Origin of the sequence: Mycobacterium sp. 852002-50816_SCH5313054-b (genome assembly GCF_001667185.1) — a bacterium.
GTDB lineage: Bacteria > Actinomycetota > Actinomycetes > Mycobacteriales > Mycobacteriaceae > Mycobacterium.
This window is the reverse complement of record NZ_LZIC01000076.1, coordinates 1-113427: the sequence shown is the minus strand read 5'-3', so window position 1 is coordinate 113427 and position 113427 is coordinate 1. Positions and strand designations below refer to the sequence as shown.

Genomic DNA, 113427 nt, shown 5'->3' with positions numbered 1-113427 from the left:
GAAAATCGAGATCACCAGCGAACTGAAGTGTTCGCCAGCGGTGCCGACGCTGGTGGAGTTGTCCGAAGAGGCCGAGATGGTCGTCGTCGGCAGCAACGGGCGCGGGGCGGTGGGGCGGGCGTTGCTGGGTTCGGTCAGCTCGGGCCTGGTGCAACACGCGAAGTGTCCGGTCGCCGTCATCCGGGACGAAGACCCGTTGATGCCGCACCCCCAGCAAGCTCCCGTGCTCCTGGGGTTGGACGGGTCGCCGGCCTCCGAGTGCGCGACGGCCATCGCCTTCGACGAGGCATCTCGCCGCGGCGTCGAGCTGCACGCGTTGCACGCGTGGAGTGACGTCCAGGTGCTCGAACTCCCGGGATTCGATTGGGCCGTCGTGAAGGCCGAGGCCGAGCGCAGCCTCGCCGAAAGCCTGGCCGGCTGGCAGGAACGCTACCCCGACGTCACGGTGCAGCGACTCCTCGTGTGCGATCGGCCGGCGCGCCAGCTGATCGAAAAATCGGAGTCCGCGCAGTTGGTCGTCGTGGGCAGCCACGGCAGGGGCGGCATCGCCCGGACGTTGCTCGGTTCCGTCAGCAACGCGGTCGTGCACTCGGTCCGGATGCCGGTGATCGTGGCGCGGCCGTACTAGGACTTGGCCCAGGACTTGGCCCAGGACTTGGCACGGACGTCCACGGCGACGGACGCTGGGTCGGTGACCAACACTGCGGTGCCGTACATCGATGTGCATGAAACTCACACCGGCATGGTCGTGCTGGCCGGCGACCGGGCTTTCAAGGCGAAGAAGCCGGTGCTGACGGACTTTCTCGACTTTCGCACGGCCGAGCAGCGCGAGCGCGCGTGCCGGCGGGAACTCGAACTGAACAGCCGGCTGTCTCCCGACAGCTACCTCGGCCTCGCGCACCTCAGCGACCCGGCCGGGGGGCCGGCCGAACCGATCGTCGTCATGCGTCGCTACCGCGACGAGGATCGGCTGGCGTCCATCGCGGCGAGCGGTGCGGGGGAGCCCGTCCGGGACTTGCTGGACGCCATCGCCGCCGTGTTGGCGCGGTTTCACCAGGGCGCCGAGCGGGGCCCGGCGATCAGCGCCGAGGGCGAGGCCGGCGCCGTCGACCGGCGCTGGCGGGACAACCTGGCCGAACTCGACCGCTACGCGGGCACGCTGCCGCCCGAGTCCCTGTCGCGCGTGCGGCACCTCGCCGCCGAATTCACCGCGGGCCGTGGGCCCCTGTTCGGGCGGCGCCTCGCAGAAGGGCTCATCGTCGACGGTCATGGTGATCTGCTCGCCGACGACATCTTCAGCGTGGGGGGCAAACCCGCGCTGCTGGACTGCCTGGAGTTCGACGACAAACTCCGCTACGTCGACTGCGTCGACGACGCCGCCTTCCTCGCGATGGATCTGGAGTTCCTGGGCCGCAAAGACCTTGGCCAGCATTTCCTCGAGCGCTACGCCGCGCACTCGGCGCGCGCCGTCCCGCCGGCGCTGGCGCACTTCTACATCGCCTACCGCGCCGGCGTGCGGGCGAAGGTCGACTGCGTGCGGCTGTCACAGGGCAAGCCGCAGGCCGCCGGGGATGCCGCCCGGCATCTCGCCATCGCCGTCGAGCACCTGGAAACCGGCCGCGTGCGCCTGGCGCTCGTCGGCGGCAATCCGGGCACCGGCAAGTCCACCGTCGCCCGGGCGCTCGCCGAACAGACTGGGGCGCAAGTGATCTCCACCGACGACGTGCGGCGGGAGTTGCGCGATTCGGGCGCGATCAGCGGGGACGCCGGCGTGCTGAACGAGGGGCTGTACCACCCCGGCAACGTCGCGACCGTCTACGAGGCCGCCCTGGAGCGGGCGCGCCCGCAGCTGGGGGAGGGGCAATCGGTGATCCTCGACGGCACCTGGCGGGATCCGCAGCTGCGCGCCCGGGCCCGTCGGCTCGCCGCGGAAACGCACTCGGCGACGGTGGAACTCAGGTGCGCCGCTGCGACCGACACGGCGGCCGGCCGGATCACCACCCGGGCACCGGGCACCTCCGAGGTGACCCCGGAGATCGCGGCCGCCATCGCCGCCCAGCAAGCCGATTGGGACACCGCGCACCGGATCGACACCTCGGGGTCCCCCGAGGACTCGGCGCGCCAGGCCCTCGGCGCCTGGCGCTGCTCCTAGGAGCCGAACGCCCCGGTCGTTCGGGACCAACGGCCCTGTCAGGACGGCGAACCCACTTCCTAGTGTCGAATGAGAGCCGATTGGGGTGGTTGACATGCTGATGAAGGCGCCGGAGTCCGAGGTCATCCGTGACGCGGTCATGTTGGCGAGCCGGGCGCCGTCGCTGCACAACAGCCAGCCCTGGCGGTGGGTCGTCCAGGGCGGGGGCCTGCAGCTGTGGGCCGACCCCCGCCGGATGATGCACGCGACCGACCGAACGGGCCGCGAATTGATCGTGAGTTGCGGCGCCGTGCTCGACCACCTCAGGGTCGCCATGGCCGCCGCCGGCTGGACCTCCGCGACCGCCCGCCTTCCCGATCCGTCCGAACCGGATCTGCTCGCCACCGTCGGATTCCGGCCGAGCGACGCCGTGACGGAGGCGCAGCGGCAGCGTGCCGCCGCGATCCGCCGGCGCCGTACCGATCGGTTGCCGTTCGCCGCTCCGGCAGCGTGGGCGTCCGTGGAGCCGGCGCTGCGCCAAGCGGTTCTTCCCTACGACGTGACGCTGGACGTGGTGGCAGACGACGCCCGACCGGCCCTGGCGGAGGCGTCTGAGCTCACCGAGCGGCTACGTCGTTACGACACGTCCTACGTGTCCGAGCTGCGCTGGTGGACGTCGCCATTCGAGTCGGATGCCACCCATGTGCCCGACAGCGCGCTGGTGTCCGGTTCGGAGGCCGCCGCGGTGGACGTCGCCCGCGCCTTTCCCCCGGCGGGCGAGGACCCGCACCGAACGGGCGTCGACCACGACCGCTCCCAGATCGTTGTGCTTTCGACCCCCGACGGCGACGCCAGGCTCGACGTGCTGCGCTGCGGCGAGGCGCTGTCGGCGGTGTTGCTCGAGTGCACCGTGGCCGGCCTGGCCACCTGCACCCTGACCCACATGACCGAACTGGCCATGAGCCGCGACACCATCAGGCAGCTCACCGGGACCGCGGGAACGCCCCAGCTGCTGATCCGGGTCGGCACCTCGACGCTGGGCGGCCATGTCGAATCCACCGCCCGCCGCCTGGTGACCGAGGTCCTCGAGTTTCGCTCATGACGCGCGGCCCGCAACGAACAAGGAGGTGGCGCCGATGACTCGGCACTGGCTGGTGATGGAGACCGCCGGAGAGGGCGTTCCCGCTCCGTTCGTCGCCCGGGTGGCCGGTGCCGGTCGGCAGCTGCCCGAAACTCGGCTCACCACAGACGAATTGATGGCGACCACTCGGCACCGCACCCACATCGATCTGGAACGGTTGACCGGGATCCGCGAGCGCCGCGTCTCGGTGGGCGACGAGGATTCCTACAGCCTGGCCACCTCGGCCGCGCTGAACTGCCTGGCCAAGGCGCAGCAGGATCCGGCCGCGCTTGACGTGGTGATCAGCTGCAGCATCACGAAATTCCGCGACGGCCTCACCCAATGGCTGGAGCCGACGATGAGCGGCGCCGTGGCCCGCGCGATCGGGGCGCCGCAGGCGATGACCTTCGACGTGTCGAATGCCTGCGCCGGGATGCTCACCGGGGTAACCATTTTGAACAACTGGATCCGGCAGGGGATCGTCGAGCGGGGGCTGGTCGTCAGCGGGGAGTACATCTCGCAGCTCAGCCACAACGCGGCCCGCCACATTCGCAACATCATGAGCAAGGAACTCGCCTGCCTCACCCTCGGTGACGCCGGTGCGGCGCTGCTGCTCGAGCGGGCGCCCGTGGGCTCCGCGGGGATCAGCCTCGCCGGCTTCACCACGGTGGCCGACTACAGCCGGCTCTGCCTGGCCTACCCGGAGGGCCACGACCCGGGCGCGCGGATGTTCACCAACTCCCGCGCCATCCAGAAGGCCGCGATCGCCGACACGCCGCTGCTGCTGAGCGAAGTTCTTGATGCCGTTGGCATTTCGATCCACGACATCGACCACGTGATCACCCACCAGACCTCCGCGCGCGCCATCCGCAAGGGAATGGTTCGCATGTCGGAGGCGTTCGGCGACAGCCCCCGTCACGACGCCGTGATCACCGTCGACCGGTACGGCAACACGGCGTCGACGACGCACACGGTGGCCCTCGTCGAGGAACTCGAGGCGGGGCGCATCGAGCCGGGAGAAACGGTCGCGCTGCTCGCGCTGGCCTCGGGATTGGAGATCGGCGTGGTCTTGCTGACCCTGGATGAGGATTTGGTGAACCGCTATGGGCACCGTCATTGATCGAGTCGACCTCGCGCACTCGCGGTTGCGGGGCCGGCACAGCGCGCTGCACCTCGCGGTGGGCGCCGCGAAGGACTGCCTGCATCGGGCCGGATGTGACCCCGACGAGCTGGATCTGGTTGTCAACGCCGGGATCTACCGCGACCGCAACCTGGGCGAGCCGGCGCTGGCCGCGCTGATCCAGGACGACATCGGGGCCAATCCCGAGGATCCGCACGCCGGAGCGCACGGCACCTTTTCGTTCGACATCGCCAACGGAGCCTGCGGAATCTTGACCGCACTGCACATCGTCGACGGGTTCTTGCGAACGCACAGCGTCCACCGCGCGCTGGTCGTGGCCAGCGACGCAAACCCCGGTCACGGGATGAGCGAGCACTTTCCGTTCTCGGCCGCCGGTGCGGCGTTGCTGTGCCGCTGGACCGACGACGACTACGGCCTGAGCCGGGTGTCCTGGGTGAACACCGACGAACCCGAGGCTTTCTCGGCCACAGTGGGATTCGCCGATGCGCGCAACGTGCTGCGGTTCGATCAGTCGGAGGGGATGGACGAGCGATTCGCCGCGGCGGCCGCGACGGCGGCGCGGGCCTGCCTGGCCGCGCAATCCGTCGAGCCGGCGGATATCGACCTGATCGTCGCCGCCCCGGCCCGGCCCGGGTATCGCGCCGCGCTGAGCGACGCGCTCGGGGTCCCGGTCGAAAAGGTCTGCGTCGCAGCAGATCAGCGCATGCACACCGCCGCACTGGCGGCCGCGTTCGAGCCGGAGGCCGGCAGCCTCCCGGCGGGCGCGCGGGTCCTGTTCGTCGCCGCCGGCGCGGGCATCACCGCAGGCGCCGCCCTGTATCGTCAGCCGCCGCGGATTCACTGATCACATCGGCCGCTCACATCAGGCCGCTCGAGTACCGCGGGCCGACCATAAGGTGATTCCCATTTGCGGTAGCACCTGCGCTACCACGCGTATTCATCGCAGCGGCACCGCTTGGCGCTCCAGCTCGAGAATCTGGCGGGTGGTCTTCACCACCACATCGGGGTTCAGGCTGATCGAGTCGATGCCGGCGCGGACCAGGAACTCGGCCATGTCCGGGTAATCCGAAGGCGCCTGCCCGCACAGCCCCGAGTGGATTCCGTTGCGGCGGCAGCCTTCCACCGCCAGGCGAATCATTTCCTTGACGCCATCGTCGCGTTCGTCGTAGTCGAAAGCCACGATCTCGCTGTCGCGGTCGACGCCGAGGGTCAGCTGGGTCAGGTCGTTGGAACCGATGGAAAAGCCGTCGAAGCGCTGGGCGAACTGATCCAGCAGGATCACGTTGTTCGGGATCTCGCACATCGCGTAGACCTCGAGCCCGTTGTGGCCGCGCCGCAGGCCCAGGTCGGCCATCGTCCGCAGCACCAGGTCAGCCTCGGCCACCCGGCGCACGAACGGGAGCATGATGATGACGTTCGTCAGGCCCATCTCCTCGCGGACCCGCTTCATCGCGCGGCATTCCAGCGCGAAGCCCTCGGCGTAGGCCGGGTGCGCGTAGCGCGAGGCGCCGCGGAAGCCGATCATCGGGTTGCTTTCCGTGGGCTCGAAGGCGGTGCCCCCCAGCAGGCTGGCGTATTCGTTGCTCTTGAAGTCCGACATCCGGACGACCACGGGCTTCGGCCAGAAGGCGGCCGCGATCGTGCCGATTCCCTCGGAGAGGCGCTCGACGAAAAAGGCGCCCCCGTCGGGGTAACCGCGGGTGAGCCGTTCGATCGCCCGGAGATCTTCGGCGTCGCCGACCTTTTCGGGGTGCAGCAGGGCCATCGGGTGGACCTTGATGTACTCGCTGACGATGAATTCCATCCGGGCCAGCCCCACACCGTCATTCGGCAAGAACGACGTCTTGAACGCGAGATCGGGGTTGCCGAGGTTGACCATGATCTGGGTCCGGGGCCGCTGCAGGCCTGCCACTTCGGTGCGATCGACGTGGAAGCCGACCTCGCCGCGGTAGACGCGCCCGGTGTCGCCCTCGACGCAGGACACGGTGACGACCTCGCCGTTGGGGATGCTCGTGGTGGCGTCGCCCGCGCCGACCACGGCCGGGATGCCCAGCTCGCGCGCGATGATCGCCGCGTGGCAGGTGCGCCCGCCGCGGTTGGTGACTATCGCGGCGGCGATCTTCATCACCGGCTCCCAGTCCGGCGTGGTGATGTCGGCGACCAGCACCTGGCCGGGCTGGAAGTCCGACAGATGCTCGGGGTGATCGATTCGTTTCGCCGCGCCCGACGCGACTTTCTCGCCGACGGAACGGCCTTCGGTGAGGACCTCGCCCCTGCCCTCCAGGACGTAGCTCTCCACCGTCGTCAGGCTGCGCTGGGAAGCCGCCGTTTCGGGGCGGGCCTGCACGATGTAGAGCTGCCCGTCGAGACCGTCTTTCGCCCACTCGATGTCCATCGGCCGCCCGTAGTGCCGCTCGATGGTGCACGCATACCCGGCCAGCTCCAAAACATCGGAGTCGGTGACGCAGAAACGGGCCCGGTCGGCCTTCGGGGTGGGGATGTTGCGCGTCGTGTGCTTGGTCCCGCCCTCGACGAAGACCATCTTCACCGCCTTGTCGCCGACCAGCCGGCGCAGCACCGCGCGGTGGCCGGCCAGGTAGGTCGGCTTGTGGACGTAGAACTCGTCGGGGTCGACGGCGCCCTGCACCACGTTCTCGCCAAGGCCATAGGCGCCGGTGATGAAAACGACGTCGTTGAAACCGGATTCGGTGTCCAGGGTGAACATCACCCCGGACGAGGCGAGGTCGGAGCGCACCATCTTCATGATGCCGATCGACAGCGACACCTTGAAATGGTCGAAGCCCTGGTCGACGCGATAGTGGATGGCCCGGTCGGTGAACAGGCTGGCGAAACAACGCCGGCACGCGTCCAGCAGGCTTTCGGTGCCCCTGATGTTGAGGAACGTTTCCTGCTGGCCGGCGAAGCTGGCCGTCGGCAGGTCCTCGGCGGTCGCCGAGCTGCGCACCGCGAGGCTCACCTCCTCGCCGTACTCGTCCTGCATCATCCGGTACGCGGACACGACCTCGGCGGCCAGGTCGTCGGGAAGCCCCGCGCCGTAGACGATCTCGCGGGCGCGTTTGCCCTTGCGCGCCAACGCGGTGACGTCGTCCGGGTCCAGGTCGTCGAGCTCCGCGTGCAGCGCATCCCAGGCGCCGGCGCGGTCCAGGATGTGCCGGTACGCCTGCGCCGTGGTGGCGAACCCGTGTGGGACGCGGATGCCCTGCCCCGACAGCTTCTGGTACATCTCGCCGAGCGAGGCGTTCTTGCCGCCGACCACCGGCACGTCGTCGATGCCGATTTCTTCGAAGAACCGAATGTAGTTGAACCCGCTCATGAACCTCACGATATGGCCCGCCCTTGCCGTCGCGCTGCCGTCATTAGACCCCGAAAGTTGAGGACTTCTGGCTCTGACCCGGGGGCCGCGCGGGGGCGGAAAGTAGCGGGATGGAGCAGTTAACCGCCTTCGACGCCACCTTCCTCGAAGTCGAAGATGCCGATCCGCACGTGAGCCTGGCGGTCGGCGGCGTGTCGATCATCGAGGGGCCCGCTCCCGGCTACGACGAGTTCGTCGCCGCCTTCGCCGACCGCGCGCCGACCGTTCCGCGGTGCAGGCAGGTATTGCGGACCCACCCGCTCGATCTCGGTGCACCCGAATGGGTGGACGACCCGCACTTCGACGTCACCCGCCACCTGCACCGCCTCGCACTGCCGCACCCCGGCGGGGACGCGGAACTGTTCGAGGCGATCGCCAATGTCATGGAGCGACGGCTCGACCGCGAGCGCCCGCTGTGGGAGTGCTACCTCATCGAGGGGCTCAGCGGCGGCCGATGGGCCGTGTTGACCAAGATCCACCACTGCATCGCCGACGGCATCGCGACGACGCGGCTGCTGGCGCGGTTCAGCGACGACGCGGGTGAGAGCGGCGGCACTTTCGCCACCGACATACGCGCCGCCAAACAACCGGACGGTTCCGCGTCGAGCCTGCCCAAGCCCGGCTTCAACCCGTTGAGCTGGGTGAGCGGGATCGGGCGAAGCGCGCTCGCCGCGGCGGCGGCGGCCGAACATGTCGCGGTTGGCGCGGCCGAACTCACGGCAAGCATGTTCAGCCTCGCGCCGCAATCGTCGCTGAGCGGGCCCGTCACCACGATGCGGCGCTTCAGCGCGGCCCGCGTCCGGCTGAGCGACCTGCAGCGGGTCGCACGGGCCTTCGACGTGACCCTCAACGACGTGGCGCTGGCGGCCATCACCGACAGCTACCGCAAAATGCTGCTCGAGCGTGGGGAGCGGCCCGGCCGCAACTCGCTGCGCACGCTCGTCCCCGTTTCGGTCCGCCCGACCAACCACTTCGGCATGACCGACAACCAGGTCTCGGCGATGCTGCCGTTACTGCCGGTCGACGAGGCCGACCCGGTGGAGCAGTTGCGCCTGGTGCACGAACGTCTCACCCGGGCCAAGACCAGCGGTCAGCGCGAGGGGGGCAGTGCGCTGGTGTCGGCGGCCAAGAACGTCCCGTTTGCGTTCACCGCGTGGGCAATTCGCTTGCTGGCGCGGTTGCCCCAACGGGCGGTGGTGGCGCTGGCGACCAACGTCCCGGGTCCGCGAAAGCAGCAGACGCTGATGGGCCGGCGGGTGCAGGAGATCCTGCCCGTCCCCCCGATCGCGCTCCAGCTGCGCACCGGCATCGCGATGCTCAGCTACGCCGACTCCTTCATCTTCGGCATCACCGCCGACTACGACACGGCGCCCGACATCGAGGCGCTCGCCGCGGGAATCGAGAACGGTGTCGCACGGTTGGTGAAGGTCAGCCGCAAACAGGCGAGGGTCGCGCGCGCGTCCGCTACCCGGTAACCGGGCGTTCGTCGGAGCGCTGGACGCGCCGCTGCGCGGTCAGCAGGAGATGGTCGAACTGCGATCGTGAGCCGACGGCCGGCCCGGCACCCTGAAAGTCTTCGATGATCCGCTCGGCCAACCGCCGCAGCTTGACGTTTGCCTCCTGGGACAACCACTTCAGCAGGTTGAACGCGGCGTCGTCGTCGATGTTGTAGATCAGCATCAGCATGCCCTTGGCCTGCTCGATGCTGGCGCGGTGCTCGCTGATCTCGGCCAGCCGCGCGGTGACGAGATCCTCCTGCGCGCGCTCGGCGATGGGCGTGACGTCGATGTAGAACCCGTGCGTCCCGATCACTTCGCCATGCTCGTCGACGAGTTGGTCGCCGACGACGATAATGTGGCGCAGCCGGCCACCGGTGTCGATGATCCGGTGGCGGGTGCTGAACGCCTCGTGAGTGTTGAGGATCTGATCGATCGTCGCCGCGACCTGTCCGCGGTCGTCGGGGTGTTTATGCGCGAGGACCAGGTCGGTGGTCGGGGTGACGCCACCGGGTTCGTAGCCGTGGATCCGCTGCACCTCCTCGGACCATTCCCACCGCTGGTCGGCGAAATAGAACCGGAACCATCCCACCCGTTGGGGCACGCCGCCGGCCAAGGCCTGTTCGACGTACGGTGTCTGGCCGTCTAAATGCCAACTCATCTTGGACCTCGCCTCCCCGGGCAAAGGGCGGCGGTGGCCGCCCTTTGCCCGCCGGTTGATCAGGCGTCGATGACCTCGCGCCTGCCGGCGCTCTCGTCGATGGATCTGTGTCCGTTGCCGCGACCGACGGAGATCTTGCGCGGCTTGGCCTTCTCGGCCACCGGGATGTGCAACCGCAGGACGCCCTCGGCGTAGGACGCCTCGATCCTGTCGGTGTCGAGGTTTTCGCCCAGCACGAGCTGGCGGCTGAACACCCCGCGGGGCCGCTCGGTGGCGAGCATCTCGCGGTTGGGGTCGACGGCCGGCCGCTCGGCGCGGACGGTCACGACGTTGCGCTCGATGTCGATGTCCAGCGAGTCGGCATCGATGCCCGGCAGGTCGAACTCGACGACGAATTGCTCTCCCTCGCGCCACGCGTCCATCGGCATCACGGCGGGCCGGGCGGCCGTGCCGAACACGTGTTGGGTGAAGCGGTCGAGGTCACGGAACGGGTCGGTACGCATCAGCATGGCAGTCACCTCTCACTCCAATCTCTTAGCTCTGAAGCGGGCTATTTCCTATGTCCAATGACATAGAATTGATATAACACTATCGACAGGTCTACGCAAGTGTGATAGACAGATTTTCTGTGGAGGTTCGTAAGGGGATGGCCGATGACCGAGAACACCGGCGACGCGGGTGCGCCGGCGCCCGATCGGGGGGTGTACGGAATCTCCGTGGCCGCCGAGCTTTCCGGCGTCCCGGTGCAGTCGCTGCGCCTGTATGAACGCTACGGGCTGTTGACGCCGGCCCGCAGCCGCGGCGGAACGCGGCGCTACAGCGCCGACGACCTGGCCCGGCTTCGGCGCATCAGCGCGCTGGTGGACGCCGGGGTCAACCTGGCCGGCATCGCGCGCATCCTGAACCTGGAAGACGACAACGCCGCGCTGTCGGCGGCGAACACCAACGTGCGCTCCAGCGCCCGCAACATGCGGGACACGGCGAAGACGGCGGGAGCCGAGAAGCGGACCGGCGACTAGTTGGCTCGGCGCCGCCGGGGCGGCGCGGAATGCCGGCGTAACTCGTCGAGCGGCAACGCGTTCCATGTTGAGCGCGCGTCTGGCGCCTGGCGGGACCTCTCGCCTGTGGTGGCCGAGTTCGCCATGCGTTCCGGTTTGGTTTCGCTACTCGCTTTGCACTTCGTTCTCGGGACCATAGACTTCGTGATGTGCGTCGACGCGTCGGATTTGTCGCCGCCACATGACAGGAGTGGGGATTTTGCCGGGTGGCGGCATGATGGGAGTACGCGCACCAAATACCCTCGAGGGGGTGAAGCTGTGCTGGAAGATGCGAACACGGTGGCGGCCCAGCTGACCGCACTGATTGCCGACCTCGATCGCCACGGCACCGAAACGAGCGTCGGTCTGCAGGAACTTGTCGACAGTGGGACCCGGTACGTCGCCGGCTGCCAGTACGCGGGGATCACCCTGGCGGACAAGACGAAGGCTGTCACCAACGTGGCCGCGACGCATCGCTATCCGATGGTCCTGGACGCGATCCAGAACCGGTATGGGGAAGGGCCGTGTCTGTCGGCCGTGTGGCAGCACCACGTGATGCATGTCGAGGATCTCAACGTCGATCAACGCTGGCCGAACTATCAACGGCAGGCGCTCGAGCAGACGCCCATTCGATCGATCCTGTCGTATGAATTGTTCGCCGACAGCAGGAACATGGCCGCGCTCAACTTCTACGCCGAGTATCCGCACGCATTCACCGGCGAATCATTGGAGCTCGGCGGCGTTTTCGCCACGCACGTCGCCCTGGCGTGGTCGGTCATGCGCCGCCAGGACCAATTCCGCAGCGCCTTGGCGTCACGGGACATCATCGGCCAGGCCAAGGGTGTCATCATGGAACGCTTCAAGCTCGATGCCGTCGAAGCGTTCGAATTGCTCTCCCGGCTCTCGCAAAATTCCAATACCAAAGTGATCGAGATCGCCAGGTCACTGATCGACACCGAGCATCCGCTCAACCGACGCGAGCGGATCGGGCGCGGCGCGTAAACCCCGCCCTCGCGGCCCGCCCGCGCCGTTTCGGCCGGCGCGACGCGGGTATGTGCGATGCACATGAAAGCTGTCACGTGGCAGGGCAAGCGCGACGTTCGCGTCGAATCGGTGCCCGACCCGAAAATCGAACGCCCCACCGACGCCATCGTCGAGGTCACCTCGACCAACATCTGCGGGTCCGACCTGCACCTCTACGAAATCCTCGGCGCCTTCATGAATGCCGGGGACATCCTGGGCCACGAACCGATGGGGATCGTGCGCGAGGTCGGTCCCGAGACGGGCGACCTGCGCGTCGGCGACCGGGTCGTCATCCCGTTCCAGATCTCCTGCGGCCGTTGTTACATGTGCGATAAGCGGCTCTACACCCAGTGCGAAACCACCCAGGTGCGCGACCAGGGCATGGGCGCGGCGCTGTTCGGCTACTCGGAGCTATACGGCGAAATCCCCGGCGGCCAAGCCGAACTGCTGCGCGTCCCACAGGCGCAGTTCACACACATCAAAGTCCCTGAGGGGCCGCCGGATTCGCGCTTCGTCTACCTCTCCGACGTGCTGCCGACCGCCTGGCAGGCGGTCGACTACGCCGACATTCCAGACGGCGGATCGGTGACCGTGCTGGGCCTGGGACCCATCGGGGACATGGCCGCGCGCATCGCCGACCACCTCGGCTACCGGGTCATCGCCGTCGACCTGGTGCCCGAACGCCTGGCCCGGGCGGCCGAGCGCGGCATTCACACGATCGATCTGAGTCGGCTCGACGCGCCCCTCGGGGACGCGATCCGCGATCTGACCGACGGCCGCGGCACCGACTCGGTGATCGATGCGGTGGGGATGGAGTCGCACGGGTCGCCCGCCGCGCGGCTGGCACAACAGGCGAGCGGGATGTTGCCGGACTTCATCGGTAAGCGGGTCATGCAAACCGCCGGCGTAGACCGCCTCACCGCCCTGTATTCCGCAATCGACATCGTGCGGCGCGGCGGCACCATCTCCCTGATCGGGGTCTACGGCGGGATGGCCGATCCGTTGCCCATGCTGACCCTCTTCGACAAGCAGGTGACTGTGCGGATGGGGCAGGCCAACGTGAAGAGGTGGGTCGACGACATCATGCCGCTGCTGACCGACGACGACCCTCTCGGCGTCGACACGTTCGCCACCCACGTGCTACCCCTCGATCAGGCGCCACACGCTTATGAGATCTTCCAGAAAAAGCAGGACGGCGCGGTAAAGGTCATGTTAAAGCCTTGAAAACCGCTCTGCGGCAACGCCTTCCGAAGCTCCGTTTGGGGGAGGCCGCGGTAGGGTATCAAATGCGCCATGACCAGCCCAGAAGCGCTTGCCCCCACGCCCACCGGTGAAGTGTGGCCGGGCAGGGCCTATCCGCTGGGCGCGACGTATGACGGCGCGGGCACCAACTTCGCGGTGTTCAGCGAGGTGGCCGAGCGGGTGGAGCTGTGCCTGTTCGACGCCGACGGGGCGGAGAGCCGGGTCGCGTTGCCCGAGGTCGACGGGTTCGTCTGGCACGCCTACATCCCCGGCATCGAACCCGGCCAGCGCTACGGCTACCGCGTGCACGGCCCGTACGAGCCGGAGAACGGCCTGCGGTGCAACCCGAACAAGCTGCTGGTGGACCCGTATTCGAAGGCCATCGACGGCAGCTTCGAGTGGAACCAGTCGCTGTTCAGCTACAACTTCGACAACCCCGACAGCCGCAACGACGACGACTCCGCTCCCAGCATGCCCAAGTCGGTGGTGATCAGCCCCTACTTCGACTGGGGCAACGACCGGCCGCCGGACCACCAGTACGCCGACACCGTCATCTACGAGGCGCACGTCAAGGGCCTGACCCAGACCCATCCCGACATCCCCGAACAGCTGCGCGGCACGTACTCGGCCGTGGCGCACCCGGTGATCATCGAGCACCTCAAGAGCCTCGGCGTCACCGCCATCGAGCTGATGCCGGTGCATCACTTCGCCAACGACTCGACCCTGGTGGACAAGGGCCTCTCGAATTACTGGGGCTACAACACGATCGGGTTCTTCGCGCCCGACTTCAAGTACTCCAGCGCGACCTCCCCGGGCGGGCAGGTGCAGGAGTTCAAGGCGATGGTGCGGGCCCTGCACGAGGCGGGCATCGAGGTGATCCTCGACGTCGTCTACAACCACACCGCGGAGGGCAATCACCTGGGCCCGACGCTGTCGATGCGGGGAATCGACAACGCCGCCTACTACCGGCTGGTCGACGACGACAAGCGCTACTACATGGACTACACCGGCACGGGCAACAGCCTCAACGCCGGGCATCCGCACGCGCTGCAGCTGATCATGGACTCGTTGCGCTACTGGGTGCTCGAGATGCATGTCGACGGCTTCCGGTTCGACCTGGCCGCCACCCTGGCCCGCGAATTCTACGACGTCGACCGGCTGGCGACGTTTTTCGAACTGGTGCAACAGGATCCGACGATCAGCCAGGTCAAGCTGATCGCCGAACCGTGGGACGTCGGCCCCGGCGGCTACCAGGTGGGCAACTTCCCGCCGCAGTGGACGGAATGGAACGGCAAGTACCGCGACACCGTCCGGGACTTCTGGCGCGGCGAGCCGGCGACGCTCGACGAGTTCGCCTACCGCCTGTCCGGGTCCGCCGACCTCTACGAGCACACCGCGCGCCGGCCGGTGGCCTCGATCAACTTCGTCATCGCGCACGACGGGTTCACGCTGCGGGACCTGGTGTCCTACAACGAAAAACACAACGAGGCCAACGGCGAGGACAACAACGACGGCGAAAGCCACAACCGGTCGTGGAACTGCGGCGCTGAGGGGCCGACCGACGACCCGGACGTCAATGCGCTGCGGGCCCGCCAGCAGCGCAACTTCCTCACCACGCTGCTGCTCTCCCAGGGTGTGCCGATGATCTGCCACGGCGACGAGCTGGGCCGCACGCAAGACGGCAACAACAACGGCTACTGCCAGGACAACGAGCTCACCTGGATCGATTGGACAAAAGCGGATAACGGCCTGCTGGAATTCACCCGCGCGGTGTCGGAACTGCGCGGCAACCACCCGGTGTTCCGCCGGCGCCGGTTCTTTTCCGGCAAGCCGCTGGGCCGCCGCGGCCAGGATGGGCTGCCGGACATCGCCTGGTTCACCCCCGAGGGCACCGAGATGACCGAGGAGGACTGGGGCGCGGGGTTCGCGAAGTCGGTCGCGGTGTTCCTCAACGGTCACGGCATCCCCGATCGCGACGCCCGGGGGCAGCGAGTGCTCGACGACTCGTTCCTGTTGTGCTTCAACGCCCACCACGAGCCGATCGAATTCACGCTGCCGCCAAAGGAATTCGGCGCCTCCTGGCAGCTCGTGGTCTTCACCGGACCCGAGGAGGAGACGCCGGCGGAGGAGGTTCCGGGGGGCGGCGCGCTCACCGTGGACGCCCACACCGCCGTGGTGCTGCAGGCCCCCGACCGCGGCTGAGCCGGTTGACGGAATTCCGCCCGACCGTTACGTAGCGGACCCCTGGTAGATACGCTGTGCCTGCAGCGGGCTCGTTACAAGAGAGGGCAAATATGTCAAGGACAGTGGTGGTGGGCGCCTCGAGCGGGCTCGGGCGCTGCATCGGTGTCGGCCTCGCCCGGCGCGGCGATCACGTCGCGCTGTTGGCCCGGCGCCGCGAGCGCATCGAGGCCGCCGCGCAGGAGGCGGGACCGGGCGCGGTCGCCGTCGAATGCGACGTGACCGACGAGGCGTCCTGCCGATCGGCGATCGCCGCCGCCGCCGAAGCGCTCGGCGGGCTCGACAACCTGGTGTACACGCCGGCCATCGGCCCGCTGGTGCGCATGGTCGACACCGACGCCGAGACGTGGCGGCGCGTCTTTGACACCAACGTCGTCGGCGCCGCGCTGGTCACGGCGGCGGCGATGCCGCACCTGACCGAGTCGACGGGCAAGGTTGTTTACCTGGCTTCCGATGCCGGTACCTTCGGGCCGCCCTGGCCGGGGCTCGGCGCGTACGGCGTCAGCAAGGCGGCCCTGGAACGACTGGTGGAGGCCTGGCGGGCCGAGCACCCGGACGTCGGCTTCACCAACCTCATCGTGGGCGAATGCGCGGGCGGCGAGGGCGACGGCCAGACGGGCATGAACATTGGCTGGGACATGGACTTGGCCATGAAGGCCGTCCCGTTGTGGGCCTCCCGCGGCTGCATGCCCGGCAAGCTGATGCCGGTCGAAGATCTCGTCGACGTGGTTCACACGATCCTGCGCACCAACGCGTCGACGTCGATGCCGGTCGTGGTCGCCCGGGGTGCGCCCGCCAGCCCCGCGGCGTTCGCCGACTCCGCCCAGTCCTAGCGGCGATCGAAAGCGCGGCGGTGGGGGTACCACCCGCTTGCGGGGGACCGGGCGTCGCGGGTCGCCGCGGTCAGCGCAGCCCCAGCTTCTCCCGGACCAGGTCGGTCAGGAAGTGCCCGGCCGAGGCGGGCCGGAAGGCGCGCGCGGCGTCGGTGAGCGCGTCGCGAGATTCCGCGGGCAGCTCGACGTCCGCGGCGGCGACGTTGAACTCGAGCTGCTCGACGCTGGACGCGCCGGGAATGGCGACGACGCCCGGCAGGTGGATCAGCCAGGCCAGCGCCACCTGTGCCGGCTTGGCCCCGACCGTGGCGGCGACGTCGCGCAGCGTCTGCAGCAGCGGCTCGATGCGGCGCAGGTTCTCGGTGCCGAACAACGGGTTCACCGCGCGCACGCCACCGGGGCGGTTGCCCAGGCCGTACTTGCCGCCGAGTAGCCCCTGGGCCAGCGGACTGTAGGCGATCACGATGCGGTTCTCGCGCTCGGCGAAGGGCACCAGGTCCTCGAGCGCGCCGGCATGGGCGAGCGAGAAATGCACCTGGTTGCTGATCACCGGCCGCCCCAGCGCCGCGTCGGCCTTGCGCCACCGCGCCAGCGAGTAGTTCGAGACGCCGGCCGCGCCGATCTTTCCGTCGTCGAGCAGGTCGCGCATCCCCGGCATGATCACCGAGTCGGGCACCACGGGGTTGGGCTGGTGGATCTGGTAGAGCGGGATGCGGTCCAGGCCCAGCCGGCGCGCGCTGGCGCGCTCCCGCTGCTTGACCACCGCGGGGAACGGGGCCACCGGGAAGACCTTGCTGGCCACCGCGACCTCGGCGCGCTCGTCGCCGAGCGCCTCGCCGAGTATCCGCTCGCTCTTGCCCAGGCCGTACACCTCGGCCGTGTCGAACAGCGTGACCCCCAGGGCGCGGGCCCGGCGCACGATGTCGCGCGCGGCGCCGGAGGAGTAACCCTCCCCGTAGCCCCACTCCCGCGACCCGAACTGCCAGGTGCCCAGGCCGATTCGGCTGACCCGCCCGACCCCGTCGACGTCCAGATATTTCATGTGGCCACCCTACTTGGGCGGCTCTGAGCCCTAGCCCGGGATCTTGTTGAGCACGAAGTTGGCGATGCTCACCGCCGTGGCCCGCGGGCGGTCGGCGTCGGTGGTGCCGCTGTAGGACACGTACAGGTCGACGACGACGTTGGCCTTGGCCGCGATCGCGCGGGCGGAGCGCACCTGCAGCCCCTTGGGGGTCAGCCCCAACGTGGTGATGCCGTTGCCGGCGTCGGCGGGCGCGCTCACCGCGAACGGGATGGCGCCGGCCTCGGGGATCGTCACGCTCACGGTCGTTCCGCCGCACTGGCGCCACCCGTCCTGCAGCTTCTGCAGTTGCGATTGGGCCGCCGGGGCATCGCGAAACGCCGCCGCGGCGTCGATCACCTGGACCGACTTGAGCAGGCTGCGGGTGTCGGAGAATTCCGCCGCGTGGTAGCCGAAAAGGGCGTCGACGCTGTAAGCGTCCGGGGTCCCCGGGGCGATGGCGCCCCAGCACTCCGGACGGTCGATCGTGCCCTCCCGGTCGGATCGGGCCGGGTGGTCCCACGTCTGGCCGGCCTCGAGGTTCTGGTCATCGGTGATGGTCTTCAGGTCGCCGTCGCTGGGCAACAGCGTGGCCACGCCGCCCGGCGCGACCGTGGGACCCGGCGTCGCCGCGGCCGTAGTGGCCGGCGCAGCGGTCCGGGCCGGAGTGGACCGAAACGCGGCCAGGGTGGCCCACCCGAGAAGGGCAAGCACCGCGAGGGTGACGAACGCGTACGACAGCCCCACCCCGGCCAGCGCCCGGCTTCGGCCGGCCTCGCCCGTGCGGCGGATCCGCGCCAGCGCCAGGTGTCCCAGGATCGCGCCGGCGGGCGGGGACAGGAAAGCGAACACCAGCGACTGCGTCGCCAGCGTGTTGACGGGCGGGCGGTACGGCGGCGGCGGTGGCGCGACGGCCGGTGGCGGCGCCGCCGGCGGCGCCGCTGGCGGCACGCGACCGAGCGGATCGTAACTGAACGGGCCATACCCGAGCGGATCCTGAGGATTCACGCGGCGGCCTCCTCCTTAGCCTGCGACCCTGCGCCGAATGTAGTCCGTTGGAAACGAAAACGGCAGTTCCTACAAGTCGACGTTTGAGGAATTCGGCGTCGGGTACGCGCGCGATGTGGGTTTTCTTGTCGGGTCGTGGCCAGAGAACTGGCACCGCAGCCGGATGTTTCGAATCCTGTCCCTCGGCGGCTACGTCGCCTTCGACTTGCCCAGGGTCGTAACGGGTTTGGGCGCCGCCCTGCTCGCCGGCGTCGCCGCCGTGCACGGCTACCTGATGTACGCGGTCGCCAACCGGGACGCGCTGCCCGCGGCCTTCGTGGTGTACGCCGGCGCGGTGATCGCGGCGTGCCTACTGGCCGCCATCGGCATGGCCTTCGGCCGCAATCCCGCTGTGACACAAGCGGGTTGGTATTTCGGCAGCCTGCTCTCGGCCGGCATTCTCGGCGTTGACGTTGCCACGCGGATCGCCAGCCTGCCCGGCATGACCGCCGTCACCGGGCGGTGGGACGTGGCGCCGGCGACCTTCGCGCTCGCCTTCGCGGGCGCCTTCATCGGACTGCACGTGTCGGTGCTGCTGGGCATCAATGTCGCCTACCCGCGACGGCAGCACTGGGACGACTGAGCGGGCGGCACATATGACCGAGATCGTGCTCGACTACCCGGCATGGCTGCGCATCGACCACTGGCTCAACGTCCTGTTTCTGACGTTGTTGCTGCGCAGCGGCATCGAGATCCTGTCCACCCACCCCAAGCTGTACTGGCGTGAGGACAGCAAGCCCGGCACCGAGTGGGCGCGCTTCACCACCAAGACGATGCCGACCGACAAGCTCTACGACACCCTCGACGAGGAGGAGGACTACAGCCCGCTGGTGGCGCTGCCCGGCCACAAGAAGCTCGGCATGGGGCGGCACTGGCACTTCATCTCGGTGATCGGCTGGGTCCTGGTCGGGCTGTCGTACTACATCCTGCTGTTCGCCACGGGCCAATGGCACCGGTACTGGCCCCACTCGTGGGCGACGTTCGTGGAAGCCGGCAACGACATCGTCACCTACATGACGTTCAACCTGCCCCCGGTGCTGCCCAACGAGCCGCTGGATGCCATCCAGAAGCTGACCTACGGAGGCGTCATCTTCGTGCTGGCGCCGTTCCAAATCCTCACCGGTGCGGCGCAGTCCCCGGCGATCGAGGCCCGCTTCCCCTGGTTCGTGCGGGCCTGGGGTGGCCGGCAATCCGCGCGCAGCCTGCACTTCCTCGGACTGGTCGCGTTCCTGGTCTTCATCGCGATCCACGTCTCGATGGTCTTCTTCTGGGGCTGGGGCCAGCTCAACTCCTCGATGATCCTGGGCTCGGTCCGAAACATCACGTTGGGAACCGTGTTGTCTTTCGTGATCATCGGCGCGATCGTCGCCATTCACGTCGCCGCGACGGTGTGGAGTCTGCGCCGCCCGGTCCAGGTCCGCCGCGTTCTCGGCGCCGTCATCACGCGGGCCCGGCTCATCCTGTTGCGCCCGCTGGACTCGCGGCAGGACTATCCGGAACGGATGCTGTCGGAGGAACACCGCGTCAACGGCAAGCCGCCGTGCTCGGCCGAGTACAAGGTGATGGCGGTGCACAACTTCGTCGACTGGCGGCTGCGCGTCGGTGGGCTCGTCGAGGAGCCGGTGACGCTGGATCTTGCGGCCCTGCGCGCGCTGGCCGACGCCCAAAGCCAGCGGGTGCTGCACAACTGCGTCCAGGGCTGGTCGAGCATCGGTGAATGGAAGGGGCTCCCGCTGGCGGCTCTGGCCGACCTGGTGCGCCCGCTTCCCCAGGCGCGCTTCGTGTGCTTCCTGACGATGCAGGACACCGGACGCGACGAACCCAGCGCGGAGGGGGAGGGACAGTTCTACGAGGTGATGGATCTCGAACTCGCCTACAAGCCGCAGACCATCCTGGCGTACGAGATGAACGGAAAACCGTTGCCCATCAAGCACGGTGCGCCGCTGCGGCTGCGGGTGGAGACGCAGGTCGGCTTCAAGATGGCCAAATGGATCGACCAGATCGAGTTCGTCGACGACCACCGCGGCATCGGATACGGGCTGGGCGGCTGGCGAGAGGACAACGTCCACTACGACAAGGACGTGGAGATCTGACATGACTGACGACGCCACCCTGGTGCGCCCGGAGCTGATCGCCCTGTATGCGGCGGCCCGCGAACGGGTGTCGGCGCAGATCACGGCCAAGGGCGGGTACTGCGAATGCTGCGGGGCGACGGACTTCGACGTCGGTGACGCCCTGTATCTCGGCTTCCTGTTCCTCGACGAGGATTCCAACGCCTACATGGTCGCGCTGACCTGTCGCAACCCGGATTGCGCCAAGCCGCGGACCGGAATCATCCTGTCGGAGAAGGATTTTCTCAGCGACGGGGACGGAAGCGTTTCGCCCTGGCGGGCGGGCGGTCGGTGAAATTCGGCTGGGCGAGCCGGAATCGGTCGATCAGGTGCGACAGCGTGCGCAGTTCGTCACGCAACGCGTGAAATCGCCGCTCGTCGGCCTCGTCGAGCCGGCCCAGCGAGCTGTAGTGCACCAGCCGGCGCAGCCTCCCGGCCAGCACCGTGCCCCACCGGATGCTGAAGTCGTAGCGCTGGCCTTCGCTGATCGCCTCGGCGTCGTCCTGTGTGGCAAGGTCCTTGAGCGCCTTGATCTGTTGGGTGATCAGTTCGACGTCGTTGTCGATGTCGATCGCCTCGCGGGCGGGATTTTGCGTTGCGCTCATCGGTTTCTCCTAACCCTCCCAGCTGCCTCACAGACGGCTTCACAGATGCGGCTTGGCGACGCTGATCACATCCGGCGCGCCGGCCAGCGTGAGATAGACGCGGTGGGGCCCGATGGCCATGCCCGAGAGGCGGGCGGATCGCACGGCGCCCCCGGGAAGGGCCGCCCGGTAGTCGGTCACGCGGATCACCGGAATCTTCTTGTCCGGAAAGCCGGTGAAGCTGTCGGTCTCGAGCGTGACGACCTCACGGTCGGTGGCCGCGTAGATCCGGGTGTCATCGGTGCCGAGTTCGCGGATCGGCGAGGGCAACTGGGCGCTGGCCAGCACCTCCATCCCCCTGCCCCCGCGGCGCGAATCGACGGCATACAGCGTGTTGCTGTCGTGTCCGGCGACGTAGTTGCGGGTGTCCGCGGCGCCGTCGCCCGCCGAGACGGCGACGTCCACGCCCAGCGTGCCGCGCTGCTGCGGTGGCGACGTAAAGCCTTCGTAATAGCGGATTCCCGATGCTCCGTACACGTGGTAGTCGATCTTTCGCCCGCGGTTGGCGCCGTCGATGCTGTCCGCCGGGTCGTCGGAAATGGGTGCCGTCGGCAGCTTGCGGAAGCCGTACTGGTCCACCGGCGTCACCGCCGTCCCGTCCGCCGAGAGGGCGAGCAATATCCGCATCCCGGCGTCTTCGGCCAGGTAGGCCGGGGCCGGGCCGGCGTCGAAATCGCCGATCTGGCGCAGGCTTTCGAGATCGACGGCGGCGACCCTGCCGCGCTCGGGCTGCGGCACGAACACGACCCGGTCGTCCTTCTGGCTGATCTGCAGGTTGCGTCCCACCGCCATGGGCGCGGACAGGCGCGTCTTCGCGTCGTCGGGGCGCGCGCCCTGGGTGACCTCGGCCACCCGGTGATCGTCGGTGATGGCGACCAGGGCGTGCGTGCGATAGGACCACACGGGCTGGCGCAGCGCCGCGCCGACCGACCACAACACCACCGCCGGCGCGCTCTCCAGCGTCGATCCGGGCGTCGCGCAGCCGGCCGCCACGGTGACGGCGCCCAGAGCGCCGGCCATCGCCACCCGCCACGGCATCGCTGTCCTGCCTTTCACCTAGGCATTTTCCGGATGATTACCCCAATAGGCCCACCTCACACGTGTTTTTCCCGCCGCGGGGCGCCACCCGTTTGGTGGCCGCGCCCCTCGGGTAGCCGCTGGAGAGCGCGCAGCGGCCCGCGCGCCCAGTTGGAACAAATGGCTTGCTGACCCGGCGTTTTCACCCTGACCCGTAGGGGTATGCCCGCGGGCATGACGCCCCCCGGCAGTGCCGCAAGATACCTGCCCGAGGATCGCGGGCTCGAGGCGCTGCGGGACGCGGCCGGCCGGTGCCACGGCTGTCCGCTGTACGCCGACGCCACCCAAACGGTTTTCGGCCACGGGCATCCCGGGGCGCCGCTCATGCTCGTGGGTGAGCAGCCGGGGGACCAGGAGGACCGCGCCGGCCTGCCGTTCGTCGGGCCCGCGGGCCGGTTGCTGGCGCGGGCGCTCGACGACGCCGGCATCGACCCGACGCTGACGTACCAGACCAACGCCGTCAAGCACTTCAAGTTCACCCGCAAGGGCGGCAAGCGGCGGATCCACCAGAAACCCAGCCGCACCGAGGTGGTCGCGTGCCGGCCGTGGCTGATCGCCGAGATCGAGGCGGTGCGGCCGCAGGTGATCGTGTGCCTCGGCGCGACTGCAGCGCAATCGCTTCTCGGAGCGGCGTTTCGGGTGTCCACCCAGCGCGGTGCGGCGATCGGATTCCCTAGCACGGTCGACGTGCGGCTGGACCCGGAGCCGGTCGTCGTGGCGACGGTGCACCCGTCGTCGGTGCTGCGCGATCGCAGCGATTCCCACGACGAGGCCTACAAGTCATTCGTCGACGACCTGCGCAGCGCCCGGGCCGCTTCCGCGCGTTGAGCCAAGAGTTGGGCCGGGGCTCAACTCTTCTTGTGCGGCAAGAACTCCTGCGCCTTGGTTTTCAGCCCCACCTTGACGAAGCCGACGCGGTCCTCGTCGCCGGACAGCACCGCGGTGGTGGCCGCCTTGAACTGATCCCAGGTAGCGTGCGGCGGAATCGGCGGCATGTCGGGGTCGGTGTAGACGTCCAGCACCGTGGGACGGTCCGCGGACAGCGCGTTGCGCCAGGCATCCCCGAGCTCGTCGGGGTCCTTGATCGCCATCGCATTGAGGCCGAGGCTGGCCGCGAATCCCGCGAAGTCGATGTCGGGAAGGTTCTGCGACTCCGCGAATTTCGGCGAGCCGGCCATCGCGCGCATCTCCCAGGTGACCTGGTTGAGGTCGTTGTTGTGCAGGATCGCCACGATCAGGCGGGGGTCGGCCCACTCCTGCCAGTACCGCTTGATCGTGATGAGTTCGGCCATCCCGTTCATCTGCATGGCGCCGTCGCCGGCGAACACGACGACGGGGCGGTTCGGGTGGGCGAACTTCGCGCCGATGCCGTACGGCACGCCGGGGCCCATCGTCGCGAGCGTGCCCGACAGCGAGCCGCGCATGTTGCCACGGAACCGCAGGTTTCGCGCATACCAGTTCGCCGACGAACCGGAATCCGCCGTGACGATGGCGTTGTCGGGCAGCTGCGGGGACAGCTCGGAGAACAACCGCATGGGGTTGATCGGGTCGGCGCTGACCTTCGCCTCCATGTCCATGGTTTCCCACCAGCGCGCCACGTTGGATTCGATGGTGTCGCGCCAGCCCCGGTCCTCCTTGCGCCGCAGATGCGGAATCAGGGCCCGCAGCGCGGCCTTCGCGTCGGACACCAGGTTGACCTCGTAGGGGTACCGCATCCCGATGAACCGGCCGTCGACGTCGATCTGCACGGCGCGGCACTGCCCGAACTCCGGCAGGAACTGGGTGTAGGGGAAGCTGGACCCCACCGTCAGCAGGGTGTCGCAGTCGCGCATCAGCTCGTAGCTGGGCCGGGTGCCCAGCAATCCGATCGATCCGGTGACCCAGGGCAATTCGTCGCTGAGCACGTCCTTGCCCAGCAGCGCCTTGGCGGCCCCGGCGCCGAGCAGGTCGGCGATCTCGATCAGTTCGTCGCGGGCCCCGCTGGCGCCGTTGCCGACGAGCATGGCGACCCGTTTCCCCTCGTTGAGCACCTCGGCCGCGCGCCGGATCGCCCCGTCGTCGGGAGAAACCGCCGGCCATTCGATGCCCAGGCTGGAGGGCACCATCTTGAATGCGTGAGTGGGCGGTGAGTACGGCAGCTCCTGCACGTCGGACGGGATGATCAGCGCCGTCGGTGCCCGCTGTGCCAACGCCACCCGGATCGCGCGGTCCAGCACGTTGGGCAATTGCTCTGGGACAGTGACCATTTGAACGTAGTCGCTGGCAACGTCCTTATACAGGCTTATCAGGTCGACTTCCTGCTGATAGGACCCGCCCATCGCGCTGCGGTTGGTTTGCCCGACGATTGCCACCACGGGAACGTGGTCGAGCTTGGCGTCGTAAAGGCCGTTGAGCAGGTGGATCGCGCCGGGGCCCGACGTGGCCATGCAGATCCCGACCCGATCGGTGAACTTGGCGTACCCCACCGCCTCGAACGCGCTCATCTCCTCGTGCCGCGACTGGATGAACATGGGCTTGTTGTCGGCGCGTCCGAACGCGGCGAGGATGCCGTTGATGCCGTCGCCGGGGTACCCGAATACGTGCTCGACGCCCCAGGTCCGCAGCCGCTCCAACAGGTAGTCCGAGACCTCTTGCTTAGACATTGAGTGCCCTCCTAGTCACAAAGATGGGGTGTCGTTCGGCCGCGCAGCGGCGTGTTCGCCGCGCCGAACCGAACCAGACCCCGGATCGCCATGGGTTCGACTTTCCGGGCAGCTTTCCGAGCAGCGCTATCGCGCGTGCGCCGGCGCACCGATTCCCGCATACCCGAATTCGGCAGCCTTATTCCTGCGGCGGCCGTCAGGTTTGGTCAGCCGCCGCGGCACCGCCGAGGCGATCGCTGGGCTCTGCGCGTCCGCGCCGCTGACTCACGCGCTCTTGGCCAGTGAGCCATTCCCAGATTCGCTGTGGCCCTTGGCTACTCGGCGAATCAGCATGCGGGTCGCCTTCTCCAGGATTTCCTGCGCGGCATCGGGCCGGCGGGCGCGTTCGGCGCGGCGCGCGGCCGCTTCGATCGTCAGTCCCTGCTCATAGCCGCTGACGACGCGAGGGTCCACATAGGACCCGCGCGCCACGGCCGGGGTGTTGCCGAGCTCCTCGGCGACCTCCTTCATGACGGCGGACTCGACGCGCTTGATCACCCGCTGCGAGACGGGCGGGTCTGCGTCGGCGAACGCCGCGGCGGCGAGCACGGTGCCGTGCCAGGTCCGCAGGTCCTTGACGGAGTACTCGTTGCCCACCATTTCTTTGAATCGGGCGTTGAGGTCATCGGAACGGATGTCGATCCAACCGGAGTCCTTGCGGCACACCAGCAATCGATCGGTGCGCTCCGGGCGCCGCATCAGCGCACGCACGGCCCGAACGATGTCGGCGTCCTCGATTTCCACGGTGCGCCGCACCCCGCTCTTGGCCGGGTAGTCGAATTCGACCGCGTTGCGATGCACGGTCACGTGACTGCACAGCAGGGTGGCCATGCCGTAGGACTCGTTCTCCTCGGCGTACTGTTCGCCGCCGGCGCGAAAATAACCGCGGTCGAGCAGGCGCAGCGCGACCGCGAGCACCCGCTCGCGGGTCAGCCCCCGGCGCGACAGGTCTCTGGAGATGCGCGCCCGCCACAGCGGTAACTGCACCGACAGCTCCAGCACGCGGTCGAATTTTTCCTCGGCGCGCTCCTGCTGCCAGGCGGCGTGGTAGAGGTACTGCCGGCGGCCGGCCGCGTCGGTGCCGACCGCCTGAATGTGGCCATTCGGGTGCGGCGAGATCCACACCTTCTTCCATGCGGGCGGAATGACGAGATCCTTGATGCGCGCCAGGGTTTCCGGGTCGGACAGCCGTTTGCCCTCGGGGTCGTAGTAGGCGAAGCCCTTGCCCCGGCGTTTGCGTCCGATCCCCGGCTTGCCGAGATCGCTGCGTCGCAGCCGCACCTTGACCTCCAGTCCCGTTGGTTGACTGGACAATTACCCGCGGGTCCGCAACGCGAAACGACCCGCCACGGCGCTGTGGCGGGTCGTTTGCCCCATCGTCAGCGGGGTCAGCCGGCCATGAACTCCTGGTAGGCCGACTCCAGGGTGGGCGGCAGCGCCTTGACGTTGCACTGCCGCTCGGTGTCGCCGATCGGCGCCAGGATGCCGCGCAGGTCGTAGTACTGCTGCGGGTGGGCGGTGAAGTAGCCGCGCAGGCTGGACGCAGCCTCCGGCCGCGACTGGCCGAAGGCGGCGGTGACCGCCTGGTTGGCGTCCGGGTGAGCGGCCAGGTACTGCTGCGCCGCGCCCTGCGCCGAGGAAACGGTCGCGTTCACGCCGCCCGGGCTGCAGTCGGGTGCTGCCGCCGCCGAAGGGGCACCGATGATGCCCATGGTCAGTCCCCCGAGCAGGAGGCCCGCGCTGACGCCGGCGACTCGCCGGCGCGCGACGATACTGCTGTTTTTCATGATTGGTTTTGTCCTTCGAGATACATGTGCATGACTTGCGATGGAGGTTCCCGAGCCCTCGAAAACCAAAGTAGCGGAGGCGAACAGTGGCGCCGTCGGCCAAAATCGGGCAAACCGCGCCGCGCGCCGCTCGCGGCCGTCGGCGGGCGGGTTTTTGCTAAGCGGGCAACCAAATTTCCCCGCCAATGCTGAGAATTCTTAGAGAACGGCACCGGATCTTAAGCAATCGTGATCCGGATCGTGACGAAACCGTGACCTCGTTCGCGGGCGCGACGGGCCGCTAGGGCGCGTTGCGCTGGGCCTCGCCCTGGCGGGCCAGCCCCATCAGGAGCCGGCGGCGCGCGTGGATGAAGTCGTGGGTGCGTTGCAGGGCCTCGGGCACCGAATCGACCACGGGCAGGCCGTGGTCGGTGACCACGCGGGTCAGCCGGCGCAGGGCCGCCCCGCTGACGACGTTGTTGTGCAGTTGGGCCGCGCGGTGCTCCTCGTCGAGGAGCAGCAGCACCCGCAGGCCGGCGCTGCCCAGGAAGTCCAGCTGGCTGACATCGAGGACCAGTGGGGCCTTGAGTCGCGCAAAGCGTCGAACCACCTGTGCGACGAGCTCGGCGTTGGACTCGTCGATGTCCCCGTCGATGCGCAGGACGGTGGCCAGGCTGCGCGCGTGAACGTGCACCTGCGCCCCTGCGCAGTCGATCACGTAGCGGCTGCGCGGTTCTCCGCAGCCGCCGGCTCTGGAATCGAGTGAAGAAGTCATGCGTTTCGCCCCTCAAAGTGTGGTGAGCAGGGCGAGCGACTGCGCTGTCCTACACGCCGCTCGTAATACGGCAGCTGTGGATTCAACTTGTCACGAGCCTAGCCGGTCTAGCCCTCGCCGGCATCGAGAACGCCCCTACCGCGGCGCCGCATCGCGAAGTCTTCGTTTCTCGGCTAGGCCGCACCGCCGCTCAAGTCTTCGAAAAGTCCCGCAGCCGCAGCCTCGTCGGCGCGGCGCCGTCGCCGTCGGCCGAATCGCCGTCGGCGGCGGCGGGGGCCAGGGTGTGCAGCCAGGTATCGACGTTGGGGCCGACGACCACCGCGCCATCGCAAGGCAGCAGCGCCCCGGTGCCGAGCGCGCCGAGCGCGGGCTGCACGACGCGCACGCGACGGTTGTCGCCTTGCCGGGCCAGCAGTTTCGACGTGAGCTCCGGCAGGCGGACGGCCTCCGGGCCGGTGATTGTGCGCGGCGGATGCGTCTGACCCAGCGCGGCCTCCACGAGCACATCGGCAACGGTGTCGGCGGCGACGGGCTGGATCAGCCAGTCCTGGACGGTCACCTCGCCGTCGTGAGAATCCACCGCGGCAGGGTTGGTGGCGAACTCGTACCACTGGGTGGATTTCACGAGCGTCACCGGAACCGGGCTGTCGAGGAGAATGGCCTTCGCCGCCCGTTTGGCCTCGTAATACGGAAACCCGTCGAACACTGGGTCTTCCACGCCGGCGAGCGTCGACACGACCAGTCGCCGGATGTCCCGCGCGGCGCACGCGCCCACGATGTTGCGGGTTGCGGTGGCCACCGTCTGGACGATGTTGGACCGCCCACCCTCCGGCGACGGGTCGCAGACGTCGATCACGACATCCACCCCCGCGAGTGCCTCGAACAGCCCCGGCCCGTACAGCACGTCGACGCCCTGGCGGCGGGAGATCTCGACCACCCCGACGTCGCGGGCCTTCAGCCTGGCGACGACCCGGGATCCGGCCGTACCGGTCGCCCCGATGACAGCGATGGTGCTCAGTGACGCCACCCCCTTACCTGGTCGACGGCTGGAACTACCCGGGAATCGAGTTTTCAAACGCGTTTGTTCGCGCGGCGAAGCGGTCGCGTGATCATCCGCACAGGATCGCCGCGAGGTTGTTTGGCCGCGTTCCGGGTGGGAAGCCGGTAATTGCGAATCAAGACGTAACCATCGAAAGGGAGGTCGACCCATGGGGGACGACAAGAGCGGTCCGCAGGAAGCCGTCAAGGGCGCCGTCGAAGGCGTCAAGGGCAAGGTCAAGGAGGTTGGCGGAACCGTCACCGGTCGCGACGACCTCGTCCAGGAGGGCCAGGCGCAGCAGGACAAGGCCGACGCCCAGCGCGACGCGGGCAAGAAGGAAGCCGAAGCAGAGTCGGCGCGCGCCGGCGCGAAGGCCGCCGAAGAGCGCCAGAAGGAAAACCAGTAAGTCGATTCCAGGAGGGGTCCGGTCCGGATGTCGGGCCGGACCCCTTATTTTTTCGTTGGTTTCAACTCGGCTCGTCGGGTTACTCCCGGCAAGAACCGGGACCGGTGTTGAAGAGGTGGGCGATGGGCTTGCGCGGCGGCGTGTCGAGCATCGTGGCGTTCCTGCGCGCCGGTTACCCGAGCCACGCGCCCGCCGTCGGCTATGCGCCGCTGCTGGCGCTGATGCCGCGGCGGGTCTGCAGCGACGAGGTCGCGATCATCGCGGGCGCGTTGATCGGTCGGCAGCGTCGGCCCATCGATAACGCGGATGTCGGCGTGCAGATCACCCGCGTCACCGACGACATGCCCTCACTCGAGGACATCGATCGCGTTCAACGCCGACTCGATGCGATGGGGCGGGCCGGCGGCTAAGCGCACGGCTCATGCGCGCTCCAGGTCGACGACCAGCGGCCGGTGATCCGAGATCGGCATCTCATCGGACCCGACCGCGGCGCCGCGCAGACCGGCGTCGTCGGTCAGGATGTGGTCGAGCTGGCGGTGGGGGGTCTGCGCGGGAAACGTCGCGGCCGCCGCCAGCGGTCGCATGCCCGACCAGCGGCGGGCCGCGTCGGGCGTCATGTTGAGATCGCCGGTCAGCAGGCGGGGACCCGGGAAGCCGCTCAGGTCGCGGATCAGCCGGCGCAGCTGGCGCCGATTCCAGCCGGGCACGAAGGACAGATGCGTGTTGGCCACCGTCAGCCCGCCCCACGGGGTGTGCAGCTGCGCGATCACTGCCGCCCGCGGTTCCTCGTCGACGACCATCACCCGGTTGGGTCCCGGCAGGTACATGGGGAACCGCATCGGAATCCGCGGCAAGCGCACCACCTGCCAACTGGCCGCCGGAAACCGGGACAGCAGCGCGATCCCGTAGGCGGCGGTCCCGGGTTGTTCGTGGCCGGTGGCGGCCATCCAGGTCGCACCAGGGGTGCCGGAGATCGCGGCCACGAACCGGTGCTCGACCGCTCCCATCGCCTCGGCCGCCACCGCGGTGAGGTCCGCGAGCGAGGAACGCGGCTGGTCACAATCGACCTCCTGCAGGGAAAGCACGTCCGGATCCAGGCGGCGCACGCAGTCCGCCAACCGTGCGGGATGCACCCCGTTGCCGACGGTGCGGCCGTGCAGGATGTTGAAGGTCGCTACGCGCATAGGTGTTTCGATACCCACTCTCGGCCGTGCCCACCACTCCCGGGTGCCTGCGCGGCCAGCCGAGGCTAGCTGAACACCACTTCGCCCACCGCGAGCAGCCGCTGCAAGACGAAGGCCGGCAACACGGGCGGGGCGCCGACGCCGCCCGGCTCGAGCTGGCTGCGGAAACAATGGGCCGCAAGGCGTTTGCGATCGAGCGCCCAACCGGGCACCCCTACGGACCGGGCCCGCTCCCACGGCACCGCGGGGTCGGCCGGGCTGGCCCAGTGCCACATCCACACCGGGTATTCGAGCAGCTTCACGCCGGTGCGCTCGCAGGCCTTGGCGGCCGCACGTCCAACCGCTTCGTGGTCGGGATGCCCGTCGCCCCGCCAGGTGGCGGCGCACCAGGTCCCGGGAGCGGTGCCCTCGAGGATCCCCGTGAGCAGTCCGGCGACCCTCTCCTCGTGGTCGGCCAGCTCACCGTCGGGCAGGCCCAGCGACACCGGCGCGGAGACACCTAAAACGGCTGCCGCCCTACGCACTTCGTATCTGCGCGTGATTTCCGCGCGCGCCCGCTCCCGCGGCGTCGCGCCCGGCCGGGCGGCACCGCCGTCGCTGACCGTGACCACTTGGACGTCGGCGCCCGCGGCGACCAGTTGTGCGATCGTCGCGCCGAGGCCGAGCGTCTCGTCGTCGGGGTGGGCGGCGACGACGACCAGCCCGGGGCAGGCGCTCAGATCCAGTGGCGGCGGCCGTCGGCCGTCGAGGGCCGCCAGCCACAACGGAACCGGGGTGCCGCCGCGGGTCAGCGGCTTGGCCGCGAACTTGGCACGATTGCTCGCGGGAAGTGCGCTCAGGGGCCGCTCGATGGTGGTCATTGCGGCCGCCCGACGAGTCTCCCGAGCTCGGCCAGATCCCGCTCGGCGTGGCTTTGTCGTATGTAGATGGTCAGGTCGGCGACCCGCTGCGCGTGCCGGCCGTCCTGACACAGCGGGCCGGGCCCGAGGGCGCGGCCGGTGCGCGTGATCGCCTCGTCGGCCGCGTGTTCCACCACCGTGCGGGCGCGGCGGGCCAGCAGTTGGGCGGTCTCGGACCGGTCGAATGGGTCCGAGTCGATCTGCATCGCCGCCGCGGCCAGGATCGCGTCGCCCGCGGCGAGCGCGGCGTCCACCGCGCCCAGGTGCGCCAGCGAATACGCATCAGCCGATTTGCTTGTGGCGCACCGATACAGCGGTTCGGCGACCCTGCGCGCGCCGCCCAGCCAGCAAGCGGCCACGCCGATCGCGCCGTGCCAGAGTCCCGGCCGATCGAAGTAGGCGTCGGGATCGCCGACGGCGACGGCCTGGGCGTTGGTGAACTGCACCGCCCGGGTGTCGCTGCCGGCCATCCCGACGTTCCACCACGTGGTCGGCAACGCCTTGACGGCGGGTTCGGTGACCGACACCGCGAACAGGCCGTGCCTGCCGTCGTCGAGCCGGGCGGTCACCAGGGCGTTGGTGCAGAACCCGGCGCCCGAACACCACACCTTGGTGCCGTTGAGGACGACCGCGCCGCCGCTGATTCTGGTGGCGATCAGCTCCGCGTCGGGCGATTCGGCCGCCCACACACCCCACAGCTGCCCGGAATCGGGCGGCTTGCCGCCCAGCTCATGCAGGATCGCGACGGCGTCGACGTGGGACTCGGCGATCCGGGCCGCCACGATGTCGTCTTCGGCCAGCCGTGCCAGCCGCTGCCAGCGTTCGGCGGTGCGCCCCGAGGCTGGCAACGGCAGCTCGAGTCGTCCCGACTCCAGCCAGTGCTTCACCAACCCCGCCGTCATGCACACTCACCCGCCGCCGATCTCGCCGGGGCCCCGCGGGCACGGCGAGCGTAGGAAACGGGGGCTGACATAACACAAAGGTTTGCCAGTCTGAACCCCGCTTAAACGAACGACACGCAATGCCGCACAAGGTCGGCCAGGTTGCGTCCCCCGGCGGCGGGGTATGACCTATGCACCATGACACCCACCGAGACGCCCGCGGATGTGCCCGATTCCTGCGCGCACCTGCGAGAAGCGTTGCGCGGTGCGGCGTCGGCGCTCAAGGAGAACGGGCCGCCCTTCGCACTGGCCGGCACCTATGCCCTGTGGGCCTTCGGCGCGCCCGAACCCAGCCACGACGTCGATCTGGTAGTCGCCGAATCCGACGTGGCCGGCGCCGAGGCCACCCTGGCCGACGCCGGATTCGCGATCGAGCATCCTCCGGAGGACTGGCTGTTCAAGGCGCGCACCGGCGATACGGTCGTGGACGTCCTGCACCGCATCAACGGCGAGCGCGTAGAGCCGGCGACGCTCGATCGCGCCGAACAGCGCGACGTGTTGGCGATCGCGATGCCGGTGCTGCCGCCCACCATGGTGGTCATCCAGAAGCTGCGTTCCCTCAACGAACATCACTGCGACTTCGCGAAGCTGCTTCCGGTCGTGCGGGCGGTCCGCGAACGGCTGGACTGGGAACGGATCAGGGCCCAAACCACCGACAATGATTACGCGGTCGCATTTTTGGTGCTGGCCGATCGGCTCGGCCTCACCGGTTGAGCGGGCCGGTCAGTGGTTGCGCAGCTTGGCGACCAGCTTGTCCTTGGTCAGGCTCGAATAGCCCGACATGCCAAGCTCTTTGGCCTTCTTCCGCAGCTGGGGGACCGTCCAGTCCTGGTAGGAGCCGGATTTGCCGCCCTTGCGGCTGACCGAGGACTTGCCCCGGCCGGCGGCCGCATTGGAAATCCGCGCGGCCTTTTCCTTGGAATCGCCCTTCTTGCGGAGATCCTGATACATCTTCTCGTTCTTGATCGAGGAACGTGGCATGGTTCATCCTCCTCTGCAAAACCCCGGGGCTAGGCAGGCACCGGGTCCGTTTGGCGTTCCCAGCAACGATGCCGGGCCAGCGCGGCGACCAATTCCGCGGCGAACTCGTCGGGAAACTCGTCGGCCGCCGCGGTGGTGGTCACGACCGACCGGTCGTTGACGACGTCAGTGGCCGGTTCGCTGTTGTCGGCGAAGCGGGCCTCGATATGCGCCGCGCGCAACAGCTTGATACCGGCGCCGTACGCGCCGATCGGTTTGAGGTGTTTGTAGGCCTCCACCAGGAAGTGCACCGCGTAGCCATCGCGGGACAGCGTTTCCACCGAATCCGGTCCGCACGCCACCACCACCGCGTCGTAGAGGACCGACGCCATTGTCGTGATCGCCCGATCGACGGGTAGCTCGCCGCCGGACCCACCGCGCAGGGTGCCGCCGGCGACCGGGGCCAACACCTCGACCACCGCGCCGCGCTGCCCCATCAGCTCCCTGAAGCGTTGCGTGCCAACGACATCCACGCCATCGGCGGCCAGGACTGCGATCTTGCGCGTGGCGATGCTGTCGCCCTCGCCGATCTGGGACAGGGCCGGCGAGGTGGTCACCTCGCCGTCGGGCGCTTCGTCGGCGGGCTCGGGAAGACCCAGCTTCGCCGCCACTTGGGCGGCCAGGTCGTGGTCGACGCGGGCGAGCTGGGCCACCACCGCCGAGCGGATCTCGGGCACTTCCACCTTGCCCAGTTCGAAGGCGAACGCGGCGACGATGTGTTCGGCCTCGACCGCCGACATGCTCTTCCAGAACATCCGCGCCTGGCCGTAATGATTCTCGAAGGACTTGGCCCGCTTGCGCATCGCGGCGCCGTCCACCCGTTGCGTGTAGTGGCGGAACACGTCGTCATCGGCCAGCGCCGGACAGCCGCCGCCGAGGGTGTTCTTGTAATAGCTGGAACGGCCCTGCGGGATCGCGTGCTGGGAGTAGCCGTCCTGCTGGTTGTTGCGGACGTCGGCCAGCGGCCGGTTCACCGGCAGTTGCGCGAAATTGGGGCCGCCCAGGCGGATCAGCTGGGTGTCGAGGTAGGAGAAGTTGCGGAACTGCAGCAGCGGGTCGTTGGTGAAGTCGATCCCCGGCACCACGTTCGCGGTGTGGAAGGCGACCTGCTCGGTCTCGGCGAAGAAGTTGTCGGGGTTGCGGTTCAGCATCATCTTGCCCACCGGGCGGACCGGGACCTGTTCCTCGGGAATGAGTTTGGTGGCGTCGAGCAGGTCGAAGTCGAAGTTGAATTCGTCGGCCTCGGCCACCAGCTGCACCCCGAGCTCCCATTCGGGATACTGGCCGGACTCAATGGCCTCCCACAGGTCGCGCCGGTTGAAGTCCGGGTCCTTGCCGGCGATCTTTTGGCATTCATCCCAGACCAACGAGTGCACGCCCAGGCGCGGCTTCCAGTGGAACTTCACGAAAGTGCCCTCGCCGCGGGCGTTTACCAGCCGGAACGTGTGTACGCCGAAACCCTGCATCATGCGGTAGCTGCGCGGCAGGGCGCGGTCCGACATCAGCCACATGATGGTGTGCAGTGTTTCGGGCTGCAGCGCCACGAAGTCCCATAGCGTGTCGTGCGCCGAGGCCGCCTGCGGAATCTCGTTGTGCGGCTCGGGTTTTACCGCGTGCACGAAGTCGGGGAACTTGATGCCGTCCTGGATGAAGAAGACCGGGAAGTTGTTTCCCACCAGGTCGTAGTTGCCTTGTTCGGTGTAGAACTTGGTGGCGAACCCGCGCACGTCACGGACGGTGTCGGCCGAACCGCGGGAACCGGCCACCGTGGAGAACCGGACGAACACCGGGGTCCGGGTGCCCGGCGAGGTCAGGAATTTCGCCGCCGTGTACTCGGCCAGCCAGTCGTCGTACGGTTCGAAGAAGCCGTACGCGCCAGCGCCTCGCGCGTGCACCACGCGCTCGGGAATGCGCTCGTGGTCGAAGTGGGTGATCTTCTCGCGGGCGTGGAAATCCTCGAGCAGCGTGGGACCCCGCTCGCCGACGGTCAGCGAATCGTCGGTGTGGTCGACCCGGACGCCCTGCTGGGTGGTCAGGTATCCGGTGTCACGCCGGACCCGCGATCCCTCGAGCGCGCGCGTTTTCGGATCGGACGTGTGATTGGTGTCCATGGCGTTCGGTTACCACCGTCCGCCGCCGATAAACCGGGCGGCCAAACAGCGCAAGTGTCCCTATCCACCGACCACGCGGTTACGTACGCTTGATCGGGGTAGCCGAGGGTGGTGATTGACGCGACCAACGAAAACGATGGTCTGCGCGGAGTGGTCGCGATCGGTGCCTCGGCGGGCGGCGTCGAAGCACTCTCGAGGTTGGCCTCCGGTCTATCCGCGGATGTGCCGTACGCCTACCTGATCGTGCTGCACGTCCCCGCCGGCGCGCCGAGCATCCTGGCGCGGATCGTCGACCGCAGCGGCCCGCTGCCGGCGGTGACCGCCGAGGATGGTGCGCCGCTTCTGCCCGGCCACATCTATGTCAGCCCCCCGGACCGTCATCTGCTGGTGGCCGACCATCGCGTGGTCCTGTCACAGGGGCCGACCGAGAACGGTCATCGGCCCGCGATCAACGCATTGTTCCGCTCGGTCGCCGTGGCCTTCGGGGCGCGTTCGATCGGGGTCCTGCTCTCGGGTGTGCTCGACGACGGCGTGTTGGGCCTGGCCGCCATCCGTTCCCGCGGCGGCACCACCATCGGCCAGTCACCCGAGGATGCATCGTTCCCGGCGCTGCCGACCAACGCGCGCGACGCGGGCGTGCTCGATCGGCAGGCCGCCGCCGGCGACATCGGGGCGGTACTCAAGGAGCTGTCCCAGACCGAAATCGATGACCCGATCATCGAATCCGACGAGACGCTGGACCTGGAGAACCGCATCGCGATGGAGTCGCGGTTCTCGACCGACTTCGACACCCAACAATTGGGTGCGCCCTCGGGATATACGTGTCCGGATTGCAATGGCTCGCTGATCTCGCTCAGCGAGGGCCACTTTCGCTGCCAGGTCGGCCACGCCTGGACGGCGGATGCCTTGCTGGCCGCGCGGGACGCCGAGGTCGAGGGCGCGCTATGGGTTGCGCTGCGCAGCCTGCGCGAAAAAGTCAAACTGGCCCGGCAACTCGCCGAGAAGGAGAATCACGGACCGCTCTCCCGGCACTACCACGGCGTGGCGGAGGAAAGCGAGAAGGCGCTGAGCCTGCTCAGCGAGCGGCTGGCCGCCAATGCCCCCGATGGCGGTGATACCGGTGGATGAACCGCGGTCGGTGATCCGGATCGATGCGGCACCTCAGCAGGAGGTACCGATCCTGGTGATGGAGGGCGTTCTGGACAGCTCCACCTATCGCAGCGTGCGCGACAGCGTCATCAAGGCGGCTCTCGACGAGCCTCGCGCGGTGATCGTGGATGTCGACCGCTTGTCGGTTCCCTCCGCGTCGGCCTGGACGGTGTTCACCAGCGCCCGCTGGCACGTAAGCACCTGGCCGGACGTTCCGATCCTGCTGGTGTGCTCGCAATCGCAGGTGCGGCGGTCGATCGCCGCCGGCGGTGTGACCCGATTCGTGCCGGTGCATCCCAACCGGGAGTCGGCGCTGGGAGCCGCCCACAGCCAGTCGTTACCGATCCGCCGGCGGGCGCGCAGCGAGCTTCCCGCGACCAGGGTCGGCGTCGGCCTGGCGCGCGCGATGATTTCCGATTGGCTCACGCAATGGGACAAAGCCGACCTGGTTCCCGTCGCGGCCACCGTGGGCACCGTCTTCGTCGAAAATGTCCTCCAACATACTCAGAGCGCACCGGTGCTGATAGTCGAGAGCTATCGGGACACCGTCACCGTCGCGGTCGAGGATCGCAGCGAGCACCTGCCGGGCCGGCACGAAGACGCCTACCGCGGCGCCGAAATCGTCTCCGGTCTGGCCATCGTGTCCGCACTTTGTCGGGCGTGGGGCACCACCCCGACATCGTCGGGCAAGACGGTGTGGGCACTGGTCGGTCGCGAGAATCAGCTGTAGCGCTACGAGTAGTGTTCGAGTCCGACAGCGAACGCGCTTTCGAACGGGACGTTAATGGACGCTACGACTGACGAGGCCTTCGAGGCGTTGTTGCGCTATCTGCGGGATTCCCGCGGGTTCGACTTCACGGGCTACAAGCGCACGTCGCTGTTGCGCCGGGTCCGCCACCGCATGGATCAGGCGGGATACGCCACGTTCGAGGAATACCTCGACGTGCTGCAGGCCAACTCGGATGAATTCGCGGCGCTGTTCAACACCGTCCTCATCAACGTCACCGCGTTCTTCCGGGACCCCGAGGCCTGGGAATTCGTCAGGGCCGAGGTCATTCCGCGGATGCTGGCCGAGCGTGGTCCCACCGATCCGATCAGGGTGTGGAGCGCTGGATGTGCGTCCGGTCAGGAGGCCTATTCGTTGGCCATGCTGCTGGCCGAGGCGCTGGGGCCCGATGCGTTCCGGCAACGGGTCAAGATCTACGCCACGGACATCGACGAGGAGGCGCTCACCGCGGCGCGCGCTGCGTCCTACGACGCGAAGGCCGTCGAGTCGGTCCCGGAAGACCTGTTGGCGCGCTATTTCGAACACGTCAACAACCGCTACGTGTTCCAGAAGGATCTGCGCCGCACGGTCATCTTCGGCCGCAACGACCTGGTCAAGGACGCGCCGATCTCGCGTGTCGATCTGTTGGTGTGTCGCAACACCCTGATGTATCTCAACGCCGAGACCCAGCGAAACGTGTTGGTTCGACTACGTTTTGCGCTTGCGCCCCAGGGCACGCTGTTCCTCGGGCACGCCGAGATGCTGTTGAGCCACAGCGAACGCTTCGTGCCGTTGAGCCTCAAGAATCGGATCTTCCGCAAGGCCCTCGGGGCCGAGGGCGTGGCGGATCGCTACGACCCGGCCGCGGCCTTCTACGACGGCCACGGTGAGCTGCCGGGCTCGACCTCGGCGAACACCGCACGTGACTTGGCTTTTCGGGCCAGCCCGGTCGCTCAGATCGTGATCACCGGCGACGACACCGTCGCGATGATCAACCAGCAGGCGGAGAGCGCCTTCGGCCTCTCGGCTCGCGACATCGGCCGCCCACTGCGTGATCTCGAAGTGTCCTACCGACCGGTCGAGCTGCGCGCCTACCTCGAACAGGCCAAGGTGGAGCGGCGTTCGACGCGCATTCCGGACGTCAAATGGCAGCGACCCGGCGCTGAGACGGTGTGGTTCGAAGTCCATGTCAATCCGCTCGTCGACGCCGATAACGGCCTGCTGGGCGTGTCGATCGTGTTCTTCGATGTCACCGCGACTCGCGCCCTGCTCGACAAGGTCGTCGAAACCAACCGCCAGCTCGAGGCGGCCTACGAAGAGCTGCAGTCCACCAACGAGGAACTCGAGACGACCAACGAGGAACTGCAATCCACCGTGGAGGAGCTCGAGACGACGAACGAGGAACTGCAGTCCACCAACGAAGAGCTCGAGACGATGAACGAGGAGCTGCAGTCCACCAACGACGAACTGCAAACCATCAACGACACGCTGCACGAACGCAGCGTGGAACTGGACGACACCAAGAACTTCCTTGATTCGCTGATCAACTCGGTTCAGCCGGGGATGGTGGTGGTGGACCGGGAGATGCGCGTGGTGGTGTGGAACCGCGGATGCGAAGACCTGTGGGGACTGCGGGCCGACGAAGCAACGGGAACCCGGTTGACGGGCCTGGACATCGGACTGCCGCTGGACAGCGTGCGGCCGTTGATCGGCAACGCATTCGTCGATCCGGACAGCTCCGGTGAAACGGTGGTGGACGCCGTCAACCGGCGCGGCCGTCCGGCCCGGGTACGGGTGGTGTGCACATCATTTCGTTCGGCCGAGGGAACCGTCGGCGGGGCGCTGATGCTCATGGAGGTCTTGGGCTGAGCCTGATGGTGGCGACCCGCCACGGGCCTGATGGTGGCGACCCGCTTCGCCCGGCTGCGCCGCGCTCGCGATCGCCACGAGCCTGATGGTGGCCGGTCAGCGCCCCCATCGCGCGGCCGCTTCCGACGCCGCTTGATGAGCCAATTGGGCTCGGCGCAAAGACTCTTGGGCCCGACGCCGCGCGAGGGCCGCGCTCTTTGCGGTAGCAGCGAACCCTTCGGACAGATCCTGGCGTCTGCGCCGGAGCTCAGAGACGCGCTGTCCGGCCATCTCGGCACGGGCCGACGCGCTGTTGGGTGCGGCGGTCAGGTCGTCGGTGCCCATCGACTCTCCCTCCGTGGCGGTTGCGTTATCGCCGCTGAGTTCCCCGGGCGGGCGGCGCGCTGAGGAACTGAGTGCGTTGCCCGCGACGATCTCGGCCACGGCGTGTCCGATCTCGTGAATCGGCAACACCAGATCGGCGCCGGCGCGCGCGGCCGCGAGCGGCATCGACGAGTACTGGGCGGTCTCCGGGCTTTGCGCGATGACGATGCCACCGGCCCGCTTCATCGCGACGGTCCCGACGGCGCCGTCTTCCCCCGAGCCCGACAACACCACCGCGGCGCTGCGCGCTCCGTACGACCTGGCCACCGACGCCAGTAGCACGTCGAAGCGCCGTTCGCCGTGCGCCTCGATTTCGCGGAGGTGACAGCGACCGTCGGGCGTCATTTCCAGCTGCACTCGCGGCGGACAGACCACCACTTGTCCCGGCACGACGGCCTGGCCGTCCTGTGCCCAACTGACCCGATGGGGCGTTTGCCTGCCCAGAATCGTCGGCAACACGCTGCTCAGGCCGCCTAGGTGCTGCTGCACGACCAACGCGGCCGGAAACTCGGCTGGCAAGTCACGCAGGACGAAGGACAAAGCGTCCAGCCCACCCGCCGACGCCAGCAGGACCACCAGCTCGACTGCCGGCCGCTCCGGGGGACTCGTCACTCCTTCAGTGTCCTCCCGGTCGGCTTCAGTGTCCTCCCCGTCGGCGTCCTCGGTCCCGGCCCACTGCGGGAGATCCGATATGCGAAACACCAGGACCGCGGACGAAGCGCGCAAGGTGCCGCGTTTCGTTTTGTATCCGGCGGGGTAGCACGTCGTTTGGACGGTGACCGCAACGTGCATGGGAAGGGAGCCGTGTTGAAAATCGCGATCGTCTCCGGTGACGACCTCGTCAGCGATGACCCTCAGCAACTTTGTGCCGCGCTCGCGGCCCGGGGCGACGACGCGACCGCCTATGTCCGGCAATCAGGGAAGCGACCAGCGAAGGTGATCCGCGTCGGTCCGCGCGCGGCGGCGTCACCGCCGGAGGTGCTGCCGTATGTCGCGGAGTGGGCGCAAACCCTGGAGCGCCTGTGGGCATCGGATGCGCCCGACGTCGTGCACGCCTACGGCTGGCTGGGCGGGTTGGCCGCCCAACTGGCGGCACGCCGGCGGGGGTTGCCGATCGTGCAGTCTTTCCTGGGACTGGCCGTGACGTCGCGTTCGGCGTCAGGTGACCCCCCCGAGAGCGAACGCGAACGCATCGAGCCGCTATTGGCGCGGGGCGCGACGTGGGTGACCGGCGAGTCCACGGCCGACGTCGACGTGCTGGCCCGGTGGCGTCACGGTCGCGCCCAAGTGTCGAACCTGTGCAGCGGCGTCGATGTCGAGCAGTACAGCCCGGTCGGCCCGGCGGCTGCGCGCAACGGCCTCCATCGTGTCCTCTGCCTGGCGCCCAACCTGTTGGAATGCAACGGTTTTGACATCGCAATTCGGGCACTGCCCAAGGTGCTGGGTGCCGAGCTCGTTGTCGCCGAGACCGCCGCCGGCGACCCCGGCCGCGGCGAGGCGCGGGCCAGGCTCGAGCGGCTCGCCGCCGAGTTGGGCGTGTCCGACCGCGTCCGCTTTGCGGGCAGGGTCGGCGATGACGACCTGCCGGCGCTGCTGCGATCCGTTGATGTGGTCGCGTGCACACCCCGGCGGCCGCCGCGGGCGACACCCGTGTTGCAGGCCATGGCCAGCGGGGTGGCGGTGGTCGCGCTTCCCATCGGCGTCCTGACCGACGCCGTGGTCGACGGGGTCACCGGACAGGTGCTGTCGCAGCGCAGCCCCGCCGCTCTGGCGGTGGCCTTGAGAAGCCTTCTGGCGCAAAGCTTCCACTGCGAGAGCATGGGAGCGGCCGGTCGAAGCCGCGCGGTCTCGCGCTTCACCTGGGACCGGATCGCGCTCGACTCGCTGAAGATTTATCGGCAGCTCGTGTCGCAACCTCGGGTTCCCGAGGAGTTCCAGTCAACGGGCACGCGGTGATGCGACCGTGAGCGCGTCCGGCGACCGGTGGGCGGGTCCCCGATGACGGCGACGGCCGACACTGCGGTACCCGGCTTCGTCGGCGGTGTCGCCGGTGAATCCGACGCGATCCAAGTCGAGCTGCGTCCCACCCAGCGCACCCCCGCCCCCGACGTGGGGGCGGCCCAAAGCCCGGTCGCGGTTCGGTACGAGCAATTCCGCATCGCCGAGCCGGAGGCCACCCGCCGGTTCTATGCGGGCGCCTATCTGCCGGGCTGGCGCGTCAGCGGCGTCACGGGCCGCTCGACCGTCACCCACCGACGCTGCGCGACGGAATGGATGGCGCTGGACGAAGTATCGATCCAGGGTCAGTTGATCTTCGAAATCCCGCCCGCCGACACCGTTGTGGTGATCCAGCCCCGTGCGGGATCCCTGACCGTGACGGGGGGACCCTTTCCCAACGTCGATTGCCCGATCCTGGTCGCGCACGGCATGTCGTGCGCGCTTCGGGTGAGTGGCGCGCGGTTCGATGTGGTGACCATCGCCGCGGACGCGCTGCACCGGGTCACCGCGGACTGGCATGCCCAGCCGTCGCACCAGATTCGGTTCCTGAACTGGCGCCCACGCTCGCGCGGCGCCGTGCGCGCCTGGCATCGGGCGCTGGATTACGTGACCGCGACCCTGGCCGCGCCGGACACCGCCCAGCAACCGCTGCTCGTGGCCACGTTGGCCCCGTTGCTGGCCGGCGCGCTGCTCGAGTGCTACCCGTCCAACGCCACCGATCAGGTCCTGGCCGGCGACCCCGCGCTTCCGGAAGCCCTGAAGGACGCGGTGGCCTTCATCCACCGCCATGCGGCCGCCGACGTGAGCATCAACGACATCGCGGCCGCGGTCCATCTGACTCCCAGGGCGGTGCAGTACCTCTTCCGGAGACAGCTCGACACCACTCCCACCGAATATGTGCGTCGCGTCCGGCTACATCGTGCGCACGACGAGTTGATCGCGGCCGATCCGTCCAACAGCACGGTCACCGAGATCGCGCAGCGCTGGGGCTTCTCGCACACGGGCCGGTTCGCGGTGCTGTATCGGCAGACCTACGGCCAGAGCCCCCACACCACACTCAAACAGGTGCCGTAGCTTCAGTCGCGCAGCGTGGTATGCGGGCTTTGGCCATAGACCTGGCGGTAGTAGACGGCGAACCGGCCCGTGTGCGCAAACCCCCATCTGGCGGCGATCTGTGTGACGGTGGTGTGCGCCCGGTTGGCGGCCAGTAGGTCTTGGTGCGCATAGTGGAGCCGTACCCGGCGCAGATATTCCATTGGCGTGCAATCCCGGTGGCGACGGAACATCAACTGAATCGCGCGCGGGGTCACGTAGGTGGCGCGGGCGACGTCGGCGATGCCGATGTCGCTGTCGGCGTGTTCCTCGATGAAGGCGATCGCCCGCCGCAGCAACGCCGGCGTGGTGTCGTGCCCATCCCCGATCGTGGGATCCAGCAATGCGTTGTTCGGGAAAGCGGTAAGCATGGTGGCGGCCAAGTGCTGCATCGCGGTGGAGGCGATCAGCGTCGCGCCGCCGTCAGCCGGATCGGTCAGCAACCCGTCGCGCAAGTAGTCGACGGCACGGACCAACTGCCGGCCGGCCGCTGCGGACACCGGCCGCGAATCGGTCAATCGGATCCGCCCGGGCGGGGAATCGTTGCCAACGGTCGCCACCCGATCGAACAGGCCCCTGTCAACGGCGACAATGTCGCACCGCGCCCGGCTGACGCGGCCGCCGAATGGCACGTCGAGCGCGCCCATGGCGAGGATCTCTTCGGGGCCAACGGAATTCGGCGCCCCGGCCGGCCGCCGTTCCTCGAGCAGACCGGAGCGCACCCGGCACAGGTAAATCTTCTCGGGCGACTCGGCGTCGTAGCTCAGGTCGAAGCCGACCTCGGCGTCGTCGATGGTCAGCGGGCCCAACGAGGTTCTCGAGATTTTCATGCGGGTGGTATCGCTCGCCGTGGCGCTGACACGCACGGCGGCGTAGGTCTGACCAAGGATCTGCTCGGCCTTACCCAGGTCGTCCGTGTCCAACAACACCGTTCTCATCGGCTACCGTCCGTTGACGCTACCCAAGTATGTGCGATGCAACGGCGACTAGCATGTGCGGGATGGTCCAGATTTCCTTGGAACGAACGATCGCCGCGCCGGCAGAACGGGTCTTCGACTGGCTGGCCGACCCGGCGAACCTGGCCGCCGCCCCGCTGGCGCTGAAAGCCGGTTACGCTAAGGATTCGCCCGGGCACGGTGCGGGCGCCCTGCGCGAGGTGGTCGGGGTGGGCATGTGGTTCCGCGAGGAGATCACGGCCTACGACCGGCCGCACACCTACTCGTATCTCATCATCCGATCCTTCCCGCCGTTCAACCACGATGGCGGCACGCTGACGTTCACCGCCGCAAAAGATGGCACCGCCGTGGACTGGCTGACGAACTACACCCATCCGGCATGGGCCGGGGGAAAGCTGTTGGAGGCGATCAGCCATCGGCTGCTGCGCAACAGCTTTGACGCCATCCTCGCCGCCTGCGCCAAGGCGCTGGAGCACGCGTAGCGATCGTCAGCCGCCCAATTGGTGCATCAATTGGGCGGCGGCGTGGCGGCCACTGACCACGGCGCCGGTCACGGTGCCCGGATTGTTGACGCCCACGGCCTCGCCCGCCAGGTAAAGCCGGTCGCCGATCGGTTCGGCCAGCCGGCGCCGGTCGCTCAGGCCTGAACCGGGGGCATGGAACGAATACGAGCCGAGCGCATACGGGTCCGCGGCCCAATTCGAGCTCCGGACCTCGACCGGCGAGACGTCGGCGCCGAGCAGCCGGCGGGCGATGGGCACGGCGCTGGCCATCAGCTCCTTGGGGGACGCCGACTCCACCCAGCGGCCGCGGTCACCGGCGTTGAACGCCAACATGATTGGGCCCGCGGCGCTCGGCAGGCTGAACCATTGCGTCCACACGTCCGGCTCGGCGCCGATGTACTGGTAGAAGGCGTTCTCGACGTCCCAGCTGCGCCGGCTGAAACGGAAGAAGCTCTTGGACAGGACGCCGAAGCCGAGCGCGTTCACCGCGCGCAGATGCGGGTCGGGGAGCGGCGGATCGAAGGCGATCGCACCGGATTTCAGGACGCCCAGCGGCACCGTGACGATCGCCGCGGGTCCCTCGAACGAGCGGTCCTTGGTGCGCACGATGACCGAGCTGTCGCGTCGCGCGATCACGGTGGCCGCCGTCCTCAGCTGGATCTGCAGGCCCTCGGCGAGGAGCCGGGGCAATGCGTCGTAGCCGTTGGTGATCACGTCCTGGTCGCCGTCGGCGTAGTCGCCGTGGTCAAAGGTGTTGGCGGACAGCTGATCCGCGCCGACGGCGTATTCGTCCTCGATCTCGGTGGTGACGTAGAAACCCAACTGAGCCCGGTCGGAATCGGAGAGCTCCGCGCGGGAGGCCGCCGCGTCCACCGCGGCGCCGAGGCTGCCGCCGTCGACGTGTCCCCTAGCCCGGCTGACGAAGGTGCGCCAGGTTTCCGGGTCGTACTGAAGCGGCGGCAGTCGCGGATCGACCGCAAGCTTCGCCCACCCGTAGTAGTCGGTGGCGACGAGCTGGGCCCGCGCCTTTTGGGCGAGCTCCATCAGCGGATTGTCCGTCGTGCCGTGGATCCAGGACGCCCCCATCTCCAGCGGCACGCCCCAGTCGCGGTCCGTGTGCACCCGCCCGCCGATACGGTCGCGTGCCTCGATGACGCGCACCGGCCATCCCGCGTCGGCAAGGCTGCGCGCGGCCGCCAGGCCCGCCATGCCGGCGCCGACGACGAGCACCGACTTGGTGTCCGGCGGGGTGTCAGCTGTGGGCGGGGGACCCGACGCGCAGGCGGCCGTCAGCCCGCCGGCCAGGCTTGTCGTGGCCGCGAGAAACTCCCGACGGGACATCGGGTACACGGCTGACAGCGTCTCACAAGTTGTTGCACGATCGTGCCCAAATCCGCGGTGCGTAATGGGCCGTTTTCACCAGTTCATTGTTGAGTGCGGGCTACACTTCGCCTACATCCTGAGTGCGGCGATGTGGCCGCGTTCGAAGGGGGGCGGCGATGAGTGCTGTGTCATCGAATCCAACACGTGAGCGGCTCCCCGACGATCTGCCGCCAAGCCGCACCCTGACCGTGCGAGGGGCCGACGGAACCGCGCTGCATGCAGAGATTTTCGGGCCGCCCGAGGGTTATCCGATCGTGTTCACGCACGGGATCACCTGCGCGATCCGGGCCTGGGCCCACCAGATCTCGGACCTGGCGACCGACTACCGGGTCATCGCCTTCGACCATCGCGGCCACGGGCAAAGTGGCGTTCCACGGCGCGGCGGCTACAGCCTGGAACACCTTGCGGCAGACCTGGATTCGGTGCTCGAGGCGACATTGGCGCCACGCGAGCGCGCTGTGCTGGCCGGGCATTCGATGGGCGGCATCGCCATCGCCGCATGGTCGGCACACTATCGCGACAAGGTCCGTCGACGCGCCGACGCGGTCGCGCTGATCAACACCACCACCGGGGATCTGGTGCGACAGGTGAAACTGCTGTCGGTGCCGCGCGAACTTTCGACGGCAAGGGTCCTGGCGGCCCGGGGTCTGATCACCACGTTCGGCGGGTTCCCCCTGCCGGCCGCGGCGCGGATCCCGAGCCGCTACGTGGTCGCGGCGCTGGCGGTCGGAAAGGACGCCGACCCGGGCGCCGCGCGGGTCGTCTACGAGCTGTTCGCGCAGACCCCGCCGGCCGGGCGCGGCGGCTGCGCCAAGATGCTCGTCGACGCGTTGGGGTCGCGGCATCTCGCCTTGGACGGGTTGACGGTGCCGACCCTGGTCATCGGCAGCGAGCGCGACCGCCTCACGCCGATCGGCCAGTCCCGCAGGATCGCGCGCACCGCGCCCAACGTCGTCGGCCTCGTCGAGCTGCCCGGCGGCCACTGCTCGATGCTGGAACACCCGCGCGAGGTGAACCGGCACCTGCGGGGTCTGGTGGAATCGGTGACCCACGACGCGCGGATGCGCCGGATCAGCTCATAGCGAAGCTCAGAGCCGGGCGGTGATCTCCGCGGCCGCCCGCTGGCCGGACCGCACGGCGCCGTCGAGGAAGCCGGTCCACTCGTCCGCGGTCTCGGTACCGGCCCAGTGGATCGGCCCGACCGGCTCGCGCAGCCATGGCCCGAACCGTGTCCACGACCCCGGCGGTACCGCCGCCGTCGGGCCGCCCGGTGCGAAGTGCTCTGCGCCCCAACGCTGGTCGACATAGTCGAGCGGCTTGAGCGCTTCGTCCCCGAACAGCGACGCGAAGCAGCGCAGCGCGTCACGGCGGCGCTGTTCGGAGGGCAGCGAGTCGAAGGCGCGGGCGTCGACGAATCCCATCAGGATGCCCGGCCCGTCGGCGTGCGGGCTGACGTCGAAGGTGATGAACACCGGGCCCTGGTCGGAAAGCGCCTGCCCGGAGAACCCGTCGGCCCGCCAGAACGGAGTCTCGTAGGCCGCGTAGGCCTTGCTGAGCCGGCCCTGCGGCCAATTGCGGGCGAGCTGCTCGTACTCGTCGGGCAGCGGGGGAACGAACTCTATCGATGCCCGATGGGCCGGCGGGACGGCGACGATGACGAAGCCGGCCTCGGCCGAACCGGCGTCGGTCGTCACCGTGACCCCCGAGCCGTGCCGCTCGATACGGCGGACCGGCGCGTTCAGGACCACGCGCGCGCCCAGCTCGGCGGCCGCCGCCTCGGCGATCTGCTGGGTACCGCCGGGGAAGCGGTCCTGCTGGGCGCCGTTTTCGACGTCGAGCAGCGGGTCCAGGCCCCCTGCGGCGTGCACGTAGCGGGCGGCGTGCAGCATCGACACCTCGTCGGGTTCGCAGCCCCAGGTCACCCGGGCCACGATGGCCATCAGGTCGTGCGAGGAGGCGCTGGCGCGCACCGAGCGCAGCCAGCCGCCCAGCGACATGTCGTCCAGCTCGCGCGCGCGACGCGCGCCCCACGGCTCCGCCACCGGGACACTGCGGGCGATCCTCTCGAATTGCCAACGGAGCCGGCCGATGTCGAGCAAGCCGGTCAGCGAAAGCTTGGGGATGGTGCCGCGGTAGGGACGCGCCCAGCCGCGCCAGTGGATCACGTTCTTGCCGTCGTGGTGGGTCGGGATCGTCGGGACCTGAAGTTCGGCGGCCAGCGCCAGCACGGCGTCCTGCGTCGGGCCGACGAAGGTGCCGCCCAGGTCGGCGGGCAGCCCGGCGACGCTGCCGGTGAACGACCGGCCGCCGACCCGGTCGCGGCCCTCGAACACCAGCACGTCATGCCCTTGGCGCGTCAGCTCGCGCGCCGCGGACAGCCCGGCAAAGCCGGCACCGACCACGACCACGTCGACAACCGGCGGCGGCTTCGTCACGTCCCCTAGTCAACCGCATTTTGACGATTTCGTACGATAAATTTCCATTGCCCGTCTAAGTAGGTGCTCAGGTAGCCAGATGAAGATCTTCACCGCGTTGTACGGGCCGGTGGATGCGGCCGAGCGGGCGCGGGCCCTGCGCGACGCGGGGGCCAGCGGTGTGGCCACCTTCGAGGGCCAGCACGACGTGTTCGCTCCGCTGGCGCTGGCCGCCACGGTGGGCGGGCTGGACCTGATGACCAATGTGGCCATCGCCTTTCCGCGCAACCCGATACACCTGGCGCACCAGGCCAACGATCACCAGCTGCTGAGCGAGGGCCGATTCTTCCTCGGCCTGGGCACCCAGATCCGCCCGCAGATCGAGAAGCGATTCGGCGCCCAGTTCGAGCACCCGGTGGCCCGCATGACCGAACTGATCGCGGCCCTCCGTGCGATCTTCGAGGCCTGGAAAACGGGCGGCCGCTTGGACTTTCGCGGCGACTACTACCGGCACACACTGATGACGCCGACCTTCAGCCCCGGTCCCAATCCCTATGGCCCGCCGCCGATCTATGTCGGGGCGCTCGGTCCGCGGCTGACCCGCGCCACCGCCGAGCACGCCGACGGCCTGTTGGTGATGCCGTTCGGCACCAAGCGGTTCCTGCGCGACGCCACCATGCCGGCGGTGCGCGACGGCCTGCGGGCCGGTGGCCGCCGGCCCGGGGAGTTTGTCGTCATTCCCGAGATCATCGTCTCGGCGGGCTCGGACGCGGAGGATCACGACGCCACGCGGCGGCTGCTTGGGTTTTACGGGTCGACGCCGGCGTACCGGCCGGTGCTGGCCGCGCACGGCTGGGAGGACCTGCAGCCCGAACTCAACGCGATGTCCAAGCAGGGCCGCTGGCAGGAGATGGGCGGGCTGATCGACGACGAGGTGCTGCACACCATCGCGGCCTGCGGCACCCCGAAGGAAATCGCCGCACACATCCGCGATCGCGTCGACGGGGTCTCGGACACCGTGTGCCTCTATCAGCCCTCACCGATCCACCTGCAGACGCTGTCGGAGATCGTGGACGAGTTGGGATAGGCCCGGAAAGCCCTAGGGCGCCACCGTCAGCCAGTCCTTGAAGCCCGACGGGTCGTGGCGGCCCAGCGCGCCATGCTCGTAGAGGCCCCAGCCCTCGACCGGATCGCCGTCGCCGTCGCGGCACACCGCGCGGCCCACGTGGTCGATCACGCCGAAGCCGGACCGCGCGACGACGGCCGGGTCGGTCATGTCGTAAGTCAGCCGCTCGACGAACTTTTCGCCCTTCCACATGCCGTGCAGCCAGTCCGAGTCGCCGCCGTAGCCGCCGCCGACGTGGATGGGCACCGGCAGCTTGGACTCGACGTCGAAGTGGACCGGCGTGCCGTCGGGGGCGGTGGCGTCGATCGTCGCCCCGGTCGGGATGCGGGTGCCGGACCGGTAGTGGATCTTGACCCGCGGCCAGCCCAGCTGCTCGACGCGGCCGTCGCGCCACACCCGGGTGCAGTCGTTGAGCGAGCGGAACCCGTTGGGCTCCTCCTGGATGATCAGCACGATCGCGAACTCGTCGAACGCCATCGGCACGTAGAGCCACCACATGCCCTCGAAGGGTGGGTCGGCGGGCCGGCCCGCCCGCGCGGGCTCGCCGATGGGCCGGAGGCCCCAGGACCGGTCGCGGCTGCCGAGCCAGGTCGCGGGGTCGACGGTGATCTCCTCGCCGTCGACGGCGATGCGGCCGCTCCAGCTGCCGAGCTGGGCGAACCGCTGGGCGTTCAGCGTCACCCGGTTGCCGGAGCGCAGGATGTGCGGCTGCTCCTGGACGACGTCGAACAGGCCCTCCCAGGTGAGATCCGCTGCGATGCCCTCGGTTTCGTCGAGGACCAAACGCAGTTTGCGCAGCGGTTCGCTGACCTCGATGCGATAGCCGTTGACGTTCTGGTTGAGCCGGTCCTGGTCGATCGCGTCCGACAGGTGCACCGCTGTCTGGGTGTCCCCGCGCCTGACGAGGAAGAACGCGTCCTTGACGCCGAGGTTGGGGTAGTAGCCGATGCCGCTGATGACGAAGATGTCGCCGCTGCGGTCGTGGGCGTTGAAGTAGGCGCGGTCGTAGAAGTTGCGGTCCGAGGAACCCGCCCACGCAATGGGGTGGGGAACCTGATGTACCGGAAACTCGTCCAGCGGTCCGAGCATTACTGATCCTCTCCGATGAGACGCTCACCGATTAAACGGCGCATCAATCCGGCGTGGTAGAACAGCGATTCGACATCGTCGGGCTTTTCGGTTTCCCCGAAGTGCACCCGCCGCGCGCCGGTGCGCATGAACACGCACGCCCACATCACCCCCGAGTAGACGTAAAACCAGCGCAGGTCGCCGACGTCGACGCCGCTGAGTTGTCGGTAGGTGGCGCGCACGTCGTCCTCACGCATCACGTCGGGCAGGCCCGGCAGGGTTGCCAACCCGGCCAGCTCTTGGAAGACCATGTGCGCGTAGATCATCCACGCGACGTCGAGCTCGCGTGGCCCCAGCGTCACCATCTCCCAGTCCAGCACGGCCGCCGGTTGGAAGTCGTGGTACAACACATTGCCGACCCGCGCGTCGCCCCAGAGCAGCACGGGCTCGCGGGCGGCCGCCTCGTGGGGCCAGTTGTCCTCCAGCCACTCGAAAGTCCGCTCCAGCAAGGGCGATCGGCCGATGTCGGGCACCGCGAAGTCATACCAGGCCCGCACCCAGTTGAAGTGCTTGCGCAGCGCGGTGTCGCCGTCTGCCGCGGCGAGGAACCCAAATGTGTTCTCGGCCTCCGGGATCGAGTGCAGCTTGGCCAGCACCCCCACCGTGGCGTCCTGCAGTTCGCGCTGGCGTTCGGGGGGCGCGTCGGCGAACCAATTGCCGCCGAAGGTGTAGGGCATGACGTCCGGCGGCACCTCGCCCTCGACGTAATCCATCACGAAGAACGGCGTGCCCAGGACGTCACCGGTGGGCTCCAGCCAGCGCACCCGCGGGACGGGGACGTCGGTGAGCTCGCCGACCTTGCGGATCACTTCGAATTGGTGGTCGAGCCGATACGTCGGGAAGACCTGCACGTCCTCGGCGGTCGGCGCCACCCGGGCCACCAGCTTCTGCTCGACCGGCCGGCCGTCCTGCTCCCAGCGGGCGGTCAGGATGATGGTCTCCGACGACATGCCCGTCGAGTCGACGCCGCTCTCCACGGTGATGTCGGGTTTGACCCCGCCGGGGAGCAGGGTCGACAGCCATTGCGACATCACCCAGGGCAGCGTGGTGACGTCCCGGCTGGACCGCTGCAGTCGGTCGACTTTGTCCAGCACAGGTTCATTGGACACGGGTGCCTCCATTCCTAGAGACTTCAGCGAGGCAATTACGATACGGTAGGTAGCGTTATGAAAGCAGAACCGTCCTACCTTGACAAGGCCCCGGGGGCCGGGCGCCCCCGGGATCCGCGGATCGACTCGGCCATCCTGTCGGCGACCGCGGAATTGCTTGTGGAAATCGGCTATTCGAACCTGAGCCTGGCCGCGGTGGCCGACCGCGCCGGCACCACGAAATCGGCGCTGTACCGGCGATGGTCGAGCAAGGCCGAGCTGGTGCACGAGGCGGCGTTCCCGACGGCGCCCAGCGCGCTGGAGGCCCCCGCGGGCGACATCGCCGCCGACGTCCGGATGATGATCGAGGCCACCCGCGACGTGTTCACCACCCCGGTGGTGCGCGCCGCCCTGCCCGGGCTGGTGGCCGACATGACCGCCGATCCCGCCCTGAACGCCCGCGTGATGTCGCGCTTCGGCGAGGTGTTCGCGGCGGTGCGGGTGCGGCTGGGCGAGGCCATCGACCGCGGTGAGGCGCACCGCGGAGTGAACCCGGATCGGTTGATCGAGTTGATTGGGGGAGCGACGATGCTGCGGATGTTGCTGCGCCCGGAGGAGAAGCTGGATGACACCTGGGTCGAGCAGACGACCGCCATCGTCGTGCACGGCGTGACCGGATGACGCGGCTGGCGGGTCGGGCCGCGATCGTCACCGGGGGCAGCCGCGGCCTGGGCCGGGCGATCGCGCTGGCGCTCGCCGCGGAGGGCGCGGCGGTGGCCGTCGCCGGCCGCACCGAACAGGTCTGGGACGACCGGCTGCCCGGGACGATCGGCCAGACCGTCGCCGACATCGAGGCGGCGGGCGGGCGCGCCGTGGCGATCCGCGCCGACCTCACCGACCGCGACGATGTCGCCCGGTTGGTGGGCGCGGCCCGAGAAGCGTTGGGGCCCATCACGATCCTGGTGAACAACGCGGCGTTCACGGCGCCCGGCCGGCCGCCGGTGCCGGGTGCCGAGCCGCGCCCCAAGGCCGCGAAGCCATCCGTCGGCGGCGCGAAACCCGGGTGGCCCGGCTTCGTCAGCACGCCGTTGCAGGCGTTTCGCCGCCATTTCGACATCGGGGTGTTCGCCGCCTACGAGCTGATGCAGCTGGTGTGCCCCGACATGATCGACGCGGGCGGCGGCTCGATCATCAACATCACCTCGGTGGCTTCGCGGATGCCCGGCGACGGACCCTATGCCGACCGCAGCGGCGGGGTGCTGCCGGGTTACGGCGGGTCCAAGGCGGCGCTCGAGCACCTCACCCAGTGCGCGGCTTACGATCTCACCGACCACAACATCGCGGTGAACGCGCTGTCGCCGTCGAAGCCGATCCTGACCCCGGGCCTGGCCTACTATGCCCGCGAGTTCGTGGACACCGCCCCGGCCGATGAATTCGCCCGGGCGGCAGTGGAATTGGCCCTGGTCGACCCCGCCGTGGTGACCGGGCGCACGATCGGCCATCTGCAGGTGCTCGACGGCAGCTTCTCCCCGTTCACGCTGGGTTAGCCCGGCCTGGTCGCCGTCAACTTTCGTCCTCGTCGGGTGGGTCGGAGTCTCCGCGCAGGAGTTCTTCGGGGTGGTGGGCGCGGTTGACTTGCGGCGGCCCGGTGCCGTCGGTCCAGCCCAGTCGGCCGTTGTCGGTGACGCTGGTGTGCCAGTGGCCGCTGCTGGCGTCGTCGTGGTCGGCGTCGCAGGCGAAGTGCAGTTTGTCGGCGTCGGTGCGCCCGCCGGCGGCCCAGTCCGGTGAGTGGTGGACCTCGCAGTGGTAGCCCGGTGCCAGGCAGTTGGGGCGGGTGCAGCCGCGGTCGCGGGCGTAGCAGATGAGCCGTTGATCTGCGGTGGCGATCCGTTTTTGGCGACCCAGATATAGCGGCCGGCCGGTGTGGTCGTCGAACACCGCAAGATAGTGAATCCCTTGGGCGGCCATGCGAATCAGGTCCCGCATCGGCAGCCGCGAACCCGCGCCCGTCAGCGCCGGGGCCGGCATGGAGGCCGACGGGTCGACCACGGCATCCGCGGCGCGGTCGAGTTCGGCCAGGGTGGTGGTGACGATGACGGTGACCGGGTGACCGCGGTGGGTTCCGAGCTCACCGCAATCAATCGCCGTCTTGAAGCCGAGTTTCAGCGCGTCGTGACAGCGCTGGGCGACGGTGCGCTCATCGCGCTTCTCGGGCTCGGCGCCCTCGGGCTGGTGGCGGCCGGGACGCACGGCGGCCTCGACGGCCTCGAAGTAGGCGCGGGCCTCGGGATCCAGCACGCCAGATAGCCGCGACATGCCGTCGGGCCCCTGCGGGCCCAGCCGCAGGCAGCGTCGGCGCGCCCGGTCCTCGTCGGTGAACAGCCCGTCGGGATTGAGGTAGTCGGCGATGCGCTTCCCCAGCTTGGTGACCAATCCGGCATCCAGCCTGGACGCGTGCCCCACCAGCCTGCGCTCCGCCTCGGCCACGTCGGCCGCCGACACGCAGGCGGGCAACACGTCGACGGCGTCGCACACCGCGCGGATATGGTCCGCACCGACCGTGCCGGCCTCCACCGCTGCGGCCAGCGCCGAAAGCTCCGCCGCCACCGGCGGGCCGGTCAGCGAGCGCCGCGGCCGAATCCGCGCCGCCAGCTTGAACCGGCGCGCGATCTCTTGGGGAGTGATGCGCAGCCGCGCACCCAACATCCCGCGCACCGCCGGGGTACCCGTGGCGCCGTCGGGGGGTTCGGCGATCTCGGCGAAGAACCGATACATCAGACCCCGGTTAAGCCGCTCCTGGGTCTCCAACCGCCGGGCCACCTCGATACGAAAGTCGTTGCCGACCACGTCCGAGCTGGTCTCGCGCAGCACGTCGTGCGCGGCATCGATGGCCGCCAGCGCAGCATCGATGCGCTCCCGTGCCTCCTCGGCACCCACGCACGAACCCATGCCGCCAAGCTAAAAACCAGCCCCGTCAAAACCCCGACGCGGAAACCACACCGCCCCCGGCCTGTGGATAAAACCCCAACTGTGGATAAGCCCCGCCCCGGCGTATGCAAGTATTAGAAAACCAGTGCAACCGGTCGAGTGGTGTGCCCATGCCCGTGATAAAGCCCGGTATTGACAAGCCGACGCGGCGCGTCGTCGTGCTGATCGTGCTGATGATCCTTGTCGCCGCCGCCCTCCGCGGATACCTTCCGGCTCAGGGCCGTGGCGTGCGGACGGAGCCGGGCGGCGGCCGGGCGGCGCTACTCTTCGTCATAGCTGCCCTCGCCGGCTCCCTGGCGCTGCTGGCGATCGCCGTCATCGCGCGGTTGCGCGATCCGCGTGCGCCGGCACCCAAGCAGGAAGATCTGTCCGACATGCTCGGCACCGGCAGGGGCCGCCCGAGCTGGCGCGTGATTCTGATCGGGCTCGCGCTGATCGCGGCGTGGCTGCTGATCGCGACGTTGCTGGTCCACTACCTGGTGCCGCACCGCGTCGACCCCTCCGTATCCGGCCCGGCCCCGCCCGCGCAGCCGTCGGGACGCCCCGCCAACCCGCCGCCCCAGCAACACCCGCCTAACAACTCCGGGGACATGTTCGGGGTGTTGCTGGCCGGCGCGATCCCGATGATGCTGGTGATCGTCGCCGGCTCGGTGATCATGGCGCGGCGGCGCTGGCGCGCGGCAACGCCGTTCGCCAATGCCGACGATCACGTCGAGTCCCCCGCGCCCGCGCCGCGTGCGGAGTCGCTGGCCCGCGCCGCCGAGGTCGGACTGGCCGAGATCGGCGACCTCAGCCGGGAACCGCGGGAGGCGATCATCGCCTGCTATGCCGCGATGGAGCGGGAGCTGGCCAACGTACCGGGCGCCGCCCCTCAAGACTTCGATACGCCGACCGAGGTCCTCGTCCGCGCCGTCGAACACCACGCGCTGCAGGCCGATAACGCGGAAAAGCTGGTGAACCTGTTCGAGGAGGCACGTTTCAGCCCGCACGTCATGACCGAGGAACATCGTGAGGTGGCGGTGAACGTCCTGCGACTGGTCCTCGCGGAATTGCGGAGCCCGGTATGAAAAAGCTGTTGGCCCTGGGTGTTTGCCTGGTGGTGGGGATCGAGCTGTTGGCGTTGCTGCTGCACGGCCGCCGGTTCCTGCTGGCGGCCGCGGGCGTTGCCCTGGCCCTGGTGCTGCTCAACGTGCGTCGCTACCTCGGGCGCGGCAACGAACCGGCGACCGAGCCGGATTACGACGACCTCGGGGATTCATTGCGCCGCTGGCTTGCGACCACCGAGACCACGATCCGGTGGTCGGACTCCACGCGGGTCGACTGGGACCGCCACCTGCGTCCCATGCTCGCGCGGCGTTACGAAATGACAACGGGCCAACGGCAAGCCAAGGACCCCGTGGCGTATCACGCGACCGGCAGGATCCTTTTCGGCGCCGAACTGTGGGAATGGGTCAATCCCAACAACGTCACGCGCACCGGTGACCATAACCCCGGCCCGGGCCGCGCGGTGCTGGAAGAGATCCTGCGAAAGTTGGAGCAAATATGACACTGCCGGCCGCGACAACCACCGCACAGTGCGAGGCGGTGCTCGACGAAATCGAACGGGTGGTGGTGGGGAAGCGCTCGGCACTGACGCTGATCCTGATCGCCGTGCTGGCGCGCGGACACGTGCTCATCGAAGACCTGCCCGGCCTCGGCAAGACGCTCATCGCCCGATCCTTCGCGGCCGCGCTGGGGCTGCGATTCACCCGGGTGCAGTTCACCCCGGACCTGCTGCCCGCGGACCTGCTCGGCTCGACGATCTACGACATGCAGTCGGGTCATTTCGCGTTCCGGGCCGGCCCCATCTTCACCAACCTGTTGCTCGCCGACGAGATCAACCGCACGCCGCCGAAGACGCAGGCGGCGCTGCTGGAGGCGATGGCCGAGGGGCAGGTGAGCATCGACGGCGAAACCCACAAGCTGCCAACACCTTTCATCGTCTTGGCGACCGATAACCCGATCGAGTACGAGGGCACCTACCCGCTACCCGAGGCGCAGCTGGATCGGTTCGCGATCCGGCTGGAACTTCGATACCTCTCGGAGCGCGACGAGACCTCGATGCTGCGTCGCCGCCTCGAACGGGGTTCGGCCGAGCCCACGGTCAATCAGGTGGTGGACGCTCACGACCTGCTGGCGATGCGCGAGTCGGTCGAGCAGGTGACCGTGCACGAGGACGTCTTGCACTATGTGGTTTCCCTGGCCACCGCCACCCGGCACCACCCACAGGTCGCGGTGGGCGCCAGCCCCCGCGCCGAACTCGACCTCGTCCAACTCGCGCGCGCCCGTGCGCTGTTGCTCGGTCGCGACTACGTGATCCCGGAAGATGTCAAGGCGCTCGCCGTTGCGGCCGTGGCGCACCGGATCACCTTGCGCCCGGAGATGTGGGTGCGCAAGATCCAGGGCGCCGACGTCGTCGGGGAATTGCTGCGGCGCTTGCCGGTGCCCCGAACCGGCGGGGGGCACGGGGGGGCCGGATGAGACCGGCGTGATCCACAGCAGCGAACTCGAGTTCCGCTGGCGCGCATCGCCGTTGGCGCGCGCGATCGCGACGTGCGCCGGGGTCGCGCTGGCCGCCGCCGTGATCGGGGCGCGCTGGCAGCTGATCGCCTTCGCGGCTCCACTGCTCGGCGTGCTGTGTTCGATCAGCTGGCAACGCCCGGCGCCGACGATCCGGGTGCATGGGGAACCCGATTCGCAGCGATGCTTCGAAACCGAGCGGGCGCGGCTCAAAGTCTGGGTGACCGAGGAACGCGGGGCGTCCGGGCACGCGGCGGTCGAACTCACGGTTTCGCCGGTCGCCGGCATGGAGCTCGAGTCGCTGGAGCCGATTTCCCGCCACGCGAAAACCGTTGCGGCAACCGCACAACGCTGGGGCCGCTATCCGGTGCGCGCCCGCATCGAGGTGGTCGCGCGCGGCGGGTTGCTGACCGGGACGGCCACCGTCGACGCCGCCGAAGTCCTCGTGTTCCCGCTGACGCCGCCGCAGTCGACGCCGATCCCGCAGACGGAGTTGCTCGACCGCCTGGGCGCCCACCTCACCCGGCACATCGGGCCGGGCGTCGAGTACGCGGACATTCGCCCCTACGTGCCCGGCGACCAGCTGCGGGCGGTGAACTGGCCGGTGAGCGCGCGCCGCCGCCAACTGCACGTGACTCAGCGCCTGACCGACCGCGCCGCCGACGTGGTGGTGCTGATCGACACGTATCGACAGCCGGCGGGTCCGGCGACCGAGGCCACCGAACGGGTCGTGCGCGGCGCGGCGCAGGTGGTGCAGACCGCGTTGCGGCACGGTGACCGCGCCGGCATCGTCGCGCTCGGCGGCAACCACCCGCGCTGGCTCGGCGCCGATATCGGGCAGCGCCAGTTCTACCGGGTGCTTGACACGGTGCTGACCGCCGGCGACCAATTCGAAAACACCACGGGCACACTGGCGCCGCGCGCGGCCGTTCCGGTTGGCGCCATCGTGATCGCGTTCTCCACACTGCTGGACACGGAATTCGCGCTGGCGTTGATCGACCTCCGTAAGCGCGGTCATGTCGTGATCGCGGTGGACATCCTCGACACCTCACCCTTCGAAACCCAGCAGGATCCCCTGATCGATCGGATGTGGGCGCTGCAGCGCTCCGCCATGTATCGCGACATGGCGACCGTCGGCGTGGACATCGTGGGTTGGCGGGGAGACAGCACGCTGGATCAGTCGATGGGCGTGCTGCCGGATCGCCGCCATAGCGTGCGGGGACGGCTGAGGGGATAGCGGTGGTATGAAATCGATCCCGCGTTCGGCCACACTGGCGATCTCGACGATCTTCGGCGTGCTCATGGTCGGGCTCGCCGCCGTCGGCTCGCACGGACCGGCGCTCGTCGCGGCGGTGGCGGCCCTGGTGGCGGTGGGCGCCGGAGTGGCCGCGCGCCCTGCGGCGACGATTGCGGTGCTGCTGTCCGTGGCGACGATCGTGGCGTCGGATCCGTCGCTCGTCTTCGCCGCCTGGTCCGGGCTTTGTGCCGCCGCCTACCTGGTCTGCCGCCATGCGGCGGCGACGCCCGGCGGGGTGATGTGGAGCTGGCCGACGGCGGTTGCGGCCGTTGGCTTTACCTGCGCGGGGCTGGCGGCGGCCGCGTTCCCGCTACAGTTGCCGTGGTTGCCGCTGGCCGCGCCGCTGGGAGTGCTGGCGATCTACGTCCTGGCGACGCGCCCGTTCGTGACCTGAGCGCAAAAAGACTCAAACACCGAGGATCAGTGCAGCAGCTGGGCTGCCTGATCGGCCAGGTCGAGCAGCGGCTGCGGGAAGATCCCCAAAAGCACCGTGACCAAGGCGCATACGGCGATCGCGGCCTTGCTGAGGATGCCCGGCGCCACCACGTGCGGGGTGTCGTCGGTTGCCTCGGTGAAGAACATCGAGACGATGACTCGCACGTAGAAGTACGCGGCGACGCCGCTCGCGACGACACCGACGATGACCAGCGGCACCGCGCCACCCTGGGCGGCGGCCTTGAACACCGCGAGCTTGCTGACGAAGCCGCTCGTCAGCGGGATGCCGGCGAACGCCAGCAGGAACATCGAAAACATCACGCCCACAATGGGGGAGCGCTGTCCGAGCCCGGCCCAGTGCGCCAGCGTAGCGTCCTCGACGCCGTCGGCGTTGCGAATCAGGCCCACGATGGCGAACGCGCCGACGGTGCTGAAGCTGTAGGCGACCAGATAGAACAACGTAGCCGAAAGGCCCGTCGCGTTGTCCGCGATCACGCCGGTGAGGATGAAACCCACGTGCGCGACGGACGAATAGGCCAGCATCCGCTTGACGTCGGTCTGGTTGACGGCCGTGATGGTGCCCACCGCCATCGTCAGGATCGAAATCGTCCACAGCACCGGGCGCCATTGATCGTGCAGCGGGGGCAGCGCCACGTAGACCACCCGGAGCAGCGCGCCGAACGCCGCCACCTTGGTGGCCGCCGCCATGAACCCGGTGATCGGGGTGGGTGCGCCCTGGTAGACGTCGGGAATCCAGGAGTGGAACGGCACCGCGCCCACCTTGAACAGCAACCCGACCGACAGCAGCGCGACGCCGATCAACGCCATCGAGCTATCACCATGCGCGGCAAGGGCATCCCGGATCCCCGACAGCAGCAGCGTGCCGGTCGCGCCGTAGAGCAACGCCACGCCGTAGAGGAAGAACGCCGAGGAGAACGCGCCCAGCAGGAAGTACTTCATCGCCGCTTCCTGGGACAGCAGGCGGCGATGACGCGCCAGCCCGCACATCAGGTACAGGGGCAGCGACAGGACCTCCAGCGCGACGAACATCGTCAGCAGGTCGTTGGACGCCGGGAACACCATCATGCCGCCGACGGACAGCATCAGCAGGGGGAAGAGCTCGGTCTGCGCGGCCCCGGCCCGCTCCGCCTCGCGCTCGGCGTCGCTGCCCGGAACCGCGGACGCCTGCGGCGTAAAGGAATCCAACCCGGCCGAACCGGCCGCGACCGTGACCTTGCTCTCCGCCCTGGCCTGCGTCCGTTCGGCGATGAAGATCACCGCCAGGACGGCGACCAGCAGGACGGTGCCCTGCAGGTACAGCGTCGGCCGGTCGATGGCCACCGCGCCCAGCACGGTGGCGCGACCCGACGCAGGGATCGACTCGGCGACCTCCACGTCCGCAAAGAACGCCGCTACCAGGCCGGCGAGGGCCAGCGTCACCTGGGTGGCGTAGCGAATCCGCCTGGGCGCGAACGCTTCCACGAGCACCGCGGCGATAGCGACGCCGAAGACGATGAGCATCGGGCCGAGCAGGAAGTACTCGACGCTGGGGGTGGGAAGGGTCATCGGTGCGGTCCTTCGGCTGTGCGCGGTACGCCAGTACCCGGTCGCACGCTCGGTGCGGGGTCATGCTGGCCGATGGTGGTCATCGTGTTCTCGACGGCGGGATTGATCAGGTCCAGCACCGGCTTGGGGTAGATGCCGAGCCCGAGCAACAGCGCGATGAGTGGGGCCACGACGATCAGCTCGCGCGCCTTCAGGTCGCCGATGCGTTCGTTGCCGGCGGCCACCGGCCCGGTCATCACCCGCTGGTAGAGCCACAACATGTAGATCGCCGAGAGGACCAACGCGGTGACGCCGAACGCCGCCGCCAGCCAGTACCGGTTGAAAGTGCCCAGCAGGACCAGGAATTCGCTGATGAACGGCGCCAGGCCCGGGAGCGACAGGGTGGCCATCGCCGACACGAGGAACGTGCCCGCCAGGATGGGTGCCACCTTCTGCACGCCGCCGTAGTCGGCGATCGCCCGGCTGCCGTGCCGCGAGATCAGGAAGCCCGCGATCAGGAACACCGCCGCGGTGGACAGGCCGTGGTTGAGCATGTACAGCGTCGACCCGCTCTGTCCCTGCGTGGTCATCACGAAGATGCCCAGGATGATGAACCCGAAGTGGGAGATCGAGGTGTAGGCGATCAGGCGCATGATGTCGGCCTGGCCGATCGCCACGACCGCGCCGTAGATCACCCCGATCACGGCCAGCACGATGATCAGCGGCCGGAAATACGTTGAGGCGCTCGGGAACAGCTGCAGGCAGTAGCGCAGCATGCCGAAGGTGCCGACCTTGTCCATCACCGCCATCATCAGCACCGCGGTCGCCGGCGTGGCCTCGACGGCGGCGTCGGGCAGCCAGCGGTGGAACGGCCACAGCGGCGCCTTGATCGCGAAGGCGAACATGAAGCCGAGGAACAGCGCCTTGAACACCGCGGGGTCGGCGCCGTAGCGCCCCGACGCGACGCCGGCGACGATGTCGCGGAAGTCGAAGGTGCCCGAACCGTGCTGCGCGGTCACCACGTAGAGCCCGATGACGGCCGCCAGCATGATCAGGCCGCCGAACAGGTTGTACAGCAAGAACTTCACCGCCGCGCGCGACCTGCCCGGGCCGCCGCCGAAGCCGCCGATCAGGAAGTACATCGGCACCAGCATGGCCTCGAAGAACACGTAGAACAGCAACACGTCCAGCGCGACCACCGAAACCAGCACCATCGATTCGATGGCCAGCGTCAGCGCGACGTAGGCGTGCACGCCGCGGGTGCCCTTGCCGCCGTCGTTCCAGCCGGCCACCTGCAGCAGCGGGATCAGCACCGCGGTCAGCAGCACCAGCACGACGGCGATGCCGTCGACGCCGAGGGAGTAACCGGCGCCGAACGCCGGGATCCACTTGTGGCTTTCCACGAATTGGTAGGTGGGGCCGCCGGTCTTGAATCCGACCGTGACGACGATCGCCACCGCCAGCGTCAGCACGCCGACCACCAGGCCGGCCCACTTGGCGAGCTGCCGCAGCCCGGGAGGCAGCAGGATGATCAGCAGCGAGCCGGCCAGCGGCAGCAGCCACAGGACGCTCAGCCACGGCACGTGCGAGTTCACCATCCCCGCACCGCCAGGATCAGCGCGACCACCAGCACCGCGCCGGCCAGCATGGACAACGCGTAGTTGCGGGCGAAGCCGGTTTGGAAGCGCCGCAGGCCGTTTGACGTCCGGCTTATCAGCGCCGCCAGCGCGTTGACCGAGCCGTCGACGCCCGCGTTGTCGAGTTCGACCAGCGCTTCGGTCAGTTGCGCACCAGGGCGCATGAACACCTCCTCGTTGAAGGCATCGCCGTACAGGTCGGCGCGCGCGGCCGTCGTGAGCGCCGAGACGCGGACCGGGGCGACCCTGGGGATCGGCGCGGTGGCGTACATCCGGTAGGCCACCGCGATGCCGACCGCGACGACACCCAGCGCGACGACGGTGGTGACCCAGGCCGGCAGGGCATGCGCGGCCTCTTCGCGTATCCCGACGACGGGTTCGAGCCAGTGCTGCAGGGCGCCTCCCCACCACAGCAGCAGGCCGGAGAACGCCGAGCCGACGGCGAGCAGGATCATCGGCCACGCCATCACGGCCGGCGCCTCGTGCGGATGGCTACCCGGGGCCCAACGCTTTTCACCGAAGAAGGTCATCAGCATGACGCGGGTCATGTAGAAGGCGGTGACGCCGGCACCCAGCAGCGCCGCCCCACCCAGCACGTAGCCCCGGGTGTCCCCGGAGGACAGCGCCGCCTCGATGATCTTGTCTTTGGAGAAGAAGCCCGCGAACGGTGGCACGCCGATGATCGCCAGGTAGCCCAGACCGAACGTGGCGAAGGTGATCGGCAGGGCCTTGCGCAGGCCGCCGTAGCGCCGCATGTCCTGCTCCTCGTGCATCGCGTGGATCACCGCGCCGGAGCCGAGGAACAGGCCGGCCTTGAAGAAACCGTGGGTGAGCAGGTGCATGATCGCAAAGGCGTAGCCGGCCGGGCCGAGGCCGGCGGCGAGCACCATATAGCCGATCTGGCTCATCGTCGATGCCGCCAGGGCGCGCTTGATGTCGTCCTTGGCGCAGCCGATGAACGCCCCGAACAGCAGGGTGACGGCGCCGACGATGACCACGCCGAGTTGTGCGTCGGGCGACAGGTTGTAGAGCGGGTTGGACCGCACGATCAGGTACACGCCGGCGGTCACCATGGTGGCGGCGTGGATCAGCGCGGACACCGGCGTCGGGCCCTCCATCGCGTCGCCCAACCAGGCCTGCAGCGGAACCTGCGCGGATTTCGCGCAGGCGCCCAGCAGCAGCAGCAATCCCATCGCGGTCAAGGCGCCCCGGCCGGCGGCGGGCGCGCCGGCGAACACCCCGGCGTACGACAGCGTGCCGAAGGTGCTGAACATCAAGAACATTCCGAGGGCGAGGCCGGCGTCCCCGACCCGGTTCATCACGAACGCCTTCTTGGCCGCGGTGGCCGCCGTGGGCTTGTGGTACCAGAAGCCGATGAGCAGGTAGGAGGCCAGGCCGACGCCCTCCCAGCCGACGTAGAGCACCACGTAGTTGTCGGCGACGACCAGCAGCAGCATCGAGGCCAGGAACAGGTTGAGGTAGCCGAAAAACCGTCGGCGGTCTGGTTCTTCGGCCATGTAGCCGACCGAATAGATGTGGATCAGCGACCCCACCCCGGAGATCAGCAGCACGAAACACACCGACAGCTGGTCGATCTGCAGGCCGAGGTCCACCTGCAGCTGGCCGACGGGAATCCAGGTGAACACCTTCTGGTGGATGACCCGGTCGTCCGCGCCGCGGCCGAGCAGCTCGGTCAGCAGGCTCAGCCCGACGCCGAATGCCGCCAGCGCGGTGGCGCAGCCCAGCAGGTGTCCCCACCCGTCGGTGCGCCTGCCCCCGAACAACAAGATCGCGGCACCCGCCAATGGCAGTGCCACCAGCAGCCAGGTGTAGTCAGTCATCGTGGCGTTGGTCAGCCTTTGAGTAGGTTCGCGTCGTCGACCGACGCGGATTTGCGGGCACGGAAAATCGTCATGATGATGGCCAGGCCGACGACGACCTCGCACGCGGCCACCACCATCGTGAAGAAGGCGATCATCTGGCCGTCGAGGTGGCCGTGCATCCGCGCGAAGGTGACGAACGCCAGGTTGACGGCGTTGAGCATGAGCTCCACGCACATGAACATCACGATGGCGTTGCGACGCAACAGCACGCCCGCGGCACCGATGGTGAAGAGCAGCGCCGAAAGGTACAGGTAATTCGCCGGATTCACGACGCACCTGCCCCCGAAACAGAACCCTGCACGGCCCCGGCTGGGGTCTCCTTGCCGTCCGCGCCCCGGATCCGCAGGATCGGGGAGACCGACAACTCCGAGTAGGAGCCGTCGGGCAGCATCGCGGCGACGTCGACCGCGTTGTGGCGTGCGTACACACCGGGGTTGGGCAGCGGGGTGGCGCGCCCGCCGGGGCGGAAGCGTTCCTCGGACAGCTCGCGCTGGGTCTTGCGGCGTTCGAAACGCTCGCGGTGCGCCAGCACCATCGCGCCGACGGCCGCGGTGATCAGCAACGCGCTGGTCAGCTCGAACGCCCAGAGGTAACGCGAAAAGATCAGTGCGGCCAGGCCTTCCACGTTGCCGTTGGCGTTGGCGGTGGTCAGCCCCGCAAAACCCGGGTGACCGCCGGTCGCCACGTTGCCGATGCCGGCCAGCAGCAGGATGCCGAACCCGACGCCCGTCAGCACCGCCGCGACGCGCTGCCCGCGCAGCGTCTCCTTGAGTGACTCCGCGGAGTCCACGCCGATCAGCATCAGCACGAACAGGAACAGCATCATCACCGCGCCGGTATAGACCACGACCTGGACGACACCCAGAAACACCGCGTCCTGGATCATGTAGAACACCGCCAGGATGATCATCGTCATCGCCAAGAACATCGCCGAGTAGACGGCGTTGACCGCCAACACGACGCCCAGCGCGCCGATCAGCGCCACGGCGCCCAGCACCCAGAACGTGACCGCCTCGCCGGTGGAGGTGCGAACGATGGCGTCGGACGCCAGATTCAAGGCGAGCGTCGCGGTCATCTTGTGTCTCCGGCGTTCTCGCGCTCCTGCAGCCCCTGCGCGGTCACGTTGCCCTGGTAGTAGTCCTTGTCGGTGGCGCCGGCCGCCCGCGGGTGCGGCGGCGCGAGCATGTCCTGCAGCAGGGGGGCGAGCAGTCGGTCCTTCTCGTAGATGAGGTCGGCGCGGTTGTCGTCGGCCATTTCGTAGTCGTTGGTCATCGTCAGCGCCCTGGTGGGGCAGGCCTCGATGCACAGGCCGCAGCCGATGCAGCGCAGGTAGTTGATCTGGTACACGCGGCCATAGCGTTCACCCGGCGAGTACCGCAGCTCCTCGGTGTTGTCGGCGCCCTCGACGTAGATCGCGTCGGCGGGGCACGCCCAGGCGCACAACTCGCAGCCGATGCACTTTTCCAGGCCGTCGGGGTACCGGTTGAGTTGGTGCCGGCCGTGATAGCGCGGCGCGACCGGGCCCGGCTTCTCCGGATATCCCTCGGTGACGCGCTTTTTGAACATCGAGCCGAGCGTCACGCCGAACCCGGCTACCGCGTCGAGAAACTTAGGCACGTGCTTCCTCCTTGCTCGCGCCGACCTTCGGCGCCGGCAGCGGCGGAGTCGGGAAGGCAGGCTCGGTGATTGCGGGGGAGGGGGTTTCGCGCTGCCGGCGCAGCTGCCGCTCCATCGCGCGAATGCTCGGCGCTGTGAACGGTTTTCGCAACAGCAGCACCAGCGCACCGGCCACGACGATGCTGCTGGCCACGAGCACCGGCGTCCAATGCGCGTATCCCTGGTTGCGTGCCGTGCGGATCACCGCCGCGATCAGCACCCACACCAGGGAGGCCGGGATCAGCAATTTCCAGCCCAGCGCCATGAACTGGTCGTAGCGCAACCGGGGCAGGCTGGCGCGCAGCCAGAAGTAGATGAACAGGAAGGTCCACATCTTGGCGGTGAACCAGAGCACCGGCCACCAGCCGGTGTTGGCCCCCGCCCACATGTTCAGCGGCCAGGGCGCGTGCCAACCGCCGAAGAACATGGCCGTCGCCAGCGACGACACCGTCATCATGTTGACGTACTCGGCCAGCATGAACATCGCGAACTTCAGCGACGAGTACTCGGTGTGGAAACCCGCCACCAGCTCGCCCTCGGCCTCGGGCAGGTCGAAGGGCGCCCGGTTGGTCTCGCCGACCATGGAGATCAAATAGATCACGAACGACGGCAGCAACAGGAAGACGTACCAGACCCGGTCTTGGGCGGCCACGATCTGCGACGTCGACATGGAGCCGGCGTAGAGGAACACCGCCGCGAAAGACAGCCCCATCGCGACCTCATACGAGATGACCTGGGCCGTGGAGCGCACCCCGCCCAGCAAGGGGTAGGTCGAACCGGACGCCCAGCCGCCGAGCACGATGCCGTAGACGCCGATCGCCGAGAGCCCCAGGATGAACAGCACCGCGACCGGCAGGTCGGTCAGCTGCAAGGGCGTGCGGTGACCGAACACCGACACCACCGGGCCGAACGGAATGAACGCGAACGCGGTAAACGCGGGGATCACCGAAAAGACCGGCGCCGCAAAGTAAACGAACTTGTCGATGCCGCCCGGGGTGATGCTCTCCTTGAGCGCCAGCTTGATCCCGTCGGCCAGGCTCTGCAGGGCACCCCATGGCCCCACCCGGTTGGGGCCGGGCCGCAGCTGCATCCAGCCGAGAATCTTGCGCTCGAGCAGGATCGCGACCAGCACGTTGAGCATGAGGAACACGAAGATGGCCAGCGCCTTGCCCAGCACCAACCACCAGGTGTCGTGCCCGAAGGCGGCCAACCCGGTCATACGCCCACTCCGATTTTCACTGTGCTGCCGATGGTCACGCCCAATTTCCGGTGCACCGCCGAACCCGGCGAGTTCAGCGGCAGCCACACCACCCGGTCGGGCATGTCGGTGATGTTCAGCGGCAGGCTGATCGATCCGCGCGAGGTGCTCACCGTGACGTTGTCGCCGTCGGCGGCGCCGATCTCGGCGGCGGTGTCGGCCGACAGCCGGACTACTGGCTTGCGCGCGGTGCCGGCCAAGTGCGGTTCGCCGTCCTGCAGACGGCCCTCGTCGAGCAGCAGCCGCCATCCGCTCAGCACGGCCTCACCCTGCCCCGGCTTACTCGGTTCCGGACTGGCGACCTGCGGGCCCGCGGCGTGTTCGCCGTCCCAGGTCCCCAACCTGGACAGTTCCTCGCGGGCCGCCTCGACGGTGGTCGTCCCCAGGTAGACGCCCATCTCGTCGGCCAGCGTGTCGAGCACCTTGTGATCCGACTGGCGGGCCTGCTGGGTGGTGCCGTGCAGCGCGGGCGCGAACCCGCGATAGCGGCCCTCCCAGTTGACGAACGCGCCGGACTTCTGCGTCGTCGGCGCGACCGGGAACACCACGTCGGCGCGTTCGGTGACCGGGCTGTGCCGCAACTCCAGGCTGACCACGAAACCGGCGGCGTCCAGCGCGGCCAGCACCGCGTCGGGATCGGCGAAGTCGTTCGGCTCGATGCCGCCGACCAGCAGCGCCGCCAGGGACCCGTCGGTGGCCGCGGCCAGGATGGCCTCGGCGTCGCGCCCTGCCGCGGAAGGCAATTCGTCGACGTTCCAGGCCGCCGCGACCTGCGCCCGAGCGGCGTCGTCGGCGACCGGGCGGCCGCCCGGCAGCAGCGTGGGCAGCGCGCCGGCCTCCAGCGCGCCGCGCTCGCCCGCCCGGCGCGGCACCCACGCCAGCCGGGCGCCGGTGGCGTCGGCGAGCCGGGCCGCGGCGGACAGCCCGCCGGGGGCCGTGGCCAGGCGTTCGCCGACCATGATGACGGCGCCCGGTTTGGACAGCAGCTCACCCACCTCGCCGCCGGAGAGCCCGTCCAGCGCGGCCGCTTCGGCGCCGGGAACGGTCTTGATCAGCCGGCCCGACAACTTCGTCAGCGCGCGGGTGGCGAACGGCGCGATCGCGTACACGGGCATCCCGTGCTTGCGGGCGGCCTTGCGCAGCCGCAGGAACACGATGGGCGACTCGTCTTCCGGCTCGAAGCCGACCAGCACCACCACCGGCGCGGTCTCCAGGTCGGCGTAGCTGACCGTCACCGGCCGGCCGGCCACCCGCGCCGCCAGGAAGTCGGCCTCCTCGGCCGAATGCGGGCGGGCGCGGAAGTCGATGTCGTTGGTGTCCAGAGTGATTCGGGCGAACTTGCTGTACGCGTAGGCGTCTTCCCAGGTCGCGCGGCCGCCGACCAGCACGCCGGTGCGCCCCCGGGCCGCCTCGAGCCCCTCGACCGCCGCGACGATCGCGTGCGACCACGACGCCGGCTGCAGCTCGCCGTTCGCGTCCCGGATGAGCGGGGTGCTGATCACGTCCGGCTGGGTCGCGTAGTTGAACGCCCACCGGCCCTTGTCGCAGTTCCATTCCTCGTTGACTTCGGGGTCGTCGCCGGCCAACCGGCGCAGCACCTTCCCGCGGCGGTGGTCGGTGCGCTGCGCGCAGCCCGAGGCGCAGTGCTCACACACGCTCGGGCTGGACACCAGGTCGAAGGGGCGGGCCCGGAAGCGGTACGCGGTCCCGGTCAGCGCCCCCACCGGGCAGATCTGCACGGTGTTGCCCGAAAAGTAGGAGTCGAACGGCTCATTGGCGTAAATGCCGACCTGTTGCAGGGCGCCGCGCTCCTGCATGTCGATGAACGGGTCGCCGGCGATCTGCTCGGAGAACCGGGTGCAGCGGGCGCACAGGATGCAGCGTTCGCGATCCAGCAGCACCTGCGCGGAGATGTTGATCGGCTTGGCGAAGGTGCGCTTGACGTCGGTGAAGCGGGAGTCGGTGCGGCCGTTGGACATTGCCTGGTTTTGCAGCGGGCATTCGCCGCCCTTGTCGCACATCGGGCAGTCCAGCGGATGGTTGATCAGCAGCAGCTCCATGACGCCGTGCTGGGCCTTGTCCGCGGCCTCGGAGGTGAGCTGGGTGCGCACCACCATGTCGTCGGTGGCGACCGTCGTGCACGACGCCATCGGCTTGCGCTGTCCCTCGACCTCGACCAGGCACTGGCGGCACGCGCCCACCGGGTCCAGCAGCGGGTGGTCGCAGAACCGCGGGATCTGGACGCCCATCAGCTCGGCCGCGCGGATCACCAGAGTCCCCTTGGGCACGCTGATCTCGGCGCCGTCGATGGTCAGCGTCACCATCTCCTGGCTCACCCCGTCGCCGGTCTGAGGCTTGGCCGCCTGGGTCATGCGCGCCGCTCCTTCTCATCACTTCGTTCTGCATCGTCGCCGGCGCGGGTCACGCATTACCCCCGTTGAGCATGGAATCCCGGGGATCGAAGGGGCAGCCGCCCCCCTCGACGTGGGCGACGTACTCGTCGCGGAAGTACTGGATCGACGACATCACCGGGCTGGCGGCGCCGTCACCCAACGCGCAGAACGACTTTCCGAGGATGGTGTCGGAGATGTCCATCAATTTGTCGATGTCCTCGCTGGTGGCCGGGTTGGTTTTTGAGCCGGTTTCCAGCCGCTCGTAGATCTTGTCCAGCCAGAAGGTGCCCTCGCGGCACGGCGTGCACTTCCCGCACGATTCGTGCTTGTAGAACTCGGTCCAGCGGCGCACCGCGCGCACGACACAGGTTGTCTCGTCGAAGATCTCCAGCGCCTTGGTGCCCAGCATCGAGCCGGCGGCGCCCACGCCCTCGTAGTCCAGTGGCACGTCGAGGTGCTCGTCGGTGAGCAGCGGCGTCGACGACCCGCCGGGCGTCCAGAACTTGAGCCGGTGCCCCGCCCGCACACCGCCGGCGTAGGCGAGCAACTCCCGCAGTGTGATCCCGAGCGGGGCCTCGTACTGGCCCGGTCGGGTGACGTGCCCGGACAGCGAATACAGCGTGAAGCCAGGCGATTTCTCGGTGCCCATCGAGCGGAACCATTCGGCGCCGTTGAGGATGATCGGCGGGACGCTGGCGATCGTCTCGACGTTGTTGATCACCGTCGGGCAGCCGTAGAGGCCGGCCACCGCGGGGAACGGCGGCCTCAGCCGCGGCTGCCCGCGCCGTCCCTCCAGGGAGTCGAGCAGCGCGGTCTCCTCGCCGCAGATGTAGGCGCCCGCGCCGGCGTGCACCACCAGCTCGAGGTCGAAGCCGGAACCGTTGATGTCGCGGCCCAGGTAACCGGCGGCATAGGCCTCGGCCACCGCGTTCTGCAACCGGCGCAACACCGGCAGCACCTCACCGCGCACGTAGATGAACGCGTGGCTGGCCCGGATCGCGTAGGCGGCGATGATGACGCCCTCGATGAGCACGTGCGGCGTCGCCAGCATCAGCGGAATGTCTTTGCACGTACCGGGTTCCGACTCGTCGGCGTTGACCACCAGATAGTGCGGCTTGGCGGCAGCGCCGGTGTCGCCCTGCGGGATGAACGACCATTTCGTCCCCGTCGAGAAGCCCGCGCCGCCGCGGCCGCGCAGGCCGGAGTCCTTGACGACCCCCATCACCTCGTCGGGCTCCATGCTCAGCGCTTTCTGCATGGCCTGGTAGCCGTCGTTGCGGCGGTAGGTCTCCAACGTCCACGACTCGGGATCGTCCCAGAAGCGGCTGATCACCGGGGTCAACGGCGTCGCCTGGGCGGTGGGGGCGGCCATCACCGATCCTTCCCGGACGACGGGGTTTCGGGCGCCTCCATGCCGAGCTCCCTCGCCACCTGCAGGCCGGCCAAGGTCGCGGGGCCGGCGCCGCCCTGGCCCTGGTCGGGGCGCTCGTCGGGCAGGCCGGCCAGGATGCGCGACGTCTCGCGGAAGGCGCACAGCGGAGCCCCGCGGGTGGGCGAGGCGGGCTCGCCGGAGCGCAGCGAGTCGACCAGTTCGCGCGCCGACTCGGGCGTCTGGTTGTCGAAGAACTCCCAGTTGACCATCACGACCGGGGCGAAGTCGCACGCGGCGTTGCACTCGATGTGTTGCAGGGTGATCTTGCCGTCGGGGGTGGTCTGGTCGTTGCGGACGCCGAGATGGTTGACCAGCGTTTCGAAGATGGCGTCGCCGCCCATCACCGCGCACAGCGTGTTGGTGCAGACACCCACCAGGTAATCGCCGGTCGGTCCGCGGCGGTACATCGTGTAAAAGCTTGCCACCGCGGACACTTCGGCGCCGGTCAGTCCCAGCTGCTCGCCGCAGAACTCCAGGCCCGCCGGGGTCAGGTACGAGTCCTCGGATTGGACCAGGTGCAGCAGCGGCAGCAGCGCCGAGCGCTTGTTGGGGTAGCGGCCCATGATCTCTTTGGCGTCGACCTCGAGCCGGGCCCGCACCTCCGGCGAATACGACTGCGGCGCACCCTCGGTCACGAACGCGTTGGGCTCCTCGGGCGGCGGCCCGAGCCGGATGAACACCGGCTGACCCTGCGGACCCGTCATCGGTCGACCCCGCCCATCACCGGGTCGATGCTGGCGACCGCGGCGATCAGGTCGGCGACCATCCCACCCTCGCACATCGCGGCGACCGCTTGCAGGTTGGTGAAGGACGGGTCCCGGTAATGCACGCGGTAGGGCCGGGTGCCGCCGTCGCTGACCATGTGCACCCCGAGCTCGCCGCGGGGCGATTCCACCGCGGTGTAAACCTGGCCCGCGGGAACGCGAATGCCCTCGGTGACCAGCTTGAAGTGATGGATCAGGGCCTCCATCGAGCTGCCCATGATCTTCGCGATGTGCTCGGGTGAGTTCCCCATGCCGTCCGGGCCCACCGTGAGGTCGGCCGGCCACGCGATCTTGCGGTCGGAGATCATCGTCGGGCCCGGCCGCAACTTGTCCAGACACTGCTCCACGATCTTGATCGACTCCCACATCTCTTTGACGCGAATGATGTAGCGCCCGTACGCATCACAGCCGTCGTCGGTGATCACGTCGAACTCGTAGTTCTCGTAGCCGCAGTAGGGCTCGCTCTTGCGCAGGTCATGCGGCAGACCGGTGGAACGCAGGATCGGGCCGGTGATGCCCAGGGCCATGCAGCCGGTCAGGTCCAGGTAACCCACGCCCTCGGTGCGCGCCTTCCAGATGGCGTTTTCGTTGAGCAGCTCGCCCATTTCGCGCAGCGGCTGCTTCAACTGCTTGAGGGCCTCGGCGATCTCGGTTTCCGCGCCCGGCGGCAGGTCCTGCGCGACGCCGCCGGGCCGGACGTAGGCGCTGTTCATCCGCAGGCCGGTGATGGATTCGAACAGGTTCAGGACGATCTCGCGCCCGCGGAAGCCGACGAACATCGGGGTCATCGCGCCCAGTTCCATGCCGCCGGTGGCCAACGCGACCAGATGCGACGAGATCCGGTTGAGCTCCATCATCATCACCCGGATGACGTTGACGCGCTCCGGAATCTCGTCGGTGATGCCGAGCAGCTTCTCCACGCCCAGGCAGTACGCGGTCTCGTTGAAAAACGGTGCCAGGTAGTCCATTCGGGTCACGAAGGTGACGCCCTGGGTCCAGTACCGGTATTCGAGGTTCTTCTCGATCCCGGTGTGCAGGTAGCCGATTCCGCATCGGGCGGAAATGACGGTCTCACCCTCGATCTCGAGGATCAGGCGCAACACCCCGTGCGTGGACGGGTGCTGGGGGCCCATGTTGACGACGATGCGTTCACCCGGGTCCGCGTTGCGGGCGGCCTCCACGACCTGGTCCCAGTCCTGACCGCCCGCGACCAGGACAGTGTCAGTGTCAGTGTCGCTCATCAGTTGTAGCCTCTGCGTTCGTCGGGTGGGGGAATCTTCGCGCCCTTGTATTCCACCGGGACGCCACCCAGTGGGTAGTCCTTGCGCTGCGGATGTCCGTGCCAGTCGTCGGGCATCTCGATCCGGGTGAGCGACGGGTGGCCGTCGAAGATGATCCCGAAGAAGTCGTAGGTTTCCCGCTCGTGCCAGTCGTTGGTGGGGTAGACCCCGTACAGCGAGGGGATGTGCGGATCACTGTCCGGCGCAGCCACTTCCAGCCGCAGCCGACGGTTATGGGTGATCGACTGCAGCGGATAGACGGCGTGCAGTTCCCGGCCCGTCTCGTGCGGGTAGTGCACGCCGTTGACGCCCAGGCACAGCTCGAAGCGCAGCTCCGGTTCGTCGCGCAGCCGCTGGGCGACCTGCGGCAGCAGATCGCGGCGGACGTGCAGCGTCAGCTCGTCGCGGTAGACGACGACTTTCTCTATCGCGTCCTCGAATTCGACACCGTCGCGGTCCAGCGCCTCGGCCAGCCGGTCGGCGATGTCGTCGAAGTAACCGCCGTAGGGCCGGGGGCTGCTGCCGGGCAGCGTGACCTCGCGCACCAGTCGCCCGTATCCGGACGTGTCGCCGGTGCCCCTGACCCCGAACATGCCGCGTCGAACGTCGATGACCTCTTCGTCGGCGGTGGGCACCGATCCGCCCACTTCGCCGGCCGCTACCTTCGGGTCGTGGTCCGGCGAACTCATCGCAGCAGCCCGCGCATCTCGATGGTGGGCCGGGCCGCCAGCGCGGCCTGTTCGGCCTCGGCGATGGCTTCTTCGCGGTTGACGCCCAGCGGCATCTCTTGAATCTTCTCGTGCAGCTTCAGGATTGCGTGCAGCAGCATTTCCGGCCGCGGCGGACAACCGGGCAGGTAAATGTCCACCGGAACCACGTGGTCCACACCCTGCACGATCGAGTAGTTGTTGAACATCCCGCCCGACGACGCGCACACGCCCATGGCCAGCACCCATTTCGGCTCGCCCATCTGGTCGTAGATCTGCCGCAGCACCGGGGCCATCTTCTGGCTGACCCGCCCGGCCACGATCATCAGGTCGGCCTGCCGCGGTGTGGCCGAGAACCGCTCCATGCCGAATCGCGCGATGTCGAACCTCGGACCGGCGGTCGCCATCATCTCGATTGCGCAGCAGGCCAGCCCGAAGGTGGCCGGCCACAGCGAGTTCTTGCGGACGTAGCCCGCCACCTTCTCGACAGTCGACAGCAGGATGCCGCCGGGCAGCTGTTCTTCCAGGCCCACGTCTTACCTCAATCCCACGTCAGGCCGCCGCGGCGCCACACATAGGCGTACGCCACGAAGACCGTGAGCATGAACACCACCATCTCGACCAGCGCGAAGGTCCCCAGCGCGTCGTAGCTGACCGCCCAGGGATACAAGAACACGATTTCGATGTCGAAGACGATGAACAGCATCGCGGTCAGGTAGTACTTCACCGGGAACCGCTGCCCGGCCGTCGCGTGCGGCCCGCTCACGGGGGTTTCGGTGGGCTCGATGCCGCACTCGTAGGCCGCCAGCTTCGACTTGTTGTAACGGCTCGGGCCCGCCAAACTCGCGATCGCGACCGAGCCCACGGCAAACGCGGTGGCGATCGCGCCTAGCACCAGGATGGGTATGTAGACGTTCAACTCGCTCCATGATCCGTCGGAATGTGGCCGCCTTCCCAAACTGAGCGGGCGGCCAGGCGGTAACCGGGCTGCTGTGACGAACCGGGTCCGTAGCCCGTCACAGTGACCTTCAACATAGCGTCGTTGCGGCTGGCCCACATGCCCGGGGTGGTGCTATTAGCCCGGTTTTAACGTGCCCGCATCCGGGCGCGACACGTCGCGGATGCTGAGCGACCGCCCACCCGGCCTGTGTTTTCGTGTCGGCGCAGGTGAAAGCGCTAAACGCTTAGCGAGCGGGAGTGCGGAGCAGCCCAAGCACCGTGCGGCCCAGCACGATGGGGTCCAGCGGGTGCGGCACCGCGCCCTCGGCGCGCTACCAGGTGGCCAGCCACGCGTCGTCGCGGCGGCCCGTGAGCACCACGATGGGCGGGCACGTCGCCAGTTCGTCCTTGAGCTGTTTGGCGATGCCCATGCCGCCGGTCGGGGTGGCTTCCCCGTCGAGGATGGCCAAGTCGATGCCACCCTCGTCCATCGTGCGGATCACCATCGGGCCCGTCGCCACCTCGACGTAGCTCAGCTCGGGGAGGTCCGGGTGCAGCTGCTTGCCCAACGCCCGCATCACTTCCTCACGGGTTTCGGCGTTGTCGCTGTAGACAAGGATCCGCAGGGGGGTGGAGTCGGCCACGCTCAGATGGTAGCGGTGGCGAGGCCGCCCTACCGGGCCGCCCGAACGAAAACCGCCTGCGCGGCCGCCGTCGCCGTCGCGCCGACCATGCCGAACCTGTTCCAGCCCAGATCGAATTGGGACCGATCGACCTTGGTCTCGCCGGAGATCTGGATCGAGCCGTCCTCGAGTTCGGTGACCGTGACGGGCAGGGGCAACGGCGCCGTGACGCCTTTGATCGTGAAGTTGGCGCGCAGCTCCGCGGCGTTCCCCTTGGTCGGGTGCACCGCGGTGATGACGACGCTGATCTCACCGAAGCGCTCGACGTCGAAGAAGTCGGCCGAGCGCAGGTGTGTGTCGCGGCGGCCGATGCCCGTGCTCAGCGACGCGGCCCGGATGTCGAGGCGGCCGAAAACGGCGCCGTTGCCGGTCAGCTGCCCGTCGCCGGTGAACTCGGTGAAGCGGCCCTTGACGTTCAGCAGGCCCCAGAAGTTTCTGACCTTGAAGGTGATGGCCGAGCGTTCCGGAACGATGTTCCAGACGCCGGCCACATCGGGATCGTGCAGCAGCGTTTCCAGAGTCGTCATCGTCACCCCCATCTGACTCGTGGCGAATCTAACCGTTAGTCGAGCAGTGGCGCGATCTCGGCGGGGTCGAAGTATTCGTCGATCCGGTCGATCAGGCCGCCCGTGCTCACCCTGATCACGATGCAGACCCGCATGGAGATCGATTGGCCGGCATGGCCCGTGGCGTGCAGGACGTGCTGCTGGACAAAGCCGCCGTCGAAAAGTTGGCGGTCCAGGATCTCGTAGCGACGCCGGGTGGTCGCGGTGATGAACCAGTCGATGACCCGCATCGCGCGCACCTTGTCGTTGTCGCGGTGCGCGCCGACGCGCCACACCGCAATGTCGTTGCTCCACAGGCGATCGACGCCCGCCACGTCGCCCCGCTCGATCGCCGCGAACAGGCGGTCGGCCGCGTCGACGATGGTTTCCGCCGTGGTGGTCGGCATGGTGGCTCCTAGTCTGTCTGGTCGTATCCGGGGTGGGCTACCGCCAGCCGGTTTCGCACCAGCGTGCGCAGGCAGGCGGTGAGCTCGTCGGCGCGCCCGTCCAGCTCGCCGGCCCGGATCGCGGCGGCGAGTTGCTCCTCATCGGCGTAACCCAAGCCGGCCAGCGCGGCACCGGTCTCCGCCTCGCCCTCGTCGAGCAGTTCGCGCTCGACGATGCGCAACGCGTTGGCGGCCACCCTGGCGTGAAAGTTGACCTGTCCGCCGGTCGCCTCCCGGACGTCGGTTTCCAGGAATTCGGCCACCGCGGCCACGAGTTCGGCCGCGAGCGGCCGGCCGTAGGCGCCGATCACGGCCGCACCTCCTCGAGCAGATCGAGCAGGTCCCACTCCGTCTCGCAGACGCGCCGGCCGATCGTCGCCAGCTCCACCGAGCGGAACTCGCCGCTGAGGTGCCGCTCGGCCTGGTAGCGGCAGATGACGCCCCAACGCAGCGTGGCCAGCACCAGCCACCAGTGCAACGCCACCCGGTCGACGGTAGTCGCGCTGGACTCCTCGTAGGACCGCACGAAGCTTTCGACGCTGCCGAGGCCCCCCGCCCCCAGGCTGGCCGGGGCGCCGAACCGCCACGCCCGGATGCAGAACCAGGCCAGGTCTTCGCACGCCTCGCCGATGTGCACCAGTTCCCAGTCGAGGACGGCGGCCAGCTGTGACCCGTCGACGATCAGGTTGCCCATCCGATAGTCCCCGTGCACCAGGACCGGGGCCGACGGTTGCGGCCGGTGGGCGGCCAGCCAGCGGAATGCCCATTCGAAGGTGGCGGTGGTGTCGCCCATGGCGTCGAGCCGCTCGCGCCACTGCACGAGTTGGTCCTCGTGGGCCAGGCCGGGGATTTCCGGGTCGGCCCGGTGGATGGCGGCCAGCGCCCCCGCGCACTGCCGCAGCAGCTCCGTTCGGTGCGCGTGCCCGCCGTCGGCCTCGAGCCGACGCTGGATGCGCCGGACGATGGTCTCGCCCTCGATCTCGTCGCAGATCAGAAACGGGTTGCCCAGCGCGGCAACCGAATCGTCGGCGACCAGGATGTGGGGGACCGGTGCGCCGGCCACGGCGGCCGCGGCCTGGGCGCGGGCCTCGAGCTCCATGCCGGCGTGCACGTCGTCGGGCGGGCCGGTGCGCAGGATGAGCGCACGGCGCCCGTCGCCGGTGACGGCATCGAACGCCCACGTGGTGCGGCTGGCGCCGCCGGTCAACGCGCGCAGCTGTTCGATCGCGACGCCCGCGCCGAGCGCGGGCGCCAGCACCCGCGCCAGCTTGCCGGCCAGCTCGTGGGTGTCGGTCACCTGTGGCCGAACTTGAACAGCCGCTGCGCCACCCGGCGGATCTGGATCTCCTCGGCGCCCTCGGTGATCCGGTAGCGGCGGTGGTGGCGGTAGATGTGCTCGAACGGTTCGTGGCGGCTGTAGCCCAGGCCGCCGAAGATCTGCATGGCCCGGTCGGCGGCGTCGCAGACCAGCCGGTTGGCGCGGTAGTTGGCCATCGACACCTTGTCCGAGACCTCCATGTGGTGGTCACGGTCCAGGTGCCAGGCCGCGTAGGCCACCAGCAGCCGCACCATCTGGGCCTCGGTCTGCAGCTCGGCCAGCGGCCATTGCACGGCCTGGTTGACCGAGAGTGGCTTGCCGAACACCGCGCGCTTGCCGGCGTAATCGGCGGCGCGGTCGATGCAGTATTGCGCGGCCCCCAGGCTGCTGGCCGCCTGCCGAATCCGGTTCTCGTGCAAGAACGTTTGCGCCACCTCCAGCCCACGGTCCACCTCCCCGAGCACCGCATCGGCGGGCACCCGCACGTCGGTCAGCTCGACTTCGCCGTGGTCGGTGGGCATGTTGAACGTCCACCAGTAGTAGGGAATGTTGAATCCCGGCGTGTCGGTCGGAACGAGGAAAGCGGTGATGCCCACCGCGGCTCCGGGCTCACCGGAGGTGCGGGCGAAGATCAGGTCGTGGGTCGCGCGGTGGACGCCGGTGTTGAATCGCTTGGAGCCGTTGATCACCCAGCCTCCAGAGCCCGAGCCGTCGCGTTGCGCGTTCGTCTCCAGCCACGTCGCGTCGGAGCCGTGCTGCGGTTCGGTGAGGCCGAACGCCATGGACCGCTCCCCGGTGATCAACGCCTCCGACCACAGGCGGCGTTGCTCGTCGGTGCCGAAGCGCTCCATCATGATCACCTGCGGGAAATTTCCGACGATCGACGATTCGTTCTGCAGGTCGTTGTGCAGGCCAAGGCCCTTGTGCGCCAGGTGTTCCCGGATGACGGCCATGTCCAGGTTGGTGCCGTCGCGACCGCCCAGCGACGCCGGCAATCCGTAGCGCAGCCAGCCCGCCTTGTCGGCTCGCCTGCGCATCTCGGCGAGCAGGTCCTCCCACTCGCGCGTCGGGATGCCGTCGTTGTCCCAATCGGTGCGGGCGTGCTCCCTGCGCTGGTCGAAGTACTGCATGTTCTCGGCCTGCAGCGGGGCGATTTCTCGCTCGATGAATGCGTCCATCTCCGCGAGCACCCCCGGAAGATGTTCCGGCAGTGTGAAATCCATGTCGACTCCTTACGCGCCGTAAAGCGTTTTCTTCCAAATGGTGGACAGGGTGGCGATGGCGTCCTCGTCGCAGATCTGCAGGCCCAGGCCCGATGGTCCGACGAACACGGTGGTGAAGTTCTCGAACAACAGCGCGATGGCCGCCGCGGTGTGTTCGGGGTTGAGCTCGGCGCCGTAACCGTGTTCCTGGGCGCGCCGGACCGACGCGGCCACGATGTCCATGCCGAAGCGCCGGAATTCGTTCTGGACGGTCGCGAAGCGTCGCTGGGTGGCGGCCAGCTGGGCCACGGCGATCATGATGCCGATGTTCTGTTTGAACATGTTCCAGTACCCGGTCACCACCCCGGTGAAAAACGCGTCGTCATCCGGCGATTCCGGCGGCTCGACGCTCAACCCGGACGGCCTGACGACCTCGTGCAGAAACGACTCCGCCAGCACGGCCAACAGGTCTTCCTTGTCGGCGAAGTACCGGTAGAACACGGCGGACGACTTGCCGGCCGCCGACGTGATGTCGGCCAGGGTGGTGCCGTGAAAGCCGCGTTCCGCGAACAGTTTTCGGGCTGCCTGTTCGATGGCCTGCCTGGTCTGGCGGCCCTTGGCGGTCAGGTTTTCGGTGGGCATCAGTTCCGGATTCGGTCGCCGGCGCGCAGCAGTGCACTCGGCAAGTCATGGCCCACAACGGATTTGGCGACTTCGGCGGCCGCGATGGCGGCCGGCAGGTCGACGTCGACGCCGATGTCGCTGTCGCGGAGCAAATAGACCAGGTCCTCGGTGGCGATGTTGCCGGTGGCGCCGGGCGCGAACGGGCAGCCGCCCAGCCCGCCCACCGAGGCGTCGAGCCTGGTGACCCCGGCGCCGACCGCGGCGTAGGCGCTGGCCAGGCCGGTGCCGCGGGTGTTGTGGAAATGCCCGCCCAGCGGCATGTCGCCGATCACCGGACGCAGTTGTGCGATCAGCGAAGTCACGCGCCGCGGGGTGGTGGTGCCGATGGTGTCGGCGATCGAGAAACGGTCGGCGCCCCTCTCGCGCGCCGCCGCACCGATATCGAGCACCCGCTGCGGCGCGGTCGGCCCTTCGAAAGGGCAGTCCCACGCGGTGGCGACGATGACCTCGACCGTGACGCCTGCGTCGTGGGCGATGGCGACGATCTCCTCGATCTGTCGGGTGGCCTCGGCGGCGGGCCGCCCGACGTTGGCCTCGCTGAACGCGTCGCTCGCCGCCACCACGTACTCGATCGACCGCAGTCCCGCGGCGACGGCGCGCCTGGCGCCGTTCGGACTGGCCACCAGGGCGGAGAACTCGATCTCGGGGTAGTCGCGCAGATGCGCGGCGAGTTCGGCGGCGTCGGCCATCGAGGGCACCTTGGACGGGGACACGAACGCCGTCGCTTCCACCTCGCGCACCCCGGTGGCGGCGACCGCGGCCAGCAATTCCAGCTTGGCGGCCAACGGGATTGGCTTTTCGATCTGCAGGCCGTCGCGCAGCGAAACCTCACGGATGTTCACGTGGGTCATAGCACCTCCTCGGCCCTCAGCCCGTCGAGCTCCTCGGCGGTCTTGCCCAGCAGCCCGATGTAGACGTCGTCGTTGTGTTGGCCCGGGCGCGCCGGCCCCGCGTTGCGGACACCGCCCGGGGATTCCGAGAGCACCGGCACGACGCCCGGCCCCAGCACGGTGCGCCGCACCCGCTCGTCGTAGTGTTCGACCAGCATGCCGCGGGCCCGCAGCTGCGGGTCGTTCACCACCTCCGCGACGGTGTTGATCGGTCCGGTGATCACCCCTGCGGCGGACAGCGTTTCGATGATCTGACCGGGCTCGCGTTCCGCGGCCCACGCGCCGATGATCCCGTCGAGTTCGTCTTGGTTGCGGCCGCGGGCGCCGTGGGTGGCGAAGCGGTCGTCGGCGGCCAGTTCCGGGCGCCCCAGGGCCTTGCACAGGCGGGCGAAAACCGTGTCCTGGTTGGCGGCGATCACCACCCAGGAGCCGTCGGCGGTGCGATAGATGTTGGACGGCGCGATGCCCTCCAGCCGGGTGCCCGACGGACCGCGCACCACGCCGCCCGCGTCGTAGTCGGGAATCGTGGATTCCTGGACCGCCAAGCACGATTCGGTCAGCGCGACGTCGACCACCTGTCCGTGCCCGGTGACGCTGCGACGGTACAGCGCTGCCAGCGCGCCTTGGGCGCCGAACATGCCCGCCAGGCTGTCGCCGAGCGAGAGCGCCAGCCGGGGCGGCGGACCGCCGGGAAAGCCGTTGAGGTGCCGCAGGCCGCTGGCGGCCTCGGCCACCGAGGCGTAGCCGGCCTTGTGCGCCTCGGGCCCCGTCTGCCCATAGCCGGACACCCGCACCAGGATGATGCCCGGATTGCGCTCACTGAGCGCGTCGTAGCCCAGGTTCCATTTCTCCAGCGTGCCCGGGCGGAAGTTCTCCACCACGATGTCGGATTTCGCGACGAGGTCGAGGAACAGCTCGCGGCCGCGTGGCTTGCGCAGGTCGAGGGTGATGGCCCTCTTGTTGCGCGCGTGCACGGTCCAGAAGACGTGGTGTCCGTCCAGTTCGGCCTGGCCCCAGGTCCGCAGGGGGTCCGGGGCGCCGGGGGGTTCCACCTTGATGACGTCGGCGCCCATGTCGCCGAGCAGCCGGCCGGCGAACGGCCCGGCGATCAGGGTGCCCAGCTCGAGCACCCGGATGCCGTCCAACGCACCTGTCATTCGGCGCCCGCGAAGTCGTGCCGGACCAGCCAGTCGGTGACCACCTCGACGGCGTGCCGCAGCTTGTCCCGTTGGTCGGGACCCGCGTAATAGTGTGTGGCGCCGGGAATTTCGTGCATCTCCTTGTCGGGGTGCCCGATCGCCTCGAAGAGCCGTCGGGTGTGGCTGGGCGTGCAGGCGTCATCGGCCAGGTTACCGATGACCAGCGCCGGGACCGCAAGATCGCGCCCACACGCCACGCCGTCGCCGCGGGCGTCGTCGTAGCTCCATTGCGACAGCCAGCCGCGCAGCGTCGAAAACCGGGCCAACCCGACCGGGCTCATGTTCACCACTCGAGGATCGCCCAGATAGCAGGTCCCCGGGGTGCGTTCGTTAGGATCGACGGCCGGGTCCAGCCAGCGCGGGTCGGCCATGGTGCCGTGCACGACGAAGCAGAATTCCTCGTCGGGGCGTCCGGAGGCCTTCAGTTCGGCGAGCTTTTCCTTGACCCACGCGGTGATGCGCCGGTTGCGGTCGATCTGCGCCTGCCGGTAGCGCTCCAGGAATTCCTGGCTGTAGGGCGGTTGGTTGGGGTTGTCCGGGTCGTACAGGTCCAGCTCGGGATCGCGCTTGGTGGGATCGGATTCGTCGAGAATGGACGCGTCCAGCCATTCGGTCAGCGTGCCGTGCCGGCTGATGTGCGCGGCCAGCAGCATGATCCCGTCGGCCTCGGGCAGGTCCAGCTTGGTGAGGTCGGGGCCGTCGCCGGACGGGCTCGCCGTGATCGTCGGTTTCTGGGCCTGCTGCTGGTAGAACATCGACAGCGAGCCGCCGCCGCTCCACCCGGCCAGCACGACTTGGGAGTAGCCCAGCCGGTTCTTGGCGTCCTTGATGCACTCGCCGAGGTCCTCGACCACCTTCTCCATCAGCAGCCCCGAATCCGTGCCGCGGAACCGGCTGTTGCAGTAGATGACGTGGTGCCCCGCCCGGGCCAGCGCGTTGATCATCGGCAGGTACGCGCCCCCACCGATCGGGTGCATGAAGACCAGCACGGTGTCGGACGGCTTGGCTTTCGGCTTGAGCAGATAGCTTTCCAGGACGGTGATCTCGGCCAGCCCGCCGTAGACGTCGCGTACCGCGGAATTGTTCTGGAAGGCAACCAGATACGGGATTCGGTCGTAGTCGTGCTTCACGAGTGCTGCCCCAGGTCGTGGGCGAGCACCTCGGCCGACGGTGTCAGCCGGCGGCGGGTGTCGACGGCGATCACCTGCCAGTCCACCCGCGAATGTTCGTCGAACTTGCGGCGCGCACGTTCCCGCGCCTTCTCCGGGGCGCCGTGGTGAACCCCTTGCGGCGCATGGGTGATCAGCCCGGGCGGCATCGGGATGCCGTACAGCGATCCGCCGTGAAAGAAGGCGATCTCGTCGTAGTCGACGTTGCGGTGGTACCAGGGCGTACGCTCGGTGCCGGCGACGCCCTCGGCGGGCTTGGGCAGGAAGTTCATCACGTAGACGCCGGTGGCCTGCATGAAGAGGTGCACGGTGGGCGGCAGGTGGACGCTGTCCGAGGTGATCACGTTGTAGTCGGCGATGTTGAAGGTGAACGCGAAGTTGTCGCCGCGCCAGCCCTCGACGTCCAGCGGATTGTGTTGGTAGAACAGCGTTGTCGGGCCGCCATCCCCAATAGGCCGGTGGAGGAGCCGGACCTCGTACTCGTCGCGTTCGTCGTCGCCGATCGGGGCCGGCTCCGGAATGGTGGCCTGCGACGGGTCGAACGGGAAGTGGCGGCCCAGCGCGCCGGGTGGCGGCACCCGGAATTCGTCGCTGGCCTCGATCATCAGCAGGGTGGTCTCGCTATCGGGTAGCTGGCGCCAGGTGCACGCCTTCGGGATGTAGACCCAGTCGCCCTCCCGGTAGCGCAGCGGCCCGAACTCGGTCTCCAGCAGGCCCGCTCCCCGGTGCACGAAGCACAGCAGATCTCCGTCGATGTGCCGGGCGTAGAACGGCATCGGCTCGTGGCGCCGGCTCAACGAGATTCGGCAGTCGTCGTTGCTGAACATCAGCAGCGGCCCGCCGTCGGCGTCGGTGGCGTCGCTGGGCTTGAGCTCGCCGGCGAGCACGTCGACGGGTCGCAGGGGGCCGACGGCCCGATAGGCGGTGGGGTCGTTGCGGCGGTACATGTTCGCGGTCCGGCCGGTGAACCCGCCCCGGCCCAGTTCGTCGTCCTTGAGCCCGTCGAGGTCGGCGTGCAGCCGTCGCGGTGTTTTCCCTTTTCGCAGGTGAACGAAGGATTCCATGGAGACTCCAAGCTCGGCGGGGCTACGAAACTGAAAGTGACATTACTTTTTGTTTACCGGCAGCACAAGGTGCTCGGCGCCCCAACTCCTCGAGACATAATCCATTGCGCACCGCGTCGGCGTGTCGTCGCAAACGTTTATGTGTCGCCGCGCCTCAATCGCGAACGCGCACCACAACTTTCCCTTTGGCCGTGCGATTCTCGAGCGATGCGACGGCCGCGCCGGCCCGCTCCAGCGGGTAGACCTCGGGCCTCGGGGCGGCCAGCCGGCCCGAGCTGAGCAGTGCCTCCAGCCCGGCCCACTGCTCGGCGAGCGCGCCCGGGTGCGTCCCCGCCCAGGCTCCCCAGCCCACGCCGACCACGTCAATGTTGTTGAGCAGCAGCCGGTTCACCTTCACGGTCGGGATCTCCCCGCCGGTGAAGCCGATGACCAGCAGCCGGCCGCCCGGGGCGAGCGAGCGCAGCGAATCGGTGAACCGGTCGCCGCCGACCGGGTCGACCACCACGTCGACGCCGCGGCCGCCGGTGAGCTCCTTGACCGCGTCCTTGAACCCCTCGGCCAGCACCACATCGGTGGCGCCGGCCGCCGTCGCGACGTCCGCCTTGTCTTCGGTGCTGACGACCGCGATGCTGCGCGACGCCCCGAGCAGCGACGCCAGCCGCAGCGTCGACGTCCCGATGCCGCCGGCGGCGCCGTGCACCAGCACCGTCTCGCCCTGGGCCAGCCGGCCCCGCACGGTCAGCGCGAAGTACACCGTCAGGTCGTTGAACAGCAGCCCGGCCCCGGCCTCGAAGCTCACGTTGTCCGGCAGCTTGAACACCCGGTCGGGCTGCAGGATCGCGACCTCGGCCATGCCCCCGGACAGCATCGTCAGCCCGACGACCCGGTCGCCGGGTTGCACGTGGGCGCCCTCCGGCGCGGAGCGCACCACGCCGGCGATCTCGGCCCCGAGCACGAACGGCGGCTCCGGCCGGTACTGGTAGAGGCCACGGGTCAACAGCGCGTCGGGGAAGGCCGCGCCCGCGGCGTACACGTCGACGACCACGCCGTCACCCGAGGGTTCCTCGACCTCCGCCACCTCGATCGCGTCCGGACCATCCAGCCGAGTCACCCGTGCAGCCCGCATGGTCGGACAGCCTACTGCCGACTCAAAATCCGCCGGCGACCCGCACCAGGGCGCGGCCGGAGAAGGCGCCGGCGCGCAGTTGATCGAGCACCCCGACGACGTCCTTGACGTCCACGTCGCTGACCACCGCCTCCAGGTGACGCGGCCGCAACGAATCACCCAGCAGCGCCCACAATTTGCGGCGCCGGCCGATCGGCATCAGCACCGAGTCCATCCCGAGCAGCGCGATGCCGCGCAGGATGAACGGCATCACGGTGGTGTGCAACGCCGGCCCACCGGTCAGGCCGCTGCAGGCCACCGCCCCGCCGTAGTCGACGGCGCTGAGCACATCGGCCAGGGTCGCCCCGCCCACGCAATCCACCGCGCCCGCCCAGCGCGTCTTGGCCAGGGGCCGCGGCTTGGCGTCGGGGTCCTTGGGCAACCGCCCGATAACCTCCGCGGCGCCAAGCTCTTTCAGCAGTCCGGCCGCCTGCTCCTTACCGCTCGATGCGACCACCCGGTAGCCGGCGGCGGCCAGCAGATCCACGCTGATGGACCCGACGCCGCCGGAGGCGCCGGTGACGACGACCGACCCGGCGCCGGGTTCGAGGCCCCAGTCGATCAACGCCTGCACGCTCATCGCGGCGGTGAAGCCGGCGGTCCCGATCGCGGCGCCCTCGCGCGGCGTCAGGTCGCCGAGCGCCACCACCTGGTCGGCCGGCAGCCGCGCGTATTCGGCGTAGCCGCCGTGGTGGCCGGTGCCGATCGCGTACCCGTGGGCCAGCACCTTGTCGCCGACGGCGAAGTCGGGGGAGTGCGACTCGACGACCTCGCCGGTCAGGTCGATGCCCGGCACCACCGGATAATTGCGGACCACGCCGCCGCCCGGCGTCAGCGCCAGCGCGTCCTTGAAGTTGACGCTCGAGTACTCCACCCGGATCGTCACCTCGCCGGGCGGGAGGTCCTCGGCGCTCAGCGTCTCGACCGACGCGCTTATCCGGTCACCATCTTGGCGCGCCACGAGCGCGTGAAACGTGTCCATACGACGACGCTAACCTCACCCCATGGATTCCTTTCCACTCGGTGGCTTTTCCGTCGGGCGCATCGGCTTCGGCGCGATGCAGCTGCCCGGCCCCAACGCGTTCGGGCCGCCGCGGGACCGCGCCGAGGCGTTGGCGGTGCTGCGGCGGGCCGTCGAGCTCGGCGTCGACCACATCGACACCGCCCAGTTCTACGGCCCGGACGTCGCCAACGAGCTGATCCGCGCGGCGCTGCACCCCTACCCGGAGAACCTGGCGCTGGTGAGCAAGGTCGGCGGTCGCCGCGACGACGCCGGCGCCTGGCTACCGGTGGGCGAGCCCGGCGACTTGCGGCGGGACATCGAGACGAACCTGCGGGCCCTGGGTGTCGACCGGCTGGCCGCGGTCAATCTGCGGCTGTTCGACAGCGACGGGCCGGATCACCTGTTCGACGATCAGCTCTCGGTGATGATCGAGGCCCGCGACGAGGGGTTGATCGCCGGGATCGGGCTGAGCAACATCAACCGTGAGCATTTGCTGCACGCCTTGGGTCGCACCGAAATCGTTTGTGTGCAAAACGCTTTCAATCTTGTTGACCGCGGCGCTGCCCCCGTGCTCGAAGAGTGCACGAGGCAGGGGATCGCGTTTGTCCCGTTCTTCCCCCTGGGGGCGGCGTTCGCGCGGCCGAACCCGGTGCTGAGTCACCAGTTGGTGACCGCCGCCGCCGAGCGGCTCGGCCGCACGCCCGCGCAGGTCGCACTGGCGTGGACGCTGAGCGTGGCGCCCAACGTGCTGCTGATTCCGGGCACCTCGTCGGTGCGGCACCTGGAGGAGAACATGGACGTCGCGTCCATCGAGCTGGACGAGGACACCCGCGAGCGGCTGGGCGCCGTCGCTACTTGAGTTCGGATGACGACAGCCCCAGCAGGCGACGGGCGACCACCAGTTGCTGGATCTGCTGGGTGCCCTCGAAGATGTCCAGGATCTTGGAGTCGCGCGCCCACTTTTCCAGCAGGGACTGCTCGGAATACCCTGCGGTGCCTGCCAATTCGACGGACTTGAGGGTGACGTCGCTTGCCATCCGGCCGGCCTTGGCCTTGCTCATCGACGCCTCTTTGGAGTTGGGGATCTTATTGTCGGCCTGCCACGCCGCCCGCAGCGACAGCAGGTAGGCAGCCTCCCAGTCGGCCTCCATCCGCAGGAACTCGGCCGCGGCCGCGCTCTGGGCGTGTGACGGCCGGTCGTAGGAGATCTCGACGCCGGCCTCGGTGAGGATCTTGCGGATCCCCTCCAGCGCGGCGCGGCCGACCCCGATGGCCATGGCGGCGACGATCGGCCGAGTGTTGTCGAAGGTCTCCATCACACCGGAAAAGCCCTTGCCGACCTCGATTTCGGGGTTGCCCAACAAGTTGTCCTTCGGGATGCGGGCGTTTTCGAACCGGATCGCCGCGGTGTCGGACCCTTTGATGCCGAGCTTGTGCTCGAGGCGTTCGACCGTGACGCCGGGGTGATCGCGCGGCACGATGAACGACTTGATCGCCGCGCGGCCCGCCGCCTTGTCCAGCGTGGCCCAGACGACGATGTGGGTGGCGCGCGAGCCCGCGGTGACGAAGATCTTCTCTCCGTTGATGACGTACTCGTCGCCGTCCAGCTTGGCGGTGGTGGACACCGCCGCCGAGTCGGATCCGAAGCCGGGCTCGGTGATGGCCATCGCCGCCCACACCTGGCCCAGGCGCTCTAGCTGTTCGTCGGTGGCGACCGCGGAGATGGCGGCATTGCCCAGACCCTGATAGGGGACCGAGAGCATCATCGCGACGTCGCCCCAGCAGGCCTCCAAGGTCTGCAGCAGCGCCGCCATGTTGGCGCCGTTGTGGTTCGTGCCGCGGTCTTCGTCCTCGTCTCGGAGGGCGTCGGCGCCGGCGAATTCGATTGATTCCGAGGCTCCCGCGAACAGGTTGAACAGGGTGTCCAGCTCGACCGGGTAGGCGTGTTCCTTCAGGTCGTACTTGCGCGCGATCGGTCGCATCATCTCCGCAGCGCCCTGGTGCGTCTTGACGACCACCGCTTGCAGCTTGCGGGGCAGTTCCAAATTGATTGCCATGATTGAACTTTCGGCTCGTGTTAGATAACTACTCAGATGACGACGACGCCCTCCGCGACGCCGATGGCCCGCAGGTCGCGGTACCAGCGCTCGACCGGGTGTTCCTTCGTGTAGCCATGGCCGCCGAGCAGCTGCACGCCGTCCAGGCCGATCTGCATGCCCTTGTCGGTGCCGAGCCGCTTGGCCAGCGCCGCTTCGCGGGTGAACGGCAGGCCCTGTTCGGCGCGGGCGGCGCCGCGCCAGGTGATCAACCGCAGTCCGTCCAATTCGATGGCGATGTTCGCGCACATGAAGGCCACGGCTTGCCGGTGAGCGATGGGCTCGCCGAAGGCCTCGCGCTCCTTTACATAGGGGACGACGTAGTCGAGCACCGCGTGTGAGGTGCCGACCGCCAGCGCCGCCCAGCCCAGGCGGGACAGCGCTATCGCCTCCGAATAGTCGTCGCTGGAGGCTTCGTCCCCGCCCAGCCGGGCGCTCAGCGGCACCGACACCCCGGACAGCTCGACCTGACCCAGGGCGGCCGCGCGGATTCCCATGCTCGGATCCGCCTTGACGGCAAGACCTTTGGTGGACGACTCGACGATGAACAGCGCGGGCTTGCCGTCCAGCTGGGCGCCGACGATGAACAGCTCGGCGTCGGCCGCCGCGGGCACCAACGACTTCACGCCCTCGAGCCGGTAGCCGCTCGGGGTGCGCACCGCGGTGGTCTTCAACCGGGTGGGGTCGAACAGAGGTTGCGGTTCGGCGATGGCCACGCAGGCTTGCGGGACGTTCTCGCCGGCGAACTCGTGCAGGTAGGTCGCCTGCTGATCGGCGCTGCCCCAGTGGGTGAGCGCGGACGCCACGCCCCCGGGCGCGAGAATCGGCAGCGCCAGACCCATGTCGCCGTAGGCGAGCGCCTCGGCCACCAGCACGTTGGTGACGCTGGAGCGGTGGGCGGCGATGCCCTCGAAGTCCTCGGGGATGTTGATCGCGGTAATGCCCAGTTCGGCGGCCTTGGCGATCAGGTCGGGCGGGTAGGTCGCGGCCTCGTCGGCGTCGTGCGCCGCGGGACGCAGCACCTCCTCGGCGAACTCGTCGAGGGTCTCGACGATCATCTTCTGCTCGTCGTCGGGCATCAGGTCGAAGTAGTCCTTGCCGCTGGACTTGAGCCGGGTCGGCCCACCCCGGAGGTTCTGCACCCGCTTGAACTGGCGGGTCGCGGCGCCGGCGGTGGAGAAGATCGTCTTCGTGCCGTAGCGCAGCCCCCGGTTGAGCGGGTCGCGGAGGTGGTATTTGTCCAGAAACTCCTGGCCGACGAGCGGGGTGAGCAGCGCCAGGGTCAGGTCGATGCCGGTCCGCTTGTGCGGTTGCAGTCCGACCCCGGTCTTGCGGCCGCGTCTCTTCAAGCGTGGGCGGGTGGCCTTCGAAGTCTGTTTTGAACCGGAGGTCTCGGTCATTTCAGCAGCCTCTGTCGTTGGGGCAATGCGGATATCTCTATCTTACTCCGGAGTAAGATAGATGGGACTGCGTGTTAACTAATTCACAAAGACTAGGCCCGCAGGCGGGAAAGCACCTGGTCATGCAACAGGCCGTTGGTGGCCACGGCGCTGCCGCCGTGCGGGCCCGCGGTCCCGTCCAGGGCGGTGAACTTCCCGCCCGCCTCGCGCACCAAGATGTCGAGCGGCGCCAGATCCCACACCGACACCTCCGGTTCGGCCGCGATGTCGACCGCGCCCTCGGCGACCAGGCAATAGGACAAGAAGTCGCCGAAGGCTCGGACCCGCCACAGCTCATCCGTCAGCCCGATGAAGCGATCACGCAAGCCGCGGTCCGCCCACCCCGACAGGCTGGAGAACGACAGGCTCGCCGAATCCAGCTGCGCCACAGAGGAAACCGATAACTGCCGCGGCGGGCTGCCGTCGACGGTGGCGAACGCGCCGTTTCCCCGCGCCGCCCACCAACGCCGGCGCAGCGCCGGCGCGCTCACCACGCCGACCGAGGGGACGCCGTCGGTGAGCAACGCGATCAGGCTGGCCCACACCGGCACGCCGCGCACGAAGTTCTTGGTGCCATCGATCGGGTCGATGATCCACTGCCGCCCGCTGAAGCTGGCGGTGCCGCCGAACTCCTCGCCGACGACGCCGTCGTCCGGCCGTTCGCGCCCCAGCACGTCGCGCAGGTCGACCTCGACGCCGCGATCGGCGTCGGTCACCGGCGTCAAATCCGGTTTGGTGTCGACGCGCAGGTCGAGCGCCCCGAACCGGGCGGCGGTCAGCGCGTCGGCGCGGTCGGCCAGGGCGAGCGCCAGCGTCAGATCCTCGCGACTCATGGGAGCAGTCCTACCATGGCCAGGTGTGGGAATTCGGTGTGCTCATCCTCCTCGTGGCGGTCCTCGGGGTAGCCCTTGCCCAGCGGTTCCTCCCGCGCGGCCCGCGCGGCGAGCTGGCGAGCGGGACGCTGCTGGTGACCGGGGTCAGCCCGCGGCCGGCCGCCACCGGCGAGCAATTCGTCACCATCGCCGGCGTCATCAACGGGCCGACCGTCAGTGAGTACGCCGTCTATCAGCGCATGGCGGTCGACGTCGACCGCTGGCCGACGATGGGCCAGCTCCTCCCGGTGGTGTATTCGCCCAAGAATCCCGACAATTGGCGGTTCGCGCCGGCCGCACCGCCGGCCGCCTAGCTAGCCGCCCGCGGGCGGGCGCGTCATCACGTTGAGCCGGGTCCCGTAGCGCGGCAGGACGCCCGAGGCCCGCCCCATCGTGCCCGCCGGCATCCCAGGCACGCCCGGGTAACCGGACCCGGCCAACTCGTCGGTGCCCGGCAGCGTGGTCAGGCCTGCGGGCTGCAGCGCAGCGACCCTAGTGGTCGACGGCGCGGACCAGCTGGCCGGCACCGACATCGGCCCGATCGCATTCGCCCGGGCCATGCTCACCGTGACCGCGTTGGGCAGGCCGCCGACCCCCGTTGCGCTGGCCGCACCCTGCAACTGCCCGAGCCCGATCGGCCCGAGCGCGGGTGCAGGCGCCCCGACGCCGGATAGATAGGCCAAGTTGGCCTGCGCGCTGGTGAGCAACGACGGCATCGATCCCATGGCTGCGGTCCCCTGGATCCCTGTATTGAGGAGCTGTATGGAGTCGAGCACGCTGAGCGGGTTTGTGCTGATCGGAATGGGGCTGAGGTTCAGAAGGTTGCCTATGGCATTCGATAGCTGCGTACTCAACCCCTGCAATAGCGAGTAGATGGTGGCGAACGGGTCGGCGGCCGCCTGGTTGGCCGCGGCGGTCTGCTCGTTGACCCCGCCCGGGTTGGTGTTCTGCGCGGGGGACGCAAACGACGTCAACCGGGAAGCGGCCGCCGAGCTGACGGCGTAGCCGTTCATCGCAGTGGCGTCCTGGGCCCACATCTCGGCGTACTGGGCCTCGGTGGCCGCGATCGCCGCGGTGTTCTGGCCGAAGAAGTTCGTCGCGATCAGCGCCTGCAGCTGCGCGCGGTTGATCGCTATCGCCGGCGGGGGCACCGTCATGGCGAAGGCCTGGTCGAATGCCGCCGCCGCGGCCCTGGCTTGCATGGCCGTCTGTTTCGTCTGCTGGGCGGTGGTGGTCAACCACTCCACGTACGGGGTCGCCGAGGCGGTCATTGCCGCCGACGCCGGTCCGTGCCAGTGCAGGGTGGTCAGGGCCGAGAGCACGGAGCCATAGGTCTCGGCTGTGGTGCCCAATTCGGCGGACAGCGAGTCCCAGCTGCCGGCCGCGGCCAACAACGATCCGGACCCCGGGCCACCGTAAATGCGAGCGGAATTGATTTCGGGCGGAAAAAAGGCGTAATCCATGTCAGGTCTCCCTGTTGGTGTACGTGGTGAACCGTGCCGGTCCCGATTCGGCAGCGTGTCCGCCTCCGCCGCAGTGGCGGTGGTGATAAGAATGTAGGCGCCGCTGCGGGTCTGTACCGGAAATTTCGGCCAAATCCGACCGTGTCGGGGGCATCGGCGGCAGCCCCCTGAAAATGTCCGAGTGCGGCCGCGCCGGCTGGCCGCGATCGGCGAATCGCCTTTCGGATAGCCGGGGTCAACGCCGATACCCCGCCATATGTCGGGGCGCCGCAGGCCACCGTCGAATTGTGAGGCCGGCCTCTCCACGGGTTCGCGCCGGTTTCCCGAGCCATTGATAGGGGCCAATGGCCCCCATTTGTGAATCCAACGCCCCTGGGTAAACCCCGTTCCAGGCCAATAACGTACGGGTGGGCCGTAACCGTATTGGCAGTTCCGAGCAGCGCAGGAGACCCCGATGGGTGATTCAGCTCCGAGCGTCGTCGTCGGCGTCGACGGATCGAAAGCGGCCATTGCCGCTGCGCGCTGGGCGGTCGACGAGGCGGTGAGCCGCGACATACCGCTGCGATTGGTTTACGTGATCGAGCCGTCAGAAACTCACGCAACCGGGGACCGCGAGGGCCGGTTGGCCACCGCCCGTTCGGCGTTGCAGGACGCCCGACGCGCGGTCGAGGCCACCGGGCAGCCGGCGAAGGTCGAAGCCGAAATCCTTTGGGGCAGGCCGCTTGTCAGCATGATGGAGGAGTCCAGGTCGGCGGTGCTGATGTGTGTCGGGTCCATCGGGCTCAATCATGCCGCCCATGGCGTCGGCTCCCTTTCTGCGAGCTTGGCAGCGTCGGCGCTGTGCCCGGTCGCCGTCATCCGCCGCCCGTCGGGCAGGCGGGCAGCCGCCAAGGTCAGTCGCGTCACCGTGCAAGCCGACAACGCCGGGGTGCTGCGCCAAGCCTTCGAGGAGGCGCGACTGCGGCGAGCCCCGCTGCGCGCAATTGCGGTAGCCCGTTCCGCGGGGCCGGACGACGTTGAGGCGAAACGTTCTGCGCAGGCGCTGCTGAGACGCCGGATTGCCCGGTGGACGCGGCAGTACCCCGACGTGCAAGTCGAATCCGCCGTCGTGCGGGGGAGCGTCGACGAGTATCTGGCCGCCAATCCGGAGCCGGAGCAGCTTTTCGTGACCGACGCGCGCGCGTGCTACGACCTGTGCGGCGCGCACAACGCCGGGAATTCCATTCTCGCCACGCGTTCGAGCAATCTCTAGCGGCGTGCGGGCGCGACTTGGATGAGCCTAGGTTTCTTTTTGGTCGACGATCATGAGGCGGTGCGGCGCGGCCTGATCGACTTGCTTTGTGCGGACCCCGAACTCGACTGCGTGGGGGAGGCCGGATCCGTCGCCGAGGCGATGTCCAAGATTCCCGTGGCCAGTCCCGATGTCGCCGTAGTCGACGACTGGCTGCCCGACGGGCACGGTGTCCAGCTGTGCCGCGATCTCCGGTCGTCCATGCCGGATCTGCGCTGCCTGATCCTGACGTCGCATAGCTCTGACGAGGCGATGCTGTATGCGATCCTTGCCGGCGGCAGCGGATATGTCGTCAAGGACATCAAAGGCATGCAATTGGCTTCCGCCGTCAAGGATGTCGGCGCCGGGCGATCTCTACTCGACCCGCGGGCCACGGCCGCGCTGATGGAGAGGGTGTGGCGGATCGCCGAGGACAACGACGGGCGCTGGGGCCTCGACGACCGGGACCGCGCGTTGTTGAGCTTGCTCGGTGACGGCCTGACCGACAGGCAGATCGCCGAGCGGACCAGGTTGGCGGAAGACCTCGTGCGCAAACGCGTGTCGCGTGTGCTGGTCAAATTGGGTGTGACCCGCTACCCGTACACGCTCGACCGCCAATGGTTCTAAGCCGCCCGATCAGCCGTGTCCGATCCGCAGCAGCTCTGCGAGGCTGGGTAGCTTGACGCGGGGGCGCCCATGGGGCTCGCCGGCGGCCCGCTCGTGGCGGTCGATGACTTCCCAGTGAGCGGAGGTGACCACCTTCGGCTGACGCGATGCCAGCCAGTCCACCAGCTTGTCGGCGTGGTCGTCGTCGAAGTCCGCGAGTTCCTCGGCAGCGGCCAAGTCACCCAGCAGGGTATCGACGGTCTCCTGGGAGTCCTTCTTATTGGTACCGATCACACCGGTCGGTCCGCGCTTGATCCACCCGACGACGTACTCGTTGCGGCTGCCATCCACCCGGCCGTCGGTGTTGGGGATGGTCGCGCTCTTGTCGTCGAACGGCAGACCCGGGGTGGGCACGCCGCGGTAACCGACCGACCGGACCACCAATTGAGCCGGCAGCTCCTCGCGCTCGCCGGTGTCCTTCGCCGCGACCCGCCCGCTCTCGTCGCTGACCAGCTCGTTGCGGCCGAGCACGATGCTCTCCACCTTGCCGTCACCCTTGATTTCGATCGGAGAAGTCAGGAATCGGAAGACGATTCGGCGATGGCCGGGCCGCGGGGCGCGCTGGGCGTAGTCGCGCAGCACCTTGATGTTCTGCTTCGTCGTCTTTCCCACCGCGGCCGCGTCCTCGTCGCTGATGCCCTCTAGTTGGGCCGGGTCGACGATGACGTCGACCCCCTCGAGGTCCGCGAGTTCGCGCAGCTCCAGCGTCGTGAACGCCGTCTGCAGCGGTCCGCGCCGGCCGATGATGACCACCTCGTCCACACCGCAGGGGCGAAGCGATTCCAGGGCGTGGTCGGCGATATCGGTCTGCCCCAGCACATCCGGGTCGGTGACCAGGATGCGCGCCACGTCGAGCGCCACGTTGCCGTTGCCCACGACAACGGCCCGGGTGCCCGACAGGTCGGGCGTGCTGCGCTCGAAGCTCGGGTGCGCGTTGTACCAGCCCACGAAGTCGACGGCGGCGACGCTGCCTTGCAGATCCTCGCCCGGAATGTTCAGCGCGCGGTCGGACTGCGCCCCCACGGCATAGACCACGGCGTCATAGCGCTCGGCGAGTTCGGCCGCCTCGACATGCTCGCCCACCACCACATTGCCGAAGAAGCGGAAGCGGGGGTCCTCCGCGGTCTTCTCGAATTGCTTGCTGATCGACTTGATCTTGGGGTGGTCGGGGGCGACGCCGGAGCGGACCAACCCCCAGGGCGTCGGCAGCATCTCGAGCATGTCGACGGCCACGTCGATGTTCTCCGAGGCGTCGGCGGCCTTCAGCAACGATGCCGCGGCGAAGAATCCCGACGGTCCGGAGCCGATGATCGCGACGTGATATGGGCGCATCCTCGAGCCTTCTGTTCGTGTGGGGCTGGTCACCTGATGCTAAACGCTGGCACCCGGGCCATGACCTGAGCATTGGTAACGTGGGCGCCTGTGGAACCCGACCGTCAAGCCGACATCGCCGCCCTTGACTCCACCCTGACCACGGTGGAGCGGGTGCTCGATGTGGACGGTTTGCGCAGCCGCATCGAGAAGCTGGAGCACGAGGCGTCCGATCCCAAGCTGTGGGACGACCAGACCAATGCGCAGCGCGTGACCAGCCAGCTGTCCCACACGCAGGGCGAGCTGCGCCGAATCGAGTCGCTGCGGCAGCGCCTCGACGACCTGCCGGTGCTCTACGAGCTGGCGGCCGAAGCGGGGGAGGGCGGCGCCGACACGCTCGCCGAGGCCGACGCGGAGCTCAAGGCGCTGCGCGCCGATATAGAGGCCACCGAGGTGCGCACGCTGCTCTCGGGTGAGTACGACGAGCGCGAGGCGCTGCTGACGATCCGTTCGGGCGCCGGAGGGGTGGACGCCGCCGATTGGGCCGAGATGCTGATGCGGATGTATATCCGCTGGGCGGAGCAGCACAAGTACCCGGTCGAGGTGTTCGACACCTCCTACGCGGAAGAAGCGGGCATCAAGAGCGCCACCTTCGCGGTGCATGCTCCCTTCGCCTATGGCACGTTGTCCGTCGAGCAGGGCACCCATCGGCTGGTCCGGATCAGCCCGTTCGACAACCAGAGCCGGCGTCAGACTTCGTTCGCCGAAGTCGAGGTGCTCCCCGTCGTGGAAACCACCGATCACATCGATATTCCGGAAGGCGACGTGCGGGTGGACGTCTACCGGTCCAGCGGCCCCGGCGGCCAGTCGGTGAACACCACAGACTCCGCGGTGCGTTTGACCCACATCCCGACGGGTATCGTCGTGACTTGCCAGAACGAAAAATCGCAACTGCAGAACAAGATCTCGGCAATGCGAGTGCTTCAGGCAAAGTTGTTGGAGCGCAAGCGATCAGAAGAGCGCGCTGAGCTGGACGCGTTGAAGGGTGAGGGCGGCAGCTCCTGGGGTAACCAGATGCGCTCCTACGTACTGCAGCCGTATCAGATGGTCAAGGATCTGCGGACCGAGTACGAGGTGGGCAATCCGACCGCGGTTCTGGACGGGGACATCGACGGATTCCTGGAAGCGGGGATCCGGTGGCGCAATCGAAAAGATGCTGACTAACACGACATTTACTGCCGCAACCGCCTCGATACAGGCGCTGGGCTGGCACGAATTCTGGCGCGGCGACGCCGGTCAGTGGATCATCACCCGCGGTCTGCGGATCGTCATGGTGTTGATCGCGGCGGTGCTCGCGGCCCGCTTCGTCAACTGGGTGGCCCAGCAGGTCACCCGCAAGCTCGACCTGGGCTTCGCCGAAAGCGACGCCTTGGTGCGCTCGGAGGCCACCAAGCATCGCCAGGCCGTGGCGTCCGTGATCTCCTGGGTTTCGGTCGTGATCATCGGCATCTGGGTCATGCTGCAGATCGCCGACGTGCTGCGGTTTTCGGTGAGCGGTTTGGTGGCGCCGGCGACGGTGGTGGGCGCGGCGCTCGGTTTCGGTGCGCAGCAGCTGGTGCGAGACCTGCTCTCCGGGTTCTTCATCCTGGTCGAGAAGCAGTACGGCTTCGGAGACCTGGTCAACCTGACCGTGGTGTCCGCTACGGAGGCCAGCGGCACGGTCGAGAACGTGACGTTGCGCGTGACCCGGCTGCGCTCGCCGGATGGCGAGGTGTTGACCATTCCCAACGGGCAGATCGTCAAGGTGGTCAACCTGTCCAAGGATTGGGCCCGTGCCGTGGTGGACATCCCGGTGTCGACCACCGCCGACCTGAACCGGGTCAATGAGGTCTTGCACCAGGAATGCGACCGCGCGATGGACAACCCGGTGCTGGGCGAATTGCTGCTGGATCCGCCCACCGTGATGGGCGTGGAAAGCATCGGAGTCGACACCGTCACCCTGCGCATGGTGGCCCGCACCCTGCCCGGCAAGCAGTTCGAGGTCGGCCGGCAGTTGCGCGTCCTGGTCATTCGAGCGTTGGCCCGCGTCGGAATCATGACCGCGGCCGACGCCAAGGTCGGTCTGGTCGACGATCCCTCGGTCCCGGCGGCCGAGGCTGCCGAAGAACAAGCCGATGCGGCGGTGCGGGGCCGGTGAAGTTCACCGTGAACATCCTCGAGCGGCGCGCCGGGGGAGCGCAACGGCGCTGGAGCCACCTGTTCGGCGGCCGGATGCGCACGTCGACGCTGATCTTGATAGTGGTGTTCTTGGCCACATGGTGGGTGTACGACACCTACCGGCCCGAACCGGCTGCCAAGCCCCCGGCCCCGCAGGTGGTGCCGCCGGGCTTCGTGCCGGACCCGAACTACACCTGGGTGCCGCGCAGCCGGGTGCAGCAGCCGCCGGCAACCGTCACGTTCACCCCGACGCCGACGACGACGGTGCCGCCGAGCACTACCGTGCCGCCGCCCACGACGACCACCACGACGCCGCCGCCGTTCGCCCCGCCGCAGCTGCCGTGCCTGCTGCCGGCGCCCTTCTGTCCGCCGAGCACCAGCCCCACGCCGACCCCGCCGCAGCTGCCACAGCCAGGGCCCGGCCCGGCGCCGAGTTCGCCGGCGCCGGCCAGCTGACTTCGCTTGCCGGCGAAATTCACCGCTACACTGGCGTGCCGTGATGATCACCCTTGACAACGTCAGCAAGAAGTACAAAGCGTCGGCTCGCCCGGCGCTGGACGACATCAACGTCAAAATCGACAAGGGTGAATTCGTCTTCCTGATCGGCCCCTCGGGTTCGGGCAAATCGACGTTCATGCGGCTGCTACTGGGCGAGGACTCGCCGAACACCGGCGACATCCGGGTGTCGAAGTTCCACGTCAACAAGCTGCCCGGACGACACATCCCGAAGCTGCGCCAGGTCATCGGCTGCGTCTTTCAAGATTTCCGGTTGCTCCAGCAAAAGACCGTCTATGAAAACGTCGCTTTCGCGCTGGAGGTCATCGGCAAGCGCCGAGACGCCATCAATCGGGTGGTGCCCGACGTACTCGAGACCGTCGGCCTGTCCGGCAAGGCCAACCGGCTGCCGCACGAGCTGTCGGGTGGTGAGCAGCAGCGGGTGGCGATAGCCCGCGCGTTCGTCAACCGGCCCCTGGTGCTGCTGGCCGACGAGCCGACCGGCAACCTCGACCCGGATACCAGTAAGGACATCATGGATTTGTTGGAGCGGATCAACCGCACCGGCACGACGGTGCTGATGGCGACGCACGACCACCACATCGTGGACTCGATGCGGCAGCGGGTCGTCGAGCTGTCGCTGGGCAGGCTGGTGCGCGACGAGCAGCGCGGCATCTACGGGATGGACCGCTAAGTGCGCTTCGGCTTCCTGCTCAATGAGGTCCTGACCGGCCTTCGTCGCAACGTCACCATGACGGCCGCGATGATCCTGACGACCGCGATTTCCATCGGCCTGTTCGGCGGTGGCCTGCTGGTGGTTCGGCTGGCCGAACACTCCCGGGCCATCTACCTCGACCGCGTCGAGACCCAGGTCTTCCTCACCGAGGACGTCTCCGCCAACGACCCTTCCTGCACCGCCAATCCGTGCAAGGCGCTGCGGGAGAAGATCGACAAGCGTGACGACGTCAAATCGGTTCGGTTCCTCAACCGGCAGGACGCCTACGACGACGCGATCCGCAAGTTCCCGCAGTACAAGGACGTGGCCGGAAAAGATTCGTTTCCAGCATCTTTCATCGTCAAGCTGAATAACCCCGAGCAGCACAAGGATTTTGACACCGCGATGCAGGGACAGCCCGGGGTGCTGTCCGTGCTTAACCAGAAGGATCTGATCGACCGGCTCTTCGCGGTCCTCGACGGCTTGAGTAACGTCGCGTTCGCCGTCGCCCTGGTGCAGGCGGTAGGCGCGATCCTGTTGATTGCCAACATGGTCCAGGTCGCGGCGTATACACGTCGCACTGAAATCGGGATCATGCGTCTGGTCGGCGCCAGCCGCTGGTATACCCAGCTGCCATTCCTCGTGGAGGCGATGGTCGCCGCGGCGCTCGGTGTGGCCATCGCGGTCGCCGGCCTAATTCTGGTCCGGGCAACGTTTTTGGACAGCGCGCTCAACCAGTTCTACCAAGCCAACCTGATCGCCCGGGTCGACTATGCCGACATCATCTACATCTCGCCGATCCTGTTCCTGCTCGGCGTGTCGATGGCCGGGCTGACCGCATACGCGACGCTGCGCCTGTACGTCCGGCGGTAGCTGTGGCCAAGGACTCGAGCCGGGGCAAGGCGGCGGCCGGCAAGGGCGGCAGCAAACAGGTTGTGGCCACCAATCGCAAAGCGCGCCATAACTATTCGATCGAGGAGCTTTACGAGGCCGGAGTGGCCTTGCAGGGCACCGAAGTCAAGAGTCTGCGCGAGGGCCACGCGTCGTTGGCCGACGCGTTCGCAACGGTTGACGACGGCGAAGTGTGGTTGCGCAACCTCTACATTCCCGAGTATCAGCACGGTAGCTGGACCAACCATGATCCCCGCCGCAATCGAAAGTTGTTGTTACATAGGCAACAAATCGACAGACTGGTCGGCAAGATACGAGATGGTAACCTCGCGCTCGTGCCAATGTCTCTGTATTTCTTCGAAGGAAAGGTCAAAGTCGAGCTCGCGCTCGCGCGCGGCAAGCGAGCGTACGACAAGCGCCAGGACCTGGCCCGTCGCGACGCCAATCGCGAACTGCATCGAGAGTTGGGCCGGCGAGCCAAGGGCATGAGCTGATCGGGGCGGCGTACGCCCAGCTGTCTGCCGTTACGTATGGCGTCAGCGATTTCGTGGGCGGTGTGGCCGCTCGACGGGTGGCCGCGCTGCGGGTGATGCTGGTGGCCTACCCGCTCGAGGCACTGATTCTGGGCGTGCTGGCCGTCGGCGTGGGCGGCCCCATCCAGTCCGGCGCGATCATCTGGGGCAGCCTGTACGGCATTGGTATGGCGTTCGGCATGTGGGCGTTTTTCGCCGCGCTGGGCTCCGGGCCCATCTCCGTGGTCTCACCGCTGGCCGCCGTCCTGAATGCGGCCGTGCCCGTCGCGGTCGGCGTGGCGCTGGGGGAGCGACCCGGCCAGGCGGCGTCGGTCGGTGTCGTTCTGGCCCTGATCGCGGTGATGTTGGTCAGCCGCGAGGCCACCGCCGACGGCGTGACGCCCTATCGATTCACCCCGAAGGTGGCCTGGCTCACAGTGCTGGCCGGTTCGGCGATGGGGCTCAACATGGTGTTCCTTCATCAGGCGCCACATGCGACCAAGCTCTGGCCGCTGGTGTTCGCCCGGCTGGCGGGCACCGCGGTGGTGGTCGGCATGTCCGCCCTGAGCAACAACTTGCGGCTGCCGCGCGGCAAGCCGATGAAGATGGCGCTGACGGTGGCCCTGCTGGACATCTGCGCCAACGTGACGATGCTGCTGGCGCTGCACACCTGGCTGCTTTCGCTGGCCAGCATCCTGATCTCGCTGTATCCGGCCGCGACCGTCGTGCTGGCGATGGTGGTGCTGCGGGAACGCGTCAGTCGCCTTCAGGGGGTCGGAATGGTGATGGCCATGGGCTCGGTGGCGATGATCGCCGCAAGCTAACGATCGGCTGCGTGATCGGCCTACTATCCGACCATGGCCGATCGACCGGTGACCAAACTCGACAAATCCGAGGTGCTCGCTGGCCTCTTCGCTGTGTGGGACGACATCGACGCCCTGCTGGACGGGCTTGCGGAGGCGGAATGGCAGGCGGCCAGTCCGCTGCCGGGGTGGGACGTCAAGGCGCTGGTGGCGCACATGATCGGCACCGAGTCCTTCCTCGCCGGCGTCCCGGCACCCCAGCCCGACATCGACGTATCGGCGCTCGAACATGTCCGCAACGACATCGGCGTCATGAATGAGTGCTGGGTCCGCCACCTCAGCTCGGAAGCCGGCGCCGACGTGCTGGCGCGGTTCAGGGACATCACGAGCGACCGGCGCAAAGCCCTGACGAGCATGTCCGACGAGGACTGGGACGCGGTCGCGCCGACGCCGGTGGGCCCGGAAAGCTACGGGCGATTCATGCGGGTCCGGGTGTTCGACTGCTGGATGCACGAGCAGGACATCCGGGAGGCGCTGTCGCGGCCGTCGTCCGACGACGCGCTGCGCGGCCCGGCTTCGGAACTCTCCCTCGACGAGATCGCGGCAACCATGGGCTACGTCGTGGGAAAGCGTGCCAAGGCGCCCGATGGCTCGCGCATCCTCTTCGAGCTGACCGGTCCGGTGGCCCGCGCCATTCGGGTCAACGTGGACGGCCGCGCTCAGCTGGTCGACGGCTTCGGCGGCCAGGAATCGACGGCCACGATCCGGCTGGATGGGCTGCAGTTCACCCGGCTCTCCGGCGGGCGCCCGATGAGCCCGGCCCGCGCCCAGGACATCGAACTCGGCGGCGACAAAGACGTCGCCACCCGGGTAGTCGAAAACCTCAATTTCGTGATCTAACAGTACTTTCCGCGCGATATACATCACACCGCGCGGCGTATGTGTATCCACGCCGCCTGATTGGGTAGCCGAAAGCGTACGGACGCGCCTCGCGCCGACACCGAATCGTCAACCCCAGGAGGGCCGATAGTAATGACTGCACCCGACACCACCCGTTTGCTCGCGCAGCTGCGCACGCTGCTGGACCTGACCAACACCGAGATCCAGATCGCCGAAACCCGCGTTGTCCAGGCACGCACCGAGGCGGTGCGCCGCGAACTCTCGCAGAACGCCGCGAATGGCCGCAAGCGGGCCGAGGCCCTTGAGGCCGCGATCCGCAAGCTGGGCGGCTACCCCGACGTCATCGGCCCGTTCCTGGGTCGGGCTGCGGCGGCGGTCAAGGCGCTGACCGAGCAGGCCGAACCGTTCGACGAGGCGTTGCTGGGCGACCTCGCGCTCGAGGACCAGCTGCTGGACCGCGCGCGCTACGCCAAGGCGCTGGCCGTCGCGGCCAAGCGCCAGGACATCGAGAACCTGGCGGAGCGCATGATCACCGCGCACTCGGCCACGGTGGACTGGCTGACCACCGTGCTGGCCGAAGATGCGCTCGGCGGACCGGCCGCGCTTCGCCGCACCCCGCTGCAGATGGCCACCGGCACGGCGGTCAAGCTGGTCAACCTGCCGGCTTCGTGGTCGGCCCGCGGCATCGACAGGGCCGTGGACGCGTTGCGCTCCACCGGGCCGGCGTTCAATGACCTGGTCAAGCGCGGCGGCAATGCGGGCGAGATTGCGGCGAAGGCGTTGTCCGCATCGCAGAGTGCGGCTTTGAAGGCCGCGGAGCGGGTCACCCGCTCCGAGGGGGCGGACGAGGCCGCCGACGCGTTGCACTCGGGCCGCACGGCCGCCGGCGTCCTGGACGCCAAGGAGCTGCCCATCCGCAAGTACGACGACCTGAACGTCAGCGAAGCGGTGGCCGCGATCAAGGAGCTGACGGCCCCCGACGACGTTCGCGCGATCCTCGCCTACGAGGAGGCGCACAAGAACCGGCAGGGCATCGTTTCTGCCGCGCAGACCCGCGTCGCCGCGATCGCACAGGACGTCGTGGGCATCAAGTAACGGCTGGCGACGGACCGCTCGCCGCCTCGGCACCGAGTACCCCCTGGAGTCGTCAGACCGGGGGGTACTCGGCTTTGGCGGTCAGCTCGGGAAGTTAATTCCGTTGCCCGCTGTTGGTTACCGCGTACCATTGATTGTCCCGCCGAAAGTCGGCGGGGATGCGAGGGGCTGAACGGCTTCGACTTCGCGCATCGAATCAAGGGAAGCGTGCCGGTGCAGGCAAGAGACCACCGTAAGCGTCGTTGCAACCATATAAGCGCCGATTCACATCAGCGCGACTACGCTCTCGCTGCCTAAGCGACAGCTAGTCCGTCAGACCGGGAACGCCCTCGACCCGGAGCCTGGCGTCAGCTAGAGGGATCCACCGGTGAGTCCGGTCGCGGGACTCATCGGGACATGCACAGCGACTGGGATCGTCATCCTGGCTGGTTCGCGTGACCGGGAGATCCGAGTAGAGGCATAGCGAACTGCGCACGGAGAAGCCTTGAGGGAATGCCGTAGGACCCGGGTTCGATTCCCGGCAGCTCCACTGAATCGATGCCTTGCCGTCGTTGCTCGAAACAAGGCTAGGTGTTGATCTCAATAGCAACTTCGGCCCCGGTGAAATCGAATCCGGGCGTCAACGGTGCTGACATCGACCGTCAACTCCCAACGAGGTCTCGTGGGCTCTCCGGTTATCGGATGCTGCCGACTGCTCGCGAACGCTATTGCTCAACGTCGGCGCACCAGTCATCATACAGTTGTGCTATCGGATGTATGACCACTGCCAGGGCGGCTCTGATCAGCCGATATTCTGCGGGAGTGTTGCTGCGTAAGGAGGTCAACCGTGGCGCGTAGACGGGGCTGGGACGGGCATCCGCCGGCGACCGACGAGGAAGCCTCGCGGCGCATCGTGGCCAGTGCGGTCACGCTGATCGCCGAAAGTGGTTCCGATGTGAGCATCGCTGAGGTTGCTGAGTCGCTGGGCGTCATCAGACAGACGGTGTATCGATACTTTCCCAGCGCCGAGGCCTTGATGCAGGCAGCGGCGGTGGCATCCGTCGACGGCTTCCTCGACCGGCTCACCGAGGCGGTCAGCGGGATCAGCGATCCGACCGAAGCGATGACCGAAGCTGTGCTATATGCGCTCGAACAAGTAAGGCGCACACCCCATCTGGGCATTCTGCTGTCCGAACCGTACCGCAACGCCCACACCCCAAGCCTGGCCTCCGATGAAGCCCAGGCGTTCGGGATGCGGATGATCACCCGCTTCGACGTCGACTGGGAGCTCTACGGCTACGACCAGGCGGCGCTTCGCGAACTGGTTGAGTTCACCCTACGCACGATGCTGTCGTTCTTCGTCGCGCCCAACGACCCCGGCCGCAGCCGAGATGACCTGCGGCGCTTTATTAGACGGTGGCTGGGAGGCGCGATCTTGGCCCAGCCCCACGACGCCGCCGTTGCTGCAGCCGCCAGACAGTAGCTGCTAGCGGCCCGTTGACCTCGAATAGTGCGTCCGGGTTTCGCGGCGTCAGATCTTGCCCTGGAGGAGCTCGCCGACCACAAGCTGGGTGTAGTACCAGGCGGTTTTGCCGATCGTCGGCGGGTCGAGGGTGCTGAAGACGGCGTCGGCGATGCCAAACGGCATCATGCCGGGTATCGGCCCGCGCGCGTACTCCAGCATGAACGCCGCGTCGGGCACGGCGTAGCCCTTGGCGCGGCCGCCGGCGAGATAGGTTACGTCGCCGGGTCGGTAGACGCTGCGCTCAAAGTCGCCCTCCTCGTAGCACCACACCTCGCCGTCGATGATGAAGTCCCACACCTCACTGGCGTAGCGGCCGGAATGGCCTTCGGTGCCGATCGGGGTGCCGAAGAAGATGAGGTATTCCGACAGCGAGGCGTGCAGGAGCTTCATCTGCCCCATCGCGCCGCCGGCGTTGTTGAACACCCAAGGGATGTCGTCGCGGATGTGACCCGGATATTCGTGTTTCAGCTCGGCGATGATCTGCGCGAAAGCCGCATCCTTGCTGTCCAGACCGACAGCCTTCTTAGCGATCGAGTGCAAGTGCTCGGAATCGAATATTGCTCCCATAACAAGCGACGCTACGCTATCATACGATGATCGTCCAATGTGTATGATGAGGTCGGCGAGGGGCATACTCCGGATCTGACCACGCCGGCGTCGAAAGCCACCGCGCGACATCTCCACTCAGGAGTTCTTGCGAACTGCTCCGTGATTACGCGGGGCGGGCATAGGCTCCCGTTGTTCGGCGATCGCAGAGGTAATGGGGAGCGGCACGGTGTCCTACGTTCTTGCGCTGCCAGAGGTGATGTCCGCCGCGGCGACCAATGTGGCCTCGATTGGTTCGGTGGTCTCGACGGCACATCAGGAGGTGGCGGGTGCCACCACCGGAGTAGTGGCCGCCGCCGAGGACGAGGTGTCCGTGGCGATCGCGGCGCTGTTTTCTGCCCACGGCCAGGGCTATCAGGCGCTGAGCGCGCAGGCTGCGGCTTTTCATGGGCGGTTTGTGCAGGCATTGACCGGCGCGGCCGGCGCGTATGCGGCCGCCGAGGCGGCGAACGTTTCGCCTTTGGCGAGCATTGAGCAGGCGTTGCTCGGTGTTCAGCAGGAAGTTCAGCAGATCCCCACGACACTGGGCGCCGGCGTCAGCAACGAACTCAATTTTCTCTTTTCCGAGCCGGGTTCCCCAATCTTGGCGCTGCTCACCGGAGACAATCCGCTACTTGGGATAGGCATCAGCAACAGCCCGCCGCGGTTGTTGCCGCTGCTGCTCGGAGAGACGGTCCAGCACACCACGTATAACGGGATGCCCGTCGTGCAGATCACGCCGGCGCACCCCACCGGCGATTACGTGGTCGCCATTCACGGTGGCGCTTTTATCTTTCCGCCTTCAATCTTTCATTGGCTGCAGTACACGGTGACGGCCTACCAGACCGGCGCGACCTTCGAAGTGCCGATCTACCCGTTGGTGCAGCAGGGAGGCACCGCGGGCACGGTGGTGCCCAACATGGCCGGTTTCATCTCCAGTCAAGTCGCCGCACACGGGGCCCCGCACGTCAGCGTGATGGGCGACTCCGCGGGCGGCAACCTCGCACTAGCGGCCGTCCAATACATGGTGCAGACGCCCTCGCTTGGCCCGGTCCCGAATTCCATTGTGTTGGTGTCTCCGTGGCTGGACCTGGCGTCGACCGGGGGGCAGATCGGCAAGGTGTGGGCGGGCGGCCTTTCGCTGACCAACCCCGAGGTGAGCCCCCTGTACGGGTCGCTGAGCGGACTTCCGCCGACGTATGTCTACTCGGGCTCGCTGGATCCGCTCGAAGCATCGGCGTTCGCCCTCCAGCAACTGGCCGTAGCCCAAGGGGCCCCGATGGGTTTCGAATTCAACTACGGCGGCATTCACGACTGGGTTCTGCTTACGCCCCTCGGCCCGCTGTCCTGGCCGCAGATCGACCAGCAACTCGGTATCGCGGCCTGACGCACCGAAACCACAATCACAGGCCAAGCCTGAGCTTTGCGCGCGGGAGCGGAAGGACTCAAGTAGCCGACTACTCTAGCTGGCCCGGCATCCACGGCGGAACCCTAACGAGTGGGACAAAGTAATACCGTCGTTCGCGATGCGAAGGGGTTGTCATGGACGCCCAAGACTCTAAGACTGTGCACGACAGGCCGGCTGGCGAGGCCATCACGACCGCGACGGCATGCCTACGCGGCATCGTGCCGACACGATTTCGTTGGTGGCTCGGCATTCCAAGCGTGCTCCTGATCGGTTTGGGCGCATCCCTGTTCGCCGCGTATTGGGGAAGGGCCGACGCGGAATACCTGTTCACGGTGATCTTTAGCAAGAATCCGGAATTCCTCTGGAGGGGAATACCTGCCTTCGCGGTGAAGGCGCTGAGCGACGCCCTGCGCTTTGACTGCTTCGTGATCCCTGGTTATTGCGTGGCGCTCATGATCTGTGCCTTGGTCTTCATGTCTCTCGCGTTCTCCGAGTCCGGCAAGAAGTTGAGCCATTGCATCCTTGCTGCGGCGGTCGTCGCCACGGTCGCACACATACTCGAGGACATTTTGATTTACTGCGTTCTGCACCGGACGCCGGGCGGGTTGCTCAGCCGAGTGCCCAACCCATTCTGGATTTATGCGCCCCCGGCGGTGGCAACCGTGAAATGGTGCGCACTCGTTGTGGCGGTGACGGCGATACCCGCCGCCGTTTTCTCGGTAATCCGGATGGCCCTGTCGCACCGGCGCATGCGCAGGTACCGGCGACGACACAACGGCCGAAACTGGTGGGACGACGCGTTGTCGGCCCCGGCGCCGGTGCCGGGGGAGGGTGACGTGGAGGCGGCCTGGCGTCGGGCCTATTACGTACCTGACGGCGAAGGCTCGGCCGGCAGTCACGATGACGGCTCCGTACCGACGCCAACGGCGCTGTGCCTGTCCGGCGGCGGAATCCGCTCTGCCTGTGTGGCGATGGGCGCAATGCAGCAGCTCGCCGGTCCGCGAGGCGCCGTCACAGACGCGTGGCCAAAGGGACCGGCGCTTGACGATTTCGACTATGTGATCTCGGTGTCCGGTGGTGGGTTCAGCGCCGGGGCGCGGGTGCTCGGCGTTCAACCGGAACCAACACAGGACCGCCGGGGCGGTGGGGTGATCGCGCGGCTGTCCGACCGCTTCAGTCCCGGCTCAGTCGAATTCGATTCCTTGCGCCGCCGCTGCGACTACCTCGCTGATTCGCCGCTCGCACTGCTGCGGGCGCTGGCCGAGGTTTTCAAGAACCTGCTGGCGTCGCTGCTCATCGTGGCCTCGTCGGCGGTCATTCTGGGCTGGCTGCTGGGCATGTTCGTAAACTATTTTCCGTTCAGGGCGGTGGTCCCCTACAGGGGTGCCGGACCATCATCTGCCCCGATTGAGCACCAGCGGGTGGATATCGAAGCGCTTCATGCCCGCCCGGTAGCGGCGTTTGCGGCCATCGCGATTCCCGTTGCGGCACTGATCGTCTGCGTCATCCTTGGTCTGATCTGCGAGTGGGCCTCCACGTCGCGGTGGAGCACCGTGTGCCAAAACTTTTTCGGCCGGTGGGGCCGTAGGGCCGCGTTGCTGGCTTTGGTGGTATTCGGTCTCAGCGTCGCGGGACCCGCGCTGATGTGGCTGTGTTTGCAGCGACCGGACAAAGGGCCTGTGGGGGCGATCGGCGGTATCGCGGCGGTGGTAACCCTGCAGTTCTCGACGACCCTTTTGTCGATGACGTCGAAGAAGGACAGCCCGGTGAATCCCTCGCGGTGGCTGAAACTGGTTCCGTCGGGAGTCGTGCGCATCGCCTTAGTCGTTTTGACGTTGGGCGTGCTATTGGTCGCATGGCTGCTGCTGCTCGGAATCGTAGCCGGCCACGTCTTCAACATGGAGATCCACCAAGCGATCCTCAATCCGACCCACAGCCGGCAGCCTTTGACGTCCGACATTCAGTGGCTATACCTGGGCGGGATCGCGCTGCTTGCGCTGCTGCTGAGTAGCTTTGACGTGACCTCGCTCAGCCTGCACCCGTTCTATCGGCAACGACTGGCGCACGCATTCGCCGTCCGCCGCCTCCGCGGGAAAGCCGTGGAGTACACGCCTAGCGAGTCGACATGGCTCGACCAGTACGGCAAGGCGCAGACCGGTGGTCCGAAATTCGTGTTTGCCGCCGCCGCCGCCATCTCTGACGGTGACATTCGGCCGGCACCCGGCCTGAATGCCGTGTCGTTCGTCATGACCGCCGATCACATTGGCGGGCCGGCCCTTGGCTGGCTCAAGACTGAGGAACTTCGTTACGCATCACCCCCGCGCATTCAGCGCGACCTCACCGTACAAGCAGCGATGGCGGTGAGCGGAGCGGCGTTCGCCTCGGCAATGGGAAGGCAGGGACAAGGCATTCAGTCGCTGCTGGCGCTGTCCGGTGCGCGGCTGGGAACCTGGCTTCCCAACCCACTTTTCGTGAGGAACATTCAGCTCAATGCTGCCGACCCTTCGTTCCCCAAGGCGCTGCCGTCGGTGCGGGGAGCCGGGTATTTCTACCGGGAGCTGTTGGGGATTAATAAGTTCGATGCGCGACTCGTTCAGGTCACCGACGGCGGACACTACGAAAACCTGGGCCTCGTCGAGGCCCTGCGCCGGCGGTGTCGACTGATCTACTGCATCGACAGCAGCGGCGACTGTCCTCCGTTGCTGTCCGGTCTGTCCGATGCAATCAGACTCGCCAGATTCGAACTCGGCATCGAGATCACCATGGAGAACGGCGGACCGTTCGGTGTGGAAAATCTCGCGCCGGGATCCGGCGACCAGTTCGGCGATAGTAACGCGTTTTGCAGCCTCAACGCCCGCGTCACCAAATGCGCTGTGGCAAGGGGAAAAATCACCTATCCCGAAGCAGCCGGAATCGAAACGGAAGAGGGCAGAACGGGCTGGCTGATCATCGCCAAAGCTGTGTTGTGGCAGGAGTTGCCCGATTGGGTTTTGACCTACGCTGCGGAGCACGGCGGCGCAGAGTTCCCCCACGACAACACATCTGACCAATGGTTTTCCGAGGGGCAGTTCGCTGCATATACGGAGGTTGGTCGCAGCATCGCGGTGAGTGCGATGAAGGTCCCCGGGGACGGCAGCTTCCCCGCGGCCGAATCCCCAGTGCAGGTGGTCGAGGGCGCCGAGCCCGCAGAGTCGCCCAGGTCGGCGGCATGACTACACCGGAAGGAGCTTTTCGATGATTACCCGCCCGAGGACGCGTCATACTCGTCACGCACGTGTGGGTCGGCTGATGTGCGCCACCCTTTGCAGCGCGGCACTTGCGCTCGTCGCGAGTCCGTTCGTAGCGCCGGCCATCGCGCGCGCCGATTTCAACCAGCAGTTCTACGAGTTCTGCATCACCAACCTTGGTCAGGGCAACGACTACTGCTGCGCGCATGCGGCGGGCAATGTAAAGGGCGGCTCTTGCCTAGATCCGGCGACCGGGAACGTTATCTCGCCGGCGGCCGTGTTAAGGCAGGGCTGAACGCCCACGTCTGATCGCTCGAAGGTGAGGGGCGCAGGCCCCGGACGCGGGCTAAAATTCAGGGCGCAATGCCGGTGAGCCGAAGGGGGAGCATCGTGACCGATGGGTTCAAGGTCGATCCCGTCGCGCTGCACGTCGGCAGCAACGACATGTTCAACGCGATCGGTCAGGCCGCTGTGGAATTCCTCGGCCATGAGGAAGGGCTTGCCGGGGCCGCGCCGGGGTGGGTCGGGTCCTCGCAGCTGGCGTTGGCTGAGCTTTCGGCGCGGTGGGAGATCCGGCACGACCAACACCAGCTGCGGGTGGACGGGTTGGGATCGCACGTCGCCGAGGCGATGTTCAGCTATGCCACCAACGAGGACGACTCGACCCGAGCTTTCAGGTCGCTGCGGGACTAGGGGTAGCGCGTGGGGCCGTTGACCCCGAATGACGTCAAGCGATGGGATCTCGGCGCAATCCAGCAGGTGTTCGAGACGGCCAACGGGCGCGCCAGCACCTTGCAGCGGTTGGGCGACAACCTGCAGCAGGTCCACAACGTTCTCGGCGGCTGGGACGGGGAAGCCGGCGAGGCGTTTCGCGCCGACCTGGGCAAGGCTCGGCGCGACATCGAGGCAGACGGTCAGGAGTCCAGGCAGGTGGCCGCGGCGGTGTCGCGCGCCGAAGCCGACGTGCGGGCGTGCAAGAACGAGTTGGCTGACATTGAGCGGGCCGCTGACGCCAAGGGCTGGAAGATCACGCCGGACTGGCGAATAGACGTGGGCGACACCTGGGTTGGGCGCGACACCTTGGAGTTCGCCGCACAGCAGCAGGTGTTGCAGGACCGGCTGATCCTGTTGAAGGCGCACGCCGACAGCGCCGACCACGAACTCGCCGCGGCCATCCGCGCCGCCGTGAGCGAGGCCCCGTTGGATGCCGGCGGACGTCCGCCAGCCGGCGGCCCACCGCCGCAGCAAGGCCGGCCCAAGCCACCCGGAGCACGCCATCCGCGGTCGCTGGAAGACATGCTGTTGCCCGACGGCCCCGCGGAGCCGGGGGCCGGCAAGGGCCCGCCGTCGGACGCACCCGCTCCGGCTACCGGGACTACGGGCAAGCCGCCGTCGCTGCAAGACCTCCTGCTGCCGAGCGACAAGCAGCCGGCGGCCGGCCAGGGCGACCAACCGCAACCCGGCAGCCTGCCGGACCTCTTGAGCCGGCTCCATCAACCCGTTGTCCCTGGCCCGCCGCCCCAGCTCAAACCCGCAGACGTGGAGAGCTTCAAGGCGATGGCCCGTCCAAGCATGATCCGGGATGGGGTGCCGCCGGAACAGATCGAGGCTCGTCTCAATGACATCGTGGGCCGCACCCAGCAGTGGATCGACAACGGGATGCCGAACTACGTTCCGCCCGAGCCGAAGGCGCCACCGCCGCCGGGATTCGGCGAAGGATTCGCTGACCGCTGGTTTGCCACCGAACAGGGCATCCATAACCTCCTCGGGGTCGGGGGGCCCGGAGCGCCCGGCGTGCTCGAGTCATGGCAGCAGATGCTCAAGGGGACCGTCGAGACCGCCGTAAACCCGTTCGGTACGGCGATGGGCGAGGTCAAAAACGCGCTCGATTCGCCCAGCCCGGCCTACTACCTGGGAGGCAAAGCCTCCGACGGCGCCTTCGCCCTGCCCGGCCTGCTTTTCGGAGGTGAAGGGGCTGGCATCGGCCGATTGGCCGACATCGATGCCGCCGCCGCAGTCGATTACGGCCCAACGCATTTGCCCCAGGTACCGGTCGGCTTGGATCACCCCATCCCTTACCAGCCGTTCGCAGACCTGGTGGGGCAAGATCTGTATTCCAGCTTCGTGCACGGAGAACCCACCACCGGCCTGAGCCAACAGTTCGCTGACATGTCGACCCACTATGTTGGCGACAACCCGGACCGAGTAGTCCTAGGTAGATGGGCAGGCCACGACGATGGATACATCGGGGAAGCCAGATCTAACGGCGGAATCTACTACGACACCGGCGGGCAACCATGGGATGCGCTCACCGGCGGGCTCAATGAGCTAGACAAGCAGATTCTTGGGTGGCAACCAAATGAGGCGTTCCTCCGCCAGCAGATGGAAAACCACGTGCCTCGGATCGAGTACGTCTTGCCAGATGGTTTCAACAGCGTCGATGAGGTTGCGCGCGTACGTCGGGAGACTTTCTCAGCGTTCGAGATTAACTTCTTGGACCAGAATGGGGCGAAGTTCGGTTATACGCGGATCGGGAACGCTTGGGTCTACGAGGGTGGATAACTGCGAATGAGCTCCAGCGATGTGGAACGGTACATGGGTTCAATGTTGGCGGCGTTAGGGTTTCATCTTGACGAGGTCGACGCCGAGACCATGTACGGCGAGCGTCCGGCATGGGCGGTCTTCTACCGCGGACCTGACTGCAAGCTTCAGGTGTGCTGGTCTGCCCGAGAGGGCGGAGTCGACTTCATGCTCGCCCCGCTAGATGCGCCGAACGAGTACGGCCTCATTAACAGATCGACGAAGTGGCGCTTCATGCTGGCCCTCAGCGATGCGACCGATGACTTGGGCCTGCCGCCCCTGGGAGCAGGCACGGACCAGGTGTGGGCTTGGCGAAAGGCACTCTTCGAAGCCCATTTCGAATCCGCTCATGATGCCCTAGTGGGAAAGACTAAATAACAACACGACTCCTTGCCTAATGTGAGTGAGAAAAGATGTTTAGAAAAAAACGAAAAGAACCCGCTACCGACTGGGCGTGGGCGGCGATGACGAAAGAATTCCTTGCCGGAGTCCGGTCTATTGTTGAGCCCTTATTGATTCCGCTTGGATTCCACCTAGATGAGTTCGGTGATGCGGTCTATCATGATCGGAAGGCCTACGTCGTGTTCTTCCGTTCGAAGGATTGCAAGATCCAGGTCTACGACGCACCGCGGGAAGGTACGATCAATTGCATGATCGCCCCGCTGGATGCAGCGAATGTGTTTGGTCTATACGATCAGTCCGGCAAGTGGCAGTACCTTCCGAGGTTCGCCATCCGGCAAGGCGTCCCGCTCGAAGAAATCATGAAGGATAAGTTGCCAGTCGATTTTCCGACGACCGATCAATCTCTTGAATCAGTGCGCCGCCGTATCGAGAAATATTTTCCAGTCGCGCACGATGGGATTCTCGGGACGAAGAGTGATGACGTTGATCTGAACGAAGCGATCGTTTCATGCCTGCGCCGGTACCCGGCAAGCAATCGCGGTGAGTTCGAAGCGCGCTTTGGATCAGCGGCTGCGGCCGTGATGGAGCAGGTGCGTGCGATCCTCAACGAAGCGATGACGGTTGAGCCCGATTGGAATCGCATGCAGCTCAACGAGGCAGGAGATTATGTCGAAGCGGTAATGCATGACCGGCATCCGAACCTCACGCCGGAGGCACTCGAGGCTATCGGCAACTATTACACCTTTCAGATGCGCTGAGTTGACGCGTGGGCTAGGAAGCTGAGGCGAACGGGGTATCCATTGGGAAATACGGATCGCTTGTTTGAAGATAAATCAGCCGAGCTACAGGCCGAGCTCGATCGGTTGTCGGAAAAACTCGGTGCTCGTTCCATGCCTGTCGGCATGCGAACAAATGATGGTCTCAATATTTATGTTGCCGACAACGGCTCGTACCACTTCGCCTTCTACGAACGAGGAAAACTGGGTTTCGATCAGGTCGGCAGCCTCGATGACGTTCTCTACTGGTACACCGAAGGTGTAGTGACGCGTCTGGCGGCCAAACAGGTGGGGGGTCGCGCGGAACGCTTCAAGTACGAGTACAAGGTATTGAGTCAATTTGATGTCGCATGGGCGAAGCGGCGGGTGCGTGAACTCGCCGCTCTTTTCCGCAACGGCCAGCTCAAGGATATTTCCCTACTTCCCGACATCGGCGAAGCGTTATGACGCAAGCTTCAGTTGCCCGCCTCGATCGCCGCGACTCTCGCGGCAGCGTCGGGTCCGCAGAAGCGCTGCAGATCCACCGGCCCGGCGGATACCAGATCGTTGATGCGCCGCTTCAGGTCACCTGAGGTTAGGTGGGCGTACAAGTTCGCGCCGGGGCAAGAAGTCTGGGCCAGGTCGCGATGGCCCGCCAACGTGTCGGGCGCGATACGAAAATTCTGCACGGCCCACGCAAACGCCAGAGCCGCTCCATGCAGCTGGGCCTCCGACACGGCCTCTTGATCGAAGTCTCCTTCGCACAGGACCAGGAAATGGCCCGTCGTGTTGTAGTCCGTCGCGGTGTCGCCGGCGATTTCGGTGCTGCGCAGTTCGTAGATGTTGCCGTTGCGGTCGATGCCGACGTGATACGCGATGTCGATCCAACCCTTCTGGTCTTGGTGGTAGTGCTGATCCTGCCGGAGGCGGCCCGGGGCATTGCGGTTGTCGCCGAGAACCACGGCCTCGTGGTGGAGAGTCATGCGGGTGATGGTGTGCGGCTTGCCACCGGGGCGGGCAGCCTGCGCGCCCCAGGCGTCTCGGCACAGCAACTGAGCCGAAGTCGCAGCGGTGAGCCGGACACCGGTCGTCGACGTCGAGCACGCACCGAGCATGGAAGCCACGCCGAGGCCGCCGGCCAGCGTAAGGAGCTGACGGCGGTCGAGGAGACTGGGCGGGTCGGGGG

General features: G+C 68.0%; 112 protein-coding genes, 1 other RNA gene and 2 pseudogenes (1 of these 115 only partly in view). 57 read left to right on the top strand and 58 right to left on the bottom strand.

What is annotated here, in order from left to right; all coding sequences use genetic code 11:
* The 5 genes from A5787_RS17190 to A5787_RS17170 form a co-directional block, all read left to right on the top strand.
* Window positions 1–628: the 3' portion of a universal stress protein gene (locus A5787_RS17190; RefSeq protein WP_066969079.1), read on the top strand. It extends 260 nt beyond the left edge of the window; only the last 628 of its 888 coding nucleotides appear in the window; its start codon lies off the left edge, out of view; it ends in the stop codon at window positions 626–628.
* A gap of 93 nt (window positions 629–721) precedes the next feature.
* Window positions 722–2152: an AAA family ATPase gene (locus A5787_RS17185; RefSeq protein ID WP_369829131.1), complete on the top strand. Its 1431-nt coding sequence runs from the start codon at window positions 722–724 to the stop codon at window positions 2150–2152.
* A 94-nt stretch (window positions 2153–2246) separates the two neighbouring features.
* Window positions 2247–3233 carry an NAD(P)H nitroreductase gene (locus A5787_RS17180; protein WP_066969075.1) on the top strand — a complete coding sequence of 329 codons (987 nt, stop codon included), beginning with the start codon at window positions 2247–2249 and terminating at the stop codon, window positions 3231–3233.
* A 34-nt stretch (window positions 3234–3267) separates the two neighbouring features.
* Window positions 3268–4371, top strand: a complete 1104-nt coding sequence (locus A5787_RS17175; protein ID WP_066969124.1) for a 3-oxoacyl-ACP synthase III family protein — start codon at window positions 3268–3270, stop codon at window positions 4369–4371.
* The gene (locus tag A5787_RS17170) at window positions 4355–5236 is read left to right on the top strand and encodes a 3-oxoacyl-[acyl-carrier-protein] synthase III C-terminal domain-containing protein (protein ID WP_066969073.1); all 882 of its coding nucleotides are present in this window, start codon (window positions 4355–4357) and stop codon (window positions 5234–5236) included. The genes A5787_RS17175 and A5787_RS17170 overlap by 17 nt, the downstream gene beginning before the upstream one ends.
* Before the next feature lie 93 nt (window positions 5237–5329).
* Here A5787_RS17170 and ppsA read toward each other — a convergent pair whose 3' ends face one another.
* The gene (gene ppsA, locus A5787_RS17165) at window positions 5330–7726 is read right to left on the bottom strand and encodes a phosphoenolpyruvate synthase (RefSeq protein WP_066969071.1); all 2397 of its coding nucleotides are present in this window, start codon (window positions 7724–7726) and stop codon (window positions 5330–5332) included.
* 110 nt (window positions 7727–7836) lie between these two features.
* Here ppsA and A5787_RS17160 point away from each other — a divergent pair, with 110 nt between their 5' ends.
* Window positions 7837–9240 carry a wax ester/triacylglycerol synthase family O-acyltransferase gene (locus tag A5787_RS17160; protein WP_066969069.1) on the top strand — a complete coding sequence of 468 codons (1404 nt, stop codon included), beginning with the start codon at window positions 7837–7839 and terminating at the stop codon, window positions 9238–9240.
* Here A5787_RS17160 and A5787_RS17155 read toward each other — a convergent pair.
* Together A5787_RS17155 and A5787_RS17150 are read right to left on the bottom strand one after the other, a co-directional pair.
* Window positions 9230–9922 carry a PAS and ANTAR domain-containing protein gene (locus A5787_RS17155; RefSeq protein ID WP_066969067.1) on the bottom strand — a complete coding sequence of 231 codons (693 nt, stop codon included), beginning with the start codon at window positions 9920–9922 and terminating at the stop codon, window positions 9230–9232. The genes A5787_RS17160 and A5787_RS17155 overlap by 11 nt on opposite strands.
* Before the next feature lie 59 nt (window positions 9923–9981).
* Window positions 9982–10431: an Hsp20/alpha crystallin family protein gene (locus tag A5787_RS17150; protein ID WP_066969065.1), complete on the bottom strand. Its 450-nt coding sequence runs from the start codon at window positions 10429–10431 to the stop codon at window positions 9982–9984.
* A gap of 144 nt (window positions 10432–10575) precedes the next feature.
* Between A5787_RS17150 and A5787_RS17145 the strand changes: the two genes are divergently transcribed.
* The 5 genes from A5787_RS17145 to A5787_RS17125 all read left to right on the top strand — a co-directional run bounded on the left by A5787_RS17145 (window position 10576) and on the right by A5787_RS17125 (window position 16298).
* Window positions 10576–10941 (top strand): helix-turn-helix transcriptional regulator, encoded by a 366-nt coding sequence (locus A5787_RS17145; RefSeq protein ID WP_066969064.1) that lies wholly within the window; start codon window positions 10576–10578, stop codon window positions 10939–10941.
* Between the two features lie 297 nt (window positions 10942–11238).
* Window positions 11239–11961, top strand: coding sequence for a GAF and ANTAR domain-containing protein (locus A5787_RS17140; protein WP_066969062.1), 723 nt, complete (start codon window positions 11239–11241; stop codon window positions 11959–11961).
* Between the two features lie 63 nt (window positions 11962–12024).
* A complete protein-coding gene (locus A5787_RS17135) occupies window positions 12025–13206 on the top strand; it encodes a zinc-dependent alcohol dehydrogenase (RefSeq protein WP_066969060.1) in 1182 nt (393 codons plus the stop codon).
* A gap of 69 nt (window positions 13207–13275) precedes the next feature.
* Entirely contained in the window at window positions 13276–15426 is a 2151-nt protein-coding gene (gene glgX, locus A5787_RS17130; RefSeq protein ID WP_066969057.1) for a glycogen debranching protein GlgX, read from the top strand.
* Window positions 15427–15530: 104 nt separating this feature from the next.
* On the top strand, window positions 15531–16298 hold the full coding sequence (locus tag A5787_RS17125; protein WP_082977274.1) for an SDR family oxidoreductase: 768 nt from the start codon (window positions 15531–15533) through the stop codon (window positions 16296–16298).
* Between the two features lie 70 nt (window positions 16299–16368).
* On the opposite strand, the gene A5787_RS17120 is transcribed toward A5787_RS17125, so the two are convergent.
* Window positions 16369–17340 (bottom strand): aldo/keto reductase, encoded by a 972-nt coding sequence (locus A5787_RS17120; protein WP_066969053.1) that lies wholly within the window; start codon window positions 17338–17340, stop codon window positions 16369–16371.
* A gap of 30 nt (window positions 17341–17370) precedes the next feature.
* The gene (locus A5787_RS17115) at window positions 17371–18366 is read right to left on the bottom strand and encodes a sensor domain-containing protein (RefSeq protein ID WP_066969051.1); all 996 of its coding nucleotides are present in this window, start codon (window positions 18364–18366) and stop codon (window positions 17371–17373) included.
* A 163-nt stretch (window positions 18367–18529) separates the two neighbouring features.
* On the opposite strand from A5787_RS17115, the gene A5787_RS17110 reads away from it, so the two are divergent.
* The 3 genes from A5787_RS17110 to A5787_RS17100 are packed head-to-tail and all read left to right on the top strand — an operon-like array spanning window position 18530 to window position 20811.
* Window positions 18530–18988: an oxidoreductase gene (locus A5787_RS17110; protein ID WP_066969049.1), complete on the top strand. Its 459-nt coding sequence runs from the start codon at window positions 18530–18532 to the stop codon at window positions 18986–18988.
* A 13-nt stretch (window positions 18989–19001) separates the two neighbouring features.
* The gene (locus A5787_RS17105; protein WP_066969048.1) at window positions 19002–20498 is read left to right on the top strand and encodes a molybdopterin-dependent oxidoreductase; all 1497 of its coding nucleotides are present in this window, start codon (window positions 19002–19004) and stop codon (window positions 20496–20498) included.
* A 1-nt stretch (window position 20499) separates the two neighbouring features.
* Entirely contained in the window at window positions 20500–20811 is a 312-nt protein-coding gene (locus tag A5787_RS17100; protein ID WP_066969046.1) for a hypothetical protein, read from the top strand.
* On the opposite strand, the gene A5787_RS17095 is transcribed toward A5787_RS17100, so the two are convergent.
* Both A5787_RS17095 and A5787_RS17090 read right to left on the bottom strand, forming a co-directional pair.
* Window positions 20762–21121 carry a hypothetical protein gene (locus tag A5787_RS17095; RefSeq protein ID WP_066969044.1) on the bottom strand — a complete coding sequence of 120 codons (360 nt, stop codon included), beginning with the start codon at window positions 21119–21121 and terminating at the stop codon, window positions 20762–20764. The two genes, A5787_RS17100 and A5787_RS17095, sit on opposite strands and share 50 nt — an antisense overlap.
* Before the next feature lie 39 nt (window positions 21122–21160).
* On the bottom strand, window positions 21161–22180 hold the full coding sequence (locus tag A5787_RS17090) for a hypothetical protein (protein WP_369829130.1): 1020 nt from the start codon (window positions 22178–22180) through the stop codon (window positions 21161–21163).
* 231 nt (window positions 22181–22411) lie between these two features.
* On the opposite strand from A5787_RS17090, the gene A5787_RS17085 reads away from it, so the two are divergent.
* Window positions 22412–23065 carry a UdgX family uracil-DNA binding protein gene (locus tag A5787_RS17085; RefSeq protein WP_197507190.1) on the top strand — a complete coding sequence of 218 codons (654 nt, stop codon included), beginning with the start codon at window positions 22412–22414 and terminating at the stop codon, window positions 23063–23065.
* 20 nt (window positions 23066–23085) lie between these two features.
* On the opposite strand, the gene A5787_RS17080 is transcribed toward A5787_RS17085, so the two are convergent.
* The 5 genes from A5787_RS17080 to A5787_RS17060 form a co-directional block, all read right to left on the bottom strand.
* Window positions 23086–24879 carry a thiamine pyrophosphate-requiring protein gene (locus tag A5787_RS17080; RefSeq protein WP_066969038.1) on the bottom strand — a complete coding sequence of 598 codons (1794 nt, stop codon included), beginning with the start codon at window positions 24877–24879 and terminating at the stop codon, window positions 23086–23088.
* Window positions 24880–25143: 264 nt separating this feature from the next.
* Window positions 25144–26199: a DNA topoisomerase IB gene (locus tag A5787_RS17075; RefSeq protein ID WP_066969036.1), complete on the bottom strand. Its 1056-nt coding sequence runs from the start codon at window positions 26197–26199 to the stop codon at window positions 25144–25146.
* A gap of 107 nt (window positions 26200–26306) precedes the next feature.
* Window positions 26307–26705 (bottom strand): heme-binding protein, encoded by a 399-nt coding sequence (locus A5787_RS17070; protein WP_066969034.1) that lies wholly within the window; start codon window positions 26703–26705, stop codon window positions 26307–26309.
* Between the two features lie 280 nt (window positions 26706–26985).
* Complete coding sequence (locus A5787_RS17065) at window positions 26986–27459, bottom strand: STAS domain-containing protein (protein ID WP_082977273.1); 474 nt, start codon at window positions 27457–27459, stop codon at window positions 26986–26988.
* A 190-nt stretch (window positions 27460–27649) separates the two neighbouring features.
* Entirely contained in the window at window positions 27650–28486 is an 837-nt protein-coding gene (locus tag A5787_RS17060; RefSeq protein ID WP_066969032.1) for an SDR family oxidoreductase, read from the bottom strand.
* A gap of 181 nt (window positions 28487–28667) precedes the next feature.
* On the opposite strand from A5787_RS17060, the gene A5787_RS17055 reads away from it, so the two are divergent.
* A complete protein-coding gene (locus A5787_RS17055; RefSeq protein ID WP_066969030.1) occupies window positions 28668–28904 on the top strand; it encodes a general stress protein CsbD in 237 nt (78 codons plus the stop codon).
* 122 nt (window positions 28905–29026) lie between these two features.
* On the top strand, window positions 29027–29314 hold the full coding sequence (locus tag A5787_RS17050; RefSeq protein ID WP_066969028.1) for a DUF3349 domain-containing protein: 288 nt from the start codon (window positions 29027–29029) through the stop codon (window positions 29312–29314).
* 9 nt (window positions 29315–29323) lie between these two features.
* Here A5787_RS17050 and A5787_RS17045 read toward each other — a convergent pair whose 3' ends face one another.
* The 3 genes from A5787_RS17045 to A5787_RS17035 form a co-directional block, all read right to left on the bottom strand.
* Window positions 29324–30088 carry an endonuclease/exonuclease/phosphatase family protein gene (locus A5787_RS17045; RefSeq protein WP_066969026.1) on the bottom strand — a complete coding sequence of 255 codons (765 nt, stop codon included), beginning with the start codon at window positions 30086–30088 and terminating at the stop codon, window positions 29324–29326.
* Between the two features lie 65 nt (window positions 30089–30153).
* On the bottom strand, window positions 30154–30927 hold the full coding sequence (locus A5787_RS17040) for a PIG-L deacetylase family protein (RefSeq protein WP_066969120.1): 774 nt from the start codon (window positions 30925–30927) through the stop codon (window positions 30154–30156).
* A gap of 17 nt (window positions 30928–30944) precedes the next feature.
* Window positions 30945–31889 (bottom strand): acyl-CoA dehydrogenase family protein, encoded by a 945-nt coding sequence (locus tag A5787_RS17035; RefSeq protein WP_066969024.1) that lies wholly within the window; start codon window positions 31887–31889, stop codon window positions 30945–30947.
* Window positions 31890–32066: 177 nt separating this feature from the next.
* On the opposite strand from A5787_RS17035, the gene A5787_RS17030 reads away from it, so the two are divergent.
* Window positions 32067–32642 (top strand): nucleotidyltransferase, encoded by a 576-nt coding sequence (locus tag A5787_RS17030; protein ID WP_066969022.1) that lies wholly within the window; start codon window positions 32067–32069, stop codon window positions 32640–32642.
* Window positions 32643–32651: 9 nt separating this feature from the next.
* On the opposite strand, the gene A5787_RS17025 is transcribed toward A5787_RS17030, so the two are convergent.
* Window positions 32652–32909, bottom strand: coding sequence for a Rho termination factor N-terminal domain-containing protein (locus A5787_RS17025; protein WP_066969020.1), 258 nt, complete (start codon window positions 32907–32909; stop codon window positions 32652–32654).
* Between the two features lie 29 nt (window positions 32910–32938).
* Window positions 32939–35059, bottom strand: coding sequence for a catalase (locus tag A5787_RS17020; RefSeq protein WP_066969019.1), 2121 nt, complete (start codon window positions 35057–35059; stop codon window positions 32939–32941).
* Window positions 35060–35170: 111 nt separating this feature from the next.
* On the opposite strand from A5787_RS17020, the gene A5787_RS17015 reads away from it, so the two are divergent.
* The 3 genes from A5787_RS17015 to A5787_RS17005 are packed head-to-tail and all read left to right on the top strand — an operon-like array spanning window position 35171 to window position 38843.
* Window positions 35171–36187, top strand: a complete 1017-nt coding sequence (locus A5787_RS17015) for a chemotaxis protein CheB (RefSeq protein ID WP_156763989.1) — start codon at window positions 35171–35173, stop codon at window positions 36185–36187.
* Entirely contained in the window at window positions 36180–36938 is a 759-nt protein-coding gene (locus A5787_RS17010) for an STAS domain-containing protein (protein WP_066969118.1), read from the top strand. The genes A5787_RS17015 and A5787_RS17010 overlap by 8 nt, the downstream gene beginning before the upstream one ends.
* Before the next feature lie 54 nt (window positions 36939–36992).
* Entirely contained in the window at window positions 36993–38843 is a 1851-nt protein-coding gene (locus tag A5787_RS17005; protein WP_066969015.1) for a CheR family methyltransferase, read from the top strand.
* A gap of 96 nt (window positions 38844–38939) precedes the next feature.
* Here A5787_RS17005 and A5787_RS17000 read toward each other — a convergent pair whose 3' ends face one another.
* Entirely contained in the window at window positions 38940–39818 is an 879-nt protein-coding gene (locus tag A5787_RS17000; RefSeq protein ID WP_066969116.1) for a chemotaxis protein CheB, read from the bottom strand.
* A 195-nt stretch (window positions 39819–40013) separates the two neighbouring features.
* On the opposite strand from A5787_RS17000, the gene A5787_RS16995 reads away from it, so the two are divergent.
* Together A5787_RS16995 and A5787_RS16990 are read left to right on the top strand one after the other, a co-directional pair.
* Window positions 40014–41162 (top strand): glycosyltransferase, encoded by a 1149-nt coding sequence (locus A5787_RS16995; RefSeq protein ID WP_066969113.1) that lies wholly within the window; start codon window positions 40014–40016, stop codon window positions 41160–41162.
* A 27-nt stretch (window positions 41163–41189) separates the two neighbouring features.
* Window positions 41190–42278 carry a helix-turn-helix transcriptional regulator gene (locus tag A5787_RS16990; RefSeq protein ID WP_369829127.1) on the top strand — a complete coding sequence of 363 codons (1089 nt, stop codon included), beginning with the start codon at window positions 41190–41192 and terminating at the stop codon, window positions 42276–42278.
* 2 nt (window positions 42279–42280) lie between these two features.
* Here the strand turns inward: A5787_RS16990 and A5787_RS16985 are convergent, their stop codons facing one another.
* Window positions 42281–43234 (bottom strand): helix-turn-helix transcriptional regulator, encoded by a 954-nt coding sequence (locus tag A5787_RS16985; protein ID WP_066969010.1) that lies wholly within the window; start codon window positions 43232–43234, stop codon window positions 42281–42283.
* Window positions 43235–43296: 62 nt separating this feature from the next.
* On the opposite strand from A5787_RS16985, the gene A5787_RS16980 reads away from it, so the two are divergent.
* The gene (locus A5787_RS16980) at window positions 43297–43734 is read left to right on the top strand and encodes an SRPBCC family protein (RefSeq protein ID WP_066969008.1); all 438 of its coding nucleotides are present in this window, start codon (window positions 43297–43299) and stop codon (window positions 43732–43734) included.
* Window positions 43735–43740: 6 nt separating this feature from the next.
* Here the strand turns inward: A5787_RS16980 and A5787_RS16975 are convergent, their stop codons facing one another.
* The gene (locus tag A5787_RS16975; RefSeq protein ID WP_066969111.1) at window positions 43741–45096 is read right to left on the bottom strand and encodes an NAD(P)/FAD-dependent oxidoreductase; all 1356 of its coding nucleotides are present in this window, start codon (window positions 45094–45096) and stop codon (window positions 43741–43743) included.
* A 158-nt stretch (window positions 45097–45254) separates the two neighbouring features.
* Between A5787_RS16975 and A5787_RS16970 the strand changes: the two genes are divergently transcribed.
* The gene (locus A5787_RS16970; protein ID WP_066969006.1) at window positions 45255–46220 is read left to right on the top strand and encodes an alpha/beta fold hydrolase; all 966 of its coding nucleotides are present in this window, start codon (window positions 45255–45257) and stop codon (window positions 46218–46220) included.
* A 6-nt stretch (window positions 46221–46226) separates the two neighbouring features.
* Here the strand turns inward: A5787_RS16970 and A5787_RS16965 are convergent, their stop codons facing one another.
* Entirely contained in the window at window positions 46227–47573 is a 1347-nt protein-coding gene (locus A5787_RS16965) for a flavin monoamine oxidase family protein (protein ID WP_066969004.1), read from the bottom strand.
* Between the two features lie 79 nt (window positions 47574–47652).
* Here A5787_RS16965 and A5787_RS16960 point away from each other — a divergent pair, with 79 nt between their 5' ends.
* Window positions 47653–48639, top strand: a complete 987-nt coding sequence (locus A5787_RS16960; RefSeq protein ID WP_066969002.1) for a TIGR03617 family F420-dependent LLM class oxidoreductase — start codon at window positions 47653–47655, stop codon at window positions 48637–48639.
* Window positions 48640–48651: 12 nt separating this feature from the next.
* On the opposite strand, the gene A5787_RS16955 is transcribed toward A5787_RS16960, so the two are convergent.
* Window positions 48652–49767 (bottom strand): hypothetical protein, encoded by a 1116-nt coding sequence (locus A5787_RS16955; protein ID WP_066969000.1) that lies wholly within the window; start codon window positions 49765–49767, stop codon window positions 48652–48654.
* On the bottom strand, window positions 49767–50927 hold the full coding sequence (locus A5787_RS16950) for a phosphotransferase family protein (protein WP_369829126.1): 1161 nt from the start codon (window positions 50925–50927) through the stop codon (window positions 49767–49769). The genes A5787_RS16955 and A5787_RS16950 overlap by 1 nt, the downstream gene beginning before the upstream one ends.
* Window positions 50928–50972: 45 nt before the next feature.
* Between A5787_RS16950 and A5787_RS16945 the strand changes: the two genes are divergently transcribed.
* Complete coding sequence (locus A5787_RS16945; RefSeq protein WP_066968998.1) at window positions 50973–51575, top strand: TetR/AcrR family transcriptional regulator; 603 nt, start codon at window positions 50973–50975, stop codon at window positions 51573–51575.
* Window positions 51572–52441: an SDR family NAD(P)-dependent oxidoreductase gene (locus A5787_RS16940; RefSeq protein ID WP_066968997.1), complete on the top strand. Its 870-nt coding sequence runs from the start codon at window positions 51572–51574 to the stop codon at window positions 52439–52441. Before A5787_RS16945 ends, A5787_RS16940 begins: the two co-directional genes overlap by 4 nt.
* 16 nt (window positions 52442–52457) lie before the next feature.
* Here A5787_RS16940 and A5787_RS16935 read toward each other — a convergent pair whose 3' ends face one another.
* Complete coding sequence (locus A5787_RS16935; RefSeq protein ID WP_066968995.1) at window positions 52458–53843, bottom strand: 13E12 repeat family protein; 1386 nt, start codon at window positions 53841–53843, stop codon at window positions 52458–52460.
* Window positions 53844–53992: 149 nt separating this feature from the next.
* Here A5787_RS16935 and A5787_RS16930 point away from each other — a divergent pair, with 149 nt between their 5' ends.
* From A5787_RS16930 to A5787_RS16910, 5 genes are read left to right on the top strand one after another with little or no spacing between them, the layout of a single operon-like run.
* A complete protein-coding gene (locus A5787_RS16930; RefSeq protein WP_197507188.1) occupies window positions 53993–54949 on the top strand; it encodes a DUF4129 domain-containing protein in 957 nt (318 codons plus the stop codon).
* A complete protein-coding gene (locus A5787_RS16925) occupies window positions 54946–55428 on the top strand; it encodes a hypothetical protein (RefSeq protein WP_066968993.1) in 483 nt (160 codons plus the stop codon). The genes A5787_RS16930 and A5787_RS16925 overlap by 4 nt, the downstream gene beginning before the upstream one ends.
* A complete protein-coding gene (locus tag A5787_RS16920; RefSeq protein ID WP_066968991.1) occupies window positions 55425–56402 on the top strand; it encodes a MoxR family ATPase in 978 nt (325 codons plus the stop codon). Before A5787_RS16925 ends, A5787_RS16920 begins: the two co-directional genes overlap by 4 nt.
* Window positions 56403–56409: 7 nt before the next feature.
* Complete coding sequence (locus A5787_RS16915) at window positions 56410–57678, top strand: DUF58 domain-containing protein (RefSeq protein ID WP_066968989.1); 1269 nt, start codon at window positions 56410–56412, stop codon at window positions 57676–57678.
* A 7-nt stretch (window positions 57679–57685) separates the two neighbouring features.
* The gene (locus tag A5787_RS16910) at window positions 57686–58132 is read left to right on the top strand and encodes a hypothetical protein (RefSeq protein ID WP_066968987.1); all 447 of its coding nucleotides are present in this window, start codon (window positions 57686–57688) and stop codon (window positions 58130–58132) included.
* Between the two features lie 26 nt (window positions 58133–58158).
* Here the strand turns inward: A5787_RS16910 and nuoN are convergent, their stop codons facing one another.
* From nuoN to A5787_RS16775, 27 genes and pseudogenes are all read right to left on the bottom strand, one after another.
* Window positions 58159–59739 (bottom strand): NADH-quinone oxidoreductase subunit NuoN, encoded by a 1581-nt coding sequence (nuoN, locus tag A5787_RS16905; protein ID WP_066968985.1) that lies wholly within the window; start codon window positions 59737–59739, stop codon window positions 58159–58161.
* Entirely contained in the window at window positions 59736–61316 is a 1581-nt protein-coding gene (locus A5787_RS16900) for an NADH-quinone oxidoreductase subunit M (protein ID WP_066968983.1), read from the bottom strand. The genes nuoN and A5787_RS16900 overlap by 4 nt, the downstream gene beginning before the upstream one ends.
* A complete protein-coding gene (nuoL, locus tag A5787_RS16895; RefSeq protein ID WP_369829125.1) occupies window positions 61310–63196 on the bottom strand; it encodes an NADH-quinone oxidoreductase subunit L in 1887 nt (628 codons plus the stop codon). Before nuoL ends, A5787_RS16900 begins: the two co-directional genes overlap by 7 nt.
* Before the next feature lie 11 nt (window positions 63197–63207).
* Window positions 63208–63507: an NADH-quinone oxidoreductase subunit NuoK gene (nuoK, locus tag A5787_RS16890; RefSeq protein WP_047313174.1), complete on the bottom strand. Its 300-nt coding sequence runs from the start codon at window positions 63505–63507 to the stop codon at window positions 63208–63210.
* Window positions 63504–64313 (bottom strand): NADH-quinone oxidoreductase subunit J, encoded by an 810-nt coding sequence (locus A5787_RS16885; RefSeq protein WP_066968981.1) that lies wholly within the window; start codon window positions 64311–64313, stop codon window positions 63504–63506. The genes nuoK and A5787_RS16885 overlap by 4 nt, the downstream gene beginning before the upstream one ends.
* Window positions 64310–64855, bottom strand: a complete 546-nt coding sequence (gene nuoI, locus A5787_RS16880) for an NADH-quinone oxidoreductase subunit NuoI (protein ID WP_066968979.1) — start codon at window positions 64853–64855, stop codon at window positions 64310–64312. The genes A5787_RS16885 and nuoI overlap by 4 nt, the downstream gene beginning before the upstream one ends.
* Window positions 64848–66104 (bottom strand): NADH-quinone oxidoreductase subunit NuoH, encoded by a 1257-nt coding sequence (nuoH, locus tag A5787_RS16875; protein ID WP_156763987.1) that lies wholly within the window; start codon window positions 66102–66104, stop codon window positions 64848–64850. The genes nuoI and nuoH overlap by 8 nt, the downstream gene beginning before the upstream one ends.
* 5 nt (window positions 66105–66109) lie before the next feature.
* Window positions 66110–68524: an NADH-quinone oxidoreductase subunit G gene (locus A5787_RS16870; RefSeq protein WP_066968975.1), complete on the bottom strand. Its 2415-nt coding sequence runs from the start codon at window positions 68522–68524 to the stop codon at window positions 66110–66112.
* 49 nt (window positions 68525–68573) lie between these two features.
* Window positions 68574–69917 (bottom strand): NADH-quinone oxidoreductase subunit NuoF, encoded by a 1344-nt coding sequence (nuoF, locus tag A5787_RS16865; protein ID WP_066968974.1) that lies wholly within the window; start codon window positions 69915–69917, stop codon window positions 68574–68576.
* The gene (gene nuoE, locus A5787_RS16860; RefSeq protein ID WP_066968971.1) at window positions 69917–70681 is read right to left on the bottom strand and encodes an NADH-quinone oxidoreductase subunit NuoE; all 765 of its coding nucleotides are present in this window, start codon (window positions 70679–70681) and stop codon (window positions 69917–69919) included. Before nuoE ends, nuoF begins: the two co-directional genes overlap by 1 nt.
* Window positions 70678–71982, bottom strand: coding sequence for an NADH dehydrogenase (quinone) subunit D (gene nuoD / locus A5787_RS16855; RefSeq protein ID WP_066968969.1), 1305 nt, complete (start codon window positions 71980–71982; stop codon window positions 70678–70680). Before nuoD ends, nuoE begins: the two co-directional genes overlap by 4 nt.
* Window positions 71982–72710 carry an NADH-quinone oxidoreductase subunit C gene (locus A5787_RS16850; RefSeq protein ID WP_066968967.1) on the bottom strand — a complete coding sequence of 243 codons (729 nt, stop codon included), beginning with the start codon at window positions 72708–72710 and terminating at the stop codon, window positions 71982–71984. Before A5787_RS16850 ends, nuoD begins: the two co-directional genes overlap by 1 nt.
* Window positions 72707–73261, bottom strand: coding sequence for an NADH-quinone oxidoreductase subunit B family protein (locus A5787_RS16845; RefSeq protein WP_066968965.1), 555 nt, complete (start codon window positions 73259–73261; stop codon window positions 72707–72709). Before A5787_RS16845 ends, A5787_RS16850 begins: the two co-directional genes overlap by 4 nt.
* Before the next feature lie 8 nt (window positions 73262–73269).
* Entirely contained in the window at window positions 73270–73647 is a 378-nt protein-coding gene (locus A5787_RS16840; protein ID WP_066968963.1) for an NADH-quinone oxidoreductase subunit A, read from the bottom strand.
* A gap of 265 nt (window positions 73648–73912) precedes the next feature.
* Window positions 73913–74311 (bottom strand): annotated as a pseudogene (locus tag A5787_RS16835) (hypothetical protein).
* A gap of 29 nt (window positions 74312–74340) precedes the next feature.
* Window positions 74341–74877, bottom strand: coding sequence for a YceI family protein (locus A5787_RS16830; RefSeq protein WP_066969103.1), 537 nt, complete (start codon window positions 74875–74877; stop codon window positions 74341–74343).
* 35 nt (window positions 74878–74912) lie between these two features.
* Window positions 74913–75302 carry a nuclear transport factor 2 family protein gene (locus tag A5787_RS16825; RefSeq protein WP_066968961.1) on the bottom strand — a complete coding sequence of 130 codons (390 nt, stop codon included), beginning with the start codon at window positions 75300–75302 and terminating at the stop codon, window positions 74913–74915.
* An 8-nt stretch (window positions 75303–75310) separates the two neighbouring features.
* Window positions 75311–75652: a DUF6285 domain-containing protein gene (locus tag A5787_RS16820; protein WP_066968959.1), complete on the bottom strand. Its 342-nt coding sequence runs from the start codon at window positions 75650–75652 to the stop codon at window positions 75311–75313.
* Window positions 75649–76638: a phosphotransferase family protein gene (locus A5787_RS16815; RefSeq protein ID WP_066968957.1), complete on the bottom strand. Its 990-nt coding sequence runs from the start codon at window positions 76636–76638 to the stop codon at window positions 75649–75651. The genes A5787_RS16820 and A5787_RS16815 overlap by 4 nt, the downstream gene beginning before the upstream one ends.
* Window positions 76635–77882 carry an acyl-CoA dehydrogenase family protein gene (locus A5787_RS16810; RefSeq protein WP_066968955.1) on the bottom strand — a complete coding sequence of 416 codons (1248 nt, stop codon included), beginning with the start codon at window positions 77880–77882 and terminating at the stop codon, window positions 76635–76637. Before A5787_RS16810 ends, A5787_RS16815 begins: the two co-directional genes overlap by 4 nt.
* Window positions 77883–77891: 9 nt before the next feature.
* On the bottom strand, window positions 77892–78503 hold the full coding sequence (locus A5787_RS16805) for a TetR/AcrR family transcriptional regulator (RefSeq protein ID WP_066968953.1): 612 nt from the start codon (window positions 78501–78503) through the stop codon (window positions 77892–77894).
* Window positions 78503–79396, bottom strand: coding sequence for a hydroxymethylglutaryl-CoA lyase (locus A5787_RS16800; protein ID WP_066968951.1), 894 nt, complete (start codon window positions 79394–79396; stop codon window positions 78503–78505). The genes A5787_RS16805 and A5787_RS16800 overlap by 1 nt, the downstream gene beginning before the upstream one ends.
* Window positions 79393–80592, bottom strand: a complete 1200-nt coding sequence (locus tag A5787_RS16795; RefSeq protein WP_066968949.1) for a CaiB/BaiF CoA-transferase family protein — start codon at window positions 80590–80592, stop codon at window positions 79393–79395. The genes A5787_RS16800 and A5787_RS16795 overlap by 4 nt, the downstream gene beginning before the upstream one ends.
* The gene (locus A5787_RS16790) at window positions 80589–81764 is read right to left on the bottom strand and encodes an alpha/beta fold hydrolase (protein ID WP_066968946.1); all 1176 of its coding nucleotides are present in this window, start codon (window positions 81762–81764) and stop codon (window positions 80589–80591) included. The genes A5787_RS16795 and A5787_RS16790 overlap by 4 nt, the downstream gene beginning before the upstream one ends.
* The gene (locus A5787_RS16785) at window positions 81761–82867 is read right to left on the bottom strand and encodes a homogentisate 1,2-dioxygenase (RefSeq protein WP_066968944.1); all 1107 of its coding nucleotides are present in this window, start codon (window positions 82865–82867) and stop codon (window positions 81761–81763) included. The genes A5787_RS16790 and A5787_RS16785 overlap by 4 nt, the downstream gene beginning before the upstream one ends.
* A 154-nt stretch (window positions 82868–83021) precedes the next feature.
* Window positions 83022–83993 carry an NADPH:quinone oxidoreductase family protein gene (locus tag A5787_RS16780; protein WP_066968942.1) on the bottom strand — a complete coding sequence of 324 codons (972 nt, stop codon included), beginning with the start codon at window positions 83991–83993 and terminating at the stop codon, window positions 83022–83024.
* A gap of 22 nt (window positions 83994–84015) precedes the next feature.
* The gene (locus A5787_RS16775; RefSeq protein ID WP_066968940.1) at window positions 84016–85014 is read right to left on the bottom strand and encodes an acryloyl-CoA reductase; all 999 of its coding nucleotides are present in this window, start codon (window positions 85012–85014) and stop codon (window positions 84016–84018) included.
* A 22-nt stretch (window positions 85015–85036) separates the two neighbouring features.
* On the opposite strand from A5787_RS16775, the gene A5787_RS16770 reads away from it, so the two are divergent.
* Window positions 85037–85894 (top strand): oxidoreductase, encoded by an 858-nt coding sequence (locus A5787_RS16770; RefSeq protein ID WP_066968938.1) that lies wholly within the window; start codon window positions 85037–85039, stop codon window positions 85892–85894.
* On the opposite strand, the gene A5787_RS16765 is transcribed toward A5787_RS16770, so the two are convergent.
* From A5787_RS16765 to hisN, 3 genes are all read right to left on the bottom strand, one after another.
* Window positions 85887–87092 carry an acyl-CoA dehydrogenase family protein gene (locus tag A5787_RS16765; protein ID WP_066968936.1) on the bottom strand — a complete coding sequence of 402 codons (1206 nt, stop codon included), beginning with the start codon at window positions 87090–87092 and terminating at the stop codon, window positions 85887–85889. The genes A5787_RS16770 and A5787_RS16765 overlap by 8 nt on opposite strands.
* A 32-nt stretch (window positions 87093–87124) precedes the next feature.
* Window positions 87125–88531: an acyl-CoA dehydrogenase family protein gene (locus tag A5787_RS16760; protein ID WP_066968934.1), complete on the bottom strand. Its 1407-nt coding sequence runs from the start codon at window positions 88529–88531 to the stop codon at window positions 87125–87127.
* Between the two features lie 92 nt (window positions 88532–88623).
* Entirely contained in the window at window positions 88624–89403 is a 780-nt protein-coding gene (hisN, locus tag A5787_RS16755) for a histidinol-phosphatase (protein WP_066968932.1), read from the bottom strand.
* 23 nt (window positions 89404–89426) lie between these two features.
* Between hisN and A5787_RS16750 the strand changes: the two genes are divergently transcribed.
* Window positions 89427–89756, top strand: a complete 330-nt coding sequence (locus A5787_RS16750; RefSeq protein ID WP_066968929.1) for a hypothetical protein — start codon at window positions 89427–89429, stop codon at window positions 89754–89756.
* Here the strand turns inward: A5787_RS16750 and A5787_RS16745 are convergent, their stop codons facing one another.
* Window positions 89757–90905 carry a PPE family protein gene (locus tag A5787_RS16745; protein ID WP_066968927.1) on the bottom strand — a complete coding sequence of 383 codons (1149 nt, stop codon included), beginning with the start codon at window positions 90903–90905 and terminating at the stop codon, window positions 89757–89759.
* 454 nt (window positions 90906–91359) lie between these two features.
* Here A5787_RS16745 and A5787_RS16740 point away from each other — a divergent pair, with 454 nt between their 5' ends.
* Both A5787_RS16740 and A5787_RS16735 read left to right on the top strand, forming a co-directional pair.
* Window positions 91360–92157, top strand: coding sequence for a universal stress protein (locus A5787_RS16740; protein ID WP_066968924.1), 798 nt, complete (start codon window positions 91360–91362; stop codon window positions 92155–92157).
* Between the two features lie 21 nt (window positions 92158–92178).
* A complete protein-coding gene (locus A5787_RS16735; protein ID WP_066968922.1) occupies window positions 92179–92802 on the top strand; it encodes a response regulator transcription factor in 624 nt (207 codons plus the stop codon).
* Between the two features lie 9 nt (window positions 92803–92811).
* Here the strand turns inward: A5787_RS16735 and A5787_RS16730 are convergent, their stop codons facing one another.
* Window positions 92812–94173, bottom strand: a complete 1362-nt coding sequence (locus A5787_RS16730) for an FAD-dependent oxidoreductase (RefSeq protein ID WP_066968920.1) — start codon at window positions 94171–94173, stop codon at window positions 92812–92814.
* Window positions 94174–94263: 90 nt separating this feature from the next.
* Here A5787_RS16730 and prfB point away from each other — a divergent pair, with 90 nt between their 5' ends.
* The 11 genes from prfB to A5787_RS16675 all read left to right on the top strand — a co-directional run bounded on the left by prfB (window position 94264) and on the right by A5787_RS16675 (window position 103242).
* Window positions 94264–95376, top strand: a complete 1113-nt coding sequence (prfB, locus tag A5787_RS16725; RefSeq protein ID WP_066968918.1) for a peptide chain release factor 2 — start codon at window positions 94264–94266, stop codon at window positions 95374–95376.
* Entirely contained in the window at window positions 95366–96349 is a 984-nt protein-coding gene (locus A5787_RS16720; RefSeq protein WP_066968916.1) for a mechanosensitive ion channel family protein, read from the top strand. The genes prfB and A5787_RS16720 overlap by 11 nt, the downstream gene beginning before the upstream one ends.
* Window positions 96346–96825, top strand: a complete 480-nt coding sequence (locus A5787_RS16715; RefSeq protein ID WP_066968914.1) for a hypothetical protein — start codon at window positions 96346–96348, stop codon at window positions 96823–96825. Before A5787_RS16720 ends, A5787_RS16715 begins: the two co-directional genes overlap by 4 nt.
* Window positions 96826–96868: 43 nt before the next feature.
* Window positions 96869–97558: a cell division ATP-binding protein FtsE gene (gene ftsE / locus A5787_RS16710; RefSeq protein WP_066969101.1), complete on the top strand. Its 690-nt coding sequence runs from the start codon at window positions 96869–96871 to the stop codon at window positions 97556–97558.
* Complete coding sequence (gene ftsX, locus A5787_RS16705) at window positions 97559–98452, top strand: permease-like cell division protein FtsX (RefSeq protein WP_066968912.1); 894 nt, start codon at window positions 97559–97561, stop codon at window positions 98450–98452.
* 2 nt (window positions 98453–98454) lie between these two features.
* Window positions 98455–98964, top strand: coding sequence for an SsrA-binding protein SmpB (smpB, locus tag A5787_RS16700; RefSeq protein ID WP_066968911.1), 510 nt, complete (start codon window positions 98455–98457; stop codon window positions 98962–98964).
* On the top strand, window positions 98961–99806 hold the full coding sequence (locus tag A5787_RS16695; RefSeq protein ID WP_369829129.1) for an EamA family transporter: 846 nt from the start codon (window positions 98961–98963) through the stop codon (window positions 99804–99806). The genes smpB and A5787_RS16695 overlap by 4 nt, the downstream gene beginning before the upstream one ends.
* 33 nt (window positions 99807–99839) lie before the next feature.
* Entirely contained in the window at window positions 99840–100685 is an 846-nt protein-coding gene (locus A5787_RS16690; protein ID WP_066968907.1) for a maleylpyruvate isomerase family mycothiol-dependent enzyme, read from the top strand.
* 132 nt (window positions 100686–100817) lie between these two features.
* Entirely contained in the window at window positions 100818–101780 is a 963-nt protein-coding gene (locus A5787_RS16685; protein ID WP_066968905.1) for a hypothetical protein, read from the top strand.
* Window positions 101781–101944: 164 nt separating this feature from the next.
* Window positions 101945–102312, top strand: a transfer-messenger RNA (tmRNA) gene (gene ssrA / locus A5787_RS16680).
* A 294-nt stretch (window positions 102313–102606) separates the two neighbouring features.
* Complete coding sequence (locus A5787_RS16675) at window positions 102607–103242, top strand: TetR/AcrR family transcriptional regulator (RefSeq protein ID WP_066968903.1); 636 nt, start codon at window positions 102607–102609, stop codon at window positions 103240–103242.
* Window positions 103243–103290: 48 nt separating this feature from the next.
* Here A5787_RS16675 and A5787_RS16670 read toward each other — a convergent pair whose 3' ends face one another.
* Window positions 103291–103851, bottom strand: coding sequence for an ERG2 family protein (locus A5787_RS16670; RefSeq protein ID WP_066968901.1), 561 nt, complete (start codon window positions 103849–103851; stop codon window positions 103291–103293).
* Window positions 103852–104059: 208 nt separating this feature from the next.
* Here A5787_RS16670 and A5787_RS28795 point away from each other — a divergent pair.
* The 9 genes and pseudogenes from A5787_RS28795 to A5787_RS16630 all read left to right on the top strand — a co-directional run.
* Window positions 104060–104380, top strand: a pseudogene (locus A5787_RS28795) (PE family protein); the annotation flags it as partial.
* Between the two features lie 207 nt (window positions 104381–104587).
* The gene (locus A5787_RS28790; RefSeq protein WP_369829128.1) at window positions 104588–105256 is read left to right on the top strand and encodes an alpha/beta hydrolase; all 669 of its coding nucleotides are present in this window, start codon (window positions 104588–104590) and stop codon (window positions 105254–105256) included.
* 155 nt (window positions 105257–105411) lie between these two features.
* Window positions 105412–108489, top strand: coding sequence for a patatin-like phospholipase family protein (locus A5787_RS16660; protein ID WP_156763981.1), 3078 nt, complete (start codon window positions 105412–105414; stop codon window positions 108487–108489).
* A 22-nt stretch (window positions 108490–108511) separates the two neighbouring features.
* Window positions 108512–108799, top strand: coding sequence for a hypothetical protein (locus tag A5787_RS16655; RefSeq protein ID WP_156763980.1), 288 nt, complete (start codon window positions 108512–108514; stop codon window positions 108797–108799).
* Between the two features lie 95 nt (window positions 108800–108894).
* Entirely contained in the window at window positions 108895–109197 is a 303-nt protein-coding gene (locus A5787_RS16650) for an RNA 2'-phosphotransferase (RefSeq protein ID WP_231994018.1), read from the top strand.
* Window positions 109198–109206: 9 nt separating this feature from the next.
* Window positions 109207–111066: a WXG100 family type VII secretion target gene (locus A5787_RS16645; protein ID WP_066968892.1), complete on the top strand. Its 1860-nt coding sequence runs from the start codon at window positions 109207–109209 to the stop codon at window positions 111064–111066.
* 6 nt (window positions 111067–111072) lie between these two features.
* On the top strand, window positions 111073–111462 hold the full coding sequence (locus tag A5787_RS16640) for a hypothetical protein (RefSeq protein ID WP_066968890.1): 390 nt from the start codon (window positions 111073–111075) through the stop codon (window positions 111460–111462).
* Window positions 111463–111497: 35 nt separating this feature from the next.
* Window positions 111498–112244, top strand: a complete 747-nt coding sequence (locus A5787_RS28220; RefSeq protein ID WP_231994017.1) for a hypothetical protein — start codon at window positions 111498–111500, stop codon at window positions 112242–112244.
* Between the two features lie 132 nt (window positions 112245–112376).
* Window positions 112377–112709, top strand: coding sequence for a hypothetical protein (locus A5787_RS16630; protein ID WP_066968888.1), 333 nt, complete (start codon window positions 112377–112379; stop codon window positions 112707–112709).
* Window positions 112710–112717: 8 nt separating this feature from the next.
* On the opposite strand, the gene A5787_RS16625 is transcribed toward A5787_RS16630, so the two are convergent.
* Window positions 112718–113427: N-acetylmuramoyl-L-alanine amidase (locus A5787_RS16625; protein WP_231994015.1), on the bottom strand; the 710-nt coding region annotated here is incomplete at its 5' end.

Bases quoted from the DNA above. Each gene is read 5' to 3' on its own strand.
- A5787_RS17180 (WP_066969075.1), top strand. From the start codon at position 2,247: ATGCTGATGAAGGCGCCGGAGTCCGAGGTCATCCGTGACGCGGTCATG.
- A5787_RS17175 (WP_066969124.1), top strand. From the start codon at position 3,268: ATGACTCGGCACTGGCTGGTGATGGAGACCGCCGGAGAGGGCGTTCCC.
- A5787_RS17170 (WP_066969073.1), top strand. From the start codon at position 4,355: ATGGGCACCGTCATTGATCGAGTCGACCTCGCGCACTCGCGGTTGCGG.
- ppsA (WP_066969071.1), bottom strand. From the start codon at position 7,726: ATGAGCGGGTTCAACTACATTCGGTTCTTCGAAGAAATCGGCATCGAC.
- A5787_RS17160 (WP_066969069.1), top strand. From the start codon at position 7,837: ATGGAGCAGTTAACCGCCTTCGACGCCACCTTCCTCGAAGTCGAAGAT.
- A5787_RS17155 (WP_066969067.1), bottom strand. From the start codon at position 9,922: ATGAGTTGGCATTTAGACGGCCAGACACCGTACGTCGAACAGGCCTTG.
- A5787_RS17150 (WP_066969065.1), bottom strand. From the start codon at position 10,431: ATGCTGATGCGTACCGACCCGTTCCGTGACCTCGACCGCTTCACCCAA.
- A5787_RS17145 (WP_066969064.1), top strand. From the start codon at position 10,576: ATGACCGAGAACACCGGCGACGCGGGTGCGCCGGCGCCCGATCGGGGG.
- A5787_RS17135 (WP_066969060.1), top strand. From the start codon at position 12,025: ATGAAAGCTGTCACGTGGCAGGGCAAGCGCGACGTTCGCGTCGAATCG.
- glgX (WP_066969057.1), top strand. From the start codon at position 13,276: ATGACCAGCCCAGAAGCGCTTGCCCCCACGCCCACCGGTGAAGTGTGG.
- A5787_RS17120 (WP_066969053.1), bottom strand. From the start codon at position 17,340: ATGAAATATCTGGACGTCGACGGGGTCGGGCGGGTCAGCCGAATCGGC.
- A5787_RS17110 (WP_066969049.1), top strand. From the start codon at position 18,530: ATGTTTCGAATCCTGTCCCTCGGCGGCTACGTCGCCTTCGACTTGCCC.
- A5787_RS17105 (WP_066969048.1), top strand. From the start codon at position 19,002: ATGACCGAGATCGTGCTCGACTACCCGGCATGGCTGCGCATCGACCAC.
- A5787_RS17100 (WP_066969046.1), top strand. From the start codon at position 20,500: ATGACTGACGACGCCACCCTGGTGCGCCCGGAGCTGATCGCCCTGTAT.
- A5787_RS17095 (WP_066969044.1), bottom strand. From the start codon at position 21,121: ATGAGCGCAACGCAAAATCCCGCCCGCGAGGCGATCGACATCGACAAC.
- A5787_RS17090 (WP_369829130.1), bottom strand. From the start codon at position 22,180: ATGGCCGGCGCTCTGGGCGCCGTCACCGTGGCGGCCGGCTGCGCGACG.
- A5787_RS17085 (WP_197507190.1), top strand. From the start codon at position 22,412: ATGACGCCCCCCGGCAGTGCCGCAAGATACCTGCCCGAGGATCGCGGG.
- A5787_RS17080 (WP_066969038.1), bottom strand. From the start codon at position 24,879: ATGTCTAAGCAAGAGGTCTCGGACTACCTGTTGGAGCGGCTGCGGACC.
- A5787_RS17070 (WP_066969034.1), bottom strand. From the start codon at position 26,705: ATGAAAAACAGCAGTATCGTCGCGCGCCGGCGAGTCGCCGGCGTCAGC.
- A5787_RS17065 (WP_082977273.1), bottom strand. From the start codon at position 27,459: ATGACTTCTTCACTCGATTCCAGAGCCGGCGGCTGCGGAGAACCGCGC.
- A5787_RS17055 (WP_066969030.1), top strand. From the start codon at position 28,668: ATGGGGGACGACAAGAGCGGTCCGCAGGAAGCCGTCAAGGGCGCCGTC.
- A5787_RS17050 (WP_066969028.1), top strand. From the start codon at position 29,027: ATGGGCTTGCGCGGCGGCGTGTCGAGCATCGTGGCGTTCCTGCGCGCC.
- A5787_RS17045 (WP_066969026.1), bottom strand. From the start codon at position 30,088: ATGCGCGTAGCGACCTTCAACATCCTGCACGGCCGCACCGTCGGCAAC.
- A5787_RS17035 (WP_066969024.1), bottom strand. From the start codon at position 31,889: ATGACGGCGGGGTTGGTGAAGCACTGGCTGGAGTCGGGACGACTCGAG.
- A5787_RS17030 (WP_066969022.1), top strand. From the start codon at position 32,067: ATGACACCCACCGAGACGCCCGCGGATGTGCCCGATTCCTGCGCGCAC.
- A5787_RS17025 (WP_066969020.1), bottom strand. From the start codon at position 32,909: ATGCCACGTTCCTCGATCAAGAACGAGAAGATGTATCAGGATCTCCGC.
- A5787_RS17020 (WP_066969019.1), bottom strand. From the start codon at position 35,059: ATGGACACCAATCACACGTCCGATCCGAAAACGCGCGCGCTCGAGGGA.
- A5787_RS17005 (WP_066969015.1), top strand. From the start codon at position 36,993: ATGGACGCTACGACTGACGAGGCCTTCGAGGCGTTGTTGCGCTATCTG.
- A5787_RS16985 (WP_066969010.1), bottom strand. From the start codon at position 43,234: ATGAGAACGGTGTTGTTGGACACGGACGACCTGGGTAAGGCCGAGCAG.
- A5787_RS16980 (WP_066969008.1), top strand. From the start codon at position 43,297: ATGGTCCAGATTTCCTTGGAACGAACGATCGCCGCGCCGGCAGAACGG.
- A5787_RS16975 (WP_066969111.1), bottom strand. From the start codon at position 45,096: ATGTCCCGTCGGGAGTTTCTCGCGGCCACGACAAGCCTGGCCGGCGGG.
- A5787_RS16970 (WP_066969006.1), top strand. From the start codon at position 45,255: ATGAGTGCTGTGTCATCGAATCCAACACGTGAGCGGCTCCCCGACGAT.
- A5787_RS16960 (WP_066969002.1), top strand. From the start codon at position 47,653: ATGAAGATCTTCACCGCGTTGTACGGGCCGGTGGATGCGGCCGAGCGG.
- A5787_RS16955 (WP_066969000.1), bottom strand. From the start codon at position 49,767: ATGCTCGGACCGCTGGACGAGTTTCCGGTACATCAGGTTCCCCACCCC.
- A5787_RS16950 (WP_369829126.1), bottom strand. From the start codon at position 50,927: ATGGAGGCACCCGTGTCCAATGAACCTGTGCTGGACAAAGTCGACCGA.
- A5787_RS16945 (WP_066968998.1), top strand. From the start codon at position 50,973: ATGAAAGCAGAACCGTCCTACCTTGACAAGGCCCCGGGGGCCGGGCGC.
- A5787_RS16940 (WP_066968997.1), top strand. From the start codon at position 51,572: ATGACGCGGCTGGCGGGTCGGGCCGCGATCGTCACCGGGGGCAGCCGC.
- A5787_RS16935 (WP_066968995.1), bottom strand. From the start codon at position 53,843: ATGGGTTCGTGCGTGGGTGCCGAGGAGGCACGGGAGCGCATCGATGCT.
- A5787_RS16930 (WP_197507188.1), top strand. From the start codon at position 53,993: ATGCCCGTGATAAAGCCCGGTATTGACAAGCCGACGCGGCGCGTCGTC.
- A5787_RS16925 (WP_066968993.1), top strand. From the start codon at position 54,946: ATGAAAAAGCTGTTGGCCCTGGGTGTTTGCCTGGTGGTGGGGATCGAG.
- A5787_RS16920 (WP_066968991.1), top strand. From the start codon at position 55,425: ATGACACTGCCGGCCGCGACAACCACCGCACAGTGCGAGGCGGTGCTC.
- A5787_RS16910 (WP_066968987.1), top strand. From the start codon at position 57,686: ATGAAATCGATCCCGCGTTCGGCCACACTGGCGATCTCGACGATCTTC.
- nuoN (WP_066968985.1), bottom strand. From the start codon at position 59,739: ATGACCCTTCCCACCCCCAGCGTCGAGTACTTCCTGCTCGGCCCGATG.
- A5787_RS16900 (WP_066968983.1), bottom strand. From the start codon at position 61,316: ATGGTGAACTCGCACGTGCCGTGGCTGAGCGTCCTGTGGCTGCTGCCG.
- nuoL (WP_369829125.1), bottom strand. From the start codon at position 63,196: ATGACTGACTACACCTGGCTGCTGGTGGCACTGCCATTGGCGGGTGCC.
- A5787_RS16885 (WP_066968981.1), bottom strand. From the start codon at position 64,313: ATGACCGCGACGCTCGCCTTGAATCTGGCGTCCGACGCCATCGTTCGC.
- A5787_RS16870 (WP_066968975.1), bottom strand. From the start codon at position 68,524: ATGACCCAGGCGGCCAAGCCTCAGACCGGCGACGGGGTGAGCCAGGAG.
- nuoF (WP_066968974.1), bottom strand. From the start codon at position 69,917: ATGGCCGCCCCCACCGCCCAGGCGACGCCGTTGACCCCGGTGATCAGC.
- nuoE (WP_066968971.1), bottom strand. From the start codon at position 70,681: ATGACGGGTCCGCAGGGTCAGCCGGTGTTCATCCGGCTCGGGCCGCCG.
- nuoD (WP_066968969.1), bottom strand. From the start codon at position 71,982: ATGAGCGACACTGACACTGACACTGTCCTGGTCGCGGGCGGTCAGGAC.
- A5787_RS16850 (WP_066968967.1), bottom strand. From the start codon at position 72,710: ATGAGTTCGCCGGACCACGACCCGAAGGTAGCGGCCGGCGAAGTGGGC.
- A5787_RS16830 (WP_066969103.1), bottom strand. From the start codon at position 74,877: ATGACGACTCTGGAAACGCTGCTGCACGATCCCGATGTGGCCGGCGTC.
- A5787_RS16825 (WP_066968961.1), bottom strand. From the start codon at position 75,302: ATGCCGACCACCACGGCGGAAACCATCGTCGACGCGGCCGACCGCCTG.
- A5787_RS16810 (WP_066968955.1), bottom strand. From the start codon at position 77,882: ATGGATTTCACACTGCCGGAACATCTTCCGGGGGTGCTCGCGGAGATG.
- A5787_RS16805 (WP_066968953.1), bottom strand. From the start codon at position 78,503: ATGCCCACCGAAAACCTGACCGCCAAGGGCCGCCAGACCAGGCAGGCC.
- A5787_RS16800 (WP_066968951.1), bottom strand. From the start codon at position 79,396: ATGACCCACGTGAACATCCGTGAGGTTTCGCTGCGCGACGGCCTGCAG.
- A5787_RS16795 (WP_066968949.1), bottom strand. From the start codon at position 80,592: ATGACAGGTGCGTTGGACGGCATCCGGGTGCTCGAGCTGGGCACCCTG.
- A5787_RS16785 (WP_066968944.1), bottom strand. From the start codon at position 82,867: ATGGAATCCTTCGTTCACCTGCGAAAAGGGAAAACACCGCGACGGCTG.
- A5787_RS16780 (WP_066968942.1), bottom strand. From the start codon at position 83,993: ATGCGGGCTGCACGGGTGACTCGGCTGGATGGTCCGGACGCGATCGAG.
- A5787_RS16775 (WP_066968940.1), bottom strand. From the start codon at position 85,014: ATGGACACGTTTCACGCGCTCGTGGCGCGCCAAGATGGTGACCGGATA.
- A5787_RS16770 (WP_066968938.1), top strand. From the start codon at position 85,037: ATGGATTCCTTTCCACTCGGTGGCTTTTCCGTCGGGCGCATCGGCTTC.
- A5787_RS16765 (WP_066968936.1), bottom strand. From the start codon at position 87,092: ATGGCAATCAATTTGGAACTGCCCCGCAAGCTGCAAGCGGTGGTCGTC.
- A5787_RS16760 (WP_066968934.1), bottom strand. From the start codon at position 88,531: ATGACCGAGACCTCCGGTTCAAAACAGACTTCGAAGGCCACCCGCCCA.
- hisN (WP_066968932.1), bottom strand. From the start codon at position 89,403: ATGAGTCGCGAGGATCTGACGCTGGCGCTCGCCCTGGCCGACCGCGCC.
- A5787_RS16745 (WP_066968927.1), bottom strand. From the start codon at position 90,905: ATGGATTACGCCTTTTTTCCGCCCGAAATCAATTCCGCTCGCATTTAC.
- A5787_RS16740 (WP_066968924.1), top strand. From the start codon at position 91,360: ATGGGTGATTCAGCTCCGAGCGTCGTCGTCGGCGTCGACGGATCGAAA.
- A5787_RS16735 (WP_066968922.1), top strand. From the start codon at position 92,179: ATGAGCCTAGGTTTCTTTTTGGTCGACGATCATGAGGCGGTGCGGCGC.
- A5787_RS16730 (WP_066968920.1), bottom strand. From the start codon at position 94,173: ATGCGCCCATATCACGTCGCGATCATCGGCTCCGGACCGTCGGGATTC.
- A5787_RS16720 (WP_066968916.1), top strand. From the start codon at position 95,366: ATGCTGACTAACACGACATTTACTGCCGCAACCGCCTCGATACAGGCG.
- ftsE (WP_066969101.1), top strand. From the start codon at position 96,869: ATGATCACCCTTGACAACGTCAGCAAGAAGTACAAAGCGTCGGCTCGC.
- A5787_RS16690 (WP_066968907.1), top strand. From the start codon at position 99,840: ATGGCCGATCGACCGGTGACCAAACTCGACAAATCCGAGGTGCTCGCT.
- A5787_RS16685 (WP_066968905.1), top strand. From the start codon at position 100,818: ATGACTGCACCCGACACCACCCGTTTGCTCGCGCAGCTGCGCACGCTG.
- A5787_RS16670 (WP_066968901.1), bottom strand. From the start codon at position 103,851: ATGGGAGCAATATTCGATTCCGAGCACTTGCACTCGATCGCTAAGAAG.
- A5787_RS28790 (WP_369829128.1), top strand. From the start codon at position 104,588: ATGCCCGTCGTGCAGATCACGCCGGCGCACCCCACCGGCGATTACGTG.
- A5787_RS16660 (WP_156763981.1), top strand. From the start codon at position 105,412: ATGGACGCCCAAGACTCTAAGACTGTGCACGACAGGCCGGCTGGCGAG.
- A5787_RS16655 (WP_156763980.1), top strand. From the start codon at position 108,512: ATGATTACCCGCCCGAGGACGCGTCATACTCGTCACGCACGTGTGGGT.
- A5787_RS16640 (WP_066968890.1), top strand. From the start codon at position 111,073: ATGAGCTCCAGCGATGTGGAACGGTACATGGGTTCAATGTTGGCGGCG.
- A5787_RS28220 (WP_231994017.1), top strand. From the start codon at position 111,498: ATGTTTAGAAAAAAACGAAAAGAACCCGCTACCGACTGGGCGTGGGCG.
- A5787_RS16630 (WP_066968888.1), top strand. From the start codon at position 112,377: ATGCCTGTCGGCATGCGAACAAATGATGGTCTCAATATTTATGTTGCC.